75 protein-coding genes and 2 other annotated features are annotated in these 83074 nt (G+C 46.8%); of the genes, 59 read left to right on the top strand and 16 right to left on the bottom strand.

The annotated features are described in order from the left end of the window. Nucleotides 1-122 precede the first annotated feature (122 nt). The 3 genes from J2Z34_RS11440 to J2Z34_RS11430 are packed head-to-tail and all read left to right on the top strand — an operon-like array spanning nucleotide 123 to nucleotide 3445. Nucleotides 123-950: a Cof-type HAD-IIB family hydrolase gene (locus tag J2Z34_RS11440; RefSeq protein ID WP_209459998.1), complete on the top strand. Its 828-nt coding sequence runs from the start codon at nucleotides 123-125 to the stop codon at nucleotides 948-950. Nucleotides 951-952: 2 nt separating this feature from the next. Further along, the gene (locus J2Z34_RS11435; RefSeq protein ID WP_209459997.1) at nucleotides 953-2857 is read left to right on the top strand and encodes a DUF2207 domain-containing protein; all 1905 of its coding nucleotides are present in this window, start codon (nucleotides 953-955) and stop codon (nucleotides 2855-2857) included. Between the two features lie 24 nt (nucleotides 2858-2881). Continuing rightward, nucleotides 2882-3445, top strand: a complete 564-nt coding sequence (locus J2Z34_RS11430; RefSeq protein WP_342453166.1) for a LemA family protein — start codon at nucleotides 2882-2884, stop codon at nucleotides 3443-3445. 138 nt (nucleotides 3446-3583) lie between these two features. Here J2Z34_RS11430 and ilvA read toward each other — a convergent pair whose 3' ends face one another. From ilvA to J2Z34_RS11415, 3 genes are all read right to left on the bottom strand, one after another. Then, nucleotides 3584-4813 (bottom strand): threonine ammonia-lyase, encoded by a 1230-nt coding sequence (ilvA, locus tag J2Z34_RS11425; protein ID WP_209460005.1) that lies wholly within the window; start codon nucleotides 4811-4813, stop codon nucleotides 3584-3586. A 108-nt stretch (nucleotides 4814-4921) separates the two neighbouring features. After that, nucleotides 4922-5153 (bottom strand) — a binding site (T-box leader). 270 nt (nucleotides 5154-5423) lie between these two features. Beyond that, nucleotides 5424-6428, bottom strand: coding sequence for a tryptophan--tRNA ligase (gene trpS, locus J2Z34_RS11420; RefSeq protein ID WP_209459995.1), 1005 nt, complete (start codon nucleotides 6426-6428; stop codon nucleotides 5424-5426). A gap of 131 nt (nucleotides 6429-6559) precedes the next feature. Continuing rightward, nucleotides 6560-6721, bottom strand: a complete 162-nt coding sequence (locus J2Z34_RS11415) for a zinc-ribbon domain-containing protein (protein ID WP_209459994.1) — start codon at nucleotides 6719-6721, stop codon at nucleotides 6560-6562. Nucleotides 6722-7200: 479 nt separating this feature from the next. Between J2Z34_RS11415 and J2Z34_RS11410 the strand changes: the two genes are divergently transcribed. The 14 genes from J2Z34_RS11410 (at nucleotide 7201) to J2Z34_RS11345 (ending at nucleotide 22534) form a co-directional block, all read left to right on the top strand. Next, complete coding sequence (locus J2Z34_RS11410) at nucleotides 7201-7614, top strand: ATP-binding protein (protein ID WP_209459993.1); 414 nt, start codon at nucleotides 7201-7203, stop codon at nucleotides 7612-7614. Nucleotides 7615-7767: 153 nt separating this feature from the next. Continuing rightward, on the top strand, nucleotides 7768-8988 hold the full coding sequence (gene tyrS / locus J2Z34_RS11405; RefSeq protein WP_209459992.1) for a tyrosine--tRNA ligase: 1221 nt from the start codon (nucleotides 7768-7770) through the stop codon (nucleotides 8986-8988). Next, the gene (locus J2Z34_RS11400; RefSeq protein ID WP_209459991.1) at nucleotides 8988-9680 is read left to right on the top strand and encodes a metallophosphoesterase; all 693 of its coding nucleotides are present in this window, start codon (nucleotides 8988-8990) and stop codon (nucleotides 9678-9680) included. Before tyrS ends, J2Z34_RS11400 begins: the two co-directional genes overlap by 1 nt. Before the next feature lie 178 nt (nucleotides 9681-9858). After that, the gene (gene tkt, locus J2Z34_RS11395; protein ID WP_209459990.1) at nucleotides 9859-11856 is read left to right on the top strand and encodes a transketolase; all 1998 of its coding nucleotides are present in this window, start codon (nucleotides 9859-9861) and stop codon (nucleotides 11854-11856) included. Between the two features lie 323 nt (nucleotides 11857-12179). Then, the gene (locus J2Z34_RS11390) at nucleotides 12180-12785 is read left to right on the top strand and encodes an SDR family NAD(P)-dependent oxidoreductase (protein ID WP_209459989.1); all 606 of its coding nucleotides are present in this window, start codon (nucleotides 12180-12182) and stop codon (nucleotides 12783-12785) included. Nucleotides 12786-12941: 156 nt separating this feature from the next. Further along, nucleotides 12942-13232 (top strand): ArsR/SmtB family transcription factor, encoded by a 291-nt coding sequence (locus J2Z34_RS11385; protein ID WP_023388137.1) that lies wholly within the window; start codon nucleotides 12942-12944, stop codon nucleotides 13230-13232. Next, nucleotides 13229-15745, top strand: a complete 2517-nt coding sequence (locus J2Z34_RS11380; protein WP_209459988.1) for an FAD-dependent oxidoreductase — start codon at nucleotides 13229-13231, stop codon at nucleotides 15743-15745. The genes J2Z34_RS11385 and J2Z34_RS11380 overlap by 4 nt, the downstream gene beginning before the upstream one ends. Before the next feature lie 141 nt (nucleotides 15746-15886). Continuing rightward, complete coding sequence (locus J2Z34_RS11375) at nucleotides 15887-16678, top strand: GTP pyrophosphokinase (protein ID WP_209459987.1); 792 nt, start codon at nucleotides 15887-15889, stop codon at nucleotides 16676-16678. Between the two features lie 132 nt (nucleotides 16679-16810). After that, on the top strand, nucleotides 16811-17527 hold the full coding sequence (locus tag J2Z34_RS11370; protein WP_209459986.1) for a hypothetical protein: 717 nt from the start codon (nucleotides 16811-16813) through the stop codon (nucleotides 17525-17527). Nucleotides 17528-17538: 11 nt separating this feature from the next. Further along, nucleotides 17539-18615, top strand: a complete 1077-nt coding sequence (locus J2Z34_RS11365) for an ATP-binding protein (RefSeq protein ID WP_209459985.1) — start codon at nucleotides 17539-17541, stop codon at nucleotides 18613-18615. Continuing rightward, entirely contained in the window at nucleotides 18602-19960 is a 1359-nt protein-coding gene (locus J2Z34_RS11360; protein ID WP_209459984.1) for a vWA domain-containing protein, read from the top strand. The genes J2Z34_RS11365 and J2Z34_RS11360 overlap by 14 nt, the downstream gene beginning before the upstream one ends. A 36-nt stretch (nucleotides 19961-19996) precedes the next feature. Next, nucleotides 19997-20884: an ROK family protein gene (locus tag J2Z34_RS11355; protein WP_209459983.1), complete on the top strand. Its 888-nt coding sequence runs from the start codon at nucleotides 19997-19999 to the stop codon at nucleotides 20882-20884. A 208-nt stretch (nucleotides 20885-21092) separates the two neighbouring features. After that, nucleotides 21093-21416, top strand: a complete 324-nt coding sequence (locus J2Z34_RS11350) for a PadR family transcriptional regulator (RefSeq protein WP_209459982.1) — start codon at nucleotides 21093-21095, stop codon at nucleotides 21414-21416. Then, on the top strand, nucleotides 21404-22534 hold the full coding sequence (locus J2Z34_RS11345; protein WP_209459981.1) for a DUF2812 domain-containing protein: 1131 nt from the start codon (nucleotides 21404-21406) through the stop codon (nucleotides 22532-22534). The genes J2Z34_RS11350 and J2Z34_RS11345 overlap by 13 nt, the downstream gene beginning before the upstream one ends. A gap of 97 nt (nucleotides 22535-22631) precedes the next feature. Here J2Z34_RS11345 and J2Z34_RS11340 read toward each other — a convergent pair whose 3' ends face one another. Further along, a complete protein-coding gene (locus J2Z34_RS11340; RefSeq protein ID WP_209459980.1) occupies nucleotides 22632-22976 on the bottom strand; it encodes a HesB-like protein in 345 nt (114 codons plus the stop codon). Between the two features lie 11 nt (nucleotides 22977-22987). Then, nucleotides 22988-23338 (bottom strand): HesB-like protein, encoded by a 351-nt coding sequence (locus J2Z34_RS11335; RefSeq protein ID WP_245250635.1) that lies wholly within the window; start codon nucleotides 23336-23338, stop codon nucleotides 22988-22990. Between the two features lie 403 nt (nucleotides 23339-23741). Here J2Z34_RS11335 and J2Z34_RS11330 point away from each other — a divergent pair, with 403 nt between their 5' ends. From J2Z34_RS11330 to J2Z34_RS11315, 5 genes are all read left to right on the top strand, one after another. Further along, the gene (locus J2Z34_RS11330) at nucleotides 23742-24191 is read left to right on the top strand and encodes a hypothetical protein (protein WP_209459979.1); all 450 of its coding nucleotides are present in this window, start codon (nucleotides 23742-23744) and stop codon (nucleotides 24189-24191) included. A gap of 192 nt (nucleotides 24192-24383) precedes the next feature. Next, complete coding sequence (locus tag J2Z34_RS11325; RefSeq protein WP_209459978.1) at nucleotides 24384-26717, top strand: anaerobic ribonucleoside triphosphate reductase; 2334 nt, start codon at nucleotides 24384-24386, stop codon at nucleotides 26715-26717. Between the two features lies 1 nt (nucleotide 26718). Continuing rightward, nucleotides 26719-27228 (top strand): anaerobic ribonucleoside-triphosphate reductase activating protein, encoded by a 510-nt coding sequence (gene nrdG / locus J2Z34_RS11320; protein ID WP_209459977.1) that lies wholly within the window; start codon nucleotides 26719-26721, stop codon nucleotides 27226-27228. Further along, nucleotides 27225-27353, top strand: a complete 129-nt coding sequence (locus J2Z34_RS17765) for a hypothetical protein (RefSeq protein WP_280922323.1) — start codon at nucleotides 27225-27227, stop codon at nucleotides 27351-27353. The genes nrdG and J2Z34_RS17765 overlap by 4 nt, the downstream gene beginning before the upstream one ends. Nucleotides 27354-27376: 23 nt before the next feature. Beyond that, nucleotides 27377-27685: a nitrous oxide-stimulated promoter family protein gene (locus J2Z34_RS11315; RefSeq protein WP_209459976.1), complete on the top strand. Its 309-nt coding sequence runs from the start codon at nucleotides 27377-27379 to the stop codon at nucleotides 27683-27685. Between the two features lie 58 nt (nucleotides 27686-27743). Here J2Z34_RS11315 and leuS read toward each other — a convergent pair whose 3' ends face one another. Together leuS and J2Z34_RS11305 are read right to left on the bottom strand one after the other, a co-directional pair. Continuing rightward, nucleotides 27744-30176, bottom strand: coding sequence for a leucine--tRNA ligase (gene leuS / locus J2Z34_RS11310; protein ID WP_209459975.1), 2433 nt, complete (start codon nucleotides 30174-30176; stop codon nucleotides 27744-27746). 37 nt (nucleotides 30177-30213) lie between these two features. Further along, nucleotides 30214-30412, bottom strand: a binding site (T-box leader). Between the two features lie 35 nt (nucleotides 30413-30447). Beyond that, nucleotides 30448-31005, bottom strand: coding sequence for a class IV adenylate cyclase (locus J2Z34_RS11305; protein ID WP_209459974.1), 558 nt, complete (start codon nucleotides 31003-31005; stop codon nucleotides 30448-30450). 333 nt (nucleotides 31006-31338) lie between these two features. On the opposite strand from J2Z34_RS11305, the gene J2Z34_RS11300 reads away from it, so the two are divergent. Beyond that, nucleotides 31339-31536, top strand: coding sequence for a hypothetical protein (locus tag J2Z34_RS11300; protein ID WP_209459973.1), 198 nt, complete (start codon nucleotides 31339-31341; stop codon nucleotides 31534-31536). Between the two features lie 304 nt (nucleotides 31537-31840). On the opposite strand, the gene fba is transcribed toward J2Z34_RS11300, so the two are convergent. Continuing rightward, a complete protein-coding gene (fba, locus tag J2Z34_RS11295; protein WP_209459972.1) occupies nucleotides 31841-32767 on the bottom strand; it encodes a class II fructose-1,6-bisphosphate aldolase in 927 nt (308 codons plus the stop codon). A 259-nt stretch (nucleotides 32768-33026) separates the two neighbouring features. Between fba and J2Z34_RS11290 the strand changes: the two genes are divergently transcribed. Genes J2Z34_RS11290 through sdaAA form a run of 3 tightly spaced genes read left to right on the top strand, consistent with a single transcriptional unit; the run spans nucleotide 33027 to nucleotide 36281 of the window. Next, nucleotides 33027-34667, top strand: a complete 1641-nt coding sequence (locus tag J2Z34_RS11290) for a nucleoside kinase (RefSeq protein WP_245250634.1) — start codon at nucleotides 33027-33029, stop codon at nucleotides 34665-34667. 21 nt (nucleotides 34668-34688) lie between these two features. Next, nucleotides 34689-35390: an L-serine ammonia-lyase, iron-sulfur-dependent subunit beta gene (sdaAB, locus tag J2Z34_RS11285; RefSeq protein ID WP_209459971.1), complete on the top strand. Its 702-nt coding sequence runs from the start codon at nucleotides 34689-34691 to the stop codon at nucleotides 35388-35390. A 12-nt stretch (nucleotides 35391-35402) separates the two neighbouring features. Continuing rightward, entirely contained in the window at nucleotides 35403-36281 is an 879-nt protein-coding gene (sdaAA, locus tag J2Z34_RS11280) for an L-serine ammonia-lyase, iron-sulfur-dependent, subunit alpha (RefSeq protein ID WP_209459970.1), read from the top strand. A 31-nt stretch (nucleotides 36282-36312) separates the two neighbouring features. On the opposite strand, the gene pssA is transcribed toward sdaAA, so the two are convergent. Beyond that, nucleotides 36313-36825, bottom strand: coding sequence for a CDP-diacylglycerol--serine O-phosphatidyltransferase (pssA, locus tag J2Z34_RS11275; protein WP_209459969.1), 513 nt, complete (start codon nucleotides 36823-36825; stop codon nucleotides 36313-36315). Between the two features lie 164 nt (nucleotides 36826-36989). On the opposite strand from pssA, the gene J2Z34_RS11270 reads away from it, so the two are divergent. From J2Z34_RS11270 to J2Z34_RS11225, 10 genes are all read left to right on the top strand, one after another. Beyond that, the gene (locus J2Z34_RS11270; RefSeq protein WP_209459968.1) at nucleotides 36990-37919 is read left to right on the top strand and encodes a YegS/Rv2252/BmrU family lipid kinase; all 930 of its coding nucleotides are present in this window, start codon (nucleotides 36990-36992) and stop codon (nucleotides 37917-37919) included. 208 nt (nucleotides 37920-38127) lie between these two features. Beyond that, the gene (locus J2Z34_RS11265) at nucleotides 38128-39387 is read left to right on the top strand and encodes a magnesium transporter MgtE N-terminal domain-containing protein (RefSeq protein ID WP_209459967.1); all 1260 of its coding nucleotides are present in this window, start codon (nucleotides 38128-38130) and stop codon (nucleotides 39385-39387) included. 217 nt (nucleotides 39388-39604) lie between these two features. Beyond that, complete coding sequence (gene cysK / locus J2Z34_RS11260; RefSeq protein ID WP_209459966.1) at nucleotides 39605-40519, top strand: cysteine synthase A; 915 nt, start codon at nucleotides 39605-39607, stop codon at nucleotides 40517-40519. Nucleotides 40520-40549: 30 nt separating this feature from the next. Further along, complete coding sequence (gene epsC / locus J2Z34_RS11255) at nucleotides 40550-41110, top strand: serine O-acetyltransferase EpsC (RefSeq protein WP_209459965.1); 561 nt, start codon at nucleotides 40550-40552, stop codon at nucleotides 41108-41110. A gap of 130 nt (nucleotides 41111-41240) precedes the next feature. Beyond that, entirely contained in the window at nucleotides 41241-42221 is a 981-nt protein-coding gene (gene queG / locus J2Z34_RS11250; RefSeq protein ID WP_209459964.1) for a tRNA epoxyqueuosine(34) reductase QueG, read from the top strand. Between the two features lie 26 nt (nucleotides 42222-42247). Continuing rightward, nucleotides 42248-42949, top strand: coding sequence for a lysophospholipid acyltransferase family protein (locus tag J2Z34_RS11245; RefSeq protein WP_209459963.1), 702 nt, complete (start codon nucleotides 42248-42250; stop codon nucleotides 42947-42949). Between the two features lie 20 nt (nucleotides 42950-42969). Next, nucleotides 42970-43614: an endonuclease III gene (gene nth / locus J2Z34_RS11240; RefSeq protein ID WP_209459962.1), complete on the top strand. Its 645-nt coding sequence runs from the start codon at nucleotides 42970-42972 to the stop codon at nucleotides 43612-43614. Nucleotides 43615-43622: 8 nt separating this feature from the next. Continuing rightward, entirely contained in the window at nucleotides 43623-45935 is a 2313-nt protein-coding gene (locus J2Z34_RS11235; RefSeq protein WP_209459961.1) for a sensor histidine kinase, read from the top strand. Between the two features lie 17 nt (nucleotides 45936-45952). Beyond that, complete coding sequence (locus J2Z34_RS11230; RefSeq protein WP_209459960.1) at nucleotides 45953-46600, top strand: phosphatase PAP2 family protein; 648 nt, start codon at nucleotides 45953-45955, stop codon at nucleotides 46598-46600. A gap of 2 nt (nucleotides 46601-46602) precedes the next feature. Further along, a complete protein-coding gene (locus J2Z34_RS11225; protein WP_209460002.1) occupies nucleotides 46603-47508 on the top strand; it encodes a D-alanine--D-alanine ligase in 906 nt (301 codons plus the stop codon). A 98-nt stretch (nucleotides 47509-47606) separates the two neighbouring features. On the opposite strand, the gene J2Z34_RS11220 is transcribed toward J2Z34_RS11225, so the two are convergent. The 3 genes from J2Z34_RS11220 to J2Z34_RS11210 form a co-directional block, all read right to left on the bottom strand. Beyond that, complete coding sequence (locus J2Z34_RS11220; protein WP_209459959.1) at nucleotides 47607-48452, bottom strand: nucleotidyl transferase AbiEii/AbiGii toxin family protein; 846 nt, start codon at nucleotides 48450-48452, stop codon at nucleotides 47607-47609. Then, entirely contained in the window at nucleotides 48449-49042 is a 594-nt protein-coding gene (locus J2Z34_RS11215) for a type IV toxin-antitoxin system AbiEi family antitoxin domain-containing protein (RefSeq protein ID WP_209459958.1), read from the bottom strand. The genes J2Z34_RS11220 and J2Z34_RS11215 overlap by 4 nt, the downstream gene beginning before the upstream one ends. Nucleotides 49043-49347: 305 nt before the next feature. Then, the gene (locus tag J2Z34_RS11210) at nucleotides 49348-50379 is read right to left on the bottom strand and encodes a M42 family metallopeptidase (protein ID WP_209459957.1); all 1032 of its coding nucleotides are present in this window, start codon (nucleotides 50377-50379) and stop codon (nucleotides 49348-49350) included. A 294-nt stretch (nucleotides 50380-50673) separates the two neighbouring features. Between J2Z34_RS11210 and J2Z34_RS11205 the strand changes: the two genes are divergently transcribed. From J2Z34_RS11205 to J2Z34_RS11190, 4 genes are all read left to right on the top strand, one after another. Beyond that, complete coding sequence (locus tag J2Z34_RS11205) at nucleotides 50674-52134, top strand: VanW family protein (RefSeq protein ID WP_209459956.1); 1461 nt, start codon at nucleotides 50674-50676, stop codon at nucleotides 52132-52134. Between the two features lie 108 nt (nucleotides 52135-52242). Then, entirely contained in the window at nucleotides 52243-53169 is a 927-nt protein-coding gene (locus J2Z34_RS11200; RefSeq protein WP_342453167.1) for an AAA family ATPase, read from the top strand. A 4-nt stretch (nucleotides 53170-53173) separates the two neighbouring features. After that, nucleotides 53174-54283, top strand: coding sequence for a DUF58 domain-containing protein (locus J2Z34_RS11195; RefSeq protein WP_209459955.1), 1110 nt, complete (start codon nucleotides 53174-53176; stop codon nucleotides 54281-54283). After that, nucleotides 54284-56482 (top strand): transglutaminase-like domain-containing protein, encoded by a 2199-nt coding sequence (locus J2Z34_RS11190; RefSeq protein ID WP_209459954.1) that lies wholly within the window; start codon nucleotides 54284-54286, stop codon nucleotides 56480-56482. A gap of 172 nt (nucleotides 56483-56654) precedes the next feature. On the opposite strand, the gene J2Z34_RS11185 is transcribed toward J2Z34_RS11190, so the two are convergent. Beyond that, nucleotides 56655-57545, bottom strand: a complete 891-nt coding sequence (locus J2Z34_RS11185; RefSeq protein WP_209459953.1) for an RCC1 domain-containing protein — start codon at nucleotides 57543-57545, stop codon at nucleotides 56655-56657. Between the two features lie 476 nt (nucleotides 57546-58021). Here J2Z34_RS11185 and J2Z34_RS11180 point away from each other — a divergent pair, with 476 nt between their 5' ends. From J2Z34_RS11180 to J2Z34_RS11125, 12 genes are all read left to right on the top strand, one after another. Beyond that, nucleotides 58022-58852, top strand: a complete 831-nt coding sequence (locus tag J2Z34_RS11180) for a Cof-type HAD-IIB family hydrolase (protein ID WP_209459952.1) — start codon at nucleotides 58022-58024, stop codon at nucleotides 58850-58852. Beyond that, complete coding sequence (trmL, locus tag J2Z34_RS11175; protein WP_209459951.1) at nucleotides 58846-59310, top strand: tRNA (uridine(34)/cytosine(34)/5-carboxymethylaminomethyluridine(34)-2'-O)-methyltransferase TrmL; 465 nt, start codon at nucleotides 58846-58848, stop codon at nucleotides 59308-59310. Before J2Z34_RS11180 ends, trmL begins: the two co-directional genes overlap by 7 nt. A 112-nt stretch (nucleotides 59311-59422) precedes the next feature. Continuing rightward, entirely contained in the window at nucleotides 59423-60256 is an 834-nt protein-coding gene (locus tag J2Z34_RS11170) for a DegV family protein (protein WP_209459950.1), read from the top strand. A 141-nt stretch (nucleotides 60257-60397) separates the two neighbouring features. Beyond that, nucleotides 60398-61321, top strand: a complete 924-nt coding sequence (gene trxB / locus J2Z34_RS11165) for a thioredoxin-disulfide reductase (protein WP_209459949.1) — start codon at nucleotides 60398-60400, stop codon at nucleotides 61319-61321. Continuing rightward, on the top strand, nucleotides 61322-61651 hold the full coding sequence (locus tag J2Z34_RS11160) for a thioredoxin family protein (RefSeq protein WP_209459948.1): 330 nt from the start codon (nucleotides 61322-61324) through the stop codon (nucleotides 61649-61651). Nucleotides 61652-61866: 215 nt separating this feature from the next. Next, the gene (locus tag J2Z34_RS11155; protein ID WP_209459947.1) at nucleotides 61867-62934 is read left to right on the top strand and encodes a BMP family ABC transporter substrate-binding protein; all 1068 of its coding nucleotides are present in this window, start codon (nucleotides 61867-61869) and stop codon (nucleotides 62932-62934) included. A gap of 76 nt (nucleotides 62935-63010) precedes the next feature. After that, a complete protein-coding gene (locus J2Z34_RS11150; RefSeq protein ID WP_209459946.1) occupies nucleotides 63011-63799 on the top strand; it encodes a DUF6544 family protein in 789 nt (262 codons plus the stop codon). A 127-nt stretch (nucleotides 63800-63926) separates the two neighbouring features. Further along, a complete protein-coding gene (locus J2Z34_RS11145) occupies nucleotides 63927-64568 on the top strand; it encodes an NAD(P)-dependent oxidoreductase (protein ID WP_209459945.1) in 642 nt (213 codons plus the stop codon). Between the two features lie 117 nt (nucleotides 64569-64685). Then, the gene (locus tag J2Z34_RS11140; protein WP_209459944.1) at nucleotides 64686-66836 is read left to right on the top strand and encodes a DNA topoisomerase III; all 2151 of its coding nucleotides are present in this window, start codon (nucleotides 64686-64688) and stop codon (nucleotides 66834-66836) included. An 86-nt stretch (nucleotides 66837-66922) separates the two neighbouring features. Then, a complete protein-coding gene (locus J2Z34_RS11135) occupies nucleotides 66923-68716 on the top strand; it encodes a thiamine pyrophosphate-dependent enzyme (RefSeq protein WP_342453164.1) in 1794 nt (597 codons plus the stop codon). Then, on the top strand, nucleotides 68713-69297 hold the full coding sequence (locus J2Z34_RS11130) for an indolepyruvate oxidoreductase subunit beta (protein WP_209459943.1): 585 nt from the start codon (nucleotides 68713-68715) through the stop codon (nucleotides 69295-69297). The genes J2Z34_RS11135 and J2Z34_RS11130 overlap by 4 nt, the downstream gene beginning before the upstream one ends. Before the next feature lie 131 nt (nucleotides 69298-69428). After that, a complete protein-coding gene (locus J2Z34_RS11125; protein WP_209459942.1) occupies nucleotides 69429-70862 on the top strand; it encodes a M20 family metallopeptidase in 1434 nt (477 codons plus the stop codon). Nucleotides 70863-70933: 71 nt separating this feature from the next. Here J2Z34_RS11125 and J2Z34_RS11120 read toward each other — a convergent pair whose 3' ends face one another. The 3 genes from J2Z34_RS11120 to zwf all read right to left on the bottom strand — a co-directional run bounded on the left by J2Z34_RS11120 (nucleotide 70934) and on the right by zwf (nucleotide 73845). Beyond that, nucleotides 70934-71836, bottom strand: coding sequence for a universal stress protein (locus J2Z34_RS11120; RefSeq protein ID WP_209459941.1), 903 nt, complete (start codon nucleotides 71834-71836; stop codon nucleotides 70934-70936). Between the two features lie 238 nt (nucleotides 71837-72074). After that, the gene (locus J2Z34_RS11115) at nucleotides 72075-72320 is read right to left on the bottom strand and encodes a hypothetical protein (RefSeq protein ID WP_209459940.1); all 246 of its coding nucleotides are present in this window, start codon (nucleotides 72318-72320) and stop codon (nucleotides 72075-72077) included. 64 nt (nucleotides 72321-72384) lie between these two features. Further along, nucleotides 72385-73845 (bottom strand): glucose-6-phosphate dehydrogenase, encoded by a 1461-nt coding sequence (gene zwf / locus J2Z34_RS11110; RefSeq protein ID WP_209459939.1) that lies wholly within the window; start codon nucleotides 73843-73845, stop codon nucleotides 72385-72387. Between the two features lie 226 nt (nucleotides 73846-74071). Here zwf and rpoN point away from each other — a divergent pair, with 226 nt between their 5' ends. From rpoN to eno, 7 genes are all read left to right on the top strand, one after another. Beyond that, nucleotides 74072-75436: an RNA polymerase factor sigma-54 gene (gene rpoN, locus J2Z34_RS11105; protein ID WP_209459938.1), complete on the top strand. Its 1365-nt coding sequence runs from the start codon at nucleotides 74072-74074 to the stop codon at nucleotides 75434-75436. A gap of 156 nt (nucleotides 75437-75592) precedes the next feature. Beyond that, nucleotides 75593-76639: a sugar-binding transcriptional regulator gene (locus J2Z34_RS11100; protein ID WP_209459937.1), complete on the top strand. Its 1047-nt coding sequence runs from the start codon at nucleotides 75593-75595 to the stop codon at nucleotides 76637-76639. A 24-nt stretch (nucleotides 76640-76663) separates the two neighbouring features. Next, nucleotides 76664-77689 carry a type I glyceraldehyde-3-phosphate dehydrogenase gene (gap, locus tag J2Z34_RS11095; protein WP_483414662.1) on the top strand — a complete coding sequence of 342 codons (1026 nt, stop codon included), beginning with the start codon at nucleotides 76664-76666 and terminating at the stop codon, nucleotides 77687-77689. Nucleotides 77690-77782: 93 nt separating this feature from the next. Next, complete coding sequence (locus J2Z34_RS11090) at nucleotides 77783-78976, top strand: phosphoglycerate kinase (RefSeq protein WP_209459936.1); 1194 nt, start codon at nucleotides 77783-77785, stop codon at nucleotides 78974-78976. A gap of 12 nt (nucleotides 78977-78988) precedes the next feature. Next, on the top strand, nucleotides 78989-79741 hold the full coding sequence (gene tpiA, locus J2Z34_RS11085) for a triose-phosphate isomerase (protein WP_209459935.1): 753 nt from the start codon (nucleotides 78989-78991) through the stop codon (nucleotides 79739-79741). 101 nt (nucleotides 79742-79842) lie between these two features. Further along, complete coding sequence (gene gpmI, locus J2Z34_RS11080; RefSeq protein WP_209459934.1) at nucleotides 79843-81372, top strand: 2,3-bisphosphoglycerate-independent phosphoglycerate mutase; 1530 nt, start codon at nucleotides 79843-79845, stop codon at nucleotides 81370-81372. Between the two features lie 59 nt (nucleotides 81373-81431). Beyond that, the gene (gene eno, locus J2Z34_RS11075) at nucleotides 81432-82727 is read left to right on the top strand and encodes a phosphopyruvate hydratase (RefSeq protein WP_209459933.1); all 1296 of its coding nucleotides are present in this window, start codon (nucleotides 81432-81434) and stop codon (nucleotides 82725-82727) included. The last annotated feature ends 347 nt before the right edge of the window (nucleotides 82728-83074 follow it).

The following is an 83074-nucleotide window of genomic DNA, read 5'->3' as shown; positions in this document are numbered from 1 at the left end:
TACTATTTTTTTCATGCGAAGAAATACTCTGTTAATTCAAGAGGCATAAGTATAGAATTTAGACAAGGAACTATCGCGTAGCGATTTTGTACAATTGAAAGATGAAGAAATGGAGGTCGGATATGGTTAGACTAGTGGCTCTTGATATGGATGGAACCCTGCTGAACAGCAGGCTTGAGATAAGCGCAGCGAACAAGAAGGCCATAGCTCTGGCATGCGAAAACGGCGCAAGGATAGTCCTCTGCAGCGGAAGGCCGATAAAGGGTCTGGTGAAGTACATAGAGGAGCTTGGACTTTATAACGACGAAGAATTTCTGATCGGATTCAACGGTGCTCTGGTGGTACAGGCGAAGTCGAAGATGAGGGTATACGAGCAGGGTATGTCCGGAAGGGACGCTAAAATTCTTGCAAGGACAGCCTCTGAAATCGGAGCGAACTGCATTATCCATTTTTCGGACCATGCAATGACACCGGTCGAGAACTTCTATTCAACACTTGAAGCTACAGTCAACGGTATCCCGCTGGAGATAGGCGACCCTGAAACCATTGATGACGATGCAACAGTAATGAAGGTCCTTTTCCTTGACTATGAGCATATCCTTGATGGATACCTTGGAAGAATCCCTGAAGCGATACGACAGAAGCATGCGATAGTAAGGACCGCACCGTTTTTCCTGGAATTCCTCGACAAGGGGCTAAGCAAGTATTCAGCCTTGTCAGCACTTGCAAGGGAGCTTGGAATTGGGAACGAAGAGGTAATGGCAATAGGGGACTCGGAAAACGATTATGAGATGGTGAAGTATTCAGGCATTGGAGTAGCAATGGGGAATGCCACAGATTCTCTAAAAAGTGCAGCAAAGTTCATCACAAGAACTGAAGATGAAGACGGAGTAGCATATGCGCTGAACAAGATTATGAACCTCGGAATGGAAGAATTCAAAGGAGGTTGAACATGTATAAAAGATCTGTCCGCAAGACCATATGGATGGCGGTGCTGTTGATTTTATTTCTCATGCCCGTCTTCAATGCCGACGCCTCAAGCGGCACCTACGATATAACATCGTTCGATGTTCTCGTTGAGATTGCAGAAAATGGGGATGCAAAGGTCACTGAAGCCATAGAGTATTCATTCTCAGGATCCTTCAATGGAGTGCTCAGGGACATAGATTTTTCAAGGACATCAGGCATTAGCGATGTAACGGTCAGGGTGTCCCATAACGGTTCTGAAAGGACCTTCACTGTGGCGAATACAGGAGCTGCCAATACCTATGAGGCTGCAACAGAAGGAAATCTGATGAAGCTTAAGGTATATGAGAAGTCAGGGTCAGATACCAAGACATTCATATATGGCTATACACTAAAAAATGTGGTAGAAAAATACAATGACATTGCAACTTTCAACAGGAAGATAATAGACGCCAACTGGAAAGTACCACTAGAGAATGTGCGTATAACCATAAGGATCCCGGAAGGTGCTGCAAAGGAAGACCTAAAGGTATTTGCCCACGGACCTCTGACTGGAACGTCTTCCATAAAGGATGGCAGCACCTTTGAGTTTACAGTTCCGCTAGTTCAGGGAACGTTTGTTGAGACATTGGCAATATTTCCCCCTGAGCTTGTTCCTGGATCCACTAATACGTTCAACAGGGATGAGCTGCCAGCAATACTTACGAATGAACAGAAGTTAGCTGACGATGCGAACAAACTAAGAGAAGAAGCCATAAAGAAGCTTGAACGCGAAACCTTCATGAAGAACCTGAAGGGAACACTGGATCCAATTTTCATATTGGCTGCGATATTCGGGCTTGCAGCAACAGCCTATGGAAACCTGAAATTCTCCAAGGAGGTCAAGCCGCAGTTCGAGGGTGACTACTACAGGGAGCTGCCAGGCGACTATTCCCCTGCAGTAATGAGCTATCTTATGACGAAGGGAGGCACAAAACCTGAAGACATAATGGCAACACTTCTGGACCTTGCAAGAAAAAAGGTGGTCAGCCTAAACCTTGTTTCAACTACAGAAAAGGGTCTGATTTTCAAGACGACTGATGAGGTCTACAGGCTTGAATGGCGAAACAGAGAAAAATTGGACGAGCTTCGCCCACATGAAGCATTCCTTGCGGAATGGTTCATTGACAGGATAGGCGGGGGAGAAGGCCTGGACATAGACGACCTCGAGAAGATGACAAAGAAAAAGACATTCGCAAGACAGTTCGCAAAGGACTATGATAAGTTCAAGGCTTACGCTATTGATGAAGGTGAGGCACAAGGCTTCTATACCGGCAACAAGACAAATGGAATCGGTACATTCATAGCGATAGGATTTGGACTACTTATTATAGGTGGACTGGCAACATTCCTGCTCGGACCGGGCTTTGGGATAGCTGCAGGTATATCAGGTCTTCTCCTGATAACATCCATGGGTATCCAGTCAGTCAGGAAGAAGCTTACACCGTATGGCGCAGAGCAGAAGGCCATGTGGGAAGCTTTCAAGAAGTTCCTGCTGGATTTCTCGAACCTTGAAAAGGCGGACATCCCTGCAATAACCATCTGGGAGCACTATCTCGTATACGCGGTTTCACTGGGGGTTGCAAAGGAAGTCATAGACCAGCTGCCTAGAGTTTTCAGCGACAGAGACCTTTCTGATCCGAACCTCACATATATGAGGGGATATGGAAGCTATAATTCAATGTACATGATGAACCACATGGTAAGTGATACTGTAAGAAGTGTTGCTTCTGCCGTCAATACAGCCAATATCGCATCCTCCGCAATGTCTTCCGGCTCCGGCGGTGGAGGAGGTTTCTCTGGAGGGAGCTCAGGCGGCGGTGGCGGTGGCGGTGGCGGCGGAGCATTCTAGAATAATAATTAGGAGATGATAAGTGTGGGAAATGGAAGCTGGACATTACCGATAATACTGGGCATCATAGGCGTTATCCTGCTGTATGCTGTTTCTGTATACAATGGCCTCATAAGGCTGAGGAACAGGGTAAGAAACGCTTGGGCACAGATAGACGTACAACTCAAGACGAGGGCAGACCTCATTCCTAACCTTGTAGAGACAGTCAAGGGCTATGCTGAACATGAGAGGGGAACCTTCGAAGAGGTAGTAAGGGCAAGGAACCAGGCTGTAAGCGCGAAGACAGTACAGGAAGCGGCAGATGCCAACAACGTCATGACTGCAGCTCTTCAGAGGCTGATGGTAGTCGTTGAAGCTTATCCACAGCTCAAGGCAGACCAGAATTTCCTGTCCCTTCAGGCAGACCTGAAGGATACGGAAGAGAAGATCAGATACTCAAGGCAGTTCTACAATGACACTGTAATGAAGTACAACACAGACATCGAGATATTCCCGAAAAATATCTTTGCCGGAATATTCAACTTCAAGCAGGAGCCTCTATTCAAGATAGCAGAAGAAGAGAAGGCAGTTCCGAAGGTACAGTTCTGATCAGATTATAAGCAAGTAACAAGAAAGGAAGGCAGCTGAGTGAAAAGCTGCCTTCCTTTAATATGCAATTTTAAATCCTGAATCAAATATTGAAGCGTTCAAAAAACAGTATTTGATAAAAAAACAGGACATCAGGCCTCAATAGACTTTCCGGACCTTGTAGCCCATCCTGGAGAGTTCACACTGTATTTCCTCGATATGGGCGTGACCGCTTGTTTCGCATGTCACTTCAAGCTCTACATTCATGAAGCGGTCTGTGTTCTTGAACTGGTTGTGGTCAAGGCCTATGACATTGGCATTGAGTCGTGCGAGGACCTCTGAGATCCTCAGGAGTTCTCCCGGCTTATCAGGAAGCTCGACGCTGAAGCAGAAGAGCCTTCCGCGTGAGACAAGTCCTTTGTTGATCATGGTTGATACTGTCACCACGTCGATATTGCCTCCGCTGACGACGCAGACAACATTCTTGTTGAACATGTGAAGCCTTTTAAGTCCGGCGATTGAAACCGCTCCTGAGTTCTCTGCAACCAACTTGTGCTTCTCGAGCATCATGAGGAAGGACTCCATTATTTCGCGGTCACTGACAGTGACTATCTCGTCAACATATTCACGGATGATTTCAAAAGTCAGGTCACCAGGCCTCTTAACGGCAACGCCATCCGCAATTGTGTCGACATGGGTCAGGCATACTACCTTGTCCTGCTTGACCGATGACTTCATGGCCATAGCCCCCTCAGGTTCGACACCAATGATCTTGATTGATGGCTTCAGCGCTTTCATGGCCAGAGCGATTCCGCTGATAAGTCCACCACCACCTATTGGAACCAGTACGACATCAACATCATTAAGCTCTTCATAGATTTCCACACCTATCGTTCCCTGACCTTCTATTACACCCAGGTCATCGAATGGATGGATAAAGACGCTGTCCTGCTCTTTCTGTATTCTCATGGCTTCTTCGTAGGCTTCGTCGTAACAGTCGCCTGCAAGAACCACATTGGCACCGTGGCTTCGAGTAGCTTCAACTTTGATGATTGGAGTTGTCTTTGGCATTACGATTGTAGCTTTGACACCCAGAAGCTTGCTTGCCAATGCCACACCCTGAGCGTGGTTTCCTGCAGATGAAGCAATGACACCCTTTGACTTTTCTATGTCGGTAAGTTGAGCGATTTTATTATAAGCGCCACGGATCTTGAATGCACCTGTCACCTGCAGGTTTTCAGGTTTTATGAAGACATGGTTGCCGCATTCTTCACTAAAGACCTCACTATAAATCAGAGGTGTTTCACGGATCACAGGTTTGAGAGTTTCTCTTGCGGCATGAAAATTCATTTTGTCCTGATAGTTCACTTTTTTTCTTTCGTTAAGCATTTCCATTTCCTAACCTCCAATTAATAGTTGAATGTAATATTATTGAATCGCTCCACAAGCACTGATCATGAGAATGTTTTTTTAAAATAAAAACCGTCCTCTCATATATGAAAGGACGGATAATTCCGCGGTACCACCTTAATTGCACGAATGCCACTCAAAAGCTCTATCAAGCTTCGGGCCCATAACGGAGCCTACCGGGGACACTTACTTGCGAAATTACGCTTTGGGTATTCCAGCTCAGGATGATTTCAAAAAACTCGTCTCGCGTCGACTTTCACCATGTGCCGACTCTCTTTAGCGACCGTTTGAATTTCTCTTTTCCTATCATAGCGATGTAAATATTGATATATTGTTATGAATAATACCATAATGTTGTGAGTCCTACAAGTAATTCATTTATTATTTAGAAATTTATTTATTGTTTATATAACTTTTTGAAAATTGTTAAACTCAAAATTATCGAAAACTACATTTTTTTGGAAATAATATTGTTTCAGTGCAAAATGACAAATCAACTGTCAATGTCCTGACAGTTGATTATGATTTTTCATATCATTTTATTAATAGAGTATTGCCTTACCGAAGACCGATTAGCGATTGCCTCTATTTATCTTGGGACGAGTCCTATCTTTTTCTGCATCTTCCTGAGGGTCTTCTGAGCTTCATAGGATGCCCTTTCAGCGCCCTTCTTGTAGATCTCTTCAAGCTTTGACTTTTCTGATAGGAGCTCCCTGACCTTCGCCTGTACTGGTGTGAATTCATCGACCAGAGCATCGGCAACTGCAGCCTTGAAGTCAGCGTAGCCCTTACCATTGAACATCTCGACTACTTCATCAGGCTTGTAGCCCTTCAACGCGCATAGTATGTTCACCAGGTTCTTTACTCCCGGTTGTTCATCAGTATAGTTAACGACTCCAATGGAATCTGTGACGGCCCTTGATATCTTCTTCCTTATGACTTCAGGCTTGTCCATTATAAGGATGAAGGAGTTCGGGTTGTCATCCGACTTTGACATCTTCCTTGAAGGATCCTGAAGGTCCATTATCTTGGCTGCTTCCTTCGGTACTATGACATCAGGCAGCACGAAGGTGTCTGAGTACATGCTGTTGAACCTCTGGGCTATGTCCCTTGCAAGCTCCACATGCTGCTTCTGGTCTACGCCGACCGGTACCGCATCAGCCTGATACAGGAGTATGTCAGCTGTCATCAGAACCGGATAGTTGAAAAGACCGGAACTTATTGCTTCATTGTCCTTGACCTTCGCTGTCTTGTCCTTATACTGGGTCATCCTCGAAAGCTCTCCCATGTTTGTTATGCAGGTGAGAAGCCAGGATGCCTCCGAATGTGCGGGTACGTGTGACTGTATGAACAGCGTGCACTTTTCAGGATCAATTCCTGACGCTATGTATATGGCAAGGATCTCAAGAGTCCTCTTCCTGAGCTCGGCAGGTTCCTGCTTTACTGTAATTGCATGCAGGTCTACGATGCTGTAGAAGCATTCGTATTCCTCCTGGAGCGTAGCCCAGTTCTTTATCGCGCCCAGATAGTTTCCTAAAGTAAGATCCCCTGACGGCTTTACTCCGCTGAAGATCCTTTTCTTCCTTGTTTCCATGAGATGCCTCCATTTTCAAATTACTTGTTCTTACCAATCTATATTATCACCTGTTAAGTCTGTAGACAACCTGACAGAAAACATGGAAAAGGCGACAAAAAAACGGCCAGTATTCTGGCCGTTTCCGTTTACTACCTTCTGCCGTCGAACTTCTGGTTCTTTCTTGCTCTTCTGCAGTCAGGACATCTTACTGGCTCGTTCTCGAACCCCTTTTCCTTGTAGAATTCCTGCTCACCAACTGTGAATACGAATTCCTGGTTGCAGTCTCTGCAGATGATCTTCTTGTCTTCCATTTTTCTTTTCCTCCTTAGCAACAGTTTTTTCTTAGAATTATCTGACGCTAAGGTCTATGGATTAATTCCTGGAAATGAACTGTACTTTGTGATATTTTACCTCTTCAGGCACCTTTATTATATCAGATTGAGAAAAACATGTGAAGATAAAACGTGAAAAATATGACATTATTTGTTTTGGCTGTTTTTAAGTACAAATTAAGGATTTTTTACAAAATTTGCAGGTTTTACTGACTATATGGCAAGCAATAGCTTAGTTTGTTCTCATATTGAAATAATTGCTAGTGATTTGGAATACGATTACCTGATCAGAAATCCAGCTGAATTGAGAATTGGTTTCATTAAAAGATGAACTGATCAGGTGCTCAAAAAAGTTCTGAAAAAGTGGCTTCTGGTTTGACTTAATTTTCTGATAATCATATAATGTTAGTAAGGTTAAAGGTTTACAACTTATAATATATTTAAGGGGTGTGGTTGACATGATACAGGTTATTTATGGCAAGAGAGGCTCGGGGAAGAGCAAAAGAATGGTATCTCTTGCCAATGAACAGGTAAAGTCGGCAAAGGGGACAGTAGTCTACATTGACGATGACAACAGGGCGATCCACGAACTGGACAGGCACATCAGATTCATTAACACCGAAGATTTTGAACTCAAGGACTACAAGGCGATATACGGATTCCTATCAGGAATAATTTCCACAAACTATGACGTAGAGACAATATTCGTAGACGGTCTCTTCAACACGCTGGATAAGAAGGATGAGACAACAGAGAAGGTATTCAACAAGCTCCAGCAGTTTTCTGAGAAGCATAACGTTAACCTTATGATTACAATGCATGACGAGGGTGAACTCGGCACAAGTGATTTGGAAAAGTTCAAGGTCATCTGATCCTTTTTGATAAAAAAGCCCGAAGGGGCTTTTTTTTGCCTATAATGCCACGTGAGGCTGGTCACCTGACTTTCTTAAACTACTGGTGCTATTCACAAAATCAGGTTTTGCAGATATACTATTAAGGATAAAGATTGCTTAGGAGGAATAAAGATGAGCGTTTTCGAGGAGCTTCAGAGAAGAGGCTACATTAAACAGATGACTCATGAGGAAGAGATAAGGGACCTTTTGGAAAATGACAGGGTCACTTTCTATATAGGCTTCGACCCGACTGCAGACAGCCTTCACGTGGGGCATTTCATAGCCCTGATGTTCATGGCTCATATGCAAAGGGCGGGACACAGGCCCATAGCACTTCTTGGAGGTGGTACCGCCATGATCGGAGATCCTTCGGGAAAGACCGACATGAGGTCCATGATGACTAAGGAAACCATAGCAGATAATGCAGCTGCGATTAAGAAGCAGATGGAGAAGTTCATAGATTTCTCCGATGACAAGGCCATCCTTGCAAACAATTCAGACTGGCTGCTTAACCTGAATTATGTCGATTTCCTGAGGGATGTAGGAGTGCATTTTTCAGTCAACAACATGCTAAGGGCAGAAAGCATAAAGCTGAGGCTTGAGAAGGGTCTTTCCTTCCTGGAGTTCAACTACATGCTGATGCAGGGGTATGACTTCCTGTACCTGAACCAGAACTATGGCTGCACCATGCAGCTTGGCGGTGACGACCAGTGGTCCAACATGCTTGCAGGAGCTGACCTTATCAGAAGGAAGGAAAGAAAGCCGGCTTATGCAATGACATGTGCTCTTCTGACCAACTCACAGGGCCAGAAGATGGGCAAGACAGTGAATGGCGCTCTTTGGCTTGATGCTGAAAAGACCTCGGTCTACGACTTCTACCAGTACTGGAGGAACGTTGACGACGCCGATGTGTTCAAGTGCCTGAGGCTTCTTACATTCGTGCCTGTAGAGGACATCGATGCAATGGAAAGCGCAGAAGGAGTCAACATCAACGAGTACAAGAAGGTCCTCGCTTACGAGATAACCAAGAACGTGCATGGAGCGGATGAGGCTGAAAAGGCTAAGAGTGCTGCAGAAGCATTGTTTGAGAAGGGCGGAGACATGAGCAATGTCCCTACCATAGAAATTACCGCTGAAGACCTTGAAGGAACGCTCCTGGACATCCTCGTAAAGGGTGGAGTTTTCCCGTCCAAGGCAGAGGGAAGAAGGAACATTGCGCAGGGCGGAGTGACCATAAAGGACCAGAAGGTGGCGGATCCAATGCATAAGCTTGCCTTGAGCGATTTCGAGGAGGATTCCGTGCTTGTCAAGAAGGGCAAGAAGCACTTCTACAGGATCCTGTTGAACAGATAATGGCACTGTATGCAATCTCGGACCTTCACCTTTCCTTGTCAGGCGAGAAGCCAATGGATGTATTCTCTGATGTCTGGAAAGACCATCAGCAGAAGATAGAGGACAACTGGAGAGAAATTGTAAGGGATTCCGATACGGTACTTATGGCAGGCGACCTTTCATGGTCACTGAGGATGGATTCCGGAAAGCAGGACCTTGACTATCTGTCAGGCCTTCCCGGAAGGAAGATACTCATCAAGGGAAACCACGATTACTGGTGGAAGGGCATAACAAAGCTCAACAGCATGTATCCTGACATAGACTTCATACAGAATAACAGCTTCCTGTGGGATGGTTATGCTGTATGCGGTTCCAGAGGCTGGATGATACCAGGAAGTGCAACCTTTGATGAGGAGAACGACAGGAAGATATTCGAAAGGGAGCTCATCAGGATGAGGCTTTCCCTGGAATCCGCGAAAAGGGTGGCGGACAATGGAATAATCGCAATGATACACTACCCGCCGACCAATGAAACATTTCAGGATTCAGCCTTCACAGACCTCTTTGAGGAGTACTGCGTGGAGAAGGTCATCTACGGACATCTTCACGGGAATGCACTGAAGAGAGTGATGGAGGGAACTCGCAAGGGTGTGGAATATATCCTCACTTCATGCGACCATATCGGCTTCAGGCCGGTATTGATAAAGGAATAGACATATATACAGGACCTCTGTTTTGATATGCAGGGGTCCTTTTTCTTACAGAATACACTTGAATCATTTCATAATTCATATGAACTTTTCTGAAAAAAATTGCCAAGCTATGATATAATAGTTGTGGATTATACTCGTTTACTGAAAAAAATTTCTAATATCGATACGGAGGATGAAAATGTTTAACGAAAAAGACACGCTTTCAATCAATGCCGTTAGGGCACTGTCCATCGAAGCCGTTCAGAAGGCAAACTCAGGACATCCTGGCCTTCCGCTTGGTGCTGCACCTTTTGCGTATGTGCTTTGGACAAGGAGCATGAACCACAATCCGAAGAATCCTACATGGTTCAACAGGGACAGGTTCGTTCTTTCAGCAGGACATGGCTCGGCACTGCTCTACAGCCTTCTCCATCTTTCAGGCTACGACCTTTCTCTTGAGGAAGTGAAGAACTTCAGACAGTGGGGATCAAAGACTCCAGGTCATCCTGAGTTCGGCCATACTGTCGGAGTAGAAGCAACTACAGGTCCACTTGGACAGGGAATCGCCATGGCTGTAGGAATGGCAATGGCTGAAAGCCACCTCGGAGCAAAGTACAACAGGGAAAACTTCAATGTGGTAAACCACCACACATATGTACTCTGCGGAGACGGAGACCTTATGGAGGGTGTATCAGGCGAAGCTTCATCCCTTGCAGGTCACCTGAAGCTTGGAAAGCTCGTTATACTTTATGATTCGAATGACATTTCACTTGATGGAAGACTTAACAAGTCATTCTCCGAGAATATAAAGGGCAGATATGAGGCATATGGCTGGCAGTATCTTAGAGTTGAGGATGCTAACGACCTTGAGGGAGTGGAGCATGCGATAACACTTGCCAAGGAAGAGACAGAGAAGCCTACGATCATAGAGATCAAGTCCGTAATAGGAATAGGCTCACCAGATGCAGGAACATCGAAGGTCCACGGATCACCGCTGGGAGCAGAGGGTGTCAAAAAGACCAAGGAATTCTTCAACTACAACTACGGTGAGTTCGAAGTTCCAGAGACAGCTTACGAAACATTCACAAGCAATATTGAATCGGTTGGCGTAAAGGCGAATGAAGCCTGGAACGACCTGTTCACTCAGTACAGGGCAAACTATCCGAAGCTCGCGGAAGAGCTGACTGCCTCAATCGCAGGGAAGCTTCCGGAAAACTGGGAGAAAGAGTTCCCAATGTACGAAGCCGGCAAGAAGGTAGCTACAAGGAATTCCTCAGGAGAGATAATCAACTATATCTCCAAGAAGGTTCCAAGCTTCTTCGGAGGTTCAGCTGACCTTGCAGGCTCAAACAAGACTAACGTCAAGGGAGTCGCAGACTTCTCCGCAGAGAGCTATGAAGGAAAGAATATCTGGTTCGGAGTAAGGGAATTCGCGATGGGAGCAGCTATGAACGGTATTGCTCTCCATGGTGGACTTAAAGTATACGGAGGAACATTCTTCGTATTCGCTGACTATGTGAGACCGGCAATGAGACTGTCAGCACTCATGGGACTTCCTGTGACATATGTGTTCACCCACGATTCAATAGCAGTTGGTGAAGACGGACCGACACATGAGCCTGTAGAACACCTTCCATCTCTCAGGGCAATGCCCGGACTGTCAGTCATAAGGCCTGCAGACGGAAACGAGTCCATAGCAGCATGGAAGCTGGCCCTTGAATCAAAGGACCAACCGACAGTTCTTGTACTCACAAGGCAGGACCTGAAGACTCTTCCTTCGACAGCTGATACTGCAATCGCAGGAGTTGAAAAGGGAGCATATATTGTATCCCCTGCAAAGAAGGAAACAGCCGATGCTCTGATACTTGCAACTGGCTCAGAGGTTCCACTGGCATACGAGGCTCAGCAGGCGCTCCTTTCAGAAGGAATAGACGTATCTGTTGTATCGATGCCTTCATGGGACAGGTTTGAGAAGCAGTCCAGGGAATACAGGGATTCAGTCATCGACCCTAAGGTAAAGAAGAGGGTTGGAGTAGAGATGGCAAATCCACTCGGATGGGAAAGATATATTGGAGACGAGGGAGTCATGATAGGAATAAGCACCTTCGGAGCATCAGCACCAGAGAGCGTAGTCCTTGAAAAGTACGGCTTCTCAGTTGCAAATGTTGTTGAAAAGGTAAAATCCTTAGTTAAATAGTATAATTAGGTCCTGCTTTATCAGGATCCTGGACCCCGCATGAGCGGGGTCCTTTATATTTAGGCTGCATTTCTCGCCATGCAAGAAAACGTTTCCTTTATACTGAAAGGATTGAGGAATATAATGGGTATAGAACATGGATTCATTTAGGAGGGATTGCAGTGGGATATACCATGATAACCGGAGCGACAAGCTTAAATAGGCTATGAGCTTATGAAACTCTTCGCAAAGGATGGAAATGACCTGGTTCTGGTTGCAAGAAGCCGTGAAAAGCTAGAAAGCATAAAGGAATTCTACAGAAAAAGTATGGGATCGACATAATTATGATTGTCAAAGACCTGTCCAGAACAGGGGCATCCAGGGAGGTTTTTGACGAAGTGTCAGGTTTGGGGATAAAAATTGAGAACCTTGTTAACAATGCCGGCATAGGATTCTATGGATTGTTCCATGAGCTGGACCTCTCTCTGACGACTGACCTTCTTAATCTGAACATAATTGCCCTTACGGAGCTTACAAGGCTAATGCTTCCAGGAATGGTTCAGGAAGGACACGGTATGGTCCTTAACACAGCTTCGACAGCAGCATTCCAACCGGGACCTCTCATGGCATCATACTATGCATCCAAAGCATACGTGCTTAGTTTGTCCGAAGCTCTGTCATATGAGCTGGAGGGCACTGGTGTTACTATAACGGCCCTTTGCCCTGGTCCGACAACAACGGACTTCCAGCGGAAGGCTAAGGTGTCAAGGACCAATGTAGCCAACAGGTTTAAGATGTCGGCAGCCGCAGTTGCCGAGGAAGGCTACAAAGGGTTGATGAAGGGGAAAAGCATTGTAGTTGCAGGTCCATTCAACAAGGCGATTCCGGTGATGTCAAAGCTAGTCCCAAGGTTTGTCGTGGCTCGGGCGGTGAAAAAGCTTAATACATGATGGCTGTTCTGCCGATATGTCAAAATATGGGGACGGTTGTTGAATATTTGTACGAGAAGTAGGGTGTAATTTGTGAAAAAATTACGCGTTAAATTGTTGACAAATATATTTTAAAAACGTAATATTAGAATGTATTAATTGAGGGAGAGGGGATATATGGACAACAACCTTGATCAGCTGGAAAGACCGGCCGAGATAATGCGGGTTCTCGGACATCCTGTAAGGCTCTGCATCGCCAGAGGGCTTATAAGGGAGAACGGGTGCAACGTGAGCTTCATGCAGGAATGTCTGGACATACCACAGTCGACCATATCTCAGCACATAAGAAGCCTTAAGGCAGCAGGGATCATAGAGGGCGAAAGAAAAGGCACGGAAATAACGTACAGGGTCGTAAGCGAGACGGCCAAGGATATAATAAGAATACTTGATCTGGAGGAGAAGAAATGAGTAAGAAGACAGTAATCGTAGGTGGAGTAGCAGGTGGAGCAACCGTAGCGGCAAGGCTCAGAAGGCTCGATGAGAACATGGAAATAGTGATGTTTGAGAAGGATGAGTTCATATCCTTTGCAAACTGCGGACTTCCATACCATATCGGAGAGGTCATAAAGGACAGGAGCAAGCTCCTGCTTCAGACACCAAAGGCAATGAAGGACAGGTTCGAGCTGGATGTAAGGGTATTCAGCGAGGTCGTGAAGGTTGACCCTGTTGCAAAGACTGTGACTGTCAACTCAAAGGACAGGGGAACCTACGAGGAGTCCTATGACTACCTTGTACTTTCACCAGGCGCATCACCGATGAAGCCTCCTATCAAGGGAATAGATTCGAAGAAGGTCTACTCACTAAGGAACATTCCTGACACAGATGCAATAAAGGCTGTGGTAGACAAGAATACAAAGGCTACTGCAATAGTAATCGGCGGAGGCTTCATAGGAGTCGAGGCTGCTGAGAACATGGTCGAGAGAGGACTTAATGTAATCCTCGTAGAGGCTGTACCTCATATACTTGCACCGTTTGATTCAGAACTTTCCATGATTGCCGAGGCTGAGATGGAGTCAAGGGGAGTAGAGCTTCACCTTGGAGACGGAGTCAGCGAGTTCATTGAAGAGGGTAACAAGATATCTGTAAAGCTTGCTTCAGGAACAGTCCTGACTGGTGATTTCGTGGTTGCTGCAATCGGAGTAAAGCCTGAGACTGGCTTCCTGAAAGATTCTGGCATAACTATAGGGCCAAGGGGACATATTGTTACAGATGACCACATGAGGACAAACTTCGAGAATGTCTATGCAGCTGGAGATGCCGCTGAGATAGTTGACTTCATGACAAAGGGAAGGACAGCCATTCCACTCGCAGGACCAGCCAACAGGCAGGGAAGGATCATTGCTGACAACATAGCTGGAATCGACAGGACATATCTTGGATCAATGGGAACATCAATACTTAAGGTTTTTGATATGACTGCTGCAGCTACCGGAATGAACGAAAGAAATGCAAAGAGAGCTGGAATACCTGTAAGGGCCATATTCATACATCCAAACAGCCATGCTACCTACTATCCTGGAGCTACCCAGCTTTCAGCCAAGCTTGTATTCACTGAGGACGGCAAGGTCCTTGGAGCGCAGGCTGTCGGATATGACGGAGTAGACAAGCTGATAGATGTTATAGCAACTGCAATAAAGTTCGGGGCCACAGTTGATGACCTTGCAGAGCTTGAGCTTGCATATGCACCACCATTCCTCTCAGCTAAGTCCCCAGCCAACATGATGGGATTTGTAGCTCAGAATACCCTTGAGGGACTTGCTGACAACAGGACAATTGATGAGTTCAATGCTGAGTTTGACCCGGCTACAATGATTCTTCTCGATGTAAGGGATCAAATAGAAATTGACAACGGAAGCATCGAAGGCATGATCCACATCTCTCTTAACAGCCTTAGGGCAAGGATGTCGGAGCTTCCTAAGGACAAGCTCATATGGATCTACTGCCAGGTTGGACTAAGAGGCTACATCGCTTCCAGGCTATTGAACCAGCACGGATTCACTACAAAGAACCTTTCCGGAGGATACAAGCTCATTAACTTCGCAAAGTTCAAGCCTTCGAAGAAGGACGGCAATGATGGCGGAGTCGGTGGAGGAAAGACCGGCCCTTTTGAGGGAGCCGGGATCGGCGCCCCCGGCACAGCTACTGAGGAGCCAGACAGGATTTCAAAGACAGTTGAGCTTGATGCCACAGGACTCTGCTGTCCGGGACCTCTCATGAGGGTAAAGTCATCTGTAGACAGCATGGAAAAAGGTGACAGACTGGACATCACAGCTTCAGACATGGGCTTCTATGAGGATATCAAGGCATGGGCCAAGAGGACCGGAAACGAGCTGATTTCAGTTAAGAAGGACAAGGGACTCATCAAGGCCAGCATCAGGAAGGGTCTTTACGATGATGACAGCGAAACTGAGATAGGCTGCTCAGGATCCTATGCAGCAATGCAGCCGGTCAAGGACAACAAGACCATGATAATCTTCTCAGGAGACCTGGACAAGGCGATAGCAGCATTCATCATAGCCAATGGAGCAGCCTCCATGGGCAAGAAGGTAACCATGTTCTTCACATTCTGGGGAATAAACATCCTCAGGAAGGAAAACAGCGGACCAGTAAAGAAGACATTTATCGAGAACGCATTCGGAATGATGATGCCTAAGGGCTCAAAGAAGCTGGGACTTTCGAAGATGCACATGGGCGGACTCGGACCGATGATGATCAGGAAGATAATGGAGGACAAGAACGTCCACTCCCTTGAGGACCTCATCAAGTCTGCCATAGACAGCGGAGTTGAGGTTGTCGCATGCCAGATGAGCATGGACCTTCTCGGACTTAAGGAAGAGGAGCTCATCGACGGAATAAAGCTCGGAGGAGTAGGCTACATGCTCTCCGAATCCGAGGATTCCAACGCCACACTGTTCATATAGCTAAAGCAAAGACTCTCCGGTATCTGAGGATTCCCTCCGGTACCTGGAGGGTCTTTTTTTTAAGGGTATTAAAACAAATGTCAAAGTTTGCTATAATTGACAGAGTAAGTGCTATAGTTAGGGAGTAAAGAGGTGATTGGTATGTCCGGAACGGATTGGAAGACCTTTTTGATACCATACGACCAGGCTGTTGAAGAGCTTAAGGTCAAGCTCAGGTTCATCAGGACAGAATACAGGAGGAGGAACGAGTATTCCCCCATCGAGTTCATCACAGGTAGGGTGAAGGAGATATCCTCCATGCTTGAAAAGGCGAACAAATTCAACATCCCCCACGACAGGCTGAGGTTTGAGCTGGAAGACATAGCAGGCATAAGGATAATGTGCCAGTTCGTCGATGACATAGAAACTGTCGTAAACATAATAAGAAAGCGCAGCGACATGCAGATCATGTACGAAAAGGACTATATCAGCAATGTGAAGCCCTCAGGCTACAGGAGCTACCATGTCGTGATAAAGTATCCCGTAAACATGGCGGGAGGTGTCACGGAAATCATAGCGGAAATCCAGATCAGGACACTTGCAATGAATTTCTGGGCAGTCACCGAGCATTCACTCAACTACAAGTACAAGGCCCACATACCGGAACACATCAGGGGCAAACTGAAGACTGCTGCTGAATCCTCTTACCAGCTGGACCAGGTAATGATGGACATCAAGGATGAGATAAAGGATGCGCAGAAGCTTTTCGAGGTGAAGTCAGCCATGATATCAAGCATAATGAGCGACATACTGTCTCTCATGTCCATGGGAAGGTCGCAGGAGGCCGCAAGGTTCCAGGTGTCTCTGAACAAGCTTATTGAGTATGGTGGAGTTACAGAGCTTAACTACCTTCAGGAGAATGTGAAGAGAGAGCTTGACAAGCACAGACAGTAGCTGTCTGCTGAAGGCTAAGAGAAACTACGGCAGAGATGCCGTTTTTTCACGGCCTCGCTTCAGTTGTATCCAATTAATTGATATAATGTAAGCTGAGCAGATGAAAAAGATCAGGTAAATGAGGAGCAGGTTATGAGAAACGAGCTGGATGATATAGAAAAGGTAAGGAAAAACGGCAATGAGATAAGGCATATACAGGATCCGGGCATCGAAACCATGAGGGAGGCCGTGAGAAAGACGCCAGGCTCGATCAGGCACATAAAGGATGCTCCTGAGGAGATCAGGCTGCTGGCAGTAAAGGCAGGCTGGAACAGCCTTAAGTACATCAAGGACCCGTCGTATGAGGTCATGATGGCTGCTGTTACTAACAAGGGCTGGGCCATACAGTATATCAGGAAGCCTGACCTGATGCTAAAGCTTGCAGCTGTCAAAAGGGATTACGATGCCATACAGTACATACAGGACCCCGAGTGCGAGGTGCAGGTGGCTGCAGTAAAGAACTACTGGAGCGCGCTGAAATTCATCAAGGAGCCCTGCCTGGAGGCAAGGAAGGAAGCGCTGAAGGCAAGCGAGCAGGCCATAACCTACATCAAGGGCTATGACGATGAGGAGCTCAGGGAGTATCTAAGGCTGAACATCAGGATAGCCAAGTACCTTTATGACAGCCTGGACATGGATTTCCTTCTGGAAGTACTCACAGGTGTGTTTTCAAGGGATGATGTCACTGAAAGGTATATCAGGGATTTCATGGAACTGCAGGTGCTTGACATGAACAAGGTTGATTTCATAAACGAGTATGGGTCGAAGGCTGCTAAGATGAAGCTTATCGACTACGTGCTGTCGAGATAGGAGGCAAGGTAATGAACTACAAGGAGACACTTGAGGCTCTGGACCTTGCGGTCCTGTCAGGAGCTGTGCCGCTTATCATAGGAGAGAGCGGAATAGGAAAGACCTCGCTGATCAGGGAATACGCCCAGGAAAAGGGACTTTATCTCGTAAACATAGACGCGAATCTTCTGAAGGAAGGCGAGATCGGAGGACTTCCGACTGTAGTGGGAGGAAGGACCAGATACGCCACACATCATAAGCTGACTGAAATCGACGAATATCTTGAAAAGAGCGAAGGCTCTGTTCTTCTTTTCATAGACGAGATCAACAGGTGCGACCACTCTGTGCAGCAGGAGCTGATGAACCTGATACTTAACAGGGAAATCAACGGATACAGGCTTTCTGAACGCGTAGTTGTAGCAGCTGCAATGAATCCATCTAACAGGATGGAGGATTTCTCCGAGACAGACTACCAGGTGGTCGACATGGACCCAGCCCAGGAAGACAGGTTCGTCTGGTTCAACATGGATAGTGATCCAAAGGAATGGATCAGATGGGGTATGGAGGATGGAGAAATCCACGATCTGGTAATTCAGTTCATATCTCAATTCCGTGAATACCTGAACTACAAGCCTCAGGATGAATTCATCAGGTCCACACCAAGAAGCTGGGAAAGGGTTTCACAGGCACTTAAGGTTGCCGAGATGCGTGACATAGACCAGAAGACCCTATACAACGTGGTAAAGGGAAACGTCGGGATGAAGGTTGCACAGGATTTTATGGCGTTCATTGAGGACAATAGGAATCCATTGGTCTCACCTGATGACCTGTTCTCGATGGAAGTTCTCAGTCAGTTCGTGAAGGATGAAATCTCCCAGGCAAGCCATTCAAGGCTCTATATCCTTGCTAAGAACATGATCCTGTACCTGAGGGACCATATGGAACCGATCTTTGCTGACAGATACTCAGAGGTCCTGAACCTTATGCCAAAGGACCTGAGGATCTCAGTCATGAAGGAGATAAGGGCTGACTACGGTGACGTATATCCTCTTCTCCTCAATTCAGATACCTTCATAGAAGGCTTCTTCCAGTGCTATGGCAGATCTTAATTTCCACAAGGACTTAAGGGACAGAGATGCCATATCGGCAAGGAGAAGGGAGCTTCTTTCCGATGCAGTGGCTTTTACAGAATCCGGAAGCCTGAGGAAGGGATTCAGCAGGGATTTCCTAAGGTATCTGGACGAGCTCTCCTTCAGGATGGTAACGAGCGGTGAGGACTACTATGCCCTTTTCCTTTCAAGGACGATAAGGGAGATTGATTTCACCCTGACCTATCCGACTGCAAGCGTCATGAGGAAGGGCAGTGTCGTGTTCATGTTCAATCCGCTTAGCTTCCTATTTCTTGAGGAGCTTGAGGCAAGGGCAATGATAAAGCATGAGATATACCATATCATACTCAAGCACCACTCACGGGAGAAGGTCCTCAAGAACAAGTACCAGAAGCTTGCAATAAGCCTTGGGATGGATATTTCGGTGAACCAGTACATCACGAACCTTCCGCATTTTGCTGAAAGGATAAATTCTGTCAATGTGAGGTTCAACCTGAACCTAAGGACAAATGAGACACTGGAGTTCTATGTTGAATCAATTCATGAGGCCATGATGAAGATGGACAGGAAAGACCTGGACATGAAGAAGGAGAACGGTATCGACATCGAAACTGCACATGACAGGTGGGCTGAGTCTGAAACAGAGGACGAGGACAGGTCAAGGGAGACCATAAAGGCTATACTTTCCCATGCAGGGGACAAGGGTGTGCCGGGGGAGATCCTGAAGATCCTGGAGACGGGAGGAAAGGGAAGGATCAACTGGCAGAGCAGCGTAAGGCGAGCCCTCCGTACAGTTCCCAAGGGCAGGAGGAAAACTGTTGCGAGGCTTGACAGGAGACAGCCTGACAGGCTGGACCTTAAGGGAGAGCTAAGGGACTTCGCTCCTGACATAACAGTTGCACTGGACATTTCAGGCAGCATAACAGACAAGGATATGAACGGCTTCCTTACGGAGATGCTGATGCTTACCAGGCAGCACGATGCGCCGATACGGGTCCTTGAATGCGACAATGAGGTCAGGAGAGACTACATGATAAGGAGCATCAAGGACATAAGGCCGCTCCTTGACAGGCGCGGAGGCACCAGGTTCTCACCGGTATTCGAATACATCAAGGAGAAGAATCTGAGGTCCACGTTCCTTGTCTACTTCACTGACGGTGAAGGCGAGGAACATCTTACAATCTCACCTGTGCACTTCAGGACCCTGTGGGTGGTCCTGGGCAGCTCCATATCACTGAAGGATCCCAGAGGTGATGTGTTCATCCTAAAGGAAGACAGGGAGGAGGTAGACAGGACCTACGGACTTCAGGTAATGAGGACACTGTTGCATGAGTGGGCAAGATAGAATAGACTTAAAGAAAATGAAATTCAGGAGGTAATCATGAGGATAGGAGCAATTGAAGCTGGCGGAACCAAGTTTGTCCTTGCTATCGGCGACGAGAAGGGCGAAATCGAAAGAAGACAGGAAGTACCTACTGAAGAACCTGAAAAGACCATGGCAAAGGTAAAGGAATTCTTCATAGGTGAAAACCTTGATGCCATGGGCGTGGGATCCTTCGGTCCTATCGACCTTGACAAGGATTCACCTACCTACGGATCCATAACCTCCACCCCAAAGGTGAAGTGGCAGAACTACAATCTGATCGATGAACTGAAAACCTATATAGATGCACCAATAGGCTTTGATACAGATGTCAACGGCGCAGCCCTGGGAGAAGCATTTTTCGGGTCTTGCAGAGGGCTTGACTCCTGCCTGTATATGACGATCGGAACAGGAATTGGCGCAGGTGCCATGGAATCCTGGAAGCTGATCCACGGCATGCTTCATCCGGAGATGGGACACATCATACTTAGAAAGCATAAGGATGATGACTTCAAGGGGGTCTGCCCGTTCCACGGCGACTGCTTCGAAGGCCTTGCGGCTGGTCCTGCACTTGAGGCAAGGACAGGCATGAAGGGCAGGGACATACCTGATGACCACAAGGTGTTCGACATTCTAGCATACTATGTTGCTCAGGCCCTCGTAAACTACATCCTCATCCTTTCACCCAAGAGGATAGTTGTAGGCGGAGGCGTAATGCACAGGGGACATGTCCTCGGAATGGTGAGACGATACGTTCGGGAGCTTCTTGGAGGCTATTTAAGGACTCCTGAGCTTGAGGACCTCGACTCATACATTGTATACCCTGAGCTTGGGAACGATGCCGGGATAAAGGGCGCCATAGCCCTGGGGCTTTCAGCTCTTGAGGATGATCAGAGGAAGAAATAAGGATAACAAGAAGGTCAATATACCTATCTGATAACTTAAGACATATCAGAATTGGTATTTGAACTTTAAGGGATGCTGCGGCTGTAATTTTTACAGCTGCAGCATCTCTTTTGCTGTTGACATTACCCATGCAGTATTCTACTATTATGTCATACGGTATATCGTGACGCATAATATCGCGACACATAATAATGCTGGGGGTGAAAAAATGCCATATCAGGGCGGCCCGATGACAGAGGCCATGTTCTATGTACTGCTTGCCTTAATCAACCCATCCCATGGATACAGGCTCATGGAGGCCATAGAGGAGGTATCCGGAGGAAGGGTCCTGATGGGTCCGGGAACATTGTACGGGGTTCTCGCAAGGCTTGAGAAGGATAAGCTGATTTCCATGGTTAAGGAAGATAACAGGAGAAAGACCTACCAGCTGACACTTGACGGAAGGCATGCTCTGCAGGCCGAGCATGAGAGGATAGCAATGATGCACAGGGATTTCATGGCAGTTGAAGGAGGCAGGGGATGGGCACCATAAAAAGAAAGCTGATGCCATCAGGAATGTACAGGACAGGAATGCTTGAGACCTGGTTCAGAGACATGTCGATGGACGGCCTGCATGTCAGGGATTTCGGATACTATTATGCCGCCTTCGACAAGGGTGAGCCAAAGGACTTCAGATATTCAATGGACATCATGGCGAAGGATCCGGGAAAGGACGAGCTCCAGGTGTTCTCTGACTGCGGCTGGGAGCATGTAGGCTACAGGAGAGATGTCCATCTCTTCAGGACTGAAGGGAGAGGAGGTGCAAGACCCCTCCATACGGACCCGTATGACAGGGCGATATCCATAGATAGGCTTGGGAGAAAGATGAACAGAGGTCTGATACTTTCATTCATTTTGATTGTATTGGGCATCGCCGCGATTGTATTTCTCATAAAGACTGACGAGGACTTCTATCTTTCCATGCTTGACAGGGGGATCACAAGTAGAATAAGCCTGGCGCTCCTTGCAATATCATCTTTCAGGGCTTTCGAGGAGTACAGGGGAACAAATGAGTTGAGCAGGTATCTTAGAAATGAGATCCTCCAGAATGTAGAATGGAGAAAAGCACTTTCAAGGAGGATAGCATCGATTGCGATTCTTGCTGCAGGCGTTGCATGGTGCGTATTCGCTGACATCGGTGAGATCATAGTTAGCGACCAGAGGATAATGCCTGCATATGCAGCCTCTTCTGATATACTTAGGCTTCCTGACATAGATACAAGAAAAGACCTTGTATCAGAAAAAATGCCGTACTACCATGAACCCGGATCAGTGCTGACAGACAGGATGTACAATGGTTCAGAGATATGGATGTCTTCTGATGGATACGAGCCTTCTCTTTTTGTATACTTCTATGACCTGAAGATCCCTGATCATTCAAGAATGGTAACAAGAGGCTGGGAATCAAGGCTCAGCAAAGGGAATTTATTGATATCTGACGATGTGTGGCTTGATTATCTAGCTACAGAGGAAAGATGGAATGGCTGCTACGTGTTCGCCTCAAAAGATGATCTGGTGCTTTTTGCAAGCTACACTGGAGATGAAAGTGTACTTTCCGTTGTAGACTCGGTAAGGGAATACCTGATGAGGATCGACAGTGCCAGGAAATGAGATAATCAGGAAGAATTGAAGGGATTTTTTGGAAAGCTGAAGGATGAAATGAAAAATGCTCCATTCACATCTGTGAATGGAGCATGAGTTTTTCTTATTAGCAGCCTGAGCAGGATGAACATCCGCCTGCGCTGTCATCTACCTTGTTAGGTCTTAGGACCATGCCCTGTCCGAAGTTCTCTTCGCTTGACAGTATCTGGAATCCTTCGAATTCCTCGTAAAGGTTCTTCTCAACTATGAAGTTGATGTCATTAACTGTTGCAACCAGGTCTTCAGCTCCGGGTGCATCCACCATGAGTCCGAACCTTGGTCCGCTGCATGCGTAGCCTGCGAGGCTTATCCTGATGTTGTTGTCGGTAACGTTGTTTGACGCAAGGAATGATTTGAATTCGGTGTATGCGCCTTCACTGAGTGTGAGTACTTCCTTTTTTGTTGTTTCCATTGATTTTCCTCCTAAACTGCACATCCGGATGCACATGTTGAGCAACCTGATGCTGTGTCTGTATTTCTTGGTCTCAGTGACATCCCGCCGCCGTAATTCTCGTCGTCTGAAAGCACTTTAAAGCCATCATACTCTTCATAGAGCTCTTTTGCAACAATGAAGGTGATGTCTTTGTAAACCTGCACCACGTCACCTGCACCTTGTTCATCCATCATAAGTCCGAAGCTCGGTCCGCTGCATCCGTATCCTGCAAGGGCGATCCTGACGACTTTTGGCTCTATCTCATTGATCTCGAGCAGATCGAAGAATTCGCTATATGACTCCTCGCTCATCTCGATGATGCCGGTTTTTACCGTTTCCATCTATATGACAACTCCTTTTTTTAAATCCTAGTAATTTAATCAACATTCTGGATATATTATATAACAGCTTCGCTGTGCTTTCAAATTATTTTTTCCTTAAGAGAAAACTTTGCTGGTCTAAATTTTGATGAGGGGATTCCGGCTATTTTTCCATGTAAGCTATCTTTATGATGTGGTAGAATGTACTTGAGAAACCCCCAAAAAAGATGAAGGCCGATTCGGGGAAAATCGGCCTCCACTGGTAAACACAATCGCATAAAAGGGGGAAATATGAAATACTTCTTAGGGTTCAAAGCATTTGCATGTGTAGTGTGTCTGTAATTATAATAGCATGGATTGGATACAATTGAAAGTGATTATCAATTAAAATTTGAAAACATTTTGTGAACACAGTGAGGAAAATATGGATAATAAGGGTGTGCATTTCGGAGCCAAGGAAGAGCTGATAAGGGTAATATTTTCGCCCATTAACCTCAATCTGCGCAAGGAAGTAGGGAAATCGCTGATTGAAGTGCATGAGGACGGGAATCTATTCGTTTCCTTCATCACAGGGGAAGGGTCAATCAGGGTAAAGCTCAACGAGAAGAGGATGGTCATATATGAGTGGACAGTCGATATTTCACTGGACCTCACAAGGTACATATTGAAGAGATTCTGCCTTTTCCTGAGGCGAAATGACATCGGGGTACTCAGGATACTCGATACGGCTGAGGTAAGACCGCTTGTTACATATATAAGGAACGAGCTTAAGGATGTCATGTTCGAGTCAATGGGTGAAGTGTGCTACCTGGAGCTTAGGGTTCTGGACTATCTGAAGAACGAATCCGGAAGCATATACGGTGAAGGAATATAGGCTGCTGTCAAGGCAAGGAATATTGAGAACGGACTAGGAAAAGCCCGTTCTTTCGTTTTTTCAGGATTATTTCGCATCTATAGGAAATTACGAATATTGACCTACTTTTTTTTGTGCTGTATCATTGTAGAGACCACAATATATAGATAGAATGAAAATAGATGACACAAGATGTAGTAAAGGGGCTGACATATGATCACGGAGGTCAGGAAAAGGGACGGCAGAATAATACCATACAATTCCGAAAAGATAACGCGCGCAATATTCCTCGCTGCCAAGGACGTGGCGGACAGGCTAAACGAGACTCCCGATTACGGGATGGCTGAAAAGATAACAGGGGACGTTGAGAAGCTAGTCCACAAGAAGTTTCACGGGAGCACCCCTACGGTTGAGGACATTCAGGATTCCGTAGTAAAGGTGCTGATTGAAGGCGGACATGCAAGGACCTCCGAAGCATACATACTTTACAGGGCTGAAAGAAGCAGGATAAGGAATTCAAAGACAAGGCTCATGAAGAGCATAGAGGATGTCACATTCCTTGATGCAAAGGAATCAGACCTGAAGAGGGAGAATGCCAACATCAACGGAAATACAGCTATGGGAACCATGCTGCAGTATGGAAGCATAGTATCAAAGGAATTCTGCAGGGATTTCGTCATTTCCTCAGCCCATGCGTCAGCGCATGACAAGGGCGAGATACACATACATGACATGGACTTCCTGAACATGGGTACACTGACATGCTGCCAGATAGACCTTGATGAGCTGTTCAAGGGAGGCTTCTCCACAGGCCACGGATTCCTAAGGGAGCCCCAGGACATAACCAGCTATGCAGCCCTTGCCGCAATAGCAATCCAGTCAAACCAGAACGACCAGCACGGAGGTCAGTCAATTCCAACCTTCGACTATAATCTTGCAAAGGGTGTTGCGAAGACCTTCAGGAAGCTGTATGCAGACAACCTTAGAAAGGCATTGTCCGTAATGGGCATAAAAGCTGAAAAAGATGAGCTCCTGGAGCTGATCGATGCTAGTAGTTCAGGAAGGATGAAGGACGGAGATACAGAGAAAGCTTCACTGATGAAGGCTATATCCGGAAGGTTCGGATTATCTGATGAAGGTGCAAAAGGTGCTGTAGGCTTCGCATTCGAGGAAGCTCTCACAGAAACCGACAGGAAGACCTTCCAGTCTATGGAGGCCTTCATACACAACCTGAACACCATGCACTCAAGGGCAGGGGCCCAGGTTCCATTTTCAAGCGTAAACTTCGGGACTGACACATCAGAAGAGGGAAGGATGGTCACAAAGAACCTTCTCCTGGCCCAGGAAGCAGGACTTGGAAACGGAGAGACACCAATATTCCCAATACTGATATTCAAGGTCAAGGAAGGTATAAACCTCAATGAAGGCGACAGGAACTATGACCTGTTCCACCTTGCCATGAGGGTATCGTCAAAGAGGCTATTCCCTAATTTCAGCTTCCTTGATGCTCCATATAACCTGAAGTATTACGTTGAAGGAAGGCCTGAGACTGAAGCGGCATATATGGGCTGCAGAACAAGGGTAATCGGAAACGTCAACGGTGAGGAGCAGGTCCTGGGAAGAGGAAACCTCTCATTCACAACCATCAACCTGCCAAGGATCGGAATAAAGCATGGCATTGCGCTAAAGGAAAGGTCAGAGATGGACCTTGAAGGCTTCTACAAGGAGCTCGATGAAAGACTTGAGCTTGTATGTGCTCAGCTTCTCGAGAGGTTCGAGGTACAGGCCATGAAGAGAGTTAAGAATTTTCCGTTCCTCATGGGTCAGGGTGTCTGGAAAAATGCCAGGGGACTTGACTGGAACGATGAGCTAAGGGAAGCGATAAAGAACGGAACCTTAAGCATCGGCTTCATAGGACTTGCAGAATGCCTGACAGCATTGACCGGAAAGCACCATGCAGAAGATGAGGAGTCAAAGAAGCTCGGACTCGAGATAATCGGCAGAATAAGGAAGTACCTTGATGAAAGAAGCCAGAAGGAGAAGTTGAATTACACCCTTATAGCTACTCCGGCTGAAGGACTCTCTGGAAGATTCACCAGAATCGACAGGAAGGAGTTCGGAGAGCTTGCAGGCGTAACTGACAAGGAATACTACACCAACTCATTCCATGTACCTGTAGGCTACAAGACAAGCGCATACAGCAAGATAAGGCTGGAGGCCCCATACCATGAGCTTACCAATGCCGGTCACATAACCTACATAGAGCTGAACGGAAATCCTTCATCCAACCTTGAAGCGTTTGAAAAGCTGATCAAGGCCATGAAGGAAGCAGGAGTTGGATACGGAAGCATTAACCATCCTCTGGACAGAGACCCCATATGCGGATTTTCAGGTGTCATCGAGGACACCTGCCCAAGCTGCGGAAGGCAGGAGTGTGAAGTTCCCTTCGAGAGGATAAGAAGGATAACCGGCTACCTTGTAGGGACACTTGACAGGTTCAATGATGCGAAGCAGGCAGAGGTACGCGACAGAGTGAGGCACTCATAGCATGGAAATAAAGATAGCAGGAATTGAGCCCGAAAGCATAGTGGACGGACCTGGACTTAGATATGTAATATTCTCACAGGGGTGTACTCACAATTGCCCGGGATGCCACAATCCTGAAACCCACAGCTTTAACGGTGGAACTGTGGACGAAACTTCCCGCATTGTGGATGAAATCCTGGAAAATCCATTGCTGTCCGGTGTAACCTTTTCCGGAGGAGATCCATTTGCTCAGCCTGAGCCGTTCATCGACATAGCTCTGAGGCTAAAGGGAAAAGGGCTTGGAGTCTGGTGCTACACAGGATTCACCATCGAGGAGCTGCTGGAAAAGGGGACTGAGGAGCAGAAGAAGCTTCTGTTCCTTGTTGACACCCTGGTTGACGGAAGGTTCATTCTCTCAAGGCGGACCCTGGCGATACCTTTTGTTGGGTCATCAAACCAGAGGGTACTTAATCTGAGCAGGATGGATATCATGAATGCAGGCAGTGATGAATTGGCCGGAAAGGCCGTATGACAAAAATGGCGGAGAATCAGATTCTCTGCCATTTTCTTCTTGTAAGGGCTCTTATGATGGTTTCTTCTGGAAAAGAAGCAGAAATGAATGTATCCTTGAATCAGACACTTCATGTTGCAGAATAAATAGATGCAGGAGCGTGAATTTTATGGGAGACAGGATCAAAAGGGAACTTAAGACTCTGGAGACTATGGTCCATATGTACTGCAGAAAAGAAGACCATGGAGATGAAGCTCTTTGTGACGAATGCTCTGAGCTTCTCCGTTACGCTGTCAGGCGGCTTGAAAGCTGCAGGTTCGGAGAGAAGAAGAAGATATGCGGAAAATGTACAGTGCATTGCTACAAGGACGAGTACAGGCAGAGGATAAGGCTTGTCATGCGGACTGTGGGACCCATGATGATATACAGACATCCAGTAATGCTCCTTGGCCATGCTGTTGACATGCTGAGATACTGAATAAATGAAGAAGCGCCTTGCGAAAATCCGCAAGGCGCTTCTTCATTTAAAAAACCTTCTATTTTACAACAATGTTGACAAGGCTTCCCTTGACTACGATGACCTTCATGATGGTCTTTCCTTCTGTAGCTGACTTTGTGAAGTCAGCAGCCAGGGACATTTCCTTGATAGTGTCATCATTTGCGTCTGAAGGAACCATGATCCTTCCTCTTATCTTTCCGTTTACCTGTATCGCAATCTCGACTTCATCCTTGATGAGAGCTGCTTCGTCCCATACAGGCCATGCTTCATCGAATATTGTGAAGTCCATTCCAAGCATCTGCCAGAGCTCTTCAGAGAAGTGCGGGGCAAATGGGGCAATTATCCTCGCATAGTCCTTCAGCACATCCATAAGGACTTCCTTGTTGACATCTCCGTCCTGGATATATTTGCCTATTGCGTTCATAAGCTCCATGGTCCTGGCAATCGTGGTATTGAACTGCATCTTTGAAGCATCCTCGGTTGCACCCTTGATTGCATTCGCTCTCCAGTACTGAAGCTCCTTTTCTCTCTTGCCGATTTCAGTCCTAGTTGCCGAACCCATCAGTTCAAGTGCTGTCTGGAAGTTCCTCTCTATCCTGTCCACATATCGTGCTATCGACTTTATTCCGTCGTCTGACCATGCTCCGCCTTCTGAATATGCAAAGCCGAACATCAGGTAAAGCCTGAACACATCAGAGCCATACTGCTCGATGTAGTGGTCAGGGGTTATTGTGTTACCCTTCGACTTGGACATCTTCTGCCCGTCGGTTCCAAGTATGAGCCCCTGATGGGTAAGTGACTGGAAGGGCTCGTTGAAGTCAAGATATCCCATGTCCCTAAGCGCCTTTGTTATGAACCTGGCGTATAGGAGATGCATTACCGCATGCTCAGGACCTCCGACATACTTGTCGACAGGGAGCATCTTGTTGATCATTTCCTTGTTGAACATCTCATTACCGTTCTTGTTGTCGACATATCTCAGGTAATACCAGGATGAGCAGACGAAGGTATCGAGTGTGTCAGGATCCCTCTGCGCGGGGCCGCCACAGTGTGGGCAGGTTGTGTTCATGAACTTCTCGCTCTTTGCAAGCGGGCTCTTTCCATCCGGTGTGAACTCAACATCATAAGGAAGCTCTACCGGCAGGTCCTTCTCAGGAACCGGAACCACTCCGCACTTGTCGCAGTAAACCATCGGAATCGGGGTTCCCCAGTATCTCTGCCTCGAGACCAGCCAGTCCCTAAGCCTGTAGTTTACTTTCTTTTCTCCCATGCCAATCGATGCAAGGTAATCAGTGACCTTGTCCCTTGCCTCATCTCCAGCGAGTCCGTTGAAGCTGCCTGAATTGGTCATCTCCCCATCCTCACAGAATGGAAGACCATCTCCGCCAAGTATTACCCTCTCAATTTCCAGGTTGTACTTGATGGCGAAGTCATAATCCCTCTCATCATGAGCAGGAACCGCCATTACAGCACCGGTACCGTATGTGTTAAGGACATAGTCTCCAATCCATATAGGAATTGACCTGCCGTTTATCGGATTTATTGCATAGGAGCCTGTGAATACTCCTGTCTTCTCCCTGGTCAGTGATTGCCTTTCTATGTCTGACTGGCTTCTTGCATTCTCAATGTAAGCTTCCACTTCAGCAAGCTGAGAAGGAGTAGTTATCTTCAGCACCAGGTCGTTCTCCGGCGCAAGTGTCACATAAGTTGCTCCGAACAGTGTATCGACCCTGGTGGTGAAGACTGAAAAATCAAGGTCTGAATCCAATACCTTGAACTTGACAGTTGAACCGTACGACCTTCCGATCCAGTGCCTCTGCATTGCCTTGGTCTTTTCCGGCCAATCCAGGCCTTCAAGGTCTTCAAGGAGCTCATCCGCATACTTGGTAATCTTGAAGAACCACTGTGTCAGGTCCTTCTTGGTTACAAGTGTTCCGCACCTTTCGCATGCGCCGTCAAGGACCTGCTCGTTGGCAAGTACCGTCATGCAGCTCGGGCACCAGTTTACAGGAGCGTTCTTCCTGTATGCAAGGTCGTTCTCATAGAGCTTGAGGAACAGAAACTGATTCCACTTGTAGTAGTCAGGAAGACAAGTTATGACCTCGTTGTCCCAGCTGAACATGGCGCCCATGGACCTCAGTTGCTTCTCCATTGTCTCGATGTTCTTCAGGGTGGAATCCATTGGGTGTATGCCTGTCTTTATGGCGAAGTTCTCAGCAGGTAGTCCGAATGCGTCGAAGCCCATAGGCTGGAATACATTGTAGCCCTGCATCCTCTTCATTCTCGCCCATGAGTCGGTAGGTCCGTAATTGAACCAGTGCCCTGCATGCAGATTGCTGCCTGAAGGATAGGAGAACATCTCCAGCACGTACAGCTTTTCACCTTTTCCATTGATGTCGAACTTGAACTTTCCTGATTCTTCCCAGGTCCTTTGCCACTTGATGTCAGTAGCCTTTCCATAGTTTGCCATTGATATTCCTCCTAAAAATAAAAAAGTCCCGTCTCAGTCAAGAGACGGAACATGTCCGCGGTACCACTCTAGTTGGGTAAAACTACCCCTCTCATTAGGATATAACGGTCCGACCCGCGGCCGTTTTCTTCGGCCGTGCTCCCGGGCGAGTTCACGCTTTCCCTTTGCCTCCTCGCACCATCCGGAGGTTCTCTTTAAAGGGTTATTTCGCTAATACTCCCGTTCAAAGCTTATCGTTAAAATTATAGTCTAAGCTTAGTCTACCGTCAACCTAAAACCCGAAATCGTCTCCCTTGACAAGCCCCATATCCCTCATGATTTCGTACATTGTCCTGGAGGTTGCATCTGCCATCGTATAGCCAAGAAGTCTCACAGTTTCTTCAAGCTCATCTTCTGAAGCGCTTTCTACCTCAAGGTAGGGGACAGGAAAGAATTCCTTCTCGTTGATGTCTATCTCGACCAAAGTGTCCTTGTACCTGAAGCTCTCCCTGGATTTCCTTATGACATGTGAAAGCTCGAGACCCAAGGCTCTGAAGATGCCTTCACCTTCCTCGCCTGAGGAGATTACAGCCTCGTGCTCCTCCATGACCTTGTATTTCTCCTGTGAAAGCATCCTCTTGGTAGTCATGGTATGCAAAATGCTGCCGTCTCTTCTATCCTTTACGGTCCGTATCCTTGCATAGCCCCTTTCCTTCAAAAGTCTTCCGTCAGGAAAGTCGAATATCATGTTTTCCTGGTCCTCATCCTTTACAAGCTCAGCCCCGGCATCCTTCATCCTTTTCCTTACATCCTCAATGTCGATATCAAGGATCTTGACTTCCATTTCCATGCGATCCACCCCTCGTTTGTTACCCTGATTATACAATACATGAAGAAATTATGCAGGTAAGTTTGACAAGATTCTATAAATCAGGCTATGAAAACAGCAAAGACAGCAACGCATCCGGTAATTGCAACCCTTTTCTTTTGCGATGCAAAAGCGTTGAAACGCATACATTATCGAGTTTCATAAAGTTTTCATGGACCACTTGTGTTTCCCTTTAGGTTGCCCTATGATTCACATGTAAACAAGTATTTGGCAATTGCCATATGCATTTACTGCTCAATACAAAGTATTGACCTGCTCAATACTAGCGTATTGACCTAAAAAGGAGAGATGAAAGTGAACGGATACGATGCTGTTAGGAGACTTGTCAACATCAGTGACGAACTGACTACTCTTTCCCACGAACTTGGAGCAGCTGTGAAGCCTACCGCCAGGGAGCTTATCGAAAAGAAGATAAATGCTCTCGAGGACGAGTTCTTCAGACTCAAGCACAGCCTTGAGAAATTGCAGCTGCCGGTACAGACAGCCTTCTAATCACCCGAATATAGATTAGAACATACCAAGGACGAAGGGCAGAGCAGCCCGGAACTAATGAAGAGCGGCGTGAGAAACTAAAGAACCACTGCCAGGTGAAGCACACTTAAGATGAATGACTTGAAGAACTAAAGAGAAAATGCACAGCCGGAAGCGAAAGCTTCCGGCTGTCTGCATCATATGGGAAATAATCATCGTGGAGGTATATTCCAAAGCGAATTGTGAAATGAAAAGCGGATTGGTTTGAATTGAATAGGAAAAAGGAAGGCTCTCCTGAGGCCTAAGCCTCGGAAGAGCCTGTTTCTTATGCCATACTGTTTGCTGAACCAAGAACATCGTCGATCTTTTCTTCGACAAGCTTCTGGATCTCTTTTCTTGCTGCGCCCATGTACTTTCTCGGATCGAACTCTGATGGGTTCTCAGCGAGGAACTTTCTTAGTGCCGCTGTCATTGCAAGCCTTATGTCGGTGTCCATGTTTACCTTGCACACTGCCATCTCTGAGGCTCTTCTAAGCATTTCCTTAGGAACTCCCTGTGCTCCCTTTATCGCTCCGCCAAACTCGTTGCATGTGGCAACATGCTCCTGGCTTACTGCTGATGCTCCGTGGAGTACTATCGGGTATCCTGGGAGTCTGTTTCCGATCTCCTCAAGGATATCGAACTTAAGCTCAGGAGTTCCAGCGAACTTGAATGCGCCATGGGATGTTCCTATGGCAATCGCAAGCGAGTCGCAGCCTGTTCTCTGAACGAAGTCAACTGCCTCATCAGGCTGGGTGTATACATGCTTTTCTGAGTGGACATCGTCCTCTACTCCTGCAAGCACTCCAAGCTCTGCTTCAACAACTACGCCTCTTGCATGCGCGTAATCAACAATTTCCTTTGTAAGCCTTACATTCTCTTCGAAATCATAGTGTGATCCGTCGAACATTACAGATGTGAATCCGGCTTCTATTACCTGCTTCACAGTCTCAAGGTCCGGGCCGTGGTCAAGATGTACTGCGATGTCGATTCCTGTTTCCTTTATAGCCGCATCCACCATATTCATGAGATAAGCGGGACCTGCATATTTCAGCGCTCCTGTGGAAACCTGGAGGATTACAGCAGAATTCCTTGATTTGCACGCATTCACTACGCCCTGTATGATCTCCATGTCATTGATGTTGAACGCACCGATGGAATATTTACCTTCATAAGCTTTTTTGAACATTTCTTTGGTTGTTACTAATGCCATTTGTTGACCACCTTTCATATGGGACAATTTTGTACCCGTAGGGACAATTACAATACCATTATAATCCAATCCTAAGGATACTTCCACAACAACTGTACAGGTTTATGAGTTTATTTTGAAGAAACAGACTGTCAACTACTTGTTAACTTTATGCAAACCTTATGAAAAAGGCTCTGCAAAGGCCTTAGTTTAAGCTTCAGATAGCCAACCAGTGCTAACTTTAGGTTATAATTAAGGAAAGGGCACTGGAGGCGGTAGAATGCTTAAGCTGAGATACAGGGATGCTGACATAAGTATCGAGACAGGAATAAAATACAGAGACCTCCTCAAGGATGACAGCGGACCTCTGAAGCCGATGCTCGCAAGGCAGGCAGGCGAGTATTTCGAACTTGACGAGGAAATCAGGAAGGAAGGGGAGGTATTCCCCGTATACATCACAGATTCCCATGGAAACAAGGCGTATGAGCGCACGCTCTCATTCATCCTTGTGGTGGCTGTGAAGACACTTAGCCCTGGAAGCCAGCTTTATATAGAGCACTCCATAAGCAGAGGACTATACTGCAGGATGCCGGGACATGAGCTTTCCAGAGATTTCATCAAAAGCCTCCATGATGAAATGCTGAAGATAATTGAAGGCAGCCATCCTCTTGAAAAGGTGAAGCTGTCACGGGAAGAGGCATTTGAAATATTCAGGAAGGAACACATGGAGGACAGGATAGACCTGCTGAAGGAATCAGGGCTTGAATCAATTACACTATACAGGCTTCTTGGCCACTACGACTATTTTTACGGAAAGATGGCTATAAATACAGGACTTATTAACCTTTTCGGACTTGAACCGTATAAGGGAGGCTTTGTCCTTACTTATCCGCCTGTGTACGATCCACTTTCAATCGGGATTTTCAAACCCCAGGACAAGCTGTTCGGGATATTCAGCGAGACTCAGGAGTGGGATGAAATCATTGGCGTCGACAGCATCGGATACCTGAATGAAAAGATAATCGGAGGAGAGGCCTTCGACCTGGTGAGGGTGACCGAAGCCCTGCACGAGAAGAAGATCGCATACATCGCGGATGAGATTGCAGGAAGACGGGATGTAAGGATTGTCATGATTGCAGGACCAAGCTCTTCAGGAAAGACCACCTTCACGAAAAGGCTGGGAATCCAGCTGAGGGTGAACGGGCTCATACCAGTGGCCATAGGGATGGATGACTACTTTGTGGACAGGGAGCATACTCCGAAGAATCCGGACGGCTCCTATGACTTTGAAAGCCTCAGGGCACTGGATCTAGAACTGTTCCAGGAGCATGTGATGAAGCTGATTGATGGCCATGGAGTCGCGCTTCCTCATTTTGACTTCAAGACAGGCAAGAGGACAATCTCAGAACATATTGCAAGGCTGCCCGAAAGGGGAGTCCTTATGATAGAGGGGATTCATGGACTGAATCCCGCGCTTTTCCCTGAAATACCGAGAGAAGCCAAATTCAAGGTGTATATCAGCGCCCTTACAGCCATGAACATGGACAGGCATAACAGGATCGCCACCACAGACGTAAGGAAGCTTAGAAGGATGGTGCGTGACATACTCTCAAGAGGGTATTCAGCAACTGATACCTTGGGAATATTCCCGTCAGTCGCAAGGGGCGAGAAGGAACACATCTACCCGTATCAGGAAGAGGCTGACGTCATGTTCAACTCCACTATCCTGTACGAGCTTGCAGTCCTTAAAAAGCATTGTCTTAAGGAGCTGAGGGCAATAGACAAGTCGAGCCTTCTTTTCGAGGAGGCAAAGAGGCTCTCATCCATACTGGTGCTTGTGAGGGACATCAAGGATGAGATGGTTCCCGAGAATTCCATACTAAGGGAATTCATAGGAGGCAGCTGCTTCTACGAATACTGAAGAAAGGCCTGGTGTTGAAGTATGCAGAAAAAGTACGGGATATTTGACATTATCGGTCCGGTCATGATAGGACCATCAAGCTCCCATACAGCCGGAGCGGCAAGGATAGGAAGGATAGCGAGGCTTATTGCAGGCAGCGAAATCGTGAAGGCAGACTTCATCCTGCATGGCTCGTTTTCGAAGACCTACCGCGGCCATGGCACTGACAGAGCGCTTGTGGCAGGAATCCTGGGCATGCTGCCTGATGATGACAGGCTGAGGGACTCCATGGACCTGGCAAAAGAGGCTGGCATATCGATATCCTTCAGGGAGGGAAGCCTTGGCGATGTCCACCCAAACACGGTGAGGATCGATATGACGCTTGCAGATGGAGAAATCATTTCTGTGACAGGCTCGTCCATTGGAGGCGGAGCTGTCCTTATAACAAGGATAGGGGATGAGGATGTGCAGTTCACTGGAAACTATCCCACCCTCCTTATAACCCATACCGATTCCCCGGGAGTTGTTGCCCATGTGACAAGGCTTTTATACGAGGCCAGCATCAACATTGCATTCATGTCCGTATTCAGGTCACAGAGGGGCAAGAGCGCAACAATGATCTTTGAGACTGACGAAAACATACCTGAGGGAACTCTGGAAAAGCTGAAGGATGTCTCCGGGGTTGGCGGAATAAGGTTCCTGCCGGTAGCTTCAGATTCACTCAGCTATCCGGTGACGACTTAAAGGAGGTGCACTTTGAACATTTCAAGTGGAAGTGAGCTTATAGGCGCATGCGAAAAGCAGGGCATAACAATTGGAGAGTTTGCAATCAGGCAGGAATCAGAGGAGACAGGGATTTCTTATGAAGAAATCTGGAACAGGATGAAGGAAGCCCTTAAGGTAATGGAGAGCTCAACATCAAAGGGAGTATCTGAAAAGGTAATATCCGTTTCAGGCCTCATAGGCGGCGATGCATACAAAATGGGCAAATACCTTAAGGAGGGAAGAAGCGTCGGAGGCAGCGTCACCACACGTGCCATGGCCTATGCTCTTGCCTGCTCAGAGGTCAACGCATCGATGGGTAAGATTGTGGCTTGCCCTACAGCCGGAGCCTGCGGAATACTGCCTGCTGCGGTCATGACCATGAAGGAAGAGCATGGGATAGGCGAGAAGGACATCATACTCGGTCTCTTCGCTGCGGGTGCGGTGGGAGCTGTCATAGCCCAGAATGCCACCATCTCCGGAGCCGAAGGAGGCTGCCAGGCGGAATGCGGCTCAGCCGCAGCAATGGCTGCATGCGCCATAGTACAGATGATGGGTGGAACGCCGGGGATGTGCCTTGACGCTGGAGCTATTGTGTTCAAGAATACGCTTGGCCTTGTCTGCGACCCGATAGCCGGTCTCGTTGAAGTCCCATGCGCAAAAAGGAACGCACAGGGCGTTCTTTCGGCCATAGGTGCAGCCGATATGGTGCTGGCAGGTGTAGAATCAAGGATTCCATTCGATGACACCGTAGAGGCAATGTACTCAATAGGGAGGGCAATGCCTGAATCTCTCAGGGAGACTGGAATCGGAGGCCTTGCTGGAACTGCTGCAGGAAAAATCCTTGCAAAGAGGATTTTCGGTGAGAAATAACAAAGGACAGGCTGTCATACCTGTCCTTAAGTCAGAACTTCTTGAATTTTATGGTGCTTACCTCAAGATAAGCAAGAGCGATCATCATTATTACTACAAGGCTCCGAAGCTCCACATTGTTTCGAAGAAGCAGTGCCAGCATTGCCAGCAGGCAGCCTGCAAGTGTTATTGGGATTCCGGTAAATACTCCGTCAAAATCACAGGAATTGAACCTTGCCAGCCTGTATGCTCCCGCTATGGGAAACAGGATAACCGGCAGAAGACCCATCAGTCCAAGCTCATGCAGATTGAACATGAAGTAGGCAAGTATTGCTGGTGCCACCCCGAAGGATACCATGTCAGAGAGGGAGTCAAGCTCCTTGCCAAGGGGCGATTCGGCGCCAAGCGCCCTCGCTATCCTGCCATCGTACCTGTCCACCATACCGGCAGAAAGTATGAATAGCCCTGCAGTGGCATAGTCGCCCTGCACGCCCTTGATAAGGGACATGACCCCAAGTGTGAGGTTAAGAAAGGTCATCATATTGGGAATCAGTGCGCTGTTCATTGTTACCTCCGGCTTTAATGCGATACTTCATTATAAACTATTTTGGTCCCAAGTGAAACTTTAATGTTCCCAAGATGAGGAAATTACCTTTGCGGCATGATTTTTCCACTCAGCATATTTCCTTTTCAAGTGGTATTATAAATATATAAAGCGAGGTGTTTGGAGTGAAGAAAGCGAAGCTCCTGTACAATCCCAGCGCGGGTGAGAGCATTGTCATCGACAAGCTCGACGAAATAATAAGGATACATCAGAAATATGGCTATCAGCTGGTTACAGTCAGACTTGATGAAAGCTTCAGGATGAAGGAAGCCCTGTCTGACATAAATGACGGGTATGATCATATCATAGTTGCAGGAGGAGACGGAACGGTGGACCTCCTTGTAAATGAGATGATGAGTGCAGGCGTGAAGATTCCCATAGGGATACTCCCAGCAGGAACAGCGAATGACTACAGCAAGTACATAGGCATGCCGCCTGATCTGTCTGCTGCATGCGAGAAGATACTTTCGGCAGTTCCCGTGCCCATGGACATCGGGATGATAAACGACAGGTACTTCATAAACGTGGCCAGTGCCGGGCTCTTCACGGATGTGTCCCAGAAGACAGATGATGACATGAAGAACTCCATCGGTAAGCTCGCATATTATCTCAAGGGACTTGAGCAGCTCCCGAATTTCAGGAAGATCCATGTAAGGATAACGTCAAAGGATGGCAGCTATGAGGGCGGAATGTTCATGGTGCTCGTATTCAACGGAAGGACCGCAGGCAACATTGAACTGGCCTACAAGGCCCAGGGAAATGACGGCAAGCTTGACGTCATACTCATCAAGGATGAGGCGCTTAGAGAACTGTTCCCTCTTCTAATCAAGTTCCTGAGAGGAGAGCATCTGGAGGAGCCGGTTGGGCTTGTATACTTCCAGACGGATGAGCTGTTGATTGAAACTACCGACAGGACACTTGTAAGCGATATAGATGGAGAACGCGGTCCTGATTTTCCGCTAACTATCAGATGCATCCCTGATGCGATAATGGTTATGGGTGCAAATGAAGAGGACCTTGCAGCAAGAAAAAGGGCCGCATGGCCTGCTAACTGATGATTCCCGTTGAAAAGGGACCGCCCAGGAAGTATGATGTATAAGGATGTAAGACTTTCCGTAAGGAAAGGCGTAAGACCTTTCATCAAAAAAGGCGTAAAGATGTTTCATTTTAAAAGGATGTGAAAAAAGTTGGAACCACTGCCTGACAGTCGGAAAAAGGAATAACAGCCGAGGAGATCTTTTCTCCTTGGAGAAGGAGAGACGTATGGAAAGATTGAATCTGCTCTATTTCAGTTCGATACTCAACAGGAGGGTATACGACGAGTACAACGAGGTTGTAGGGAACCTCAAGGACATATACTTCGCTGCAGAGGAAGGCTACCCCAAGGCAATAGGCTATGTGGTGGAGAGGAACAAGGAACAATATAATTTTGAGTTCAAGTTCATTGACTTCTATGACGATGGAAAGGATGTCCAGATAAAGATCAAGGGAGCAAGGGATATCATTCCCAGGACCTTTTCCTTCATGCTGGTGAAGAATCTGCTTGATAAGCAGATCCTCGACGAGGAAGGAAAAAAGGTGTTCAGGGCATATGATGTGAGACTTGCCCAGATATCAGGAGACCTCCGGATAGTCGCCGTGGACAAGAGCCCTATGGGCCTTGGAAGGCGAAGGAATATGGAGGGCCTCTACAGGACTTATCTGAAGCTTATCGGTAAGAAGACAGGTGATTCTTTGATCCTGTGGGATGACGTCGAGTTCGACATGGGAAAAGGCAAGGACCTTAAGATCAGCGTGCCGTATGCTAAGCTTTCCACTCTGCATCCGGCTGACCTTGCAGACATCCTGGAGGAAGTCGACCACGAGTACAGGAACAAGATATTCGAAAGCCTTGATGAAGAGCTTGCGGCTGACACCCTGGAAGAAATAGAGGAGCCTGAGGTTCAGGCTAAGATAATATCGGGTCTGAGTGAAGAGAAGGCTGCTGAACTCCTAGAAAAGATGCCTAACGATGAGATTGCAGATTTTCTTGATGACCTGGATGACGAGACAAGGGAGAAGATACTCCTGAATCTTGAAAATGATGATGAAGCTGAAGTAAGGGAGCTCATGCAGTATGAGGAAGAGCTTGCCGGAGCCCTGATGTCCAAGGACTTTTTCGTGTTCAACAAGAACATCACGGTGAAGGACACCATATCGCTACTTAAGGAGCTTGCTCCTGAGTATGACGAGATCTACTTCATATTCGTACAGGATGAGAATGCAATCCTTGAGGGCTTTATAAACCTGAGGGACCTACTGGTTGAGGATGGAGGCAAGCTTCTTGCCGATATCATGGATACTTCGCTTGAGAACGTGAAGGTCTCTGACCATTCTGTAACAGCCGTGGACCTTGCAATAAAGTATGAGCTTCTTCTGATCCCAGTCGTAGACGATGACGGCAGGATAGTGGGAGTGCTCAATATACACGATGTCATCGATGAGTTCCTCGCACCAATGTGGAAGAAGAGAAGGGACAAGTAGCTGACAGGCAATACGGCAGCCGGCTGGATGAACCACCGGCTGCCTTGCAATTTAATAAATCAGCATGAGGGACTGTTAGCATTTTTCAAAACTTTGCCAGATTACTGACAAGGAAGGTCGCAGTTGACAAAGAAGCCCGGCTTTAGGATAATAGGAATAAGAATTCCTACTGTTTTACTAGGAAATAATTGGGGCATGACCCGAAAGGAATAATGGCATGATATATGGAAGCGTAATGGAGCTTGTAGGAAATACGCCTCTTCTGAAGGTCTCATCATTTGATGACGGCAAGAGGGCTGATGTTTACGTTAAGCTTGAAAAGTACAATCCGGGCGGAAGTATAAAGGACAGGACGGCCCTTGGAATGATAGAGGCTGCGGAGAAGGAAGGAAAGCTGAAAGCTGGCTCCATAATAATCGAGCCTACCAGCGGAAATACAGGTATAGCGCTTGCCATGCTTGGAAAGGCCAAGGGATACAGGGTGGTCATCGTAATGCCTGAAACAATGAGCCTCGAAAGAAGAAGCCTCATCAAGGCGTATGGTGCAGAGCTTGTTCTTACCGAAGGGGCAAAGGGCATGAAGGGCGCAATTGAGAAGGCGCTGCTCCTGAAATCAGACCTTGGAGAAATCGCTTTTGTACCACAGCAGTTCGAAAATGCCGCAAATCCTGAAATACATTACAGGACAACCGGAAAAGAGATATTCGATGACCTTCCGGACCTCGATGCATTCGTTGCAGGAGTAGGAACCGGAGGGACGATCACTGGAGTGGCCTCATACATAACCGAGAGAAAGGGCGATGTTCTGATTGTTGCAGTTGAGCCGGTTAACTCTCCGGTAATATCAGGCGGTCAGGCAGGTCCCCACAAGATACAGGGAATAGGAGCAGGCTTCGTTCCTGAAAACTATCATGGAAAAAATGTCAGTGAGGTCATAAAGGTCAGGGATGAGGATGCCTTCCAGGTTGCCAAGGAGTTTTCCCAGAAGGAAGGCGTACTCGTTGGCATATCCTCAGGAGCCAATATCTTTGCAGCCCTAGAGGTTGCGAGGAGGCTCGGAAAAGGCAGGAAGGTTGTGACTGTCGCTCCTGACGGAGGCGAAAAATACATAAGCATGGGGCTATACGACTGATTCGTAAGGCTTAATTAGAGGGTGAAACAAATGTTGAAGTCCATCATGGAGGATGCAAGGAACATAGTTAAGAAAGATCCGGCTGCGAGAAGCGTCATCGAGGTGCTTTTCCTTTATCCGTGCATACACGCCCTTATCTGGCACAGGATGGCTCATTGCCTTTACAGGCACAAATGGTTTTTCCTTGCGAGGTTCTTCAGTCAGACTGCAAGGTTCCTGACGGGAATCGAAATTCACCCAGGTGCAAAGATCGGGAGAAGGCTGCTGATTGACCACGGGATGGGTGTTGTCATTGGCGAGACGGCTACGGTCGGTGACGACTGTGTGATCTACCATGGGGTTACTCTCGGCGGAGTTTCGACCCTTGAAAAAAAGAGGCATCCGGACATAGGCAATAATGTAATTATTGGTGCCGGAGCCAAGGTTCTCGGACCCATAAAGGTGAGGGATAACGCAAAAATCGGCTCTAATGCCGTAGTTCTCCACGAGGTGCCTGAGGGTGCAACAGCCGTTGGCATCCCGGCAAAGATCCTTATAAAGAAAAAGAAGGACGATCCGAACCTGAAGGTTTACTACTACAACTACATATGAGCATATTCCATTATTATGGAACCCCTGTCCTGCCTATGACGCGGAACCTTTGTCCCGCTACTTTGGCGGGACTGTGTCATTTTCGGGTACTTTTGGTTATAATGAGTGTAAGCGATTAAGGAGGTGCGGCATGAAGGAACTCCATGACAGGATAAGAGAGCTGGGACTGGAGCATTACGGATTTATAAAGGCGAGAAGGCTTGAGGAATCCAAGGAATACTTCATTGAACGTGACCGCAGGAAGCTTTCGAACACCTTCGAGGAATCTGATGCTGATATGAGGATTGACCTGACTTTAGGGCTTCCATGGGTAAAGACAGTTATAAGCTTTGCCATACCTTACTTCTATGATTCCTATATTGCCAAAGGGGCGTACTTTTCACTGTACTCCCAGGGAAAGGATTATCATGCTGTCGTAAGAGAAATACTTTCTGAGGTATCCTCTGTGCTTGAAGGACATGGCTTCAGATCGGAGGTCTTCTGTGACGACAACGCTCTTCCTGAAAGGCTTATAGCGCACATGGCCGGGACTGGTTCCATTGGGAAGAACCATATGCTGATAACAAGGACTTACGGCTCGTATGTGTTCCTCGGCGAGATTCTGACAGACTGGGAGACGGAAACCGAAGAAAAGCCGCCTGAGGATGCAATTGCCCACTCCATATGTGGGGATTGCGACATCTGCCAGAGGGCATGCCCTACATCCATACTTCAAGGAGAATACTACGATTCGAAACGATGCATGTCGTATATAACCCAGGACAAGAAGGTAAGGGATGAGGATTTCGACCTTTTCAAGGGGAGGCTCTTCGGCTGCGACACCTGCCAGAGGGTGTGTCCTTTGAACAAGTATGCACAGAGGTCACATTTTGCTGATTTCCACCCATTACCTTACATGCGGGATCCTGACATCAATGAGATCGTGGCCATGGACAACGGGTTATTTAAAAAATATAAGTCAACTTCATCTGGCTGGAGAGGTAAGAAGCTGCTTAAAAGGAATGCAATGATAGCATTGGCTTCGAAGGGAATGGAAATCCGGGAGGAATTTGCGGATACCGAGTACCTGAAGGATATCCGGGAAAGACTTCTGAAGAAATATAAATTATAATTAAGTTCACTATGAGGGGTATGCATATGTTCAGAGATTTACTGTTAAAGACCGCCATGATACTTCCGCCCAAAGTCCAGAAATTCGCCGCAGAGAAGGTGCTGGACCACGTATTCACGAAGATTGCTCCAATTAACGTATCAGGAGCTGAGAACCTGCCGGAACCAGGGGTGCCGGCAATATTCGTCTGCAACCATCTTTCAAACCTTGACGGACCTGTCATAAGGCGGGTTCTCAAAAGACAGGACCCTTATTTTGTAGCGGGAATGAAGCTGGACAACGTTTCGCTGACATCACTGTTCAAGAATCTTTTCAAGAGCGTTGACATCAAGCCCAATTCACCTGACAAGGAAGCGATGAAGGCAATGCTCGGTCACCTGAAGTCAGGGGAATCAATCATGATTTTCCCGGAAGGTACAAGGTCAAGGTCATATTCGCTCCAGGAAGGCAAGCGTGGGATACTTCTCATAGCAAGGCTTTCGGGAGTTCCCATAGTGCCCATGGCTCTCACCGGAACAGACAAGGTTCTTCCGATAAATCCGGAGGGGGAAATGGGAGCTGAGAAGGTCCACAAGGGGAACATAAGCCTTGTCATAGGCAACCCCTTCAACCTTCCGCTGAAGCTTCAGGATGAATCCAAGGAGGACTTCGAGAAGCGTTCCATGGATGCGATCATGATGAGCATAGCCAGGATGCTTCCAAAAGAGTACAGAGGTATTTACGCCTGAAGAAAGGGATTTTGTGACTTATGAAAAAGAAGAACAGGGAGATCATTGAAATACTGGAGAGGACCTATCCGGACGCAAAATGCGAGCTGGACCATGGAACTCCATTCCAGCTTCTTGTCGCTACAGTGCTCTCGGCTCAGACCACTGACAAGAAGGTCAATGAGGTGACCAAGGTACTTTTTGAGAAATACGGGACCCTTGTGGATTTTCTTGAGATAACTCAGGATGAGCTTGAAGAACATATCAGGGTAATCGGCCTCTACAAGAGCAAGGCAAAGAACCTGATGGGACTCTTCTCGATGCTCCAGGATGAGTTCGGCGGTGAAGTACCAAAGACCATGGAGGAGCTGACAAGGCTTCCAGGTGTAGGAAGAAAGACTGCGAATGTCGTCATGTCAAACTGCTTTGACATACCTGCAATAGCCGTCGACACTCATGTGTTCAGGGTCTCGAACAGGCTTGGCCTGGCAAAGGAAAAGACCCCCGAAAAGACAGAAGAAGCGCTTATGAAGAGCCTGGACAGGAAGGTATGGACGAAGGCACACCACATGCTTATCTTCCATGGAAGAAGGCTGTGCCATGCGAGGAAACCTCAGTGCAGCGAGTGTCCTCTTAAGCTTCATTGCGACTACTACAAGGAGAATGGAGGCATTTCTGCTTCTTAGCAAGAAAAATGAGCGAGAACGCAAAGAGAAAGTTTAAAAATTCACTCCTCGTTCTTATATCCTCCGCATTCCTTGCCCTTGGCATAAGGAAGGCGGTGGATGTTTATCTTGCAGTTTTTCCTGTGATGCAGAGCGAGAGCCTGGATGTCATCATGCTGACGCTTTCAGTTGTTTCCGCACTGTGCATACTCACATATGCCATATCAATGAGGAAGAAATACTCACTGGTGCTTGCCACTGTTCTCTTCGGTGGAGGAATCCTTGAGTATGGCAACAACCTTTTTATTATAAACAGGGAAATAAATGTCAATTTCAAAGGCCTTTTTCTGGTGCTTATACTATTTTCAATGTTCATGCTGGTCATGGAGAATACTGACAGGACGCTGAAGAGCTGGGAATTCGTTGTGCTTTTCGCAATAGGCATGTCAATACTGTTCCTGAATACACTTGCTGTAAGAATGGGAATCATCCAGGAGATATACTACACGTCTGCTGCAGCGCCTTATATTGAAGCATTCATACTCGCGACAATACCCGTTTTCGGCTTCATGTACTATAACACCAAGGAAACAAAGCAGAACCTCTTCAACTCTCTCTTTGTTGTGGGTTCAATATTCTATAGCCTTTCACAGGTTTACTACAGCCTGTTCTACTACAGGATCTATGCGCCGTACTACCTGACGGCCCAGGTTTTTGAGACATTCTCCTTTTCGCTTCCCATTCTCTCGACTCTGGTGACGCTTATGGCGAGCATAGCGGAGAAGGACAGGGTCATCAACAAGTCCGATATACTCAAGAAGAACCTCTTCATGTTCTTCAAGTCTGCGGAATACAACGACCTCATATCGGTCTTCGTGAACGACAGGTTTGAGATCGTATATTCAAACCCGAAATACAGGTCATATTTCGGCAATTCCGGCAAGGAGCTGCAAGCGGAACTGAGAGATTATCTTATTGAGAAGGCAAAGCGGATAAAGGAAAGGAAGAACTACTCATCGAGCATACAGATTGACCTGGAGGGGAAGCAGCACATACTCGAGCTTGACGTCGTATACATACCATCAGAGGATGAGAATGTATTCTGCATAAATGCCAAGGACGTCACTTCCTTCAGGGTGATGCAGGAATCCCTTGCGAAATCTGAGAACAAGTACAGGTCGTTCTTCAACCTGATCCCCGATTTCATATTCGTATACGACATTGAGAACGGAAAGATCCTTGAGGCCAATGACGCCATATACACGGAGTTTGACGAGGTCAAGAGAAGGAACCTGGGTGATGATATCACAAAGAAGCTGTTTGAGACACAGGGCAACTTCAGCCTTGAGAAACTGGCTAAGACAATATATGCCGATGACATAATCAAGCTTGACACCTACAAGATCTATGGCGAAAACGGCAAGGTCACATATGTGGAGCCTAATTTCAGGCTTATCAAGGTTGACGGCAAGGCCAAGCAGATCCTTGTATTCCTGAGGAATATCACTAATGCAAAGAAGCTTGATGAGCTGAGGATCGAGAACGAGGACAACCTCAGAAGGCTTTATCAGGCTCAGGAGCATGAGAAGGTCAAGAATGAATTCTTTGCCAATATTTCCCATGAGCTGAGGACACCGATAAACGTAATCTTCTCTGCACTTGAGGTCATGGAACTCCATAGGAACAACGAGGAAAAGCTTGCTGAGTACAAGTCGATCATAAGGCAGAACTCCTACAGGCTCCTGAAGCTTGTAAACAACATCCTGGACTCAACCAAGTTCGATGCGAAGTTCTATAACATAAGGCTCCTCAACATGGATATCGTAAGACTGGTTGAAGACACGGTAACTTCCGTCGTCCCGTACGCTTCAAGCAGGGGTATTGAGCTGATATTCGACACCGAATTTGAAGAGAAGCACATTGCCCTCGACAAGGACAGCCTTGAAAGGGTTGTTCTGAACCTTTTGTCCAATGCAATCAAGTTCACTCCACAGGGTGGGGAGATAAAGGTAATGCTGTCGGAGCAGGACAGTGAAGTAAGGATCAGCGTAAGCGACACAGGAATTGGAATACCTTCAGACAAACTGAAGGACATCTTCGACAGGTTCATACAGGTAAACAAGTCGACAACAAGGGACCATGAAGGAACCGGAATCGGACTTTCGATCGTAGACAAGCTTGTTGACATAATGGGAGGACGCTGTGAGGTAAGCAGCGAGCTTGAAAAGGGCTCTGATTTCTCTGTTATCCTTCCTGATATACAGGCAGACGATGACGGCGAGGGAACGGAAAACTATGAGATAAGCAGCGAGAGGGTAGCGATTGAGCTATCAGATATTTGATTATTGGAGGACAGCATATGGTCAGGCAAATCACTGGAAAATACGGAATCACCATCGGGAGGGTCTTATTGCTCCTCTCAGTAATTGCTTCAGCCAGCCTGTATTTTCTTTTCAACAAACCCACTGCAAGTATCCTGGATCTGTCGACAGGATTGGACAGGATGCTGCCTTTTGTGCCTTCCTTCATAATCTTCTACGACATCTGGTATCCTTTCATTATCATCGGAGGAATGATCCTGTTTTTCCTTGATGGAAATACGTTCAAAAGGGCAGCCCTTGCACTGGACATCGGCTATTTGTCCTCCTACATAACCTTTTATTTCTTCCAGTCGACAGTCGCAAGGCCTGATGTATCAGGCGATGGGATTTTCCTTTCGCTTGTCAGGTTTACCTACGGATTTGACAAGCCATTCAACTGTTTTCCCTCAATTCATGTGCTTGTTACCTTCGTGGTGTGTGCTGCAATCCTAAGAAGCCTGGTCTATTCGAAAGGCTGGAAAGTCTTTTCAATAATAGTTTCAGTGCTTATAATAGTATCTACGGTGCTTATAAGGCAGCATGTGGTCCTCGACATACTCGGAGGAATAATATACGGCATTGCAGCAATCAAAGCTTCCGACTGGATTTTTGACAGAATACACAATTTACAGGAGATGGAGTTATGAAGATGAAGATAGGCGTACTGATGGGTGGGATATCAAGCGAAAGGGAGATATCGCTTAGGTCAGGCAGAGAGATGCTGGCGAACATTGATACTGAGAGGTTTGAACCGGTAGAGGTCGTACTTGATACAAGGGATGACATATTCGAGAAGGCAAAGGGGCTAGATTTTGCACTCCTTGCACTTCATGGAAAATACGGCGAGGACGGAACAGTCCAGGCTGTGCTTGAAGCCCTTGGAGTCCCATATTCAGGCTGCGGAGTTCTTGCAAGCTCCATGTGCATGGACAAGGATATTGCAAAGACTGTCCTCCGGCAGAAGGGAATAAGGACTGCTGACTGGATAATAGCAAGGTCCCTTGAGGAATTCACTAAGGAGTCAATGGCAGAGCTTGGTGCCAGGGTCGTTGTGAAGCCGAACAGCGGAGGCTCCTCAGTCGCCACATTCATTTGTGATGGCTATGAAGAAGCAAGGAATGGCCTGGAGGAAGCGCTTAAATACGATACCGAGGTCATGATCGAAAGATTCCTTAAGGGTGATGAAATCACTGTACCAGTCCTTGATGGAGAAGTCCTTCCGACACTCATGATCAAGCCTCAGAAGGGCGGATTCTTCGACTTCACCTCAAAATACGAGGAAGGCGGGGCAATAGAGGAGATAATAGAGCTTCCTGAAGAGCTAAAGAATGAGGTCAATACACTTGCCAAAGGCTCATACGAGGCACTGAAGTGCTCGGTATATGCCAGGGTTGACTTCATACTTAATGATGGAAAGCCATACCTCCTGGAGCTCAACACACTTCCAGGAATGACCAAGACATCTCTATTCCCAAAGAGCGCCAAGGGCATCGGTCTTAGCTACAAGGACCTTATAACAAGGATAATTGATATCTCACTGAAGGTCAGGGGATAGTTATAAAAAATGGTATGCAGGTAAGTCCTAAGACTTTCATGCATACCATTTTTCTCTTGACATTCATGCTAAATTAATTTTCAATTTTAGCTTAGATGTCAAGAATGCGTAATTATTTCATGTACTGACTTGATGCTGTTCATCACATCAGACCATTCAATTTCAGATGCATATGCATATTTTGACTGATATTGGCTCCAAAGTCTTTTGAGTGCATCTGATTTATTTATCATTTCGATATAATCTTTACTATTTTCGAGTAGAGTCCCCAAACTTCCTCTATGGGCTGAGGTTGCTTCGAAAGCTTTTTTTAGCATCTCATCATTTAGATCGGTGCCATGCGATGAGAACAAGGTGTGGATGTCATAATAATCCCTCATTCTAGTTGTAGTCGTGCCCCTTGAAAGGATAGTCTCCATTTTCTCGGCAAAAATTGTCTCCAGATTGTATGAAAGAATATTAATTTTGCGGTTTTCAAGAAGCAGCTTGAAGTCATATTCTATTGCATCTGGTGTCAGAATATCACCTGTTGAAATATCGAGTTTCATGGTTTGTTTAGTCTTGTCGAACAAAGCATTAATTGAAACTCGAATTCCTGGATATTCAGCTTCTTCCCGTATAGGTTCTAGTTTACCAAGTGTCATTGTCACGCCGTCTTCAATTGGGATATCGACTATCTCATTGAGGACTCTAAAAAGATTCTCTTCAGATAGTTCGAATCCTCTTATCGTTGCATCCATGTCCATGGTCGATCTGGATGCTATTCCTACGATTGAAGCTATAAGCATGCCACCTTTTAAAATGATATGATTCCTATAGTCTGAAAGAGATATTCTTTCCAAAAACCTTTCAAGCATGTAGTTACGTAAGAGTATCTCAGACTGTACTGAGTTTTCTACTGATAGATTACGAATTAGTGCTTTAAGCTGTGTTGATGTCTTCAAAGAATCACCTCCAGATAAGGGCGAAGTGCATTATCTACACGCAAAAGCTCAGCATATTTAATCAGTTTGTTCAGGTCCTTATCTTTCCTTCGAAGATAGTTTCTGATTGCTTCGCTCACAATTGCAGGATCCTGATTGTTCCTGTCCCTCATTATGTCGCATACTGTCCGTTCTAAATCATAAGTTCTAACTTTGTTTCCAAATATTGTTTCTTTTATACATACACCTAATTCAAACAGCTCTTTCTTTACAGTATGTACAATCAAACCGTCATTTTTCAGTTTTGTAGGGTTGTATCCATTAGGAACGGTAACCACATATTTGATAGGATCACGGTCTGTCAATCCATGAAGAAAAAGTGCTGTTTCATGAGAATATACTATTTTATCTTTTCTCAGCTGAATGATCTTCATTCTGTCATCCCAAAGCTCAGGTGTAATATAGACACCATGTGCAACACGTTCCAGTTCGCCTGTTGAAACAAGCTGCCGCAGATATTCCCTGTGGATGCCATTTATTTCAACCTCTTTGGTTGTGATGATACCTTTGTGATTCTTAATAAATTCTCTCAGTTCTTTTGTTCCAGTCATGATTAACCTCACTTTTGACGTTTATACTAATATTATATTTTATATTAGCGTAATTGTCAAAAAGTTGATTCCTGACTCTATCATTTTCAGCAGTCAAGTTCATTATGTGTGGTAGAGCGAATTACATACAAACCGTTGGTTATTGATAAGACAAAAGCTGGGTTTATATTGGCATTAATCCCAGTATAAATTAAAGCCCTTGGGTTTCCACTTATTCGCAGAATCCAAGGGCTGAATGCTGATATTGATAGTTTTTTATTGTGATAAACGTTGAGTATGACTGACAAAGCAACGCGAGGAAATTCTCAAGCCTTTTCCATTGCGTACTTCACAACAAGATCGAATGTTGCCATTAGAGAGTCAAGGTGTGTACGCTCATATCCATGTGAAGCGAATACTCCGGGACCGATCAGACCAGTGCGGAGGTCGTGTCCTGCTCCCAGAGCGGCAGAGGCGTCTGAGCCGTAGGAAGGGTAGATGTCTACTGCATATGGTATGGATTCCCTTTCGCATATGGAGACAAGCCTCTTTCTGAGGGCATAGTCGTATGGTCCTGTGCTGTCTTTGGCACAGATGTTGACCTTGAATTCGCTTGAATTCTGGTTGTTGCCCGGAGCTCCCATGTCCACTGCTATGAATTCAGTGATCTCTTCAGGGATTCCGGCGCTGGCTCCGTGGCCCACTTCCTCGTAATTAGATATGAAGAAGTAGATTGAACGTTCAGGTTCCATATCCTTCAGCTTCTTTGCAGCTGCAAGGAGTACTGCTGCACTTGCCTTGTCATCAAGGTATCTGGACTTCACGAATCCATTATCAAGGATCATGAGCTTTGGATCCATGAAGACAAAGTCTCCGACGCCGATTCCAAGCTTTGCCACATCTTCCTTGGATGAAACCCTTTCGTCTAAGACGATCTCCATATTGGCCTGTATCCGTTCAAGAGTCCTAGCATCATTGCTGTCAATGTGCACTGATGGCTTTGTGGTCTGAACAGTGCCAGAAATGAGTTTTCCGTCAGAGTTCAATACCTTGCAGTTTTCTGACTCAAGGGTATTGAACATGTAGCCTCCTATGAGGGTGAATTCAAGGGTTCCCTTGTCCCTGATGCTTTTGACCATACCTCCCAGGGTATCGGTATGTGCCGAAAAAAGGAGTCCTTCAGGGCTTTTGCCGTCAATCTTTGCAACCACAGCTCCCTTGTTGGTAGTCCTGGCGGATATGCCGGCAACAGCCAGTTCTTCCCTCACATAATCCATTACCTTCTCATGGTAGCCGGTTGGGCTATCCTTCAAAATCAATTCTTTTAGGATTCTCAGTATTTCTTTTCCTTCATCCATAGGGTTCCTCCAATTGGCAAAATTGAGTCTTTCCCATAATTATATAACAAAATCACCATGATTTCACATGGCAGATGAAAGATCGGCAAAGCATCTGCGATGAATGGAAATATATTCCGGATAGCTTGGGAATCATGATGTTGACAAAAGCAAATCTTAAAGTTAGATTAATTTGTAATCATAATGTTATGCATGGGTATAATGCCTTTGTTATAATTACTTTGATAAATTGAACTAACTTCCAATATATTTTGAGGAGGGCAGTGGATCCAGTATGAACGGGTCCTGTGCGATATGAAAAAAAAGACTGCGATGCTACTTATCCTGATACTTGCTGTTGTCGGTGTCAGTGGATATGCATACTACTCAAGCGTCCAGAGGGAAAAGGCGAGGATTGAACTTGAAGCTAAACAGGCTCTGGTTGCTGAATGGGCGAACAAGGTTTATCCAGGAGTTGTCATTGACGGAATTGATTTTTCCGGGCTGACCCTCGAGGAAGCAAAGACAAAGTTCGAGAGTGAGATTCTTGATGTCATCGAAGGCAAGACTGTTAAGGTTGACGTCCTCGAAAAAGAATACTCCTTCACATACGACAAGCTGAATATCAAGATAGATGAAGAGAGCATATTGAATGAAGCCATGGATTTCGGAAAGGGCCTTGAGTTCGAAGAACAGGTTGCGTATCTGAAAGCACCCGGCGGAACTGAGATCAAGGTTGAATTCAGCCATGATGCAGCATACGTGGATGAGTTCGTGAACCAGATAGTCACAGAGAACACGCAGGAAGCTAAGGATGCCACTCTTTCCAGAAAAGACGGTGCATTTACAGTTACCGCATCACAGAACGGACAAGCCATAGATGCTGAAAAGCTAAAAGCAGATGTAATAGCAGCAATTGAGCCGGGTCTTACAGACCCAGCTGAGATAGTTGCAGTGGTTGCTGTAACTGAGCCAAAAGTAAAGGCTGAGACCCTGAAGAAGATCAACGGGGTGCTTGCATCCTATACCACAGACTATTCGTCATCAATTGCGAACAGGAAGTTCAATGTAGCCCTGGCTGCAAAGAAGATTTCCGGAACGCTCCTTATGCCTGGAGAAATCATAAGCTACAACAAGTCCATTGGTTCAATATCTGTTGCAGCAGGCTTCAAGGAAGCTGGAATATTCGTCGGCAACAAGGTTGAGTCAGGAATAGGCGGCGGAGTATGTCAGATCTCAAGTACACTCTACCAGGCCGGAGTAAGGGCAGGACTTGGAGTTGTCGAGAGAAGGAACCACAGCATGAAGGTATCATACCTTCCGGTTGGATTTGACGCTACTGTTTATGCGCCATACACTGACCTTAAGCTTCAGAACAACTACAATTCCCCGATCTATATAACATCCTACGGAGACGGTAAGAAGGCTAATGTCACTGTTTACGGAAACGTAGATGAAATGGGCGGAAAGTCATACAACTTTGTAACAGACGTTTATGCAGTCCTTAACCCTAAGACAGAATACATCGACGACCCGACACTTGTGGTCGGCACAAACGTTGTTGAGCAGAATGCTGTTACGGGATACAAGGTAAAGGTATATCTCCAGACTATAGTAGGCGGCAAGGTAGTATCGACAGACATTATTTCAAGTGATGCTTACAAGGTTGTCAACAAGATAATCAGAAGGGGAACAATGCCAGCCCCGGTGGAGGCACCAGTAGAGACCCCACCAGCGGAGACACCAGCTGAAACTCCGGTAGTTCCACAAACATAGAATATCGAATTAACCAGACCACCGGGGAGCATTATTATTCTGCTTACCGGTGGTCTGTTCAAATTTCAAGGAACAGTATTTTGAAGAGGAGTTGGACAAGCTTTGGAAGTGCTTGAGAGGATAGAGAAGAACATAGAGAAGGTAATACTTGGCAAAGACAGGGAAATCAGGAACATCCTTAAGGGAATGCTTGCCGGCGGGCATATTCTCATTGAGGATATACCGGGAATAGGAAAGACGACTCTGGTCAAGGCCCTTGCGAGAAGCGTCGACCTGACGTACTCAAGGATACAGTTCACACCTGACCTGCTGCCATCGGATATTACCGGGGTATCAATATATAACCAGAAGACCATGAACTTTGAATACAGGAAGGGACCTATATTTGCCAATGTTGTTCTAGCTGATGAGATCAACAGGACTTCGCCGAAGACTCAATCCGCACTTCTTGAAGTCATGGAGGAAAACCAGGTTTCAGAGGGGAATTCCACGTACGCTCTAGAGAAGCCTTTCTTTGTCATGGCTACACAGAACCCAATCGAGTACGAGGGAACTTTCAACCTCCCGGAAGCACAGCTGGACAGGTTCATGATAAGGATAAGGATCGGGTACCCAAGCCACGACGATGAAATCAGGATCCTAATGAATTTCAGGGAGGAGAACCCCCTCGAAGCACTGGAACCTGTTGCCACAAAGGAAGACATACTGATACTTCAGGACAATACAAGGCGCGTAAGGGTCAGTGACGAGATATATGACTACATCGTAAGGATAACATCGGAAACGAGGACAAACAGGCTGTTTACACTTGGTGCAAGCCCAAGGGCTTCGCTTGCCTTAATGAAAATCGGACAGGCATCCGCCCTGATATCGGGCAGGGATTATGTCATACCGGAGGATATCAAGGAAAATGCATCGATGGTCCTCTCTCACAGGGTGCAGACCTCTGCTTATGCCAGAAGTCAGGGCACAGGGAGCCTTGAGGCTATTAAGCTTGCCCTTGCAATGGTCGATCCTCCAAAGATAGGCAGGTAGAGAGATGAGGGTCGACATCAAGTTCATCATGGCTCTCGCAGCGGTTTATTTGCTGTATGTCATACAGGGAGGCTTCATATTCACATCTCTCCTTATCATATTCGCTTCAATGGGAGCAATATCCCTTATCATGACAATATCAGCTGCAGCAAGCCTGAAGAGTGAGATGAAGGTGAAGAAGAAGCATTTCATAGCAGGAGACAGAGGAGAGTTCTATCTTACAATCTCCAATGACAGCTATTTCTTCATGCCTTTCTTAAGAGCATTTGCAGGAAGAGAGGAGCTTGACGTCAGGAGTGCAAGCCCCAGGGATGCCACGCAGATTCCATTCAGGTACGATTTCAGGAAGAGAGGCATTTATGAGTTCAAGGACATTACCCTTGAGATAAGGGATGCGTTCAACATAATATCGACAAGGAGAGTCTTCAAGAGAGAAGAGATAAGGGTATACCCGAAGCTTAAGAGCCTGAATCCCAGGGAGTATGTTCCCGGCTTCGGAACCCTTGGCAGCTCAAGGACCGCACTTTCGAAGGAAGACCATTACAGTCAGAGGGAACTTCGCAGATATTCCCCTGGTGACAGCCTGAGGAAGGTCAACTGGAAGGTAAGCGCCAAGTATGGGGAGATATTCGTTAAGATCGGCGAGAGCATGAGGAGCCGGGACCACCTGCTTCTGCTGGACATGTCTGAAAGCGTCTATCAGCTTGACGATGATGGCAGCCACGAGGAGAACCTCGTATCGTACGCATTGTCGGTATCCAAGGATATACTCAGGAGAGGATATGAGCAGACCTTCGTGATCAATGGAAAAGAACGCAAGATATTTGAAATAAACAGCGGGAAGGACTTCGACGCACTGATGGAATACATGATATCGGCTGACTCCCACAACAGGAAGGAGCTCGGGACATTCCTCACAGAAAGGACTGACGACTTCAGGGACAGAGGGAGCCTGCTGATCTTTACCGGAGCACTCTCAAAGTCTGCAGCGATTAAGATAGCAGACCTTAAGTCCGGGAAGAACAGCGTTACTGTGTTTACCTTTGAGGTCAAGGAAGGTGCCGGGATTGAAAATGCCGATATTGGTACAGTTATCATAGGGGAGGAAGGATAGATGGATTTCTTCAAAAGCAGGATCCTGCAGAACCTCCTCATATTCCTCAACATGACGGTTTTCGCAGCTGTTGTGGTGAGAGCCTACCATATCAGGGAGCTTAGTGTTGCACTGGTTGCAATAATGGCATTTCTTCCTGTCGCAATGACTGCATTCTTATCTGTGGCCATAAGGGAGAAATATCAGAGGGCAAGGTGGGCGGCTATCGCTGTAATCCTCATCGTCATTAACTATACGATTTGGAGGTATACAGGCGAGAGCACAATAGGAGATTCTCTTGCAGACGTAAATCATGCGCTTACTTTCGGGCAGGAAGTCACTGTCGAGATGTTCATGCCTCTTCTGAGGATGCTCATTATGGGAGGAAGTCTACTGCTTGCCGTGACGGTCACCATATTTCCATACAACTTAATAATCGTCGACACTGGGTTGATATTCTTCCTCTGGGCAGTTGATTACTACAACCAGGCTGCAGATTACGTGAAGATGTTCGTGCCTGTATGGGTGCTGTCTATCCTGCTATACAGAGGTACTTTTCTAGACGAGACTGCAAAGAGCCTCAAGGTCAACAAGAAGGCGAGGCTGTTCCAGATACTCGCAATATCACTTGTGGTTGCTACAGGGATGTCTTTCGTTGACCTCGACAAAAAGGGTCTGTACACAGACAGGCTATGGACTTACTTTAACAACATGCTGGTACCTACCCTGTATATCAACGGACAGGAAATTGAAAGCCCGTTCACAATAGCCTCGTCAGGCTATAATGATTCAGACACGAAGCTTGGCGGGGACGTATCTATAAATGACAGTGAATCCCTGAGGGCGAAGGGGGACAATCCCGTATACCTGAGGGGGTCAGTCAAGTCCAGATATACCGGAACCTCCTGGCTGGTTGCTGAGATGGGCTATACAGCAGGGGGCAGGGTAGAGGATTATAGGTTGAGCGTACTGAATTCAATTACCTCCAGTTATGCTGAAGCCATAAAGAACATTGAGATATATCCGCTGTCGGATATGACTTCAACCCTGTTCAACACTTTAAATACGCGTGAACTGTATTTCAACAACAGCATACAGAGGGTATTCTACAACGGAGACTTCCAAATATACACTGCAAACAAGGAGAGTTCTGAAAGCTATACAGTAGAGTACTACTATGAGCCGGTTATAAGGCAGGAGCTGATTTCAAAGGATTTCGGCCCGTCAGTGAGAAGCAGGAACCTTAGATACCTGGAGCTTCCTTCATACTATTCAGCAGAAAGTGAAAGAGTGCGAAGCCTTGCGCTGAATGTAGCAGGAACTGCGAAGAGCAACTATGAGAAGGCTGTTGCCCTTACAGATTACCTTAAGACCCAATATAGCTATACCCTTACTCCGGGAACCTACGACCCTGGCTCTGATTTTGTTGAGGAGTTCCTGTTCAGTGAGACCGGAGGCTACTGCGTGCATTACGCTTCAGCCCTGGCAATAATGCTGAGGATAAATGGCGTTCCAGCGAGATACGTGGAAGGCTTCAAGATAAGCGGAGAAAAGGCTTCTGACGGTTCATACGTTATAAGGAACAGTGATGCGCATGCATGGACTGAGGTACTCATTGATGAGGACAGGGACCTCTGGATGACATTCGATGCCACGGGTACAGTAAGGGAGCAAGGGGAAATCGATGAGCCTGGCGAAGGCCCTGTGGACCCTGCAACGCCAGGGGGAGAAGATCCCGGCGAAGGGACAGTGACTCCAGGAACTCCTGGAGGAAGACCGGAGGTCGACCCTGAAGAGCCGATACCGGGACCAATACCTGTCAAGGAGACTTTTGGAAGCATGCTTGCAAGGCTGTTCTCCTATGCTGCCATTGCGATGGCAGTAATCCTAGCGCTCATGGTATTAAGAAAACTGATTATAGTTGAAATGGCGATGTGGTCCAAGTCTCTTAAAAGATACTTTTCCCTAATCAACGGAGCTTTAGAGGAAGCTTACGAGGTCAGAAAAAAAGGGGAGACAGACTTGGAATTCGCCAACAGGCTTCACGACAGCGGAATCAAGGAAAGGTATCTGATTCTGGTAGGTGAAGCGTATAAGGAAGTCTACGGCGGTGAAGAGGGAGAATTCCCTGAAAGGCGGGAGCTCTACAGGGACATATCGAGAAGGGCAATGAGGCTGAGAGGCCTTCCGAGACATATATTCAGACGGTATGTGATCTAGCACTGGGATGACATAAAAGTCGTAAGACTTGAATAGGCAGCTGAAAAGCCCGAAAATGCGCTCAGCGTAATTTTCGGGCTTTCTGCAGTAGACACAATTGCTTATAAATAGATGAGAAAGGGTGAAAAATTCCAGCATAGGTAATGGCTAAAGTGCTGGAAGCCATTTTCTCTTAGGGCAATGCAATATCCTCCCACAAGGTGACATCACATTGATCCTGACTCTTGTCTCCGGTAGCTACTATCGTTCCGTCTTCCCTGAGCCCTATCGTATGGTACCAGCCACATGAGATTGCAACTATCCCTGTCCACTCTGATACCTCGCATTGCCTGTATTTATTGTCACCTATGGCTACAACAGTACCATCATTTTTGAGACCCACAGCATGATAGAGTCCGCCGGCAACAGCAGTTATATCAGTCCATTCCCTGATTTTTTGCACGGAATCGGCGAATTCGCCATTATACACGACTGTACCGTCAGTGTTCAATATGATTGCACCTGAACCAAATACAATATCAGCGATATCTTTTATTCCTGGATCATCAGGATTGTAATACTCATCACAGCCCGCTCCGGATCCAATGTAGGTTCCATTTATCCTGATTCCGATAGCGGTGTAGGCATTCGCATCTATAGACTCAATGTCTTTCCACCAGGTGCATTCTTTCACGTCATATGCATCCTGTCCGGCAAAAACAACTGACCCATCAATCCTGAGACCGATGGAAAAATTGAAGCCTGTAGCGATTTCAATGATATCGGTCCACCCAGACACTTCACACTGGCCGTAAGCGTTGTTGCCTGCAGCCACAACGGTTCCGTCGCTTTTCAGACCCAGGATATGGTTGTCGTCCGAACTGACTGATACAATATGCCTCCACGATTCCACATCATCCTGACTGTAGCTCCTGTAACCTGTTACAAGCACTTTTCCATCCTTTGTCACTGCCGCAGTATGGTAATAATCTGCTGATATGGTGTTTCTGTCTGCACTTAAAGGCTTTGAACATCCTGTAATAATCATCAGGATGACAGCAAGCATGAATATATTCCTTTTCATTATCAGGGCGTAGACCCCGAATTTAAGCGGGATGCAGCACCATTCACCTCCAGTTTACATTTGTTTACCAAATCCTCAAATTCAGGTGGGATTTTGGAAAAATACTCAATTCATAGCTTCTAAAGGAACCTTGACATTGAATTTTCAACTCACATATCTATCTGAATACATGGTAGCAAATGCATTTATAAGCTTTATGAACCTGAGGTAAACATAGCATAAACCCCAAAAAGGGAGCCTGAGAATGGTGAAGTGCGCAGTCAGTTAGTGAATCAAGATGTGGTGTCAAATGATCATGGTATCATTAATGGAAGCTTCGCAGCTGAGCTTTTCTGAAGTGAAAATACAATGGGGCAGAAGGAAATGCGGAGATCATGGAGTTGTTTTCAAGTAAAATTCGGGGCATATTTCAGGGGGATATGATATAATTTTTCTGGACATTAAATACAAGGGGTGAGTTCACCATCAAATACAGGATGATTTGCACGGATCTCGACGGCACTCTTTTACAGAGCAACCAGGAGATTTCCAGTGAGGACAAGGAAGCAATTAGAAAGGCAAAGGAGCAGGGCGTGATAGTGGTCCTTGCAACCGGCAGGATGCACCTCTCCGCAAGGCTATATGCCGAGCAGCTTGACATATGGGACCCGATAATCTCTTCAAACGGATCCTACGTCACTGAAAGGGAAGGAGACAAGGTGTTCTTCGAGTCCAACCTCAAGAGGGAGGACCTGAGATACATAATAGACACCCTTAAGGAGTATGACGTTGAACCGAACTTCTACAACAGAGGAACCATGTACGTCAATGAGGTCAGGGATTTCGTGAAGAGATACGAGGCTCTGCAGAAGGTTCTTCCAAAGGATAAGAACATAACCATAAGGTACATCAATGATTCCTATACCTATGATGACCTTATCAGTGAAGACGGGGACAGGATACAGAAGGGGATATGTTTCCCTCAGATCGATCTCATCGAGCCAATAAAGAAAAGGATGAGGGAGAACGAGCGGATCAAGATAGTCTCATCAGGAAACAACATCGAATTCACGGCCATGGATGCAGATAAGGGTCAGGCTGCCCTGAGACTTGCAAAGCATTTCGGGATCAGCAGTGAAGAGATGATCTGCATAGGAGACAGTGAGAATGACCTGTCGATGCTTTCAGTAGCCGGGATGCCGGTAGCCATGGGTAATGCCATTGACGAGGTAAAGTCCCTGGCAAGATTCGTGACATGTGACAACAACAGTAATGGAGTAGCAAGGATGATTGGGAAGTTCATCCTGGGGGAGGATGTGGAATGCTGAATGTAGTTCTGTTCAACCCTGAAATACCCCAGAATACTGGAAATATTGGGAGGACATGCGTCCTGACCGATTCGAGGCTGCACATAATCAGGCCAACGGGCTTTGAAATAACTGACAAGAATGTCCGAAGGGCAGGACTCGATTACTGGCCATTCCTTGAGCTTCATATGTACGACAGCTTTGATGAGCTTATGGAAAAGTACAGGGATGCCAGGTTCTTCTTTTCGACCACCAAGGGCTCGGTACCATATACAGAGGTAGAATACAGGGATGAGGACTTCATTGTCTTTGGAAAAGAATCAAGCGGACTCCCGGACAGCATAAGGGACGGAGGCTACGGGACCAACATCAGGGTTCCCATGATAGAAAGTTCGACTAGAAGCCTTAATCTTTCAAACACAGTGGCGATAGTGGTTTACGAGGCTAAAAGGCAGACTGGATTCAAAGGAATGAAATAAATATCTGAATAAATTCTTAATTTTTGCAGGCCGGTCATTTACCGGCCTGATTTGTTGTATATAATTTGATTATCAAAGCTTTTGCATGAGCTTAAGCGCAACCGGAGGGTATATGGAAAAGATCAAGATAGTGACAGACAGCACTGCTGACCTTACAAGGGAGCTCATCGAGGAATACGATATTGAAGTAGTTCCTCTTACCGTGCACATAGGAGAAGAGTCGTTTAAAGACGGATCCCTGACTCTTGATGAATTCTTTGAGAGGATGAAGAAGTCATCTTCATTCCCGACAACAAGCCAGGTCAATCCTCAGGATTTCCATGATGTCTATAAAAAATACCTCAATGAAGGGTACAAGATATTGTCCATACATATTTCATCGGCTCTTTCCGGAACCGGTCAGTCCGCGCAGATCGCAAAGGACATGCTGGAGTCGGAGGACATAGTCATAATCGACACCATGAACGTGTCTGCAGGTATCATGATTTCACTCATCGAAGCAGGCAAGATGGTCAAGGCAGGAAAGAGCCTTCAGGAAATTGAAGCAGAAGTCAGGAGCCATAAGGACAGGATAAAGCTTCTTGCGGCATTTGATACGCTTGAGAACCTGGTGAGGGGCGGCAGACTCTCAAAGGCAGCAGGAGCAGTAGGCGGAATACTTGGGATAAAGCCGATACTTAACATCAAGGATGGCAGACTCGAGATGAAGGATAAGGTAAGGGGTACCAAGAAGGCATTGAAGGCACTTACCGATTTCGCTGCAGAAGCCAAAGTAAAGCCTGGTACTGAGGTTGTGCTCATACATGCCAAGGCAGATGACATGGTAAACCCGATCAAGGCAATCTTTGATTCAAAGGGAGTAAGCTGCAGGATCGTTCCGGTCGGAACGGTAATTGCAACTCATGGCGGACCAGGTTTCGCCGGAGTTTTCTACCTGGAAGCATAGCAGAGTGATCGGCACTGAAAGGTGCCGATTTTTATGCTGTAAAATTAAATTTGATAAAATCTATTTTCAACTTTGGGAAAAGGTTGTATAATAGCCTTAGATTTGGGTTCAAAATACTCATGATGAAAACTGGAGGTAAACATGGCGCATATTTACGATACAATCATTCTTGGAGGAGGTCCCGCAGGACTTTCTGCTGCGCTCTACGCGGGCAGGGGAAAGCTGGACACACTTCTTATAGAGAAAGGCTCTTACGGCGGACAGGTTGCGACAACCTATGAAGTCGACAATTATCCTGGAGCCGACATCGGCATTACAGGTCCGGAGCTTTCTGACAAGATGAGGAAGCAGGCTGAAGCATTCGGGACGAAATTCATGAAGACCGAGGTCCTTTCAGTAGACCTTACCGGCAAGATAAAGAAGGTTGTGACAAAGACCGGCGAAATCGAGGGAAAGACAGTTATAATTGCTACAGGAGCAACACCAAGGACCATCGGGTTCAAGGGTGAGGATGAACTGAGAGGAAGAGGAGTGTCCTATTGTGCAACCTGTGACGCTGATTTCTTCACAGACCTTGAGATTGCAGTCATAGGCGGCGGAGATTCTGCTATACAGGAGGCGCTTTACCTCACAAAGTTCGGAAGCAAGGTTACGATAATACACAGAAGACAGGGCTTCAGAGCCGCCCAGTATCTTGTTGACAAGGCCAGGGCAAGTGAAAAGATTGAATTTCTGCTTGATACCGTAGTCGAGGAAGCCTATGAGGCTGGCGGAGTACTTTCAGGTCTCAAGGTCAAGAATGTACTTACCGGTGAGGTTTCAGACTTCAAGGTAGACGGAGTGTTCGTGTTCGTGGGATATGAGCCCATATCGGCACTCTTCAAGGGACAGGTCGATATGAACACATTTGGAGAGATCAGGACTGATGTATACATGAGGACGAACCTTCCCGGAGTTTTCGCCGCAGGCGATATAAGGGAGACAACAATAAGGCAGGTAATAACAGCAGCAGCTGATGGTGCCGTTGCAGCAGTAACCTGCGAGAAGTACCTGGAGGAAGAATAAATGATAGAACTGAAGACCGATAGCTACGCTGAGGTCCTTAAGGAGTCAGAGGTGCCTGTTTTCGTTGATTTCTTTGGAGAGAGCTGCGCCATATGCATGGAGCTTCTTCCCGGAGTGCATGAGATGGAAAAGGAATTCGAGGGTAAGGTAATCTTTGCTTCAGTGGATACCGGAGTAGAGAGAAAGCTTGCCATGAAGGAAAGGGTAATGGGACTGCCAACCATGGCAATCTATGCCAATGGCGAGAAGAAGTCCGTAGCAGGACCAAAGGACATAAAGTCACTTGATGATGTCAGGGCGTTCATAAACGGCTTTCTGGAAAACAAATAAATCAAGTTAAAGAGTTAGGGTAGGACCTTAAAGAGTCCATCCGATACATAAATCAAGTAAATTCAAGCATGCCGGGATCCTTTAAATGTGGATTCCGGCATGCTTTTTTATTCTCCCGTATTCATATGGAATTCCAATTGTGTCATAATATATTCGGAATGTATGCAGATGTACGGATAAGTGCATTGGACACTGCACTTTTTTTGGAGGAAATTATGAAGATAGGAAAACTTTTACCGGCAATTCTTGCAATAGCAGTCACCGGATTATTATATGCCTGCAGCAATGAAGAGCCGATTGCTCCGACTGAACCTTCAGGGACGTCAAAGGTCAGGATAGGGATGTCAGTTGATGAATGGGAGCTTTCGGACAAAGTCCTTGAAGAGGCCGTATTTGAAGGGCTGGACAGGATTTTGGCTGATTTTGAGGTAAAGACCCAGATTATGGTATCAAAGGCTTCTGACCAGTACGAGAACAACCTTGATGCGCTTGCAAAGGAGAACGACCTTGTTATAAGTGCAGGCCTTAAGATGGCTCCTCTAGTTGCACGCATGTCAGAGAAATACCCTGACAGGAAGTTCGTGATCCTGGATGGTAAAGTTGAATTACCAAATGTCAGGTCAGTGGAGTTCAGGGAGAATGAAGGTGCTTATCTGATGGGTGTCATCGCAGGCAGCATGACCAAGACTGGTAAGGTTGGATTCATAGGCGGTATGGAGCTCCCGGTAACAAGAAGATACCAGGCCGGATTCATAGCCGGTGTAATGTCTGTAAATCAGGTAGCCGGCAATCTCATGATAGAGGGAACGATGATAAAGTATTCCGGATCATATACTGATTCTTCAAAGGTACGATCGCTTGCTGCGGACCTTTACAGCCAGGGTGCAGACATTGTGATGCATGCGGCAGGCATGTCAGGAGAAGGGCTCTACGAGGCGGCGGAAGACATGGGAATGCTGGCATTGGGCTCGGAAAGGGACGAGGCTTCAGCTTATCCTGAAAGGGCAGAAGTGATAATCGCTTCTGTTGTGAAGAATGCCGGAAAATATGCTTATGATGCGGTGAAGGATGTATTGGAAGGAAGCTTCACACAGGGCCTGGTTTCTTCCGGAATCAAAGAGGGTGGCATAATGATTTCTGATACTCTGCACCCTGACCTTGAAGAGAATGAAGAGCTGCTTCTGCTTCTGCAGTCAGTCGAAGGAGATATAGCTGATGGGACGATTGTCGTACCTGAAGATCCTGAAGAGCTGGAAGCGATTAATCCGGCAAGTAATGATTAGAGTACAAATGGCCGCAAAGAGGCTTTCCCTGGCGAAAACCCTGAAGGGTTCAAAATAACAACACGGAGGGACTAAAATGTCAAAGGTTTCAAAAACCTATCAGAAGCGAACGGAAGATGAAATGAGACTAAAGGAGGCGTGGGATGGTAAAGGGATGATCGATTCTGCATCTTTGCCAGAGCCTGTAAGGAGACATCTACGTCTGTGCGGATATGAGGGGAGGAGACTGCCTGTAGCCGGAAGCGTGATCTGGAAGGAGAGCAGCATCCGTTTCGGTCCTGATAAGCCATGGACAAGCCTTGTAACAAAGCAGTTCAATTCCTGTGTAACTCCATTCAGGGCTGCCTACATGAAGACGAGGATGTTCGGTATCCTTCCCTTTGAGGGACTGGACCTCTGCATAGGAGGTACGGGGAGCATGCTTGGAAAGCTTGCTGGAGTTATAAACGTCCTTGATGAAAAGGGTGTGGAGTTTGACACCTCAGGACTCGTCACTTTGCTTGCTGAAGCCACCATGATACCGGGAATGCTTCTCATGCCGTACATTTCCTGGGGTAAAGCCGAAGGGAGTACAGTGAATGCATCGATGACGCTCAAGGGAATAACAGTCGGTGGAAGGTTCATTTTCGGTGAGGACGGGTTATTCCGCATCTTCGAAAGCGATGACAGATACTATGCGAATCCGAAGGGCGGAAATGAGATTAGGCCATGGAAGGTCGAGTGCGAGAGGTATGATGAAGCTGATGGTATAAAGTTCCAGTCACACGTTACTGCTTCATGGCAGCTTCCTGAAGGACGGTATGAGTATTGGCGGGGAACAATTGAAAGGGTGGAATCCGGTTCAGGAGGGGTACTATTTTCCTGAAACTTGCCATGCGAGCCAATATTAAAACAAAGTATACAGAAATAACCTCTCCAGTCTATAAGTTCACACTAAAATCAAAATTGAAGAGATGATTTAGGTGTGTTTCACCGAGAGTGGAGGGTTTTTTATGAAGGTAGGACTTATTGGTGCCACGGGAATGATAGGATCAAGGATACTTGACGAGCTTGCCGCCAGGGAACATCTGGTTGCGGCAATAGCTAGGGATCCATCGAAGGTTCCGGGATACACGACAGTCATAGCCTGCTTCGGAGACATTTTCAAGCCTGATACCGTACTTAGCCACATTATGGGTTACGATGTGCTGATAAGCGCTCTTGCGCCTGATCTTAAGGACCTTGACAGCTTTGTGGAAGCTCAGAGGAACCTTGTATATATCGCCGAAAAGTCCAGGGTAAGGAAGCTTATCGTGATCGGTGGAGCCGGAAGCCTTAAGAACCATTCAGGGTCAAAGCTTATGGATTCGCCATTGTTCCCTGAATCATGGAAGGGTGTGGCATCAGTGCATGAAAGGGCCCTTCAGGTATATAAGGACCTTAAGGGTCAGTCGTTCACATGGACAAGCGTAAGCCCCGCGGCCATGATATCGCCAGGCGAGAGGACAGGGAAATACAGGCTCAGCCTTGATGAGACATTAGTCGTAGATGACAACGGCAATTCCTCGATTTCGGCTGAAGACATTGCGGTGCTTGTAGTGGATCTCGTTGAGAATGATGCGTACGCAAACATGAGACTGGCATCTGGGAACTGAATATGGTATTGCAAAGCCGGGAAGAAAATCCCGGCTTTGTTTTTGCCGTGTTATAATCAGGTAATAAAGTAGTAACAATCATGTAAACATGGATTGTTGCCGGAAGGAATGATTGATTTGGGAAACATACTGGTGCTGGCCGAGAAGCCTTCGGTAGGCAAGGACATAGCAAAGGCGCTTGGAGCAACATCCTCCAAGGAAGGATATATCGAAGGGAAGGGGTACGTTGTAACCTGGGCAATGGGTCATCTGGTCACACTTGCGGATCCTGAGGAATATGACAAGAAATTCCAGACCTGGAGGATGGAAGACCTGCCTATTTTGCCTGAGAGGATGAAGCTTACTGTCATAGGGCAGTCAGCAAGGCAATACAAGACCGTCAAATTTCTCATGGACAGGAAGGATGTTGACAGCATAGTCATAGCTACGGATGCCGGCAGGGAAGGCGAGCTTGTGGCAAGGTGGATCATTAAGGTTGCTGGCGTAAGGAAGCCAATGAAGAGGCTCTGGATATCTTCTGCAACTGAAAAGGCTGTAAGGGAAGGATTCACTAAGCTCAGGGATTCCCGTGAGTACGATAATCTGTACAGGTCAGCTGAAGCCAGGAGCCATGCCGACTGGATAGTCGGGATAAATGCGACAAGAGCCCTTACTGTAAAGCATAATGCCCAGCTGTCACTGGGACGCGTTCAGACTCCGACTCTTGCGATAATAAGGAAACGTGAGGAAGAGATCAATTCCTTCAAGAGCGTCGATTTTTATGAGATAGGAATCGAGGCGAAAGGCGCAGCCTTTGCAATGGAAGGCGGCAGGATATTCGACAGGGAGAAGGCCGAGGCAATAAAGGAAAAGCTTGTCAGGGCAACAATTAAGATTGACGATGTGGTCGTAGCTGAAAAGAAGACAGAGCCTCCTCTGCCGTATGACCTTACGGAGCTTCAGAGGGACTGCAACAGCCTCTACGGCTTCAGCCCGAAGGAGACGCTTAACCTGATGCAGATACTTTATGAGAGGCACAAGGTGCTGACATATCCGAGGACAGATTCAAGGTATCTGACAAAGGATCTGGTATCTACACTGCCTGACAGGATAAGGGCATCTGCTAAAGGCCAGCTTTCAGTGATCGGTCAGGACCTCATCAGGAAGGGTTTTTCAGGAAAGCTCAGATGCGTTGATGACAGCAAGGTCGGAGACCATCATGCAATCATCCCGACAGAGGATGAAGCAAGGACAGGAGCTCTTACTGACAAGGAGAAGAAGGTCTATGACCTTGTGGTGTCAAGGTTCATTGCGGCTCTTTCTGCGCCTTACGTATACAGGGAGGTCAGCATAAAGGCATCTGCCGGAGGAGAGAAATTTACAATCAAGGCAAGGACCACAGTCACTTCAGGCTACAGGTCAGTTCCCGGCCACAAGGGCGATGAAAAGGATGACCTGAAGCTTAATGAATTCAAGAAGGGTGATTCTCTGCCTGTTGAGAAGGCACATATCAGAACCGGAAAGACGACGCCTCCGGAGCCATTCAATGAAGGTACGCTGCTTACTGCAATGGAGAATCCGCTTAAGTACATGGAGGGCGGAGACAAGGAGCAGAGGGAGGCTCTGTCATCCTCTTCAGGTCTGGGTACGGTAGCTACAAGAGCGGACATCATAGAAAAGTTGTTTTCATCCTTTGTCATCGAAAAGAGAGGAAAGGGCATATATACCACTTCAAAGGGAAGGCAGCTTCTTACACTTGCACCAGAGGACCTGAAGTCTCCAGCGCTCACGGCAGACTGGGAGCACAGGCTCAGCCTCATCAAAGAGGGTAAGCTGGCACAGGACAAGTTCATTGGAGACATGGAGGAATACGCAAGGAAGGTAGTCAGGGAGATAAAAGCCTCGCAGGGCACCTTCAGGCATGACAACCTCACAGGCTCGAAATGCCCTGATTGCGGCAAGGCGCTCCTTGAGGTAAAAGGCAAGAACAGCGTGATGCATGTCTGCCAGGACAGGGAATGCGGGTTCAGGAAGACAATTTCCACTGTGACCAATGCAAGATGCCCTGAGTGCCATAAGAAGATGGAGCTGATAGGCGAAGGTGACAACAAGCAGTTCAGATGCATCTGCGGTCACAGAGAGAAGCTTTCAGCCTTCAACGAGAGGCGTGAGAAGGAAGGAACGGCAATGTCCAAGAAGGATGTCGGTAAATTCCTTAAGGATATGGAGAAGGAGACTGAACCGATGAATTCCGCACTGGCTGACAAGCTGAAGGACCTGTTTAAGTAGGGATTCAGGCGAAATTGCACATGCAAACGTTTCCGTGCTATCATATAACCATAGCGACACTATGAACATTGGGGGTGTTTTAGAGAGTGATTGGGGATAAGAAGATACTTTCCGGGAACCAGGCCATAGCAAGAGGGTTCTACGAAGGCGGAGGGCTGATAGCTGCCAGCTATCCGGGTTCTCCTACTGTAGAGATGATGGAGTCGGTAAAGGAATACGAGGGCATCTACGCTGAATTCAGTGTAAACGAAAAGGTAGCTTTGGAGGTTGCAATCGGAGGTTCATTCTATGGTGCAAGGTCAATGGCCACCATGAAGCATGTTGGTGTCAATGTGGCAATGGATCCTTTGATGACATTTACTGAGACCGAGGTTAATGGCGGATTTGTCCTGGTATCAGGAGATGACCCTGGAATGGCGAGCTCCCAGAACGAGCAGGACAACCGGATCATCGGCAAGTTTGCCAATATGGGAGTCTTCTGCCCTGGCAGCAGCCAGGAGGCGAAGGACTATATGGTACAAGCACTGGAGCTTTCCGAAGGCTTCGGGATGCCTATGCTTGTTGACATTACCTCCAGGGTATGCCATTCGCGTGGGGTAGTCGAGTGCTATGACAGGAAGGATAAGAAGCCTCAGGGCTTCACACCTGACAATTCGAAATACACCATGCTGCCGCCTTTCACCCATGAGAGGCAGCATGCAATGGCTGATAGGATAAAGAAACTGTCTGAATATGCATATGACTTTAAGCTCAACCTCCTTGAAGAGGTGGAGGGCTCCAGGGTGCTTCTTGTGGCAACCGGGCTCATGTACTACAACCTGAAGGAGCTGAAGCTGCCTTATTCCATATACAGGCCAGGCATGGTATATCCTTTGAGCAAAAGGCGTTTTTCTGAGTTTGCTGAAAGATATGAGAGGATAATAGTCATTGAGGAGCTCATGCCATTCATGGAAAATGAGATAGGTCTCATGGGCATAAGGTGCGAAGGCAAGAATCACTTTTCATTTACTGGTGAGCTAAATTCGGAAGATATCGAGAGAGGCCTTGCAGAGGCCGGGCTGATAACAGAGAGGAGTACGAAGGACCACAAGGATGTTGAAGTTCCTTCAAGGCCTCCTATGTTCTGTTCCGGTTGTCCTCACAGACCGGTATTCGATGTTCTCAAGAAGATGAAGGTCAAGGTAATGGGGGACATAGGCTGCTATTCCATGGCAGTGCTTCCTGCATTTACCGCTGCCCATACCATGATAAGCATGGGAGCAACAGTTGGAATAACAAAGGGCATGAACAAGGCAATGAGGCTCTTGGGAGACGATGAACCCATCGTTTCAGTGATAGGAGATGGAACATTCTTCCATTCCGGGATGACCGGCTTTGCGAATCTTCTGCATCAGAGCAGCCCTGAAGACAACATGACTTTCCTGATCCTTCAGAACGGTACCACAGCAATGACTGGCGGACAGCCAAATGGCTCTTCCGGCAAATACGACAACAGTGAAGGAATGGACATAGGCATAAGGCAGCTCCTTGAGACTATGGGCTTTGACAACGTCCGGGAAGTAGACCAATTCGACTACAAGACGCTAAAAGATGCTATTGCTGAAGAAACAAAGAAAAAAGGTATTTCAGTGATCATCACAACAAGGCCATGTGCACTGAGGTTCAAGATCAAGGAACCACATTTCTATGTAGACCCCAAAATATGCATCGCCTGCAGGACCTGTGTCAAGACAAACTGTCCGCCTATTAGAATGAAGAAGTACGAAGGCATAGACAAGCTCAAATCATCGATAGACAAGGACATGTGCGTCGGCTGTTCAGTATGCTCGCAGGTTTGTCCTGTGAATGCCATAAAGCGATCGGAGGTTGAAAGCTCATGAAGACTGCAGGGATAATAATAGCTGGAGTCGGGGGCCAGGGATTGGTTCTCGCAACCAGGATGATCGCTGAAGCTGCATTCAAGGCAGGAATGGATGTCAAGACCAATGATGTGGTAGGGTTGTCACAAAGAGGCGGTTCAGTCTGGGGCACGGTTAAGATAGGTGAGAAGATTGATTCACCTAACATTCTTCCGGGAGAAGGAGATATCCTGATAGGTATGGAGCCCCTTGAAGCCTTGAGGTGGAGCGGCTCGATGAAAGAGGGCGGAATAATAGTACTCAATGAGAACAGGGTATACCCGACACCAGTGCTTCTTGAACAGGCAGAGTATCCGGAAGTTCAGTTCGAGGAACTGAAAAAGAGATTCACGGTAATTTCTACGGATGCAAGAGAAGCTGCCAGGGAGGCCGGCAACATAAAGGCCGCGAACTCGGTAATGCTTGGCATACTTGCAGGCATGATAGAGATGCCGGAGGATGCCTTCATTGAAGTAATTAAGGAGCATGTGCCAAAATCAGCGGTTGAAGAGAACATAGCCGCTTTCAGGAAGGGTATCGAAATATCGAAAGCTGCACTTTAGACCGGTAAGGTTGGCAAGTGACCCAAAAGGTTAAACACAGGAATTACAGCCGTCGGTTTGAACCGGCGGCTGTTTTACGGAGCCTTGCAATGACTGTACGGATATGTTTTTAAGAGGAGGACAAGATTCTTATGGATAAGAAGAAGTGGCTGATGGATTCGATTGAAAAGAAGTCAGGGATGTATGCGGATATCAGCGACAGGATATGGGAATATGCTGAAACCAGATTCGATGTGAAAAAATCAGCTGACATGTATGTCGATATCCTGAAAAATGAGGATTTTTCAATTGAAAGAGGAATCACAGGAATGGAGCACGCCTTCATTGCCACATTCGGCTCAGGCAGACCTGTGATTGGAGTCCTTGCGGAATATGATGCCCTGGCGAATATGAGCCAGGCTGCTGATGTCGCCGAGAAACGCGTACTGGAAGCTGGTGCTAACGGCCATGGTTGTGGGCATCATGCTCTGGGAGCAGGCTCTCTGGCTGGGGCTGTCGGTATCAAGGACATTATGATTGAATATGGCCTTAAAGGTGCGGTAAAGCTGTTTGGCTGTCCGGCGGAGGAAAGCGGCTATGGCAAGGCGTTCATGGCGAGGAACGGGGACTTTGATGATGTGGATGCGTTCCTGACCTGGCATCCCATGGATGTTACCGAAGTATGGGGGAAAAGCTCCCTGGCAGTATCACAGATGCATTTCAGCTTTAGAGGAGTGTCCTCACATGCAGGGGCTGCACCTGAGCTTGGCAGGAGCGCTCTGGATGCAGCTGAGCTCATGAACATAGGGGTCAATTTCCTCAGGGAGCACATTATAGACGATGCGAGGATTCACTATGCATTCACCGATACCGGAGGACTTTCAGCAAACGTGGTGCAGTCAACTGCAAGCCTCCATTACCTTATCAGGGCTCCGAAGCAGGACCAGGTAATGGCAATCTACGATAGGGTACTTAAGATCGCAAAGGGTGCTGCAATGATGACTGAGACAGAGGTCGATGTAAGATGGGATTCGGCGTGCGCCAACTACATTGTAAACAGAAGCCTTGCAAAGTCCATGTATGAGAACATGAAATCTGTATTCCCCTTACCTTTCACTGGGGAAGAGATCAGGTATGAAGGGCAATTCTACGACACCCTGTCTGAAGAAATGAAAAAATCCATGCTCAGCAAGGCAAAGAGCATGTTTCCTACAGGCAGCCGGGAATTCATAGATAACTTAGCAGGCAAGGCTCTTAATGACGAGCTGGGAGAGCTTGTTTTTTCAGACAAGCCCATGACGGGATCCACAGATGTGGGAGATCCTAGCTGGATTGCTCCGACTGCTCAGCTGAATGTTGCCTGCATGCCTCATGGCACTCCGCCTCATTCATGGCAGTGGGTGGCGACAGGCAAGTCAAGCATAGTGCACAAGGGGCTTATTGCAGCAGGGAAGGTCATTGCAATGACAGCGCTTGATGTTCTTGAGGATATGAAGCTGCTTGAGGACGCTAAGACGGAACATATGGATAACCTTGGCGGCGAGAAGTATGTCTGCATGATACCTGAAGCTGTCATGCCAGGATAAATCGATATAGAAAAGATAGAGCGACAGCGGTTGCATAGTCCAACCGCTGTCGCTCTGTTACTTATTATGTTCTATTTTTCCCTTTCAGCTGGTATTACAAGCACTGAACAGTCGGCGTGCCTCAGTACGTTATGACTGACGCTTCCAAGGAAGAGCTCGGAGATGAATCCGCTTCCCTGGCTGCCCATGATAATCAGGTTCACGTCATTCTCAGCTACAATGTTCCTAATCTCCCTGTATGCGTTGCCTTGTCTCATCAGGGAATCGACTTGAAGATTGGAATTTGTCTCAAGCTCTTCTTTCATCTTATTGAGAAGTTCCATCTTTCCTGAGTCTTCACTGTCCTTCTTCTCAATGTATTCCTTTATCATTGTAGGGCTGTCTGTCTCTGTGAAATACCTGTCCTGAGCAACGTGGACGATGCTGACCTTTTTAAGGCTTCCAGCCAGGCTCTTCAGCATATTGAAGGCATGGTCAGCGTTCAACGAGAAGTCAGTCGGAAACAGGACATGTTTTTGGAAGTCGCATTTTACTGCTACCGAGTCATCCATATCCTCGCCCTTTGTCATCCTTACGACAAGGACTGGTACTTTTGAATAGTGTACAAGGTCGTTGGCCACTCCACCGAAAAGAAGGTCTGTTGCCAGGGAGTGCTTTGCAGCACCGACAACGATAAGTGAAGCCGCCTCCTCTTCTGAAGCACGGATTATGGCCCTCTTAAGCGGCTCAGGGCTTAGCTTTGTGGTTACCGTAAAACCCTTTCCTTCAAGGTATAACTTCTGCTGCTGCAGGTCCTCCTGCATCTTGCTCGTATCTAAAGGAATCGGCATGACAGTAGTCTCAGATTCAGGGATGTAGCTGCTTTCAATGAGCACTGCTTCCTTTACTCCGAATGCAGTAAGCCCTGAAATGCACTCAAGCAGTGAAAAGGCTGCCTTCGAGTAGTTTGTTCCAACGATTATCTTGTCAAACATACAAATACCTCCTCCGGTGCATATTTCTTTATTTTCATGATATCCTATAAAAATATTCATTTTGTGAAGCAATTTGACATAAGGTGTAAATATTATGTTGCAATTCTGTATATGCATACTCTGAAGCTATCCGGAGAATATATTATTGGAACGGCAGGAAAGGCTCCGCTGACGCGGAGCCTGCTGCGGATACAGGAATGACTGAATTGGCATAAAGATAATCGATAGTATATCCTGTTCAAACTTTTTCCTGGCTGCCTTTGTCGCGAAATACTGCCATGATATTTTTGTAGCCGAAATATAGTCCTATTGCCAATCCGATAAGCTCACCGATCTGGCCGCCTGCCTCATAACCGTAAGCGCCATTGAACTCAATTTCAGGTCGGATATTTCCGCCAACACTCATGCCGATGAAAGCTCCGGCAATTACGCAAACAAAGACTATGAAAACTGAGCCAAGTACCGTCAGGATTTTTCGTTTCATGATGCATCGCCCCCTGATCTCTGCTTTATTTAGTAATGGCTCCGATTCTAAACGGAGCCTGCTTCTAAAGGTTATATTCGTATTGTGATGTCCTGTTTCTGTACCACCATTTCCCTGAACCTGACTTTATGAAGGAGTCAAGCTCAACAGGTCCGTCGCTGCCTATCTCGTAGCCCTTAGGAATTACGTTATCCTTTGCGTGCCTGAGGATGGAGTCTATAAAGCTCCATGTGAGCTCAAGCTCGTCCCATCTTGTGAATCTGGTGGAATCGCCGGTCATGGCGTCAAGTATCAGCTTCTCATAGGAATCAGGCGAGTTGAAGAGATAGAGACAGCTCTGGCAGTAATCCATCTCTGCCTGGACCATCTCGTCGATTACACCGGGCTTCTTTACGGATAGGTGCAGGGTTATGCCTTCATCGGGCTGTATCTTTATCTCAAGTATGTTTGGTTCCTGTTTCAAGTCAGAAGCTAGCGAAGCCATCTTCCTGAATTCTATGGTTACCTGTGCTGTCTTGTTCTTTAATGCCTTCCCTGTAAGGAGATAGAAGGGGACACCGCGCCACCTGTCGTTGTCTATCTGTACCCTTGCTGCGACAAGGGTCTCTGTCCTCGAATCCTCAGGTACCTTGTCCTCGTTCCTGTATCCGTCGTATTGGCCAAAAAGTACGTTTCCATCAGTGCATTCCGCGGTACAGTCCTTCAGTGCCTGGAATACCCTGACCTTCTCATCCCTGACATCGTCTGGGTCAAGTGATTTCGGGGGTTCCATCGCTGTGATTGCCAGAAGCTGGAGAAGATGGTTCTGAACCATATCCCTGAGTGCTCCTGTATGGTCGTAGTAGCCGCCCCTTGTTCCTACGCCCTCCTTCTCGAGGACCGTTATCTGTACGTTGTCTATGTGGCTTCTGTTCCATATTGACTCGAATATGGAGTTCTGGAACCTAAGCATCATTATATTCTGTATCATTTCCTTTGCTACATAGTGGTCGATCCTGTAGATGCTCTTTTCGGGGAATACCCTGGATATTGAAGAATTGAGCGCTGTTGCGCTTTCAAGGTCCTTTCCGAAAGGCTTCTCAATTACAAGCCTTCTCCACCCGCTTCCACCGGTTATTCCGCTCTCTTCCATGCAGTCAACTATCTTTCCGAAGTAGTCAGGAGAAACGGCGAGATAGAACAGCCTGTTCTCTGGCTTTCCTTCCTTTTCCCTTTTGTTCAGAAATTCCGACAGGGAGTCATAATCCTTTTGGGTGTCGAAATCCAGGGTGAAATACTCAACCCTTTGGGCAAGGTCATTGAAAAGCTCTTCTGTGAATGACCTGGAGGAATATTTTTTTACTGATTCTCTGAGCTCGTTCCTGTACTCTTCGGATGTCTTATGCTTTCTTCCGACTGAAACCACGTTAAGCCCTTCAGGAAGGAATCCGTTGATGTCCAGCTGGTAAAGCGCCGGAATCAGCTTCCTGTGTGTCAGGTCGCCTGTGCCGCCGAATATGACCATTGTATTTGAATTATTCTTCATATGTTTAGTCTCCTGTCATAATTTTGCTTCTCATGATTAGCAATTATATCATATGACAATGCGGCAATCCCTCCGGGCTTTATGAACGTTTTGAAAATCTGTGGGACTTATGCCGAGGTGACATTTAAGTGATTGATGTATTTTTTTCATTGAGCTCCAGTCTGAAAACCTTTTTGGGAACTTTTTGCTTCTTATGCTATAATGGATACTAGTTCGAGGTGAAGCAATGAGTATGGAAATGAACCTGAAGTTGACCCAGGAGCAGAAGCTTGTAATGACGCAGGAAATGCAGCTGTCCATCAGGATACTGCAGATGTCGAGTGTTGAGCTTCTTGATTATCTGGAAAAGGAATATCAGGAGAACCCTGTCCTGGATACAGAAGTGCCTGACGAGGTGCCAAGGGATACTACACAGGAAATAGACTACAAGTCTCTTCTTAAGTATCTTGAGTCAGACAACTATTCCGGAGGGGAAGTCCAGGATTATGACAAGGATGAAGTGTCGCCGCTTAATTTCGTGTCAAAGGAAGAGACCCTGTCAGAGTATCTTACTGACCAGATAAGGGTTTTGAATCTTGACAGCCTGACTGAGGCCATAGCGGAATTCATAATTGATTCGCTTGATCCCAAGGGATATTTCTCCGATTCAATCGAAGAGATTGCCGAGCTTCTTAATATCACAACTGATGATGTCAAGAAGGCTCTTCTTGTCGTGCAGTCGCTTGAACCGGTAGGTATCGGTGCAAGGGACCTGAAGGAATGCCTGATCATACAGCTTGAGAGAAAAGGAATTGCTACTCCTGCGCACAGGGATATTATTGAGAATCACCTTGATGATTTTGCAGAAGGAAGGACAGCTGCCATTGCAAAATCGCTGAAGCTTTCTGCGGGAGAGATCCAGGACATCATGGACGACATAAGGGTCCTTGAGCCGAAGCCATCCAGGGGATTTGCAGACGGCAGAGGTTCGTCCTACATTATCCCTGATGGAAGCGTCAGGATTGAAAATGGCGATATCATACTTGAGATGAATACTGAATTCATCCCAAGACTGAAGATAAGCAAGGCATGCCGTGACCTTATGAACTCAAGCGACCACAAGGATGCTCATGAATATCTGAAGGATATGATGAACAAGGCTCTGTTCGTGCTGAAGAGCGTGGACCAGAGGAAGGACACTGTAAAGACTGTAATAGAAGCTGCCGTCAATAAGCAGAAGGAATATTTCGTAAAGGGTTCGGATTTTTTGAGACCCATGACCATGAAGGATATAGCAGAGGAGCTTGGGGTCCATGAATCAACAATTTCCAGGGCCATAAGGGAGAAGTATATTACTACGCCCAAGGGGACCATAAGGGTCAAGGACCTTTTCAAGACTGCTGCAAAGGGTTCGAATACCGAGGTTGCCACTGATTATGTAAGGGACAGCATCCAGAACATGATCAAGGGAGAGGATGCAAGGAATCCCCTTTCAGACCAGGCAATAACCGATGCCCTGAATGCATCAGGGATAGACATTAAGCGAAGGACTGTCGCAAAATACAGGGAAGAGCTTGGAATAAGGTCATCATCAAAACGAAAAAGAATTTAGGAAAGGGACTGTGAGTTAATTGTTAATAGTTAATTCACAAGTCTCTTCATTTTTTTACAGAAAATATGTTTCAAATGGCGCTGTAGTAGAGTATAATAGCAATGTGGGACAAAAAAGTTCTACATGGGACAAAAAATGTCCAAGGGAGGGTCGGAATTGGAGAATCTCATGAAAGTCCAACAGAAGATCGTACCCGAAGCGGTGGAACTCCTTGAAAGACGATACTCGATGATGAGAACTATCTTCAACTGTCAGCCTGTAGGAAGAAGACTTCTTGCCCAGAAGCTGGGACTTGGTGAAAGGCTCGTAAGGGCTGAGATAGATTTTCTGAAGGTCCAGGGGTTAGTCACAGTATCAGGACCGGGAGTGATTCTTACCAAGGATGGCGAAGGCCTGCTGGCGGTGCTTAAGGATTTTGTTTCAGAGATCAAGGGTCTTGACGAAATTGAGGAAATCCTGAAAAGGGAGCTTCACTACAAGAGGGTCATAATAGTCCCGGGAGACCTGGATACTGATCCTAACGTAAAGAGCGAGCTCGGAAGGGCTGCAGCGAAATATGTTTCGGGAATCCTTAAGAAAGGTGACATCATTGCGCTTACCGGTGGTGGTACAATCAGGGATTTTGTAGACTCGTTCCCTAAAAAGGATGAGTATGGAGACCTGACTATTGTGCCTGCCAGAGGAAGCATGGGCAAGGACATCGAAATCCAGTCCAATACTTTAGTAGCATCACTTGCTGAAAAGCTTGGTGCGTCGTACCGGCTTCTGAATGTTCCTGACAACATAAGCGAGAGGACACTGGAGGCTGTGCTGGAGGAGTCTGAGATCAAGGAAGTTGTCTCAACCATCAAGAAGGCGAACGTGATAATCCTCGGAATTGGCCGTGCAGACGTCATGGCAAAGCGCAGAGGGCTTGGGGCTGAAGATATTAACAATTTGATAACTTTGGGAGCTCAAGGTGAAGCATTTGGGACTTATTTCGCCCGTAATGGTAAAATAGTTAAGAAGGCTGTTGCGGTCGGTCTCAGCATAGACGATTCACTGAAGGTCAAGGATCTGGTTGCGGTATCGGGCGGAACATCAAAGGGAGAAGCGATAGCTGCAGTAAGGTTCACAGGCGAGAACGCGGTGCTTGTCACTGACGAGGGAGCCGCAAGAAAAATAATCAAGGCGTTAAAATCCCAAAATAAGGATTTAACATAAATAAACAGTTTTAGGAGGAATTCAATGATGTCAGAGGTTAGAGTTGGAGTAAACGGATTCGGCAGGATAGGAAGACTTGCGTTCAGGGCAGCCCTTGAGAACCCGGAGGTTACAGTTGTAGGTGTCAACGACCCATTCATCGATCTTGACTACATGGTTTACATGCTTAAATACGATTCGATACACGGACAGTTCAAGGGTGAGGTTTCCATCGAGACGGAGACTAACTCACTCATCGTCAACGGTGAGAAGGTCAAGGTATTCGCTGAGAAGGATCCTAACAACATAGCATGGGGAAGCGTCGGAGCTGACTACGTACTTGAGTGCACAGGCGTGTTCACTACAATAGAGAAGGCTTCAGCACATTTCACAGGCGGAGCGAAGAAGGTAGTAATATCTGCTCCATCAGCTGATGCGCCGATGTTCGTAATGGGCGTCAACAACAAGACTTATACTTCAGACATGAAGGTCGTTTCAAATGCATCATGCACAACAAACTGCCTCGCACCTCTTGCAAAGGTAATACACGAGAAGTTCGGAATTGTTGAAGGACTTATGTCGACGGTACACTCGACAACTGCTACACAGAAGACAGTTGACGGTCCATCGAACAAGGACTGGAGAGGCGGAAGAGCGGCTTCAAACAACATAATCCCTTCATCCACAGGAGCAGCAAAGGCAGTTGGAAAGGTAATACCTGAGCTTAACGGAAAGCTCACAGGAATGTCATTCAGGGTTCCAACCCTTGACGTATCTGTAGTTGACCTTACTGCAAGACTTGAGAAGCCTGCAACCTACGAGGAAATCAAGGCTGCGATGAAGGAAGCATCAGAGGGCGAGCTCAAGGGAATACTTGGATACACTGAGGACGAGGTTGTTTCAACTGACTTCATCCATGATCCAAGGACAAGCATATTCGACGCAAAGGCTGGAATATCGCTGAATGACCACTTCGTTAAGCTTGTTTCCTGGTATGACAACGAGTGGGGCTATTCAAACAAGCTCGTTGACCTTGTAAGCTACATTGCAAAGGTAGACGCAGGAAAGTAATCCTTAAGAACTTAATCGAACACATAGGTCTGGTCCTGTAGTCTTGGCTATTCGGCCAGACCTTTCTAAGGAAAAATATTAAGAGGTGAAAGCATGAGCTACAACAAAAAGACCATAGAAGACATTGAAGTAAGAGGCAAAAAGGTCCTGGTCAGGTGTGATTTCAACGTTCCTCTCAAGGACGGCGTGATTACAGACGAGAACAGGCTTACCGGAGCTCTTCCTACAATAAAATACCTCATAGAGAATGGTGCGAAGCTAATACTCACATCACACCTCGGAAAAGCCAAAGGCCCTGATAAGAAATACACTCTACAGCCGGTTGCAACGAGGCTTTCAGAGATGCTCGGCAAGGAAGTGGTATTTGCAGCAGACGACAGTGTGGTAGGCGAGAATGCAAAGGCTGCAGTTGCCGTAATGAAGGATGGAGATGTTGTTCTCCTTGAGAACACCAGATTCAGGCCTGAAGAGGAAAAGAACGTGGATGCTTTCTCGAAAGAGCTTGCTTCATTAGCTGACGTTTTCGTCAACGATGCATTCGGATCAGCTCACAGGGCTCACTGCTCGACTGAAGGAGTCACAAAGTTCCTTGATACTGCAGTTGGTGGATACCTTATCCAGAAGGAGCTGAAGTTCCTCGGAGAAGCTGTGGACAATCCAGAGAGACCTTTCGTGGCAATACTAGGCGGAGCAAAGGTTTCCGACAAGATCAATGTCATCAACTCGCTTCTTGACAAGGTGGACACACTTATCATAGGCGGCGGAATGGCTTACACCTTCCTGAAGGGTCAGGGCTACACAGTCGGCACTTCACTTCTTGAAGCCGACAGGGTGGACTACTCAAAGGAAATGATGAAGAAGGCCGTGGAGAAGGGCGTAAGGCTTCTGCTCCCAGTAGACAACATAGTTGCTGACAAGTTCTCAGCAGAGGCTGCACCTGTAGTCACAGAAGACCAGAATATACCTGAAGGCTACATGGGACTTGACATAGGACCAAAGACTGCAGCACTTTATGCCGATGCAATCAAGGATGCCAAGACAGTAGTCTGGAACGGACCTATGGGAGTATTCGAATTCGAGAACTTCGCAAAGGGCACCATAGCTGTTGCAAAGGCAATGGCAGATGCTGATGCGGTAACGGTCATAGGCGGAGGCGACTCTGCAGCGGCTGTAAACATACTTGGATTCGGAGACAGGATGACCCACATATCGACTGGTGGTGGAGCATCTCTCGAATTCCTTGAAGGCAAGGAACTGCCGGGTATCGCTGCACTGAACGACAAATAAAGGAGCGGACAAATGAGAAAACCGATAATTGCAGGAAACTGGAAAATGCACTATACGGTGGATGAAGCCGTCAAGGTTGCCAAGGAACTGAAAGGTATGGTCAAGGGGGCATCGGCTGACGTTGTCATCTGCGCTCCGTTCATACAGCTGCCGGCACTCGTTGCCGAGCTGAAGGGCTCAAATGTGAAGGTTGGAGCTCAGAACATGCACTTCGAGGAAAAGGGAGCGTATACAGGAGAGATATCACCTGGAATGCTTGAGGCTTTGGGCGTGGATTACGTTGTAATTGGCCATTCCGAGAGAAGGCAGTACTTCAACGAGACTGACGCTGACATCAACAAGAAGCTGAAGAAAGCTTTCAAGCACAGCCTCATACCAATACTCTGCGTGGGTGAATCACTTGAGCAGAGAGAAGCAGGAACAACAGAGGCAGTCATAAAGGCTCAGGTTGAAAAGGACCTTGAAGGACTTTCAGCTGAAGAAGCCAGGGAAGTCGTAATCGCCTATGAGCCTATATGGGCAATAGGAACTGGAAAGACCGCTACCAGCGAACAAGCAAATGAGACAATAGCTGCAATAAGAAAGATGGTTGCAGATATCTTCGGAGCTGAAATCGCTGATGCAGTTAGGATCCAGTACGGCGGTTCGGTCAAGCCTTCCACGATCAAGGAGCAGATGGCGATGTCTGACATCGACGGTGCACTTGTCGGAGGAGCAAGCCTCCTTGCGGATGATTTCGCGAAAATTGTAAATTTCGGAGTATAAATGAGTGAGTCATTATGCAGGGTGCAATAGCTGCATCCTGTATGATGTAGAGCTCTGAAGCTCTTCAATGCGGCTAAACTGCCGCTATAATGGAGGTACATATGAAGACACCGGTAATGCTTATGATCCTAGATGGATTCGGGCTTACAGACAGGGTTGAAGGCAATGCCGTGAAGGCAGCTAAAAAGCCCAACTACGACTATTACTGGGAGAATTATCCTCATACTACGCTGAGCGCATCAGGGCTTGCAGTTGGACTTCCCGAAGGACAGATGGGAAATTCCGAGGTAGGGCACATGAACATCGGCGCCGGAAGGGTAATATACCAGGAGCTTACAAGGATAACCAAGGAAATACTTGAAGGAGACTTCTTCACGAATGCTGCACTCAACCAGGCGGTTGACAATGCAATTGCCAAGGGAAGCGACCTTCATCTGCTTGGACTTCTCTCAGACGGAGGAGTACACAGCCACATAGACCACATCAAGGCTCTTGTGAAGCTTGCCAAGGACAAAGGCCTGGACAGAGTTTATGTGCATGCCTTCATGGACGGCAGGGATGTATCTCCTACATCAGGCGCAGGCTTCGTAAGGGAGCTTGAGGCTGCGATGGCCGAGATAGGGGCTGGAAAGATAGCTACCATCAGCGGCAGATACTATGCCATGGACAGGGACAAGAGATGGGAAAGAGTAAAGCTGGCATATGATGCCATGGTTTACGGAAAAGGCGTGGAAGTAACATCAGGCGCCGAATACATCGAGAAGTCCTACGCTGAGAATGTAACTGATGAATTCATCATGCCATGCGTGGTGATGGACGGGGACAAGCCTACAGCAAGGATCAAGGACAATGATTCCCTGATATTCTTCAACTTCAGGCCTGACAGGGGAAGACAGATCACAAGGGCTATCAACGACAAGGTGTTCGATGGTTTCGAGAGGGAGAATATCGACCTCTTCTATGTGACCATGACACAGTATGACAAGACCCTTGAAAATGTGACCATAGCCTACAAGCCTGAAAGCTTCGACAACACCCTTGGAAAGTACATTTCAGACAAAGGTCTCCTGCAGCTGAGAATTGCTGAAACAGAGAAGTACGCTCATGTAACCTTCTTCTTCAACGGGGGCATCGAACCTCCATATGCTGGAGAGGACAGGATACTGGTTGCTTCACCAAAGGTTGCCACCTATGACCTCAAGCCTGAGATGAGCGCTGACGAAGTGACGGAGCAGGTTGTAAAGGCCCTGGACAACAAGGATTACGGCATGATCATACTTAATTATGCGAATCCGGACATGGTCGGACACACTGGGATGATGGGAGCAGTCATTAAAGCCCTTGAGGACATAGACTGCAACATGAAGAAGGTCATAGACAAGGTACTTGAAAAGGACGGCACTGTCTTTGTCACTGCGGACCATGGAAATGCTGAACAGCTGATAGACTATGTGACCGGCGGGCCAATGACAGCCCACACCACTAATCCGGTACCGCTGATATACATAACAAACAATCCAACAAAGTCGCTGAAGGACGGCGGAAGGCTCGCTGACCTGGCGCCTACCATGCTTGAGGAAATGGGCCTGGAAAAGCCATCGGAGATGAAGGGTACATCGCTCCTCGCTTGACAAGCTTTAAATTAAAACTAACATAGTAAGAGACTAAATATTTAGGAGGAATTAACTTAATGAAGCAGTATGTAGAAATCGTAGACGTAGTAGCAAGACAGATTCTTGACTCCAGGGCATTCCCTACAGTAGAGGTAGAGGTATACCTTGAGGACGGAACAGTAGGAAGGGCTTCAGTACCTTCAGGAGCTTCGACAGGAATGTTCGAGGCAGTTGAGCTCAGAGACGGAGACAAGGCTGTATACAACGGAAAGGGAGTCCTCAAGGCTGTCGACAACGTGAACAACGTTATAGCTTCAGAGCTTATCGGACTCAATGTTTTCGACCAGTCATACATAGACAAGCTCATGATCGAGCTTGACGGAACAAAGAACAAGGGCAACCTTGGAGCAAATGCGATCCTCGGAGTATCCCTTGCTGTAGCCAAGGCTGCTGCAAACTCACTTGGACTTCCACTTTACCAGTATATCGGCGGAGTAAATGCAAAGGTTCTTCCTGCACCAATGATGAACATCATAAACGGCGGATCCCATGCTGACAACAACGTTGACCTTCAGGAGTTCATGGTAATGCCTCTTGGAGCAAAGAGCTTCTCACATGCACTTCAGATGAGCTCAGAGGTTTATGCTGCACTCAAGAGCATCCTTAAGGCTAAGGGCCTTGCAACAGGCGTTGGCGACGAGGGTGGATTCGCACCTGACCTAAGCTCAAACGAAGAAGCAATAAAGATAATCATCGAGGCTATAGAGAAGGCCGGTTTCGTACCTGGCAAGGACATCTACATAGCTCTTGATCCAGCATCATCAGAGTTCTTTGAGGATGGTCTTTACAACCTCAAGAGCGAAGGAAGAAAGCTTACTCCTGCCGAGATGGTAGAGTACTATGCTGACCTTGTTGAGAAGTATCCTATTATCTCAATCGAAGACGGTATGGCAGAGGAAGACTGGGAAGGCTGGAAGCTCATCACCGAAAGGCTTGGAGGAAAGATCCAGCTCGTAGGAGACGATCTCTTCGTTACAAACGTTGAGAGACTCAAGATGGGTATCGAGAGAAAGACAGCTAACTCGATCCTTATAAAGCTCAACCAGATAGGATCTCTTACAGAGACTCTTGATGCCATAGAGATGGCTAACAGGGCTGGCTACACAGCAGTAATATCCCACAGGTCAGGCGAGACTGAGGACAGCACAATTGCTGACCTTGCAGTAGCTCTCAATGCAGGACAGATAAAGACTGGCGCACCTGCAAGGACAGAGAGAGTCGCTAAGTACAACCAGCTTCTCAGAATCGAGGAAGAGCTCGACGAAGTTGCACAGTACAGAGGACTTGACGGATTCTTTAACCTTAAGAAGTAAGAAGGATCAGGAAACAGCCTATTAGGTTCTGTATAGAACAATACAAGCTTAAATTAAGGCTGACATAATGTTTATCGATCAGGCTCCGGAACTTGTTCCGGGGCCTGATTTCCTTTAAGTCCTTTATCACGCCTTTTCAATTATTTTTACCTGGCATCTTCATGGTTTAGGTGCGTATTCTGTATGAATTCTGTAATTAATAATGACCTGCAGAGTGTTATATTCTAATCAAAGACTTAAACACTACGGAGGGATTAGCGTGAAAAGAATGATTACACACTGAAAATGGACGACCTTAAATAAGCCTGCAAAAAAATTTTATTTTACAAGCATTAGGTCATTTGAGG

This window comes from Youngiibacter multivorans (assembly GCF_017873395.1).
In the GTDB taxonomy this organism is placed as follows: Bacteria; Bacillota; Clostridia; order Clostridiales; family Clostridiaceae; genus Youngiibacter; species Youngiibacter multivorans.
The sequence above is the reverse complement of the archived record's forward strand: the minus strand, read 5'-3'. Positions and strand labels throughout refer to the sequence as shown.

Bases quoted from the DNA above. Each gene is read 5' to 3' on its own strand.
- J2Z34_RS11440 (WP_209459998.1), top strand. From the start codon at position 123: ATGGTTAGACTAGTGGCTCTTGATATGGATGGAACCCTGCTGAACAGC.
- J2Z34_RS11435 (WP_209459997.1), top strand. From the start codon at position 953: ATGTATAAAAGATCTGTCCGCAAGACCATATGGATGGCGGTGCTGTTG.
- ilvA (WP_209460005.1), bottom strand. From the start codon at position 4,813: ATGCTTAACGAAAGAAAAAAAGTGAACTATCAGGACAAAATGAATTTT.
- trpS (WP_209459995.1), bottom strand. From the start codon at position 6,428: ATGGAAACAAGGAAGAAAAGGATCTTCAGCGGAGTAAAGCCGTCAGGG.
- J2Z34_RS11415 (WP_209459994.1), bottom strand. From the start codon at position 6,721: ATGGAAGACAAGAAGATCATCTGCAGAGACTGCAACCAGGAATTCGTA.
- J2Z34_RS11410 (WP_209459993.1), top strand. From the start codon at position 7,201: ATGATACAGGTTATTTATGGCAAGAGAGGCTCGGGGAAGAGCAAAAGA.
- tyrS (WP_209459992.1), top strand. From the start codon at position 7,768: ATGAGCGTTTTCGAGGAGCTTCAGAGAAGAGGCTACATTAAACAGATG.
- J2Z34_RS11400 (WP_209459991.1), top strand. From the start codon at position 8,988: ATGGCACTGTATGCAATCTCGGACCTTCACCTTTCCTTGTCAGGCGAG.
- tkt (WP_209459990.1), top strand. From the start codon at position 9,859: ATGTTTAACGAAAAAGACACGCTTTCAATCAATGCCGTTAGGGCACTG.
- J2Z34_RS11390 (WP_209459989.1), top strand. From the start codon at position 12,180: ATGATTGTCAAAGACCTGTCCAGAACAGGGGCATCCAGGGAGGTTTTT.
- J2Z34_RS11385 (WP_023388137.1), top strand. From the start codon at position 12,942: ATGGACAACAACCTTGATCAGCTGGAAAGACCGGCCGAGATAATGCGG.
- J2Z34_RS11380 (WP_209459988.1), top strand. From the start codon at position 13,229: ATGAGTAAGAAGACAGTAATCGTAGGTGGAGTAGCAGGTGGAGCAACC.
- J2Z34_RS11375 (WP_209459987.1), top strand. From the start codon at position 15,887: ATGTCCGGAACGGATTGGAAGACCTTTTTGATACCATACGACCAGGCT.
- J2Z34_RS11370 (WP_209459986.1), top strand. From the start codon at position 16,811: ATGAGAAACGAGCTGGATGATATAGAAAAGGTAAGGAAAAACGGCAAT.
- J2Z34_RS11365 (WP_209459985.1), top strand. From the start codon at position 17,539: ATGAACTACAAGGAGACACTTGAGGCTCTGGACCTTGCGGTCCTGTCA.
- J2Z34_RS11360 (WP_209459984.1), top strand. From the start codon at position 18,602: ATGGCAGATCTTAATTTCCACAAGGACTTAAGGGACAGAGATGCCATA.
- J2Z34_RS11355 (WP_209459983.1), top strand. From the start codon at position 19,997: ATGAGGATAGGAGCAATTGAAGCTGGCGGAACCAAGTTTGTCCTTGCT.
- J2Z34_RS11350 (WP_209459982.1), top strand. From the start codon at position 21,093: ATGCCATATCAGGGCGGCCCGATGACAGAGGCCATGTTCTATGTACTG.
- J2Z34_RS11345 (WP_209459981.1), top strand. From the start codon at position 21,404: ATGGGCACCATAAAAAGAAAGCTGATGCCATCAGGAATGTACAGGACA.
- J2Z34_RS11340 (WP_209459980.1), bottom strand. From the start codon at position 22,976: ATGGAAACAACAAAAAAGGAAGTACTCACACTCAGTGAAGGCGCATAC.
- J2Z34_RS11335 (WP_245250635.1), bottom strand. From the start codon at position 23,338: ATGGAAACGGTAAAAACCGGCATCATCGAGATGAGCGAGGAGTCATAT.
- J2Z34_RS11330 (WP_209459979.1), top strand. From the start codon at position 23,742: ATGGATAATAAGGGTGTGCATTTCGGAGCCAAGGAAGAGCTGATAAGG.
- J2Z34_RS11325 (WP_209459978.1), top strand. From the start codon at position 24,384: ATGATCACGGAGGTCAGGAAAAGGGACGGCAGAATAATACCATACAAT.
- nrdG (WP_209459977.1), top strand. From the start codon at position 26,719: ATGGAAATAAAGATAGCAGGAATTGAGCCCGAAAGCATAGTGGACGGA.
- J2Z34_RS17765 (WP_280922323.1), top strand. From the start codon at position 27,225: ATGACAAAAATGGCGGAGAATCAGATTCTCTGCCATTTTCTTCTTGTA.
- J2Z34_RS11315 (WP_209459976.1), top strand. From the start codon at position 27,377: ATGGGAGACAGGATCAAAAGGGAACTTAAGACTCTGGAGACTATGGTC.
- leuS (WP_209459975.1), bottom strand. From the start codon at position 30,176: ATGGCAAACTATGGAAAGGCTACTGACATCAAGTGGCAAAGGACCTGG.
- J2Z34_RS11305 (WP_209459974.1), bottom strand. From the start codon at position 31,005: ATGGAAATGGAAGTCAAGATCCTTGATATCGACATTGAGGATGTAAGG.
- fba (WP_209459972.1), bottom strand. From the start codon at position 32,767: ATGGCATTAGTAACAACCAAAGAAATGTTCAAAAAAGCTTATGAAGGT.
- J2Z34_RS11290 (WP_245250634.1), top strand. From the start codon at position 33,027: ATGCTTAAGCTGAGATACAGGGATGCTGACATAAGTATCGAGACAGGA.
- sdaAB (WP_209459971.1), top strand. From the start codon at position 34,689: ATGCAGAAAAAGTACGGGATATTTGACATTATCGGTCCGGTCATGATA.
- pssA (WP_209459969.1), bottom strand. From the start codon at position 36,825: ATGAACAGCGCACTGATTCCCAATATGATGACCTTTCTTAACCTCACA.
- J2Z34_RS11265 (WP_209459967.1), top strand. From the start codon at position 38,128: ATGGAAAGATTGAATCTGCTCTATTTCAGTTCGATACTCAACAGGAGG.
- cysK (WP_209459966.1), top strand. From the start codon at position 39,605: ATGATATATGGAAGCGTAATGGAGCTTGTAGGAAATACGCCTCTTCTG.
- epsC (WP_209459965.1), top strand. From the start codon at position 40,550: ATGTTGAAGTCCATCATGGAGGATGCAAGGAACATAGTTAAGAAAGAT.
- queG (WP_209459964.1), top strand. From the start codon at position 41,241: ATGAAGGAACTCCATGACAGGATAAGAGAGCTGGGACTGGAGCATTAC.
- J2Z34_RS11245 (WP_209459963.1), top strand. From the start codon at position 42,248: ATGTTCAGAGATTTACTGTTAAAGACCGCCATGATACTTCCGCCCAAA.
- nth (WP_209459962.1), top strand. From the start codon at position 42,970: ATGAAAAAGAAGAACAGGGAGATCATTGAAATACTGGAGAGGACCTAT.
- J2Z34_RS11235 (WP_209459961.1), top strand. From the start codon at position 43,623: ATGAGCGAGAACGCAAAGAGAAAGTTTAAAAATTCACTCCTCGTTCTT.
- J2Z34_RS11230 (WP_209459960.1), top strand. From the start codon at position 45,953: ATGGTCAGGCAAATCACTGGAAAATACGGAATCACCATCGGGAGGGTC.
- J2Z34_RS11225 (WP_209460002.1), top strand. From the start codon at position 46,603: ATGAAGATAGGCGTACTGATGGGTGGGATATCAAGCGAAAGGGAGATA.
- J2Z34_RS11215 (WP_209459958.1), bottom strand. From the start codon at position 49,042: ATGACTGGAACAAAAGAACTGAGAGAATTTATTAAGAATCACAAAGGT.
- J2Z34_RS11210 (WP_209459957.1), bottom strand. From the start codon at position 50,379: ATGGATGAAGGAAAAGAAATACTGAGAATCCTAAAAGAATTGATTTTG.
- J2Z34_RS11205 (WP_209459956.1), top strand. From the start codon at position 50,674: ATGAAAAAAAAGACTGCGATGCTACTTATCCTGATACTTGCTGTTGTC.
- J2Z34_RS11195 (WP_209459955.1), top strand. From the start codon at position 53,174: ATGAGGGTCGACATCAAGTTCATCATGGCTCTCGCAGCGGTTTATTTG.
- J2Z34_RS11190 (WP_209459954.1), top strand. From the start codon at position 54,284: ATGGATTTCTTCAAAAGCAGGATCCTGCAGAACCTCCTCATATTCCTC.
- J2Z34_RS11185 (WP_209459953.1), bottom strand. From the start codon at position 57,545: ATGAAAAGGAATATATTCATGCTTGCTGTCATCCTGATGATTATTACA.
- J2Z34_RS11180 (WP_209459952.1), top strand. From the start codon at position 58,022: ATGATTTGCACGGATCTCGACGGCACTCTTTTACAGAGCAACCAGGAG.
- trmL (WP_209459951.1), top strand. From the start codon at position 58,846: ATGCTGAATGTAGTTCTGTTCAACCCTGAAATACCCCAGAATACTGGA.
- J2Z34_RS11170 (WP_209459950.1), top strand. From the start codon at position 59,423: ATGGAAAAGATCAAGATAGTGACAGACAGCACTGCTGACCTTACAAGG.
- trxB (WP_209459949.1), top strand. From the start codon at position 60,398: ATGGCGCATATTTACGATACAATCATTCTTGGAGGAGGTCCCGCAGGA.
- J2Z34_RS11160 (WP_209459948.1), top strand. From the start codon at position 61,322: ATGATAGAACTGAAGACCGATAGCTACGCTGAGGTCCTTAAGGAGTCA.
- J2Z34_RS11155 (WP_209459947.1), top strand. From the start codon at position 61,867: ATGAAGATAGGAAAACTTTTACCGGCAATTCTTGCAATAGCAGTCACC.
- J2Z34_RS11150 (WP_209459946.1), top strand. From the start codon at position 63,011: ATGTCAAAGGTTTCAAAAACCTATCAGAAGCGAACGGAAGATGAAATG.
- J2Z34_RS11145 (WP_209459945.1), top strand. From the start codon at position 63,927: ATGAAGGTAGGACTTATTGGTGCCACGGGAATGATAGGATCAAGGATA.
- J2Z34_RS11130 (WP_209459943.1), top strand. From the start codon at position 68,713: ATGAAGACTGCAGGGATAATAATAGCTGGAGTCGGGGGCCAGGGATTG.
- J2Z34_RS11125 (WP_209459942.1), top strand. From the start codon at position 69,429: ATGGATAAGAAGAAGTGGCTGATGGATTCGATTGAAAAGAAGTCAGGG.
- J2Z34_RS11120 (WP_209459941.1), bottom strand. From the start codon at position 71,836: ATGTTTGACAAGATAATCGTTGGAACAAACTACTCGAAGGCAGCCTTT.
- J2Z34_RS11115 (WP_209459940.1), bottom strand. From the start codon at position 72,320: ATGAAACGAAAAATCCTGACGGTACTTGGCTCAGTTTTCATAGTCTTT.
- zwf (WP_209459939.1), bottom strand. From the start codon at position 73,845: ATGAAGAATAATTCAAATACAATGGTCATATTCGGCGGCACAGGCGAC.
- rpoN (WP_209459938.1), top strand. From the start codon at position 74,072: ATGAGTATGGAAATGAACCTGAAGTTGACCCAGGAGCAGAAGCTTGTA.
- gap (WP_483414662.1), top strand. From the start codon at position 76,664: ATGATGTCAGAGGTTAGAGTTGGAGTAAACGGATTCGGCAGGATAGGA.
- J2Z34_RS11090 (WP_209459936.1), top strand. From the start codon at position 77,783: ATGAGCTACAACAAAAAGACCATAGAAGACATTGAAGTAAGAGGCAAA.
- tpiA (WP_209459935.1), top strand. From the start codon at position 78,989: ATGAGAAAACCGATAATTGCAGGAAACTGGAAAATGCACTATACGGTG.
- gpmI (WP_209459934.1), top strand. From the start codon at position 79,843: ATGAAGACACCGGTAATGCTTATGATCCTAGATGGATTCGGGCTTACA.
- eno (WP_209459933.1), top strand. From the start codon at position 81,432: ATGAAGCAGTATGTAGAAATCGTAGACGTAGTAGCAAGACAGATTCTT.